This window comes from Ornithinimicrobium jinqii (genome assembly GCF_045032595.1).
In the GTDB taxonomy this organism is placed as follows: Bacteria; Actinomycetota; Actinomycetes; order Actinomycetales; family Dermatophilaceae; genus Ornithinicoccus.
This window is the reverse complement of sequence record NZ_JBJFZS010000018.1, coordinates 169,246-257,519: the sequence shown is the minus strand read 5'-3', so window position 1 is coordinate 257,519 and position 88,274 is coordinate 169,246. Positions and strand designations below refer to the sequence as shown.

The window sequence follows — 88,274 nt, the reverse complement described above, 5'->3', positions numbered from 1 at the left end:
CGACAGCGTTACGGCGGTCATAGCGTCAGGGAAACGCCCGGTCACATTCCGAACCCGGAAGCTAAGCCTGACAGCGCCGATGGTACTGCACTGGTGACGGTGTGGGAGAGTAGGACACCGCCGGACTTCATTTCGATTGTGCCCCTGACCGGGGAGACCTGGTCAGGGGCACAGTCATGCCCGGGACGAAGTCGATGGCAGACTGTGGGAATGCCTCCTGCAATCTTTGAACCGTTGACCCTGCGTGGGCTCGAGCTCCCCGGACGAGTCTGGGTCTCGCCCATGTGCCAATACTCCTGCCGCCCCTCAGAGCCGGGGTTCGTGACCGACTGGCACCTCGCCCACCTCACGTCGTTCGCGGTCGGCGGCGCACCCCTGGTTCTCACCGAGGCGACCGCCGTGACGAAGGAGGGGCGGATCTCACCGTGGGACGCGGGGCTGTGGGAGGACCAGCAGATCACCGGGTGGGAGAGGGTCGTCCGTCAGGTGCACGAGGTGGGGTCCAGGATCGGCATCCAGCTCGGGCACGCCGGCCGCAAGGGTTCCGTGTTCGCCCCCTTCCACGACGAGCGAGGTTCCGTCTCGCTCGACGACGGAGGCTGGGAGACGGTGGGGCCCACCCCCCAGCCCTTCGGGCGCTATGACTCCCCGCGGGGCCTGAGGACGGACGAGCTGGACGGGATCATCCGGGCGTTCGCCCAGGCCGCCCGTCGTGCGGTGATCGCCGGGTTCGACGCGGTCGAGGTCCACGGTGCCCACGGCTATCTCCTGGCGCAGTTCCTCAGCCCCCTGGTGAACGACAGGACGGACGGCTACGGGGGATCCGACGCGGGCAGATCGCGTCTACTGGAGGAGGTCGTGGTCGCCGTACGCGCGGTGCTTCCTGACCGCATACCCCTGCTGGTGCGCCTCTCGGCCACGGACTGGTCCGAGCAGGCGCCCGGCGGTGTGGAGGGTGATCTCGATCGCACGATCGCCGTGGCTCAGCGGCTGGCGGGACTGGGTGTGGATCTCGTCGACGTCTCGACCGGCGGCAACGAGGCCCGGGCCAGCATCCCCGTGGGGCCTGGGTACCAGACCCGTTTTGCCGCGTCCCTGCGCCGGGAGCTCTCGATCCCCGTGAGCACGGTCGGCATGATCACCGACGCGCGCCAGGCGGAGCACGTGCTCGCCACCGGCCAGGCGGACGCGGTCATGATCGCCCGTGCTGCCCTGGCCGACCCCCACTGGTGGCACCGCGCTGCGCACACGCTGGGCCACGAGCTCCCGTGGGTGCCTCAGTACGGTCGGATCGTGGAGCGGTCCGTCTTCTGAGGGTGGTCGGCGGACCGGCGGACCGGCGGAGCCCGGGGATCGTCGGGACGGGTCGTCGTCGGTCAAGGTTGTGCAAAGTCTTGCAGGGTTTTGTCGTCTTGGCGACAAGTCTGGTCTAGAGTCAGTCAGTCACCCTGACTGTGCCCCATGAACCAGGAGCCGCAATGTCGCGTCCCGCCCTCGCCGGCGTTCTGTCCGGTGCCCTGCTGCTGAGCGCGGCAGCCGCCACTCCCGTCACCCTCGGGGTGGCGACCGCCTCGACGGCCACAGCCGCAGCGGCTCGGACCGTCACCCTCGTCGGGAACCTGCAGGACGAGCTCGGCTGCTCCTCGGACTGGCATCCCTCCTGCGAGGACACGGTGCTGCAGCCGGTGGAGGGGACCGGCTCCGTCTACAGCGGAACCTTCGAGGTTCCTGAAGGCGACTGGGAGTACAAGTTCGCCCTCGACGGCGGGTGGGACGGGGCCTACCCGAGCGGTGAGGCCAACCTGCCACTGAGGATCGGTGGCCCGGCCACGCTGGAGTTCTCCTTCGACACCGAGACCGAGGCCGTCGGCATCGTGCCGCAGGACCTGGCCGGGAGTGCGACCGATGCGGACGACGACCTGGCGCAGGACAGCCTCCGCGAGCACGTCACCGAGGAGCAGTTCTACTTCGTCATGGCCGACCGGTTCGCGAACGGCGACCGCAGCAACGACACCGCGGGGATCGAGGGGAAGCGGCTCGACCACGGCTTCGACCCCACGGACAAGGGGTTCTACCACGGGGGTGACCTGGCCGGGATCATGGACCGGCTGGACTACATCGAGGGGATGGGCACGACGGCCATCTGGCTGACGCCGAGCTTTGAGAACCGTGCGGTCCAGGGCAGCGGCGACGACGCCAGTGCCGGCTACCACGGCTACTGGATCACCGACTTCACCCAGATCGACCCCCACCTGGGGACGAACGAGGAGATGAAGGCGCTCGTCGACGAGGCGCACTCCCGCGGGATGAAGGTCTACTTCGACATCATCACCAACCACACCGCCGACGTCATCGACTACGAGGAGGGGGAGTACGGCTACCGCTCCAAGGGCGACTTCCCCTACACGGTTTCGGGCAACGACACCGTCTTCGACGACAAGGACTACGCCGGCACCGACACCTTCCCCGAGGTCGACCGCGGCTCCTTCCCCTACACCCCGGTGTTCCGCGACAGGGAAGACGAGACGGTGAAGGTGCCGGAGTGGCTCAACGACCGGCGGCTCTACCACAACCGGGGTGACTCGACCTTTGCCGGGGAGTCCAGCGAGTACGGCGACTTCGTCGGCCTGGACGACCTGTGGACCGAGCGCCACGAGGTCGTCGACGGGATGATCGACATCTACGCCGAGTGGGCCGCGTTCGGCATCGACGGCTTCCGGATCGACACCGTCAAGCACGTCAACCTCGAGTTCTGGCAGGAGTTCAGCCCTGCTGTGCTCGACGCCGCCCGTGAGAGCAACGAGGACTTCTTCATGTTCGGCGAGGTCTACGACAACAATCCCGACTACCTCTCCACCTTCACCACCGTGGGAAAGCTGCAGAGCGTCATCGACTTCGGCTTCCAGTCGCGCTCGATCGACTTCGCCAAGGGCGCGCCCACCACCGCGCTCCGGGACTTCTACGCCCAGGACGACTACTACACCGACACCAACTCCAACGCCTACATGCTGCCGACCTTCACCGGCAACCACGACATGGGCCGCGCCGCGATGATGCTCGCCGAAGACCACTCCGGTGCGGACCTGCAGGCACGGGTCGAGCTCACCAACGAGCTGATGTTCCTCACCCGCGGGCAGCCGGTCGTCTACTACGGCGACGAGCAGGGCTTCATCGGCTCCGGCGGCGACAAGGACGCCCGCCAGGACATGTTCGCGACGGAGGTCGACTCCTACGCCACCCAGCCGCTGGTCGCGGCGCCGTCGGGATCGCGCGACCGCTACGACACCAACCACCCGCTCTACCGGCAGATCGCGGCGCTCTCCGACCTGCGCGAGCAGCACCTCGCCCTCGTCGACGGTGCTCAGATCCACCGTTACGCCAGCGCGGCCGCCGGCGTCTACGCCTTCTCCCGTGTCGACGCCGACGAGCTCGTCGAGTACGTCGTGGTGGCCAACAACTCCAGCAGCGCCAAGCGCGTCACCGTCCCCACCTGGTCCGAGAAGGCACAGTTCACCGCCGTCTACGGCGACACGACCAAGGTCAAGACCGGCACCGACGCCCGCCTGTCCGTCGAGGTGGCCCCGCTGTCCGTCGAGGTCTACCGTGCCGGCAAGGCCCTGACGCCGCGCCAGGAGGCCCCCGCGGTCTACCTCGACTCCCCGTCCGCCGGTGCTGTCGTCGGCGGGCGCGCCGAGATCGGCGCCTCCGTCCCTGAGCACACCTACGCCCAGGTCACCTTCGCCTACCGCCCGGTCGGTGTGGACGACTGGACCGTGCTCGGGACGGACGACAACGCCCCTCACCGCGTCTTCCACGACGTCTCGGGTATGCCGTACGGCACCCTGCTGGAGTATCGCGCCGTCCTCGAGGACCACTCGGGCAACGTCTCCGCGTCTTCCTCCTACGGGATCGTCGGCGAGCCGACCAGCAGCGCCGGTGGCGGTGGCGGCGGCGGCGAGCCCGTCGGCCCCGTCGAGCAGCCGGCGACCGTCTCGGTGCCCGGCAGCCACAACTCCGGGATGGGATGTGGGGCCGACTGGGCACCGGACTGCGAGCAGGCGCAGCTGTCCCTGGATGCGAAGGACACGGTCTGGAAGGGTACCTACGACGCCCTCCCGGCAGGCAGCTACGAGTACAAGGCCGCCGTCAACAAGAGCTGGACCGAGAACTACGGCGCCGGTGGCGTCCCCGGCGGCGGCAACATCGCCTACACCACCGACGGCGGTCCGGTGAGCTTCTACTACGACCACGCCCGTCACTACGTCACCTCCGACGCCGAGGGCCCGATCATCACCGCCCCCGGCTCGATGCAGAGCGAGCTCGGCTGCCCCGTCGACTGGGCCCCCGACTGCATGCAGCCCTGGCTCGTCGACCCTGACGGCGACGGGACGTACACCTGGTCCAGCACCCAGGTGCCTGCCGGCAACTACGAGTTCAAGGTGGCCCACGGGCTGGCCTGGGGCGAGGACTACGGCCAGGACGGCGGGAACGTGCTGTTCTCCGTCCCCCGCGACGGCATCGTCACCACCATCAGCTACGTGCTGGAGACCCACGAGATCTCCGTGACCACGAGCGAGGCGGGCGTCGCGCCCGACCTCAGCACCTCTCGCGCCTACTGGCTGACCCCCGACCTCCTCGCCTGGCCCGCCCACAGCGCCGACCAGCCGGAGCTGACCGACTGGCGCCTGCACTGGTCGCCCGACGGCGGCCTGGCCGTCGACGCCGAGGCCGTCACGGGTGGGAGCTCGGCCCCGCTGTCCTACGACCCGGCCGGTCTGCCCGCGTCGGTCGTCGAGGACTTCCCGCATCTCGAGGGCTACCTCGCGCTGCGGCTCGACAAGAAGACGGCCAAGCAGGCCGGCGAGATCCTCAAGGGTCAGGTCGCGGTCGCGATGTACGACGACCTGGGCCGGCTGAGCGACGCCACCGGCGTCCAGATCCCGGGCGTCCTCGACGCCCTCTACGCGCAAGAGGCGACGCAGACGGCCTACGGGATCACCTGGAACGGCAAGAACCCGACGCTCACCCTCTGGGCGCCCACCGCGCAGGACGTCGACCTGCTGCTGTGGCCGACGGGCAGCGAGAAGGACCCGCAGCGGGTGGAGATGAAGCGCGCGGACGACGGCTCCTGGACCGCGCGGGGCAAGAGCTCCTGGACCGGTATGGAGTACCGCTACGAGGTGGACGTGTACGTGCCCGCCACGGGCAAGGTCGAGACCAACCAGGTCACCGACCCGTGGTCGGTCGCGCTGACGCTCAACTCGGAGCGCTCCGTGGTCGTGGACCTGCGGGACCGCCGCTGGCAGCCCGAGGTCTGGCGCACCAGCACCGCCCCGGTGCTCGAGGACGAGGTCGACCAGAGCATCTACGAGCTGCACGTGCGCGACTTCTCGATGGCGGACCCGGACGTGCCCGAGGATCTGCAGGGCTCCTACCTGGCCTTCGACGAGGACGGCTACGGCCGTCGCCACCTCGAGGACCTCGCCGAGGCCGGGCTCAACACCGTCCACCTGCTGCCGACCTTCGACATCGCCTCGATCGAGGAGGACGAGTCCGAGCAGTCCGAGCCGGCCTGCGACCTAGAGTCGTTCGCGCCCGCCAGCGATCAGCAGCAGGCCTGCGTCACGGCCGTCTCGGGCGACGACGTCTTCAACTGGGGGTACGACCCCTGGCACTTCATGGCCCCCGAGGGGTCCTACGCCTCCACGGCGAAGGCTGCCCACGGCGGCCAGCGGGTCGCCGAGTTCCGCACCATGGTCGGCGGGCTGCACGAGTCCGGCCTGCGCGTCGTCCTCGACCAGGTCTTCAACCACACCGCTCAGGCGGGCCAAGGAGAGAGGTCGGTGCTCGACAAGGTCGTGCCCGGCTACTTCCACCGCCTGAACGCCACCGGCGCGGTCGAGACCTCGACCTGCTGCCAGAACGTGGCGACCGAGCACGCCATGGGGGAGAAGCTCATGGTCGACGCGGTCGTGCTCTGGGCCTCGGACTACAAGGTCGACGGCTTCCGCTTCGACCTCATGGGCCACCACTCCCGGGACAACATGGAGGCGCTGCGGGCCGCGCTCGACGAGCTCACCCTGAAGCGCGACGGCGTCGACGGCTCGCAGGTCACGCTCTACGGAGAGGGCTGGAACTTCGGCGAGGTCGCCGACAACGCCCGGTTCGACCAGGCCTCACAGGGTCAGCTGGACGGCACCTCGATCGCCACCTTCAACGACCGTCTCCGCGACGGCGTGCGGGGAGGCGGACCCTTCGACGAGGACCCGACCGAGGACAAGGGCTTCGGCTCCGGAGGGACCAGCGCCAACGACACGGACCTGGTGCAGATCGGTCTCGCCGGCAACCTGCGGGACTTCGTGCTGCGCAGCCAGGAGACCGGTGAGGAGGTCCCCGGTGACCAGATCAGCTACAACGGCTCCCCGGCCGCCTACGCCGAGGACCCCGACGAGGTGGTCAACTACGCGGACGCCCACGACAACGAGACGCTCTTCGACTCGCTGACGTTCAAGCTGCCGCAGGACACCCCGATGGCGGACCGGGTCCGGCTCAACACCCTGTCGATGGCGACGGTCACGCTGAGCCAGAGCATCTCGTTCTGGCACGCCGGCTCCGACCTGCTGCGCAGCAAGAGCCTGGACCGCAACTCCTACAACAGCGGCGACTGGTTCAACCTGCTCGACTTCACCCAGGAGGACAACGGCTTCGCCCGTGGCCTGCCGCCAGCGGCCGACAACGAGGACAAGTGGGACGTGATGCGCCCGCTCCTGGCCGACACCACGCTCAAGCCGGCCCCGGCCGACATCGAGACGGCCAGCGCCATGTCGCAGGACCTGCTGCGGCTGCGCTACTCGACCGACCTGTTCCGGCTCGGCGACGCGGACCTCATCGAGCAGAAGGTCTCCTTCCCGGTGTCCGGCACGGACGACGGCGACCCTCAGGTCATCGTCATGCACATCGACGACACCGTGGGCGCCGACGCCGATGCCGGGCTCGACGGGGTGGTCGTGGTCTTCAACGCCTCGGGAGAGGCCGTCGACCAGGCCGTGCCGGGACTGGAGGGGGAGCTCCTCGAGCTCTCGGACGTCCAGGCCGACGGTGCCGACGACGTGGTCACAGCAGCGACGTGGGACAAGAGCACCGCCACCGCCAGCGTCCCGGCCTACACGGTGGCCGTCTTCGTGCAGCCCTGACGGGGCGCGCTGCGGCTACCCGGTCGGGTGCGCGAGGATGGACCTGACCGGTTCCGCACACCCTCCGGAAAGGTGCTGGACGATGCCGCACGCGGGCTCCCCGACCCCTCCACCCGGGTCCACCCCGGACCCGTCGTCGTCACCGGTGCGGATCGGGGTGCTCACCTCCGGGGGAGACTCACCGGGGATGAACGCCGCCGTGCGCGCGGTGGTGCGGACCACCCTGCGCCTGGGCGGTGAGCCGTATGCCGTGCTCGAGGGCTGGCGAGGCGCCGTCACCGGGGGCGACCTGATCCGGCCGCTGGGCTGGAGCGACGTCAGCGGGATCCTGCAGCGGGGCGGCACCGTCCTGGGCACGGCGCGGTCCCCGGAGTTCGTCCAGCGGGACGGACGCCGTCGAGCGGTCCGCAACCTGGTGCAGCAGGGCATCGACCGGCTCGTCGTGATCGGCGGGGACGGGTCGTTGCGCGGCGCCGAGGAGCTGCGCACCGAGTGGGCCGAGCTGCTCGACGAGCTCGTCGCCTCCGGCGAGGTTCCGGCTGCGGCCAGGGACGCCCACCCGAGGCTGGTCGTCGCGGGGCTCGTCGGGTCGATCGACAACGACATGGCCGGCACCGACATGACGATCGGGGCGGACACGGCCCTGCACCGCATCATCGCGGCGCTGGACGCCATCGGTTCGACCGCCGCCAGCCACCAGCGCACGTTCGTCGTCGAGGTGATGGGTCGGCACTGCGGCTACCTCGCCCTCATGGCCGGCATCGCCGGCGGTGCCGACGCGGTGCTCCTGCCGGAGGGACCGCCCGCGCAGGGCTGGCAGGCCGGCCTCGTCCAGTCCCTCGAGCGGGCCCGCTCGACCGGCCAGCGAGACGCCCTGGTCATCGTGGCCGAGGGTGCCACCGACCTCGACGGCAACCGGATCACCAGCGCCGACGTCGAGGCCGCCATCGGCGAACGGCTGGGGGAGCGCGCCAGGGTCACCATCCTCGGGCACGTGCAGCGGGGCGGTCGCCCCTCGGCCTACGACCGCTGGATGCCGACCCTGCTCGGGCACGCTGCGGCCCGGCAGCTCCTCGAGGCCGGTCCCGACGCTCCGTCGCAGGTCGTGGGGGTGCGGCACAACACCGCGACAGCCAGCTCGCTGCCGGCGTCCGTGGCAGCGACCAACACCGTCCGGGACGCGCTCGCGGCGCGCGACTACGCCACCGCCGCCGCGGCCCGCGGCTCCTCCTTCGTCACCCTCACCCGGCTGGTGGGGCAGCTGACCCGAGCCCCCGAGCAGCCCGTCGACGGCCCTCCGTCGCGCCGGGTAGCCGTGCTCCACGTCGGCGGCGTCGCCCCCGGCATGAACACCGCGGTGCGCGCGCTGGTCCGGTTCGGCCTGAGCAGCGGCCTGTCCGTGCTCGGGGTGCAGGGCTCCTTCGAGGGGCTGGTCGAGGGTCGGCTGCGCGAGCTGGGCTGGGCCGAGGTCGACGGCTGGGTCGGTCAGGGCGGCGCGGTGCTCGGCACCAGCCGTCGACTGCCCGACGAGGCGACCGTCGCCGCGGTGGCGGACTCGGTGCGTGCGCACCGGCTGGACGCCCTGGTCCTCGTGGGCGGTCTGGACGCCTACCGGGCCGCGGCGCTGCTCGACACGGCCCGTGCTCAGCACCCGGAGCTGGCGCTGCCGGTCGTCTGCCTGCCCGCGTCGATCGACAACAACCTGCCCGGGGCGGACCTGTCGGTGGGCGCCGACACCGCGCTCAACACGATCGTGGAGATGCTCGACAAGATCCGCACCTCGGCCTCGGCCACCCGCCGCTGCTTCGTGGCCGAGACCAAGGGCGGCCGGTGCGGCTACCTGACGATGATGAGCGGGATCGCCTCGGGCGCCGAGCGGGTCTACCTGCCCGAGGACCGACTGCGGATCGCCGAGATCGCCGAGGACGCCCGGCGGATGACCCGCGCCTTCGAGGAGGGGTGCCGGCTCTACCTCGTGCTGCGCAACGAGAAGGCCTCCGAGCACTACACGACCGACCTCGTGGCCCGCATCTTCGAGGAGGAGGGCGGTGCCCTCTTCGACGTGCGCCACACCGTGCTCGGCCACGTCCAGGACGGCGGCGACCCGACCCCCTTCGACCGGCTGCTGGCCACCCGCCTCGCCCGGGCCGCGCTCGACGAGGTCCTGCGGCAGCTGGCGGCAGGAGAGCCGCAGAGCTGCTCGGTCGGGGAGGTCGGGGGTGAGCTGCGGGTGACGTCGGTGGACCGGCTCGAGGAGGAGGTCGACGTGGAGCTGGGCCAGCCGCGCGCTCCGTGGTGGACCGACCTCAGACCCCTGGTCGGGCTGGTCTCCGACCGTCTGCGCGACCCCGCCGCCCATCCCGTCCCGCTCGTCCGCACGGAGGACGCATGACCTACCGCCCCCACCCGGGTCCGCGCACGATCGACCTCGCGCAGGCCCGGGCGCACTGGCTGACGCGCGACCTGCTGGCGCTCCCGGCCGCCGACCTGCCGCACGACCTCCCGGTGCACGACCTGACCTGGCGTCTGGAGAGCGCGCCGCTCGGCGGGCTGGGCGTCCACGACGAGCCGGGTGCGGGGCACGCGCTGGTCCACGACGAGCACGGGCTGCCATCGGACGTCCTCGCCCGGGTGCCCCACCTCGCCGGCTGTCTCGCGCTGCGGCTGGGGACCGTCGGGTCCGCCGAGGCAGAGGAGCTGCTGCGGGGCCAGCTGGCGCTGGTGGTCCGCGACCACTCCGGTGGTCCGCACGAGGGGAGGGTCCTGCTCGCCACCTCGGTGCAGGTGCCGCACGTGCTCGACGACCTCTACGCCGAGAGGGCCGTGCAGCGCGGGTATGGCGTGGGCTGGCACGGTGCGCCCGGCACCGACGGGCGCACCCCGACCGTGACGGTGTGGGCGCCGACCGCGCTCGCCGTCGACCTGCTCCTCTGGGACGGGACCCCGCCCGACGGGGGGACCGCTGCGTGGGCGCCGCCCGGTGAGCCCGCGCGCCACCCGATGACCCGCTCGGACGACGGTGCCTGGTCGGTGACCGGCGACCCTGGCTGGCGGGACCGCTGCTACCTGCTCGAGCTGCGTCACGTCCTCCCTCGTGGGGGTGGCGTGCGGGCGGTGCGGAGCACCGACCCCTGGTCGGTGGGCCTGACCACGGACTCCACCCACTCGGTGCTCGTCGACCTGCAGGACCCGGCCTGGGCCCCGGGCGTCTGGTCCGGCACCCCGGTGCCGGCCCCGGTCCGCCCGGTGGACCAGACCATCTACGAGCTGCACGTCCGGGACTTCTCCCGCGAGGACCCCGACGTCCCTGCCGAGCTCCGCGGCTCCTACCGCGCGTTCGGGGTCGAGGGGCACGGCCGTCGCCACCTGCGCAGGCTCGCGGAGGCGGGGATGACGACGGTGCACCTCCTGCCCGTCTTCGACCTGACCTCCGTCGAGGAGGACCCGGCGCGCCAACGGCAGGCGGACCTGGCCGTGCTCGAGGAGCTGAGCCGGCAGGACCCGGCCGGGCAGGAGCAGCAGCGGCTGGTCCGCGCGCACGCGCTGCGCGACGCCTTCAACTGGGGCTACGACCCGTGGCACTTCCTCACCCCCGAGGGGTCGTACGCGTCCTCGGCGCGCGACGCCCACGGCGGCGAGCGGGTCGCGCAGTGCCGCGAGATGGTCGGCGCGCTGCACGGGCTGGGGCTGCGGGTCGTGCTCGACCAGGTCTACAACCACACCACCGACTCCGGCCTGGCGAGGGCCTCCGTGCTGGACCGCGTCGCACCGGGCTACTACCACCGGCTCGACGCCGACGGGCACGTGGAGACCTCGACGTGCTGCCAGAACCTGGCGACCGAGCACCGGATGGCCGAGAAGCTCATGGTCGACGGGTGCGTGCTGTGGGTGCGGCACTACCGCGTCGACGGGTTCCGCTTCGACCTCATGGGCCACCACAGTCGTGGCAACCTCGAGGCGGTGCGTTCGGCGCTGGACGCCCTGACACCGGCGCGCGACGGCGTCGACGGGTCGGCGGTCACCCTCTACGGGGAGGGCTGGAACTTCGGCGAGGTCGCCGACGACCGCCGTTTCCACCAGGCCGTGCAGGGCCAGCTGGACGGACTAGGGATCGGCACCTTCAACGACCGGATCCGTGACGCCGTGCGCGGAGGTGCCGTCCACGACGACGACCCGCGCGCCGGGCTCGGCTTCGCCACCGGCGGTGCCGACCCGCACGACACCGACCTGCTCCAGATCGGTCTGGCCGGGGGCCTGCGGAAGCTGCGGCTGGTGTCGCAGAAGACCGGGAGGGAGGTGCTCGGACGCACGGTCCGCTACGGCGGCGCCCCCGCCGGCTACGCCTGGTCCCCCGAGGAGGTGGTCAACTACGTCGACGCGCACGACAACGAGACGCTGTGGGACACCCTCGTGCTCAAGCTGCCCCGGGTCACCACGATGGACGAGCGGGTCCGCCGCAACACCCTTGCCCTGGCGACAGTCACTCTCTCCCAGGGCATCTCGTTCTGGCACGCGGGTGCCGAGCTCCTGCGGAGCAAGAGCCTGGACCGCAACAGCTATGCCTCCGGCGACTGGTTCAACCATCTCGACTACACGTTGCGGCACAACGGCTTCGGCCGCGGACTACCACCGGAACCGGACAACGGGCGCCGCTGGCCGCTGATGGCCACCCTGCTCGCCGACCCCTTGCTCGTCCCGGGGCCGGACGACATCGCGCGGGCGTGCGACGCCGCCCTCGACCTGCTGCGCGTCCGCCGCGACCTTCCGCTGCTGCGGCTCGGCACCACAGAGAGGGTGCTCGGCGCGGTGTCCTTCCCGGTGTCGGGCACGGCCGTCGGTCGACCCGACCTCGTCGTCATGCTGGTCGACGGCACGGCGGGGGAGCGGGTTGACCCGCGGACGTCCGGCGTGCTCGTCGTCCTCAACGGGGCCGTCGAGGGCGCGACGGTCCCGGTGCCGGGTCTGGCGGGGCAGCGCTGGGTGCTCTCCGCTGCGCAGCAGGACGGTGCGGACGACGTGGTGCGCCAGACGGCGTGGGAGCCCGCGACCGGCACCGTCCGGGTGCCGGGAATCACGGCTGCGGTGCTGGTCCGCACCGACGGGTAAAGGTCTGGTCAGAATCGGGTTCGGTCTTGGTCAACCCTCTTGTGCATCGGGTCGTACCGGCCCACGATGACCACACCCGCACCGGTCGGTGCGCCGGCCCATCGTGCAAAGGACCCCAGATGACCCCTCGTACCCGCGCCCTGTCCGGCCTGGCCGGCGTGGCCGCGCTCGTGCTCGCCGCGACCCCCGCCGCCGTCGCCCTGGAGGGGGCCTCTACCGCGAGCCCCGCCGCGGGCTCCGGGGCCACCCGGCACATCGTCATGCTCGACGCCGGTGCGGACGCCTGGCAGCCCGGCGCGAACCGCGCCGCCGCCCGCTCCGAGGTGCGCGCGGCGACCGCCGCCGCCGTCGCGCAGGCACGGGGCCGGGGTCTGCAGGTGGAGCGCACCTTCCCCGCGCTGGGGGGCTACGTCGCCACCATGACCCCCGCGCAGGCCCGATCGCTCGCCACCGACCCCACCGTGAGCTCGGTGGAGGCCGACGGGGTGGTCACCGTCTCCGAGGTCCAGTCGGGAGCCACCTGGGGCCTGGACCGCGTCGACCAGCGCACGCGGACCCTGAACGGTACCTACTCCTACACCGCCACCGGCGCGGGCGTCGACGCCTACATCATCGACACCGGCATCCGGAGCACGCACGCCGAGTTCGCCGGCCGCATGCGCCCAGGCGCCAACTTCGTCTCCAGGGGCAAGAGCACCACCGAGGACTGCAACGGCCACGGGACCCACGTCGCGGGCACCGTGGGCGGGACCACCTACGGCGTCGCCAAGGGCGTCAACCTGGTCCCGGTCCGCGTCCTCGACTGCCGCGGGTCGGGCAGCTGGAGCGGCGTGGTGGCCGGCATGGACTGGGTCGCGCAGAAGGCGCAGGGTCCGTCCGTGGCGAACATGAGCCTGGGCGGCGGCGCCAGCACCTCGATCGACCAGGCCGTGGTCCGCATGACGAACGCGAAGGTGACGACCGTCGTCGCCGCCGGCAACGAGGACCAGAACGCCTGCAACGTCTCCCCGGCCCGCGCGGGCAGCGCCCTCACGGTCGGTGCCACGGACCGCAACGACACCCGCGCGTCCTTCTCCAACTTCGGCACCTGCGTCGACATCTTCGCCCCCGGCGTCGGCATCACCAGCGCCTGGTACCAGAGCAACACGCAGACCAGCACCATCTCGGGCACGTCCATGGCAGCTCCGCACGTGGCGGGTGCCGCCGCGCTCGTGCTGCAGGGCAGCCCGACGCTGAGCCCCGCGGGCGTCGAGAGCGCGCTCGAGTCGCGCGCCACGGCCAACGTGGTGGGCGACCCGATGGGCTCGCCCAACCTCCTGCTCTACACCGGCCCCTGACTCACGGCCGCCCGCAGCCCCGCCGCACCCCCGTGCGGCGGGGCTGCACCCGTCAGCGGTGTCCTGCCGAGGGCAGGGGCAGCGCGCAGGTGTAGACGACCACCCGCCTGGCCTGCGGGTTGCCCTGGCCGACCCTGCGGTAGCGCTCCAGCACCTCCAGCAGCTCGGCGCGCATCGCGGTCAGCTGCTCGGCGCTCACCTGCACGGTGTGGTCCTCCAGCCCGCACGCCTCCTGCCAGCTGGCCTCCCACGCACCGCGCTCGCGCAGCCACCCCTGCGCGCGGTCGCCGAAGTGGGCCAGGTAGTCGAGCGCAAGCCAGTTCGCCGCCTGCGCGTCGTCCTCGTCCGAGCCGCCCTCCTCCCCGCCGACCCCCACCCCCAGCACGCTCGTCTCCGGCGCCGGCGCGGCACGCCATACCCGTCTCCGCCCGGTGCCCGTGCCCGTGTCCTCGACCAGACCCACCTCCTCGAGGCGGCGCAGGTGGTATGACGTGGCGCCGGTGTTGGTGCCGAGCGCGGCAGCGAGCTCGGTCCCCGTCGCACCCCCGTGCACCCGCAGCTCGGCCAGCAGCCGGCTGCGGAGCGGGTGGGCGAGGGTGCGCAGGGCGGCGCGGTCGGTACTCATGCACAGTTATTGTGCACAAAAGCGGTGCACAGGGCGACCACGGGCCCTGGTGCATGCCCTGACCTGCGGGTCTGCCGGTTTGGGCTGGTCCTCCGTCCGGCGGTAGACTGGGACGGTTGCCCCATCACACTGACTACGAAGGTTTGCATCGTGCGCACCTACACCCCCAAGCCCAGCGAGATCACCCGCTCCTGGCACGTCATCGACGCCACGGACGTCGTGCTGGGCCGCCTCGCGTCCCAGGCGGCGATCCTGCTGCGCGGCAAGCACAAGACGATCTTTGCCCCGCACATGGACACCGGTGACTTCGTCATCATCATCAACGCCGAGAAGGTGGCCCTGACCGGCGCCAAGCTCGAGAAGAAGAAGGCCTACCGCCACTCCGGCTACCCGGGCGGTCTGCGTGCGCAGACCTACCAGGAGATGCTGGCGAAGCACCCGACCCGCGCCGTGGAGAAGGCCATCCGTGGCATGCTCCCGAAGAACTCGCTCGGTCGCGCCCAGATCACGAAGCTGAAGGTCTACGCCGGTGACACCCACCCGCACTCGGCCCAGCAGCCTGTCCCGTTCGAGATCTCCCAGGTCGCGCAGTAAGGAAGATGCACATGACCGACATCGACACCAACGTCGAGAACGACGAGTTCGACGAGAACTCGATCTCCGAGTACACCTCAGAGTCCTCCGCCCCCGTGGAGGCTGCCGCGCGTCCGACCGCGTCGGCTCCCGGCGCCGCCACCGGCCGACGCAAGCAGGCCATCGCCCGCGTGCGCATCGTCCCGGGGACCGGTGAGTGGAAGGTCAACGGCCGCACCCTGGAGGAGTACTTCCCCAACAAGGTGCACCAGCAGATCGTCAACGAGCCCCTCACCGTCCTCGAGCTCGTCGGCGCCTACGACGTGCTCGTCCGCGTGCACGGCGGTGGCCCCTCCGGCCAGGCAGGCGCGGTCCGCCTCGGCGTGGCCCGCTCGCTCAACGGCGTGGACCCCGACCTCAACCGCGCGACCCTGAAGAAGAACGGCCTGCTCAGCCGGGACGCACGCGTCCCCGAGCGCAAGAAGGCTGGTCTGAAGAAGGCGCGCAAGGCGCCGCAGTACAGCAAGCGCTGACCGGCGCGCCCGTCCCTCGACGGGCATGCCACCACCGAGGGCCGGTGGGAGCACTGCTCCCGCCGGTCCTCGGGCGTGCATACGGCATACTTCCGAGAGGTCCGCCCCGGGCCGGCGGCACCACGCACCAGACACGACGACACCAAGCGAGGCACCATGGCACGACTGTTCGGCACCGACGGGGTCCGAGGGCTCGCGAACGAGGCCATCACGGCCGAGCTGGCGCTGCAGCTGTCGGTCGCGGTCGCGCACGAGCTCGGCGGGCGGGGCGCCTTCGGCGGCCACCGGGCGACCGCCGTCGTGGGCCGCGACCCGCGTGCCTCCGGCGAGTTCCTCGCCGCCGCGGTGACGGCCGGCTTCGCGTCCGCCGGGGTCGACGTGCTGGACGCCGGCGTGCTGCCGACGCCGGCGATCGCCTACCTCACCCAGCTGATGAACGCCGAGATGGGTGCCATGCTCTCGGCCTCCCACAACGCGATGCCGGACAACGGGCTGAAGTTCTTCGCCCGCGGCGGTCACAAGCTCGCCGACGAGCTCGAGGACCGGATCTCCGAGCGGGTCGGGTGCGACTGGGAGCGTCCCACGGGAGCGGCCGTGGGCCGGATCCGGCCCTTCGAGAGGGGCGCGGAGTTCTACATCGACCACCTGCTCGACGCGGTGCCCGGCCGGCTCGACGGTCTGCGGATCGTCATCGACGCCGCGCACGGAGCGGCCTCGGTCGTCGGGCCGGAGGTGTTCCGGCGCGCTGGTGCGACCGTGGACGTCATCGGCGGCGACCCCGACGGCCTCAACATCAACGACGGCGCCGGCTCGACGCACCTGGAGCACCTCCAGGACGCCGTGCGGCTGCGCGGCGCGGACATGGGGGTCGCCTTCGACGGCGACGCCGACCGGTGCCTGGCCGTCGACGCGGACGGCAACATCGTCGACGGCGACCAGATCATGGCGATCCTGGCGCTGTCGCTGCACGAGCGTGGCCAGCTGACCGACGACACCCTGGTCGCGACCGTGATGAGCAACCTGGGGCTCCTCCAGGCCATGGAGCGGGAGGGCATCACCGTCGTGCAGACCGCCGTCGGGGACCGCTACGTCCTGGAGGAGATGCGGGCGCACGGCTACTCCCTGGGCGGCGAGCAGTCGGGTCACGTCATCATGCTCGACCACGGCACCACGGGTGACGGCGTGCTCACCGCGCTCATGCTGGCTCAGCGGGTGGTGTCCTCGGGCACCCCGCTCGGCGTGCTGGCCGGGGTGGTCACCCGCCTGCCGCAGGTCCTGGTCAACGTCAGGGGCGTCGACAAGGACCGTGTGGAGAGCGACGAGGGCGTCCGCGCGGCGGTGCTCGCCGTCGAGGGCGAGCTCGGCTCCGGCGGTCGGGTGCTGCTGCGCAAGTCCGGCACGGAGGCGCTGGTGCGGGTGATGGTCGAGGCCGACACCCAGGAACGTGCGCAGGGGTATGGAGAGCGACTGGCCTCGGTGGTGCGCGAGCGCCTGACGCTCTGACAAGCGTCGGGGGGCGAGGGCGCCCGCGCGCCGGTCAACCGACGGTGCTGGGCTCCGCGGCGTCGCTGAGCTCGACGACGATGTCGTCGAGGAACTCCTCGATCGCCTCGATCCCGTCGACCGGACCCCCGGCCAGCAGGCCGTCGGCCCCGAGCAGCACCGCGCTCGGGCTGGCGCCGGCGCCCAGCGCGGCGTACAGCCGGGAGCCCGGGTCCCACCAGATGCCGGTCCGGTCGCCGACGGCCTCCGGTGAGTCGAAGGGGTAGGGGGTGAAGACCAGCTGGACGCCCAGCTGCGGCAGGCGCTCGCGCCAGGTGCTCAGCCGGGCGAGGGCCTCGTGGGTCGGGCCGCACCAGCAGTTGACGAGGACGACCAGCTGGGCCTGGCTGCGCAGCAGCCGTGCCGGGCTCGTGACCTGGTGGTCGGGTCCGACGAGGAGGCCGTCCGGGACCGGTGCGCGCACGTAGTCCAGCTCGCCGGCGGTCGGCCGGGTGGCAGCCGGCGGCTGGTGGGCGGCGGTCCGCGGCTGGTGGGCCGGGGTGCCGGGTCGACCTGGTCCCGAGCCGAGCACGAGGAGCGTGACCGCGGCGAGCGCGAGCGCCAGGAGGAGCCACAGCCAGTCCCCGCCGGTGTAGGCCCCGACGAGCGCCCCGGTGCTGCGCCCGGTGAGCGCCACGCCTGCGGTCACCACGGAGAGCGCGAGGAGCAGGGTGTTGCGCACCACCGTGCGCCCGGTGATCCGGTGGTCACCGATCCGTCCGAAGCACCCGCAGGTGGGTCGGGGGTCGAAGCCCATCGCCCGCACGATCACGGCCCAGAAGGCGACGAAGAGGCCCAGCGCCAGGACCGCCCCCAGCGCGAAGGTGGGCGTCCACGGGGTGAGCAGCAGGGCGGCCGTCGCGAGCTCGAGGAAGGGCAGGGCTCGGGCCGTGGAGCCGTTGGCCACGACGCCGGGCAGCCGCAGGAGCCGCATCATGCTCAGCGTGGACGCACGGGTGTCACGGATCTTGGAGACGCCGCTGAGCACGAGAACGGCGGCCAGCGTCAGCGGGGCGAGGGAGAGAGCGGTGTCCACGGCACTCACACGAGCTGCTCGAGGAGCCCGGTGTCGACGTCGTAGAGGAACCCGCCCACCTCGGCCCGACCGCGGACGAGCGGGTGCGTGCCGACCCGGCGGACGTCCTCCACGAGCGCGGCCCGCTGGTCGGGCACGACGTGGAAGTGCTGCCACCACGCGTCCTGGCCGGACAGGTCGGTGATCTTCTCGCGCAGCTCGTTCTCGCTGAACTTCGTCATGGCGCACCGGGTGTGGGGGACCACCAGGATGCGTTGAACGTTGAGCAGGTGCACCCCCAGGACGATGGCCTCGAGCGCCGCCTCGGTGATCCGTCCTCCGGGGTTGCGGAAGATCTTGGCGTCGCCGTGCGTGAGCCCGAGCATCTTCAGCGGCTCGATGCGGCTGTCCATGCAGGTCACGATCGCGACCCCGGCACGGGCGATGCCGTCGAAGCCCCACAGCTCGTCGGCGTGCTCCCGCGCGTAGTCGGCGTTGGCGGCGAGCAGGTCGTCGAAGCCGGACCTCGTCGTCGTGCCGTCGCTCATCGTGCCGCCTCCACCTGTGCGCGGGTCGGGATGGTCGTGCCGAGGGGGGTGGTGACGTCGGCGAAGAAGTCGTTGCCCTCGTCGTCGACGTCGATGGACACGGGGAGGTCCTCGACCTCGATCCGCCAGACCGCCTCCATCCCCACCTCCGCGGAGGTGAGCAGCCGGTGTGGCGTCTCGTCCTTCCCCAGGGGGAGCAGGTCGCGGTAGCGGAAGCAGGGCGCGGACACCGTCATGGGCACAGAGTAGTCGGCGCCCGTCCGCACCTACCCTGGGGAGGTCGGCGCAGCGTCGGCGTCCGCACGACCCGGGAGGACCTGGCATGACGTCACGCGGGGGCGGCGGGCCCCTCACCGGGATCCGCGTGGTCGAGCTGCAGGGTCTGGGTCCGGTGCCGCACGCCGCGATGGTGCTGGCGGACCTCGGGGCCGAGGTGCTGCGCGTCGAGCGGGACCCGGGGCGGGGCCTGCGGCTCCAGCCGTCGCAGGAGGACCTGCTGCTCCGGGGGCGGGCCGGGACGAGCACCGTCGACCTCAAGACCCCGGAGGGGGTGGCGGAGGTCCTGGGCCTGGTCGAGGACTCCGACGTCCTGCTCGAGGGGTTCCGTCCGGGTGTGGCGGAGCGGCTGGGGGTGGGACCGACGGAGTGCCGCTCGCGCAACGACGCCCTCGTGTACGTCCGGGTGACCGGGTGGGGGCAGACGGGTCCGTGGGCCGGCCACGTCGGCCACGACCTCAACTACATCGGGCTCACGGGCGCGCTGCACGCACTGGGGCCGGCCGACCGTCCGCCACCCCCTCCGCTCAACCTCGTCGGGGACTTCGGCGGCGGCTCGATGCTGGCGGTCGTCGGCACCCTGGCCGCCCTGGTCGCGCGGGCGTCCACCGGGCGGGGGCAGGTCGTGGACGCGGCGATGGTCGACGGGACGACACTGCTGTCCCAGATGACCCTGTCGATGCTCGGCGGCGGACTGTGGGACCTGCGCCGGGAGTCGAACCTCCTCGACGGCGGCGCACCCTTCTACCGGACCTACACCTGCGCCGACGGGAGGTTCGTGGCCGTGGCCGCGATCGAGGAGGCGTTCTGGGCCGCTCTCCTGGAGGGGCTCGGCCGCGCGGTGGAGGCGCTGCCGGACCGGCAGGACCGCCGGAGCTGGCCCCGCCTCCACCACGAGCTGGAGACGATCTTCGCCACCCGCGACCGCGACGACTGGGCGACGCTGTTCGAGGGCACGGACGCGTGCGTGACCCCGGTGCTGACGTTCAGCGAGGCGGCGGACCACCCGCACCTGCGGGCCCGGGGCACCTACGAGGAGCGCGACGGCCGGGTGCAGGCCGGGCCCGCGCCCCGGTTCACCCCTCCGGGGTGAGGCGGTCGGGGCCACCGAGACCTGGTCTGTCGAATCCCGGGCCGTCACGGTCCGGGTGCCCGAGGTTCGCGCGGGTCGGTGCCGCGGCGCCCGCCCTCGCGACCGTCCAGGAGGCGCACGCCACCGCCCGGTCGAGCGCGTCCTCGAGGTCGTCCAGGTCGGCGCCCCGCAGGCGCTCGCGGGCTGCCGTCGAGCCGAGCAGCCCGGCGTCGAGCAGGCCGCTGAGCAGGCCTGCCATGAAGGAGTCGCCGGCGCCGACGGTGTCGACGACGTGCACCGGGACCGGGTCCAGCTCGATGGTGCTGTCGGTGCGGCTCAGGTGCACCAGGACTCCCTCGCCACCGCGGGTCACGACGACCACCGCCGGTCCCAGCAGGCCCCACAGGTGGACGACGTCCTCGACGGGAGCCCCGGCGTACAGCCACTCCACGTCCTCCAGGGACGCCTTGACCACGTCCGAGCGGCCGATGCACTCCTCGATGCGCGAGCGGACCTCGTGGGGGTCGCCCATGATCGTCGGTCGGCAGTTGGGGTCGTAGGAGACGGTGGCGACCTCACGGGCGGAGGACACGAGGTCGAGCACGGTGCTCGCGCCCGGCTCGAGGGTCGCGGCGATCGATCCGGTGTGCACGTGGCCGACCCCGTGCAGGTCGACGGGCGCCACCTCCCAGACCAGGTCGAAGTCATAGGTGGCGACGGCCCGGGCGTCCAGGTGGGCCGTGGCGGTCGAGGTGCGGGGCGCGTCGTGCGAGCCCGGCGTCAGGACCACGTCGGCGTCGAGCAGGTGGTCGGTGACGCGCCGGCCGCGGACGTCGTCGCCGAGGTGGGTGGACAGGCGGGTGTCATGGTCGAGGGCCGCCAGACCCACCGCGACGTTGGCCGGCGACCCGCCGACGTGCTCGGTGGGCTCACCCCCGCCGTGCGGCAGGACGATGTCGACGAGAGCCTCACCGACGACGAGGACCGCGGGGGTGTCCACGTCGGAGGCTCAGTGGTGGGACTCGGGGGACAGGGAGTCGGCGATCTGCGCGACCTTGTCCAGGCGGTGGTGCGAGGTGATCTCGCGGATCGTGCCCGAGCGCGAGCGCATGACCAGGGAATGGGTGACGGCCGTCCCGGAGCCGTAGCGCACGCCCCGCAGCAGCTGTCCGCTGGTGATGCCCGTGGCGGCGAAGAAACAGTTGTCGCTGGTCACGAGGTCCTCGGTGGTGAGGACGCGGTCGAGGTCGTGCCCGGCGTCGATCGCCCGCTGCCTCTCATCGTCGTCCCTGGGCCACAGCTTGCCCTGGATGACGCCACCCATCGCCCGCATGGCGCACGCGGTGATGATGCCCTCAGGGGTGCCGCCGATGCCGATGAGCATGTCGGCAGAGGTCTCCTCGCGGGCCGCGGCGATGGCGCCGGCGACGTCCCCGTCGGTGATGAACCGCAACCGGGCGCCGGCGTCCCGGACCTGCTGGACGTAGTCGGCGTGCCGGGGACGGTCGAGCATGACGACGGTGACGTCCTCGACGTGCTTCTTCTTGGCCCGGGCCAGCCGGCGCAGGTTCTCCCGGATGGGCAGCCGGATGTCGACGCGGTCGGCCGCGTCGGGCCCGACGACCAGCTTGTCCATGTAGAAGACGGCGGAGGGGTCGTACATCGCGCCGCGCTCGGAGACCGCGATGACCGAGATCGCGTTGTCCATGCCCTTGGCGGTCGGGGTGGTGCCCTCGACGGGGTCGACGGCGACGTCGACCTGAGGCCCGGAGCCGTCACCCACCCTCTCACCGTTGAAGAGCATCGGCGCCTCGTCCTTCTCGCCCTCGCCGATGACGACGATCCCGTCCATCGCCACCTTGCCGACGACCTTGCGCATCGCCTCGACGGCGGCGTTGTCGGCGAGGTTCTTGTCGCCCCGGCCCACCCACCGACCGGCTGCCAGCGCGGCGGCCTCGGTGACGCGGACCAGCTCCATCGCCAGGTTGCGGTCGGGGATGACCTGCTCGGTGCTCGGGTGGACGGGCCGGTCGACGGCAGCCATGCGGACTCCTTCGTAGGACGGCGGACTGGATGTCACCATATCGGTCGGGGCCGGTCCCGGGGGTGGGGGATGCGACCATGGTGGGGTGAGTACCCCGCAGCCCCCCGCCGTCGACGAGCAGGCGCCGTCGGGAGGCGGTCCGCGGCCTGACCCGGACGCCGGCCGGAAGCGTCTCGCGACCTACACGGTGCGCAACATGGTCTTCTCCACCCTCATCCTGCTGGCGGTGGTCCTCGTCCTGTGGTCGATGACGTTCAACCCCGCCGAGTCGCAGCGTCGGACCCCCGACGTCGCGCAGCCCGCGGCCCACGCGGCAGAGGAGGCCACCTTCCCCGTGTGGGTCCCGGCGCCCGGGGAGGGCTGGACCCCGACGGTGGTCTGGTACGACGCGCGCGTCGCGGAGGTCCAGACCTGGCACGTGTCCTACGTCTCTCCCGAGGGTGCGTACGTGGCCGTCCACCAGGCTGCGGACGTCACCGACGAGTGGCTCGCCGAGGTGCTGCCGGAGGCGCAGGCCGACGGCGCGGTCCGGCTCACCGGCCCGCAGGGGGAGCAGGAGTGGCAACGGTGGTCGGGCCCGAGCGACGGCAACGCCGAGGTGGGCTACGTGCTGGGGCCGGAGGAGACCGGCGGCTCGACGGTCGTCGTGCACGGCACGGCGGACCAGGCGGAGTTCGAGACGTTCCTCGTCACGATCACCGCCGAGGACTGAGGAGCCGGGCCGTGCCCGGTCCGGGGCGGTGTCAGCCGTCTGCGCCGTCCGGGCCGGGCTCGATGTCCGACCCGGAGGCGGTGGCGCGGTCCAGCGTCTGCTGGGCGGCGTCCAGCTTGGCCTGGCAGTGGGCCGCCAGCTTCTCGCCGCGCTCCCACAGCAGCATGGACTCCTCCAGCGGGACCTGGCCCCCCTCGATGCGGGCCACCAGCCCGACCAGCTCGTCGCGAGCCTGCTCGTAGGACAGCTGGTTCACCGGGGTCGGTCCCGCAGGGGTCGCGTCGCTCACCCGCCCCACACTAACGGTGCGCGGCCCGCCCTCAGCCGGCTGCCGCCACCGGGCGGGCGGCGAAGTCGCCGCGGGCGACGGTCACCCGCAGCAGCTCGTCGACCCGGACCTCCTGCTGGTCGCGGACGATCGACCCGTCGGGGTGACGCACCACGGCATACCCGCGCTCGAGGGTGTGCTGGGGAGAGACCGCGCGCAGGTGCCGGAGCAGCTGGTCGGTGCGGTCGTGCTCGCGCGCGAGGCGGTCCTCGAGCCGAGCCGCACCACGGTCGCGCAGCGCCACGACCTCGGCGCGGTGCTGGGCGACGATGGCCGCCCGGTCCGCCATGACCGGGCGGCTCATGAGCGAGCGCAGCCGCTCGCGCTCGCCGTCCAGCCGGCGGGTCACCGCCTGACGGGCACGGCGGAGCACCGTCGCCAGCCCCCGCGCCTCGTCCTCGACGTCGGGGACGACCGCCGCGGCGGCGTGCGTCGGCGTCGAGGCCCGCAGGTCGGCGACGAAGTCGACGAGCGGCGTGTCTGTCTCGTGCCCGATGGCGGACACGACGGGGGTGCGCGCGTCCGAGACGGCCCGCACGAGGGTCTCGTTGCTGAAGGGGAGCAGGTCCTCGAAGGACCCGCCGCCGCGGGCGATCACGATCACCTCGACCTCGACCATCGCGTCCAGCTCGCGCAGGGCACCGGTCACGCCGGTCACGGTGTCGGGGCCCTGCACCGCGACCTGGCGGATCTCGAAGCGGGCCGCCGGCCAGCGGCGGCGCACCCCCGCCAGCACGTCCCGCTCCGCCGCGGTGCCCCGACCGACCACGAGGCCGATCGTCCGGGGCAGGAAGGGCAGCACGCGCTTGCGGCCCGGCTCGAAGAGCCCCTCGCTGCGCAGCAGCTGCTTGAGGTGCTCGAGGCGCGCCAGCAGCTCGCCCACGCCGACGTGCCGCATCTGTCGGGCGTCGAGCTGCAGGGTCCCGCGCTTGGTCCAGAAGGTCGGCCGGGCGTGCACCACCACCCGCGCGCCCTGCTGAGGGGGTGAGGGCATGGCATCCAGCGCACCGACGGGGATCGACACCGACAAGGACATGTCGACGTCGGTGTCCCGCAGCGTGAGGAAGGCCCGGGAGAGGCCGGGACGGCGGTTGAGCTGCACGATCTGACCCTCGACCCACAGCGGTGACATCTTGTCGACGTAGTCGCTGATCTTCATCGACAGCGTCCGCACCGGCCACGGCGTGGCTGCGGTCGTGTCCCGGGCGGTCGGCGGCAGCGGGGGCGGGGTCACCCCCTTAGCGTAGGGACCATGTCAGACAGCCGGCCGCGGCCCCGCCTCGTGCTGGTGCACGGCACGCGGATGAACGCCGCCCAGTGGGAGCCCTACCGCCCGCTCCTGCCCGGTGTCGAGCTCGTCGCGGTCGACCTGCCGGGGCACGGCTCGCGCGTGGGGGAGGAGTTCACGGCCGACGCCGCGGTGGCGACCCTCGAGGTGGCGGTCGACGGACGGGCCCCCGGGCAGCCGGTGGTCCTGGCCGGGCACAGCCTCGGCGGCTACATGGCGATGCTCTACGCCGCCCGCCACCCGGACGCCCTCGACGTCCTCGTGCTGCTCGGGGCCACGGCGGACCCCCGAGGGCCCCTCACCGGGGTCTACCGCGGGTTCGCCCGGGCCGTGCCGCTCGTCGGCGCGGAGCGGATGGCGCGAGCGTTCAACGCGGTGATGCGGGGGCTGGGGGCGCGGGGCGAGTTCGCCGACGCGCTGCCCGACGGGTCGGCGTATGCCGCGCTGCCGGCGGCCTGGGAGGTCGTGATGGGCGAGTGCGGGCCGGCTCTGCTCGCGGACGTCGAGTGCCCCGTGGTGATGGTCAACGGGGGCCTGGACCAGATGCGCCTGCACGTGCGCAGGTTTGCCGCTGCGGCCCGCGAGCCCTACGTCGTGACCATCCCCGGCGCCACCCACCTGATGCCGAGCACGCACCCGGAGCAGGTCGCCGGGGCACTGCTGCGGGCGGTCGGGCTGGCGGAGGAACGGGCGGCGCCGCCTACCATGGACCGGTGACCTCGACGACTCCAGACACCGCGCCGACCGACGTGACCGTGCCCGCCCCGCCTGCCGGCGACGGCAAGAGGGTGCTCCTGGCCGCCCCCCGCGGCTACTGCGCCGGCGTCGACCGTGCCGTCGTGACGGTCGAGAAGGCCCTGGAGCTCTACGGCCCGCCGGTCTACGTGCGGAAGGAGATCGTCCACAACAAGCACGTCGTGCGGACGCTCGAGAAGCGTGGTGCGATCTTCGTCGACCAGACGCAGGAGGTGCCCGAGGGCGCGCGGGTCATCTTCTCCGCGCACGGGGTGAGCCCGGCCGTGCACGCCGAGGCGGCCGCCCTGCAGCTGCAGACCATCGACGCCACCTGCCCGCTCGTCACCAAGGTGCACCGCGAGGCGATCCGGTTCGCGAGCGAGCACTACACGATCCTGCTGGTCGGGCACACCGGCCACGAAGAGGTCGAGGGGACCGCGGGGGAGGCCCCCGACAACACCATCGTCGTGGAGAGCCCCGCCCACGCGGCGGAGGTGGAGGTGCCCGACCCGGAGCGTCTGGCCTGGCTGTCGCAGACCACCCTGTCGGTGGACGAGACGATGCAGACCGTGGCCGTCCTGCGGGAGCGGTTCCCCCACCTGCAGGACCCGCCCAGCGACGACATCTGCTACGCGACGCAGAACCGTCAGGTGGCGGTGAAGCAGATGGCCGCGGACTGCGACCTGATGATCGTGGTCGGCTCGCAGAACTCCTCCAACTCCAAGCGGCTCGTCGAGGTGGCGCTGGAGTACGGCTCCCGCGACGGCCACCTCGTCGACTACGCCGACGAGATCGACGAGTCCTGGATGGACGGTGTGCGCACCGTGGGTGTCACCAGCGGCGCGAGCGTTCCCGAGGTGCTGGTGCGAGAGGTCCTCGACTGGCTGGCTGCGCGCGGCTACGAGGACGTCAGTGCGGTCACCGCGGCCCAGGAGTCGCTGCTCTTCTCGCTCCCCACCGAGATCCGCCGCGACCTCAAGGCCGCCGGCCGCCAGGACGCCAAGCTGCGCCACGACCCGGGGTCCGTCCCGGTCGCGGCCGACCACGACTCCCTGCGCTGACCCCACCGGACGCGGCGGGTTGCCCGACCGGTCACGCAGCCCGACGGCCAGCGAGGGTGAACCCGCGGACTCCTTGGTATGGAGATCCGGCTAGCTCCCGGTGTGGTCCAGATCGTCCTGGACGGCTCGGTGGTGGACGGCCTCGTGCGTCGCGAGCTCCGGCCGTGCGGGAGTGAGCTCGTCCAGCTCCTCGGCCAGCAGCTCCGCGCTGGTGAGCGGTCGTGTCGCCGTCGTCACCGGCCTCAGCTCCGGGACGGGCTCCTCGACCAGGCCGAGCTCGTGCATCCGACGTGACGTGACCATGACGCGGGACTCCAGGGTCCCGACCATCTGGTTGTAGGCCTCGACCGAGCGGCGCAGCGCACCCCCCATGGTCGTCACGTGGCGACCGAGGGTCCCGAGCCTCTGGTGCAGGTCGATGCCGAGGGCGAGCAGCTCGCGGGCGTTGGCCGTCAGCGCGTCCTGCTGCCAGGCCAGCGCCGTCGCGCGCAGCACGGCGAGCAGGATCGCGGGGGAGGCGAGCACCACCTTGCGGGATTGGGCGTGGTCGTAGAGGTCGGGCTCGGCACGCAGGGCGGCCGCGAGCACGGCGTCGCTCGGGACGAAGCAGATGACGAGCTCCGGCGAGGTCGAGAACGCCGACCAGTACTCCTTCGCGGCCAGCCCCTCCACGTGGCCCCGCAGGGCACGGGCGTGCTCACGGAGATGGCCGGAGGCCTCGACGGGCGTGAGGTCGTCGGCCTGCGCCCGGAGGAACGCCGACATCGGCACCTTGCTGTCCAGGACGAGGGTCTTGCCCCCCGGCAGGCGCACGACGGCGTCCGGCCGGACCCGGGCGTCGTGCCGGGAGACCGCCGACACCTGCTCGTCGAAGTCGCACCGGTCCAGCATCCCGGCGTGCTCGAGGACCCTCCTCAGCTGCACCTCTCCCCACGTGCCACGCGTGCCGGAGGCGCTGAGCGCCCCCGAGAGCACGGCCGTCTGCTGCTGCAGGGAGCGCGTCTGCGCCGCCACCTGCGCGAGGTGCTCGCCGACCTGACCGTACTGCTCGACCCGGTCGCGCTCCAGGGACTGCACCTGCTGCTCGACACGGGCCAGCGACGAGCGGAGCGGTGCCAGCTCGGCCGCCGCCTCGCGGTCGTCCGTCACCGAACGCTCGAGCACCTCCACCTGACGCACCAGCCCGTCCCGCTCGGTCTCGGCCCTGGCCAGGTGCACGTCCCCGCGCGATCGGGCGTACGCCATACCGACCGCGGCGCCCAGCGCGAGGAGGACCACGGCCGCGAGCGTCACCTGCCACCACGCCATCACCATGCGTGCACTGTCCCACCCGGGTCCGACACACCTTGGGAGGACGCGGACCGGCGGCGTGGCAGCACGAGGCGTCCGGTCGGACGAGGTCGTGACCAGATCGTGACCCGGGGTGCGTTGACACCGGACGAAGCCGCTCGCTACGGTTCCCGTGAAATATGAATCACCTTTCATATTCACCTCGCACGAAGGAGTGTTCCGGTGACCCGCACACGACTGATCACCCTCATGTCCACCGCGGCGGTGCTGGTTGTCGCCGGCTGCGCCCCCTCCACCACGGAGACCGACGACGCGCCCACCGCGGACCAGGGCTCCGAGTCCACCTCCAGCGAGGCGCCCGCCGCCGGGGGCGGCAGCGTCGACGTGGGTATCATCTACTCCGAGACCGGCCCGCTGGCCGCCTACGGCAAGCAGTACAAGGAGGGTCTCGAGGCCGGCATCGACTACGCCACCGACGGGACCGGCGAGGTCAACGGCACGACGATCGAGCTGACCTTCCGCGACGACGCGGGCAGCCCCGAGACCGCGGTCAGCGCGGCCAAGGACCTCATCGGCCAGGACTTCAAGGTGCTGGGCGGCACGGTCTCCTCCGGCATCGCCGTGGCGATGGCCGAGCAGGCCCAGCAGAACGAGGTGCTCTACATCTCCGGCCCCGCGGCCGCCGACGTCATCACCGGCGTCAACGAGTTCACCTTCCGCTCGGGCCGCCAGAGCCTGCAGGACGTCGCCACCGCGGGCGCCATGCTGGAGGACCAGAGCGGCACGGTCGTCGTGCTCGCACAGGACAACGCCTTCGGCCAGGGCAACCTGGCGGCCGTCGAGGCCGTGCTGGGGGCCGAGGGTGCCGAGGTCGCCAGCGTGCTGGTGCCCGAGGACGCCACCGAGTTCACCGGCTTCGCGCGCCAGGTCGTCGACGCCGAGCCCGACCTCATCTTCGTGGCGTGGGCCGGGGCCACGGCGGGCAACATGTGGCAGTCCCTGGACCAGCAGGACGTCTTCGACGTCGCCCCGGTCGTGACCGGTCTGGCCGACAGCGCGACCTTCGCCGCCTACGGCCCGATCGGCGAGAAGATCAGCTTCCTGTCGCACTACTTCCCCGGCGCGCCCGACACCGAGGTCAACGACGCGCTCGTCGAGCACGTCTCCGGGGCCGGCGGCACGCCGGACCTCTTCACCCCGGACGGCTTCGTCGCCGGCCAGATGATCGTGCAGGCGATCACCGAGGGCGGGGACGACGTCAACGCGATGATCGAGGCGCTGGAGGGCTGGGAGTTCGAGGGCCCGAAGGGCACCACGACCATCCGCGAGAGCGACCACGCGCTGATCCAGCCGATGTACACGGCCCAGCTCGTGCAGGACGGCGACGCGTGGACCCCCGAGCTCATCGAGACGGTCCCGGCCGACCAGGTGGCGCCGCCGGAGACCTCCGGCCGGTGACCGAGCCGACCACCGACCCCGGCGCGGGGGCGGCCACCGCCGTCCCCGCGCTCGAGGTCCAGGAGCTGTCGCTGCGCATCGGCGGGGCGCAGATCCTGGAGGACATCACCTTCGCCGTGCCGACCGGCCAGCTCGTCGGCGTGATCGGCCCCAACGGCGCCGGAAAGACCACCCTGTTCAACCTGGTCTCCGGCGTGATGGCCCCCACGGGCGGCCGGGTGCTGCTCGACGGGCAGGACGTCTCCGGGCGCAGCGTGACCCAGCGCGCGGTCGCCGGCCTGGGCCGGACCTTCCAGACCTCTTCGCTCTTCCCGATGCTCTCGGTGGAGGAGAACGTGCGGCTCGCCGCGCAGGTCAAGGAGGGGCACGCGATCTCGCTGCTCTCCTTCCCGCGTCCCGGCGACGCCGCCTCGCGGCGCGCACGGGAGCTGCTGGACGAGGTGGGCCTCGGCTCACGGCTGCGTGCGCGCGCCGGTGACCTGCCCCACGGTGAGAAGCGCAAGCTCGAGATCGCGATGCTGCTCGCGACCGACCCGTCGGTCGTGCTGCTCGACGAACCGATGGCCGGGGTCGCCTCGGGCGACATGGACAGCCTCACCGACGTCATCCGCAGTCTCCACCGCGACCACGGGCGCACCGTGCTCATGGTCGAGCACCACATGGAGGTCCTGCTGGGCCTCGTCGAGCGGGTCGCGGTGCTGCACTTCGGGCACCTGCTCGCCATCGACACGCCGGAGGCCGTGATGGCGGACCCGACCGTGCAGAGCGCCTACCTCGGGGAGCCGGTATGACGTCCGCCGCCGCCGCGGGAGCGCCCGTCCTGGTCGTCCGGAACCTCCGCGCGCACATCTCCGGCCAGCAGGTCGTGGAGCAGGTCGACCTCGAGGTCGCCGCCACGGGGGTGACGGCCCTCCTGGGTCGCAACGGGGTCGGCAAGACGTCCACGATCAAGGCGGTCATGGGGCTCATCGGCCGCTCCGGGACCGTCGAGCTCGACGGGCGCGACATCAGCACCCTCCCGACCTTCCGGGTCGCGGGCCTGGGGGTCGGCTACGTGCCGGAGGACCGCGAGGTCTTCTCGGGGCTCACTGTCACCGAGAACCTGCGGCTCGCCGAGCGCAGGGGCGGCGAGCACCGCTACGACCTCGTCTACGACCTGTTCCCCGAGCTCGAGGAGCGGGGCAACCAGCGGGCGGGCACCCTGTCGGGCGGACAGCAGCAGATGGTCTCCCTGGCCCGTGCGCTGCTCAACGAGAACCGTGTGCTGCTGGTCGACGAACCCACCAAGGGCCTGGCCCCACGGCTGGTGCAGGAGGTCGGGCGGGTCCTGGCCCGTGCCGCCGAGGTCGTGCCCGTGCTCCTGGTGGAGCAGAACCTCCAGGTCGTGCGCGAGGTCGCCCAGCAGGTCGTGGTCCTGACCGACGGCCGCAGCGTCCACTCCGGCCCTGCCGCCGACTTCCTCGACGACCCCACCGCCACCCAGCGCCTCCTCGGAGTGCACGGGGGCGGTGAAGGAGCGATATGAGCACCGTCGTCCTGCTCCTCATCACCGGCGTCGGTCTGGGTGCCATCTACTTCCTGGTGAGCTCCGGCCTGTCCCTCATCTACGGGCTGATGGGCGTGCTGAACTTCGCCCACGGGGTGTTCCTGTCCCTCGGGGCCTTCCTGGGCTGGGAGGTGGCAGCCCGGATGGGCGCCGGGTCCTGGAGCGGTTTCGCCCTGTCCCTCCTGGTCGGGGCGCTGGCCGGCGCCGTGTTCGCGGCCCTCACCGAGCGGTTGCTGGTCCAGCGCCTCTACGAGCGCCACATCGAGCAGGTGCTGGTCACCGTCGGCCTGGCGCTCGCGACCGTCGCCCTCTTCGACGGGATCTGGGGGACCGACCCCCGCTTCATCAGCGGACCCCCGTGGATGGAGCGCACCACGCGGATCGCCGGTGCCAACGTCCCGAACGACCGCTTCGTCGCGATCGCCGTGGCCCTGGTCGTGCTCGCCGCGATGGTGGTCTTCCTCCAGCGCACGCGCTACGGCATGATCATCCGCGCAGGGGTCGAGAACCGCTCGATGGTGACCGCCCTGGGCATCGACGTGCGCAACGCCTTCACCCTCGTCTTCACCATCGGCGGCGCGGCGGCCGGGCTCGGCGGGGTGCTGGCGTCGCACTACTTCGGCTACGTCTCGCCGCTGCTGGGCCAGACCCTGCTGATCTTCGCCTTCATCGTCACGGTGATCGGTGGCCTCGGCTCGCTCGCCGGCGCGGCGATCGCCTCGGTCCTCGTCGCCCTGCTGCAGCAGTTCGCCAACTACTACCTGGGGGGCACCGGCGACTTCGCGGTCGTCATCCTGCTGGCCGTCGTCCTGCTCACGCGGCCCTCGGGCCTGATGGGGAGGTCGTCATGACCGAGGAGACCCGTTCCGTGGACGTCCGAGCCCTGGTTCCCAGGTTCGTCCTGCCCGTCGGTCTGGTCGTGCTGCTGGCCTGCCTTCCGCTGCTCAACCTTTCGCTGCCGGGCGTGCTGCCCGGACCGACCTACACGCCGGGCAGCCTGCACCTGATGGCCCTCGCCATGGTGATGGCGGCCCTGGCGCTGTCCTACCACCTCCTGTTCGGCGTCGCCGGTCTGCTGTCCTTCGGGCACGCGCTGTACTTCGGGATCGGCGCCTACGGGCTGGGGATCTTCATGCGCGAGCTCGAGCTCGGGCTCGTGCCGGCCGCGCTGCTCGTGGTGGTCGCCGGAGTCGTTCTGGCCACCCTGCTCGGCGCGGTCAGCCTGCGGGTCACCGGCATCCCGTTCGCGATGGTGACCCTCGCCTTCGCGCAGGCGGGATCGGTGCTCGTGCGCCGCGACCAGCTGGAGGTCACCGGCGGCGAGGAGGGGTTGCGTCTTCCGACCGAGCACGTGCCCGACTTCCTCGTAGGGGTGGCCGACACGCGCAACCTGTACTGGCTCGCGCTCGCCGCCGTCGTCCTGGCCTACGTCGTCGTCACCTGGGTGCAGAACAGCCGTGCCGGGCACGTCGCCGAGGCGATCCGGGAGAACGAGCTGCGGGTCCGGGTCCTGGGGATGCGGCCCTTCCTCGTCAAGCTGGCCATCTTCGTCTCCGCCTCGGTCATCGCCACGGTCATGGGGATGGTCCATCTCCTGCTCAACTCCGGTGCCGTCCCCCACGTGATGAGCGCCGACCTGACCATCTCCCTCCTGCTCATGGTCGTCCTCGGCGGCGTCGGGTCCCGGTGGGGTGCGGTGGCCGGCGCCGTGGTCTACGTCCTGCTCAGCCAGCGGCTCACCGTGCTGGCGCAGTCCGCCTGGGTCGACGAGCTGCCCGCCGTCCTGCGTATCCCGCTCTCGGAGCCGCTGTTCATCCTCGGGGCGCTCTTCGTCCTCGTCGTCCTCTTCCTCCCCGGAGGCCTGGCCGGCACGGTGGCCAGGATCGCGCGCCGCAGCGGTCGTCGTGATGGACGGGCGACGGACGAAGGTCCCGGCCGGCTGGAGACGACATGAGCACGCCGAGGACGAGGGACGGTCTCCACACCCTGGGCCGGTGGCCCTCGGACCGCGCCCGGATCGACCCTGACCACGTCGCCGTCGTCGACCGCGGGGTCGAGCTCACCTACGCCGCGCTCGAGGAGCGGGTCGCGTCCCTCACCCGCCGCATGCGGGCCGCCGGGATCGGGCGCGCGGACCGCGTCGCCACGCTCGTCGGCAACAGCGCCGAGCACGTCGTCCTCCTCTTCGCCTGCGCTCGGCTCGGCGCGGCCCTCGCGCCCCTGTCGTGGCGGCTCGCGCCGGGTGAGCTGGCGCGCCAGGTCGAGCTGCTGACCCCCGTCCTGCTCGTCGTCGAGGAGGAGACCGCGGCCCTGGCCCGGCAGGTCGCCGGACGGCTCCTCGCCCCCGTGCCCACGGCACACCTGACCTCGCTCGACTCGGCCGGTGCGCTGCCGGTCGTCCGCGAGCACGCCGCGCCGGTCGAGGCCGTCGACGACGAGGATCCGCTGCTCGTCGTCTTCACCTCCGGCACCGGCAGCGCGCCCAGGGCCGCGGTGCTCTCGCACCGTGCCTGCTGGTGGACCAACCTGTCGCTGTCGCGCACGGTCGAGCTGAGCGCCCACGACGTCGTCCTCAGCGTGCTGCCCCAGTTCCACGTCGGCGCCTGGAACATCCAGCCGCTGCTCGCGTGGTGGACCGGCGCCACCGTGGTCCTCGAGCGCTCCTTCGACCCGGCCCGCGTCCTCAGCCTCGTCGGCGAACGGAGGGTCACCACGATGATGGGGGTGCCGACGCAGTACCTCATGCTCGCCGAGCACCGGGCCTTCGCCGAGGCCGACCTGTCGAGCCTGCGCAGCGCTCTCGTCGGGGGCGCGCCCATGCCGGCGCCGCTGCTGCGCACCTTCCACGCCCGCGGTGTCGCGCTCACCCAGGGCTACGGGCTGACCGAGGCCGGGCCCAACGTGCTGTGCCTGCCCCCGCACGAGGCCAGCCGACGCGCCGGGTGGGCGGGCGTGCCCTACCCGCACGTCGACGTCGCCCTCGCCGACCCCGCCACCGGGGCCCGGATCGACGGCCCGGGCACGGGTGAGCTGCTCGTGCGCGGACCGGGCCTGTTCAGCGGCTACGTCCGCGACGAGCCGGCCACCGCCGGTGCTCTCCGCGACGGCTGGCTCGCGACCGGCGACGTCGTCGAGCGCGACCAGGAGGGGTGCCTGCGCGTCGTCGACCGGCTCAAGAACATCTTCATCACCGGGGGGGAGAACGTCGCGCCGGCCGAGGTCGAGGCGGTGCTGCGGCGGCACCCCGCCGTGTCCGAGGCTGCGGTGACCGGTGTGCCCCACCCGCGCTGGGGCGAGGTCGGTGTCGCGGTCGTCGTCGCCCGACCCGGGGTGCCGACCGACGAGCTGGACCTGCTGGAGCACTGCCGTCGCGAGCTGGCCGCCTTCAAGGTGCCGGTGCACGTGCGGCTGGTCGAGGAGCTGCCCGCCGTCGGCATCGGCAAGATCGACCGGGTCCGCGTCCGCGACCTCGTCGCCGACCTGCTGCCGGACCGCGCGGACGGGGGTATGCCGTGACCACGGACCCCACGGACCCCACGGACCCCACGGACCCCACGGACCCCACGGACCCCACTGCCCCTCCCGCACCCGGGCGGCCGGCACCGCGGACCGCCCGCGGTGCGCGGACCCGCAGCCGGCTGCTCCAGGCGGCGGAGGACGTCTTCGCCGAGGTCGGCTACCCCGACGCGTCCATCGTCCGGATCACCGAGGAGGCCGGCGTCGCGCTGGGCACCTTCTACGTGCACTTCGCGGGCAAGAAGGAGGTCTTCGACGAGGTGGTGCGCGACCTCAACCACCGCGTCCGCACGGCGATGACCGCGGCGACGGCCGACGCCCCCTCACGGCTCGAGGCCGAGCGCGCCGGCTTCAGCGCCTTCTTCCGGTTCACCGCCCAGCACCCGGCGCTCTACCGCATCATCCGGCAGGCCGAGTTCGTCTCGCCGGAGGCGATGAAGGACCACTACACCTCCATCCTCACCGGCTACGAGCAGGCGCTGACGAGAGCGAAGGACGAGGGCCAGATCGCGGGGCTGGACCCCACGGTCGCCGCCTGGGTCCTGATGGGGGCCGGCGAGCTGATCGGGATGCGCTGGGTGCTGTGGGAGCAGCAGGCTCCCGCTGCCTACCCCGACGGCATCCCGCCTGCGGTGTTCGAGGGCCTGATGGACATCATCGCCCGCCTTCTCGGCGGCCCGGGGGAGACCGCGACCGACCTTGCCGACGCGACCCCGAGGAGCCACCCGTCATGACGTCCTTCGTCCCGATGCCGTCCGTGGAGCTGGTCGTCGGCCCGCGGTACCACCCCGAGACCGTCGCCGTCGACGGCGGCGAGCTGTTCTGCGGCGTCTGGGAGCCGGACCCCCCGCAGGTCGAGGGGTCCGCCCCGACCGTGGTGCTCGTCCACGGCATCACGTCCTCGCACCTGGCCTGGCCCGCGCTCGTCGACCTGCTGCCGGCGGTGCGGGTCCTCGCCCCGGACCTGCGGGGGCGGGCCGCCTCGCGCGACCTGCCGGGCCCGTACGGCATGGGCCGGCACGCGGACGACGTGGCCGCGGCCATCAGGGCCCTGCACCCGGGCGACGACCCGGTGACGGTCGTCGGACACTCCATGGGCGGTTTCGTCGGCGTCGTGCTGGCCGACCGGCACCCCGGGCTGGTGGGTGAGCTCGTCCTGGTCGACGGTGGCCTGCCGCTCACCCCGCCCCCGGGAGTGAGCCCCGACCAGCTGGCCGAGGCGACCCTCGGCCCGGCCGCGGCCCGGCTGCGGCAGACGTTCTCCACGCGGGCCGACTACCGCGACTACTGGCGTCAGCATCCCGCCCTCGGTCGGGACTGGTCCGAGCTGAGCGAGGCCTACGCCGACTACGACCTCGTCGGTGAGGAGCCAGCCCTGCACCCGGCCACCCGGGAGGCCGCCCTGCACGGCGACATCCGCGAGCTCGTCGACGGCCACGACCTCCTGCGCGGCCTGGACCGGCTGCGGCACCCGACCACCTGGCTGGTGGCACCCCGCGGCCTGATGGACGAGGTGCCGCCGCTCTACCCGGAGCAGGCCCGGGCCGCCTGGTGCACGGCATACCCCTCCCTGGTCCTCGCCGAGATCCCGGACGTCAACCACTACTCGATCGTGCTGTCGCGGCACGGGGCGGCGGAGGTGGCCCCCTGGGTCGAGCAGGCGGTCGCCCGCCAGCGCGGTGACGGCCACGGCCCGTCGCGCGGCTAGACTCCTGACCTCGTGGCACTCACCATCGGAATCGTCGGCCTGCCCAACGTCGGCAAGTCGACCCTCTTCAACGCCCTGACCAAGAATTCTGTGCTCGCGGCGAACTACCCGTTCGCGACGATCGAGCCGAACGTCGGGGTGGTCCCGCTCAAGGACGCCCGGCTGGCCCGGCTCGCCGAGATCCACGGCAGCGCCCGGATCCTGCCCGCGACCGTCAGCTTCGTCGACATCGCCGGCATCGTCCGGGGCGCGAGCGAGGGGGAGGGGCTGGGCAACAAGTTCCTGGCCAACATCCGCGAGGCCGACGCGATCTGCCAGGTGGTCCGCGTCTTCCGCGACGACGACGTCGTGCACGTGGACGGCAAGGTCTCCCCGCGGGACGACATCGAGACGATCAACACCGAGCTGATCCTGGCCGACCTGCAGACGCTGGAGAGCGCCGTCCCGCGCCTGGAGAAGGAGGTCAAGGGCAAGAAGGCCGACAAGGCGGTCCTCGACACCGCGCTGGCCGCCCGCACGGTGCTGGAGCGCGGGGACACGCTGTATGCCGCGGGGGAGGCTGCGGGCGTCGACCTGAGGCTGGCGCGGGCGCTGGGTCTGCTGACCACCAAGCCGTTCATCTACGTGTTCAACCTGGACGAGGACGGGCTCACGGACGCCGCGCTGCACGACGAGCTCGCGGCGCTGGTCGCGCCCGCCGAGGCCGTCTACCTCAACGCCAAGCTGGAGGCGGACCTGGCCGACCTCGACGACGAGGAGGCCCGGGAGCTGCTCGAGTCGGTCGGGGTCCAGGAGCCCGGGCTGGACCAGCTCGCCCGCATCGGCTTCGTCACCCTCGGGCTGCAGACCTACCTGACCGCCGGGCCCAAGGAGTCGCGCGCCTGGACGATCCGGCAGGGCTGGACCGCACCGCAGGCCGCCGGCGTCATCCACACCGACTTCGAGCGCGGCTTCATCAAGGCCGAGGTCGTCTCCTTCGCCGCTCTCGACGAGGCCGGCTCGATGGCCGACGCCAAGGCGGCCGGCAAGGTCCGCATCGAGGGCAAGGACTACGTGATGGCGGACGGAGACGTGGTGGAGTTCCGCTTCAACGTCTAGGCCCGGCACCCCGCTCACCACGGCCGGGCGTCGGTCGTCCGGTCGTGCGCACGGTCGTCCGGCGGCGGTTCGTAGGCCCAGGCTTCCGTGGGATCGTCCCCCCCACACGTCCGGCACCTCGACGGGGTCGCACCCGGCACGGCAGGACGGACTGTCCCACTCCGGACGACGGTCCCAGCCTGAGGGAGGGCGCGCCAGGATCTCGGCCTCGACCAGCGCGCGACGGACCACGCCCCGGCCGACCAGCCGCTCGAGCTCCTCGGTCAGACCACGCTGCTCGACGGCGTGCAGCAGCTCGTGCCGGAGCCCGTCGACCCCGCGACGTGCGTCCGTCCCAGTTGCCTCGCCAACGGGTCCAGCGCGAGACCGCTGCCGCACGGACGGACGAGGTCTCGTCGTCCTCCTCGGTCCAGGGCTGACCGCTGCGGACGGGGCGGGACGGTCCTGGCCCCGGCAGGAGCCGGAGGTTCATGACGCCCTCCCGGTGAGCCGCCCGCCGACACCCAGGGTGGCGCGGTCGGCCGCCGCGCGTCCCTGGAGATAGCCTCCGTAGTCGCTGATCTGTCGGGCGCGGCCGGTCTGCAGCTGCGGAAAGATCTCACGGAGGCGTGCCTGCACGTCCACCTTGCGGCGGCTGAGCACCAGCGCCAGCGGGTCGGCGCGCACCGGCTCAGCCGTCGTCTCGGCCCCTTCGGCGCTCGCGCCGGCGGAGAGCCTGGCGCTCGCGGCCGACTCCTCCGCGCTGCTCGTCTGCTCGAGCCGCTGGCCGATCCGGGTGGCGAAACCGAGCAGGAAGGAGGAGCGGAACCCGCGGGACCGGGCGGCGTCACCCTGCTGCTGACCTTCGCGCCGCATCGCGCTCGTGGCCTGGACGAGGAGGGACGTGAAGAGCAGCTCGACCGCCCGACGGTCGGCCTCGGAGCCGACGACGGTGGCGAACCCGGCGAACTGGCTCCAGACCGCCCTGCACCGGTTCGCCGTGCAGATCTGGTGCAGCAGCTGCATCTTCGGCCCCTCGTAGGGTCGGTCGACGGTCAGCCGGACGGCGTCGGGTCCGCGGCCCGGTCGGTCCGGGTCGGAGGCGTCGAGCATCGCCCGGTCGATCCGGTGCCGTGCCATGAGCGACTGCGCGGCGGCGGTGAAGGTCTCGGCCTCGGCCTCGTAGGGGGTGCCCTCCGCCTGGGCCAGCAGGCGGCGCACCCTGGTCAGCAGCTTGTCGTCGACGGGTGGGGTCCCACGGCCGTGGCGCTGACGCTCCCCCGGGAGCGCCCCGATCACCGCGAGCGCGGGCAGCTGCTCGACGAAGACGGTCGCCTCGACGGTGGCCCGGCACGAGTCCTGCCACTCGCTGGCGGGGTCCTCCGGGTCGTCCGCCCTGCGGCGCCTCGCGCCGGAGGTGGTCGTCCCTCCGACCTCCTCGAGCTGCTGCCACCATCCCGGGTCGACCTGGCCGCGGGGGTAGGTGGCGAGCTCGGCACGCATCCCCTCGGCCAGGAGGTCTCCGGTCGGGGCGTCCAGGGTGCGCCGGGCGTAGCGGTCGACGTCGGCCGGCTGCCACCCCCGGGGCCAGACCTCGGAGACCGCCTGCCGCAGCGCCGCCGCCAGCGCGGCCGTGACGGCCCTCCGCAGCGTCGGGTCGTCGACCCGGTCCACGGCGGTCCGGCTCAGGACCGACAGCGGGACCCGACGGGCACGCCTGTGCCGCAGCAGCTCCGCGACGACCGTCGCCGCCTGCTCGATGACGTCCGCCGCCTGCGCGCCGCGTCCTGCGTGGTCGTCGCTCGTCGCCATGGACCGTCCTCCCCAACCTCGTGTGCGTGGTCCAGACACCGTGGCACGCCGCACCGACGTGGAGGCGCCTGTCCACAGCCGGTTCGCTCAGGACGTGGCTCACCGCGGGGGATGTGGACAGCGGGCCGGCCGGTCAGGACCGGACGATCTCGTCGTCCACGAAGACGTGCGTGGACACCCGCAGACCGGCCAGGGTCATCACGACCGCGCTGCTCATGAGCAGCAGGAGCGCCACCGTCCAGCCCTGGGTCGCGTCCCGGACCAGCCCGACCGCGAACGGCCCCGCGGCGGCCAGCGTGTAGCCGAGCGGCTGGACGAACCCGGAGAGTCGTGCAGTGACCCGCGGGTCACGGGTCCGTGCGGTGATGAGGGCGATCGCCGTGGGGAAGGCGAAGCCGGAGAGGCCGAGGCAGGTCGCCCACAACCACGGGACGACGGCGGGGGCGAGGAGCAGTCCGGTGTAGCCGGCGACCATGAGCACGCCGAAGGACACCATCCACGGGGCCAGGGTGCGGGACCGGGCGATGACGGTGGGCATCGAGAGGCCGCCGACGATGCCGACCGAGGTGAGCAGCGAGACGAGGAGCCCGGCGTAGGTGGCCGAGAGCCCGGCGTCCCGGTAGATCTGCGGCAGCCACCCGAACTGCACGTAGGCGTTCATCGCCTGGATGCCGAAGAGCAGGGTCAGCGCCACGGCGGTGGGGGAGCGCCACAGGGTCCCGATGTCCGCGGTGGACCCCACCCGGAAGTCTGCCGGGTCGCGGTGCTCGCGCACCGCGATCACCACCCACGGCACCAGCGCCGCCACGGCCACCACACCCCATACCCCCAGCGCTGCTCGCCAGCCCAGCGAGGAGGCGCCGCTGACCGGTGCCGCCAGGGCGGCCGCTGAGGCGCCGCCCAGGGTCAGACCCGCGCTGTAGAAGGTCATGAGCCGCACACCCCCGTCCTGGGCGTGGCGCTTGATCCACGCGGGCACCAGCACGTTGCCCACCGCCATCCCACCCAGCGCCAGCGCGCTGAGCGCGAGGAAGACAGGCACCGACCCCGTCCCGGCACGCGCCACCAGACCGACGACCACGGCCAGCAGCCCCAGGCTGATGCCGACGGTCATGCCGACCCGACGGGCGAGCCCGACGGCGAGCGCGCCGACCACCCCGAAGCACAGCCCGGGGAGGGCCGTCATCAGGCCTGCGGTGCCAGGGCTCATCCCGAGCCCGGCGCGCAGCTCCGCCAGCACGGGTCCGAGCACGGAGGCGCCGGGGCGCAGGTTGACCGAGATGAGGACCACCGCCGTCAGCGCCAGACCCACGCCGACGGGCCCACCGTGGGCCCCGGGTCGGGGGGCGGCGGGCGGGGTGGTCACCAGGTGAGTCCTATCACCCGGCGCGGTCGTGCCCGGCATCGGCCCCGCGCCGTCGCGGCGGGTCCGGTCCTCCGTTGCTAGCCTGGGGGTGAGCCCGACCGGCTCCCGGACGAGGGTGGTCGTACCCGGCACGCGACAAGACGACCACGGGAAGGTCGTCATGGCATGGGTCGTGCTTGTCCTGTCGGGGCTGTTCGAGGCGGTGTGGGCCACCGCGCTCTCGCGCATCGACTCCTGGGGCCGCACCGGCCCCATCGTGGTCTTCGTGCTGGGGCTGAGCGTGTCGATGGCGGGCCTGGGGTGGGCGATGCGGTCGATCCCCGTCGGCACCGCCTACGCGGTGTGGGTGGGTATCGGGGCGGCCACCACGGTGGGGTATGCCGTGGCCTCCGGCGCTGAGCCGTTCGGCTGGCTCAAGCTGCTGCTGGTCCTGGGGATCATCGCCTGCGTCGTCGGGCTCAAGCTGGTGCCCTGACCGGGCAGGTGCCCCGGGCCGGTCAGGGCACCAGCGGTGGCCTCAGCCGCGCAGGCCGTCGATCACCGCGTTGAAGGTGGGCGACGGGCGCATGGCGGCCGTCGTCTTCTGCTCGTCGGGGTGGTAGTAGCCGCCGAGGTCGACCGGCGACCCCTGGACGTCGAGCAGCTCCTGGACGATCTGGGTCTCCTTCGTGCCGAGTTCCTCGGCGACCGGCGCGAAGGCCTGGGCCAGCTCGGTGTCCTGCGTCTGCTCGGCCAGCGCCTGCGCCCAGTAGAGCGCGAGGTAGAAGTGGCTGCCCCGGTTGTCGATCTGACCCAGCCTGCGAGCGGGGGACCGGTCCTCGGTCAGCACCCGCTCGGTGGCCCGGTCCAGCGCGTCGCCGAGGACGGCGGCCCGCGGGTTGTCGTTGGTCTGGGCCAGGTGGCGCAGGGACTCCGCGATCGCGAGGAACTCGCCCAGGCTGTCCCAGCGCAGGTAGTTCTCCTTCTGCAGCTGCTGCACGTGCTTGGGGGCCGAGCCCCCGGCGCCCGTCTCGAAGAGGCCTCCGCCGTTCATCAGCGGGACCACCGAGAGCATCTTCGCGCTCGTGCCGACCTCGAGGATGGGGAAGAGGTCGGTGTTGTAGTCGCGCAGCACGTTGCCGGTGACCGAGATGGTGTCCTGGCCCTGGCGGATGCGCTCCACCGACAGCGTCGTCGCCTCCACGGGGGAGAGGACCCGGATGTCCAGGCCGTCGGTGTCGTGCTCCCGCAGGTATGCCGTGACCTTGGCGATGAGGTTGGCGTCGTGGGCGCGGTCCTCGTCGAGCCAGAAGACGGCCGGGTCCCCGGTCGCGCGGGCGCGACCGACGGCCAGCTTGACCCAGTCGCGGACCGGCTCGTCCTGGGTCTGGCAGGCCCGCCAGATGTCGCCGGCACGCACCTCGTGCTCCATGAGCACCTCGCCGGCGGCGTCGACGACCTGCACCCTGCCGTCGGCGGCGATCTCGAAGGTCTTGTCGTGCGAGCCGTACTCCTCGGCCTTCTTGGCCATCAGGCCGACGTTGGGCACCGAGCCCATCGTCGTCGGGTCGTAGGCCCCGTGCGCCTTGCAGTCTTCGATGACGGCCTGGTAGACGCCGGCGTAGGAGGAGTCGGGGATGACCGCGATCGTGTCGTCCTCCTCGCCCTGCGGCCCCCAGAGCTTGCCGCCGTTGCGGATCATGGCCGGCATCGAGGCGTCGACGATCACGTCGCTGGGCACGTGCAGGTTGGTGATGCCCTTGTCCGAGTTGACCATCGACAGCCGGGGCAGCCGGGCCAGCCGGGCCTCGACGGCGGCGCGGACGTCGGCGGCCTGCTCGCCCAGGGCGTCCAGGCCGGCCAGGATGCCCCCGAGGCCGTCGTTGGCGGTCAGGCCGGCGGCGGCCAGCTGGTCGCCGTACTGCTCGAAGACGTCGGCGAAGAAGACCTCGACCGCGTGGCCGAAGATGATCGGGTCGGAGACCTTCATCATCGTGGCCTTCAGGTGCAGGCTCAGGAGCACGTCCTCGTCGGCGGCAGCGCGGACCTGCTCGTCCAGGAACGAGCGGAGGGCCGCCACGTCCATGAAGGTGCCGTCCACGACCTCGCCGGCCAGCACCGGCAGCGACTCCTTGAGCACGGTCTGCGTGCCGTCGGTGGCCAGGTGGCGGATCGTGAGGGTGTCGTCGGCGGGGAGCACCACGGACTGCTCGTTGCTCGCGAAGTCGCGGGAGCCCATCGTCGCGACGCGGGTGCGGCTGTCGGCCGACCAGGCCCCCATCGAGTGCGGGCGCGAGCGGGCGTAGTTCTTGACGGCCTCGGGTGCGCGCCGGTCGGAGTTGCCCTCGCGGAGCACGGGGTTCACGGCCGAACCCTGGACCCTGTCGTAGCGCGTCCGCACCTCGCGCTCCTCGTCGGTGCCCGCCGACTCGGGGTAGTCCGGGATGTCGTAGCCCTGCGACTGCAGCTCGGTGATCGCGGCCTTGAGCTGCGGCAGGGAGGCGGAGACGTTGGGCAGCTTGATGATGTTGGCCTGGGGCGTGGTCGCGAGCTGCCCCAGCTCGGCCAGGGCGTCGGGCTCGCGCTGGTCGTCGGTGAGACGGTCGGGGAACTGCGCCAGGATGCGGGCCGCGAGCGAGATGTCGCGCGTCTGGATCTCGATGCCCGCCGCGCCGGCGAAGGCCTCGACCACGGGCTTGAGCGAGTAGGTCGCCAGCAGGGGGGCCTCGTCGGTGCGGGTGTAGATGATCGTGGACATCCTGGCGTCCTCCAACGGTCGAACGGTGTGTGCGGGGCGGTCAGGACGAGGCTACTCGACGGCTCTCCTCGCCCCGGCGGGGACGCCGCTGGCTAGGATGGGAACCAGGTCCTGCGCAGCAGGTCCCGCACACGGAGGTGATGTCGGTGTCGGCACAGTCGGGTCGTCGGGTCGTCGTGGGCGCGGACGGGGGCGTGACCGACGGGGCGGCCGTCCCGTGGGCCGCCGAGCACGCCAGACGCACAGGCATGCCGTTGCTCGTGGTGCACGCGAGCGAGCCGGAGGCGCTCGCGGCGCGGGCCGCGGGCGCGGGGGCCCCGGACATCACCGCGCTGCTGGAGGCGGAGGAGGAGCGGGTCGACGTCGTGCGTCGTCGGATCGCCGAGCTCGCCGGGGAGCTGGGCGTGGAGGCCGAGGTGTCGGTCGAGCACGGTTCGCCCGTGCGGGCGCTGCTCGCGCACGAGGACGAGGCGGAGCTCATCGTCGTCGGGACGGGCCGCAAGGGGGCCCTGGAGGAGTTCGTGCTCGGCACCACCTCGATCGGGGTGGCGGCGCACGCCACGTGCCCGGTCGTGGTCATCAACCCCGAGGTCGACGTGTCCACCCTCACGCGCGGCGTGGTGGCGGTCGCCGTGGACGGCAGCGCGGACAGCGTGGCGGGTGCGGAGGCAGCGATCGCGCTCGCCGCCTCCACCGGCTCCCGGCTCGTCGCGGTCACCACGTGGTACCTCGAGGTGGTCGACGGCTACGTGGTGACCGAGCCGGACAGCCCGGAGTGGCAGCAGCTCGAGGCCGAGCGGCGGGCCATGGTCGAGAGGGCGCTGGTGGTGGCGCGCGCAGCGCACCCCGACGTGCCCGTCGAGGTCCAGGTCCGGCGCGGCCCGTCGGTGAGCACGCTGTGCGACGCGGCCTCCACCGCTGACGTCCTGGTCATCGGAAGCCGTGGTCTGGGTGGGGTCCGGGGACGGCTGCTCGGTTCGGTCAGCCAGCGGCTGATGCGCTCGTCGGCCGTGCCGGTGATGGTGGTCACGCGACGCCGCTGACTGCGGGCGGTTCCACGCACCGGGCTCCCGGGTCGCCCTGAACTCACTCGCGCTCGGCGAGAGCCTCTGCCGCCCGCTCGGCCAGGGTCGTCCCGGCCCCCTCGTAGATCTGCACGACGACGTCGGCGCCGAGCTCCTGGTACTCCGCCACCTCGGTGTCGTACCGGGCCACGACGGCGACCACGCCGGTGTAGTCGCTGGCGGTCAGCTCCCTCAGGGCGAGCCTGCCGGCCCCGTGGAAGGGCATGGCCAGCACGACGATGTCGACCTGACCGGTCGACTCCAGCCGGGCCCAGAAGTCACCGTCGGCGGCGTCCGCCTCGACGATCGTGAACCCCTCCTCGCGCAGGTCCTCGACGCGGGTGGGCAGGTTCTCGACCCCGAGGACCTTCAGGCCGTTCACCTCGGCCAGCTCGGTGTAGGCGGCCCGACCGACCCGTCCCATGCCCATGACGACGGCGCGGGCCGAGCCGAAGGAGATGGGCTGCTCGTGCGGGTGGACGTCGTTCGGCGGGTGCATCGGCATCACCCGACGGGCGAGCCGGAGCCACCAGTCGGACCGGGCGTTGAGCGCGGTCGCCACGACGAAGCTGGCGGCCACCGCCACCGACATCACCGTGAGCCACGCCTCGTCGAGCAGCCCGGCCGTCGTCGCGACGGCGGTGACGATGAGCCCGAACTCCGAGAAGTTGCCGAGGAGCAGCCCTGCCTTGACCGACGTGCGCCGACGCAGCCGGTGCCGGTCGAGCAGCCACACGTAGAGCAGCACCTGGGCGGGCAGGAGCAGCAGGAGCGACAGACCCAGGGCCACCGTCTCCAGGCTCGCCGACCCGCCGAAGCCGATCGAGATGAAGAACCCGACAAGCAGCAGGTCCTTGAGGTCGAAGAGGCGGTGCGAGAGCTCGCTGGCCGCGGCGTCGCCGGCCAGCAGCATGCCGACGACGAGCGCCCCGAGGTCGCCCTTGAGACCGACCGTCTCGAACGCGGCATACCCCGGCCCCAGGGCCATGGCCAGGCCGAACAGGGCCTGCATCTCCCCGGGCGGCACGAGCCGCCAGGTGCGGCGGGCGACCCACCCGAGCGGCCACAGCCCCAGCAGCAGCGGGACCGCCCACACGCTCGGCAGCTCGCCGGTGGTGGCGGTCATGAAGATGACCGCCACGAGGTCCTGGATCACCAGGATGCCGATGGCGACCCGGCCGTAGAACGACTGCAGCTCGGCCTTGTCCTCGAGCACCTTGACGACGAAGACGGTGGAGGAGAAGGACAGGGCGAAGGCGATGAGTGCCATGGTCCCCACCTCGGCACCGGCCAGCAGGGGGAAGCCCAGCAGGGCGAGCAGCCACAGGAAGCCGGTGCCGACGGCCACGGACAGAGCGACGTGGGCGCCGGTCGTGACCCACACCTCGCGCCCGAGCAGGCTGCGCAGGTCCAGCTTGAGGCCGATGCCGAAGAGCAGGAGGGTCACGCCCAGCTCGGCGATGAAGTCGAGGTAGGGCAACTCGCGCACCCCCACGGCCTCGAGCACGAACCCGGCCAGCAGGAAACCCAGCAGGGCGGGCAGGCGAACGAGGGAGAAGAGCAGGCCGGCGGCGAAGGTGGCCGCCAGGAAGAAGGCGATGTCGGTCACAGGACACCCCCTGCGGTCACGGGTCCAACCGGGTCAGGGTGATTCTCCCACCGCCGTCGGCCTGCGCGTCATCCAGCCCGGACCGATGCTCTCCGGGTCCAGGGCGATGCGGCCGAAGCGCTGCACGAGCATCTGCCAGTCCCGGTGCAGCTCGTTCTGGTGGCGGCGCAGCGCCACGAGCTCGGACTCCTCCGACGCGGAGCGGCGTCCGCCGTGCCAGCCGGCGACGATGTCGGCGTCCACCTCGGGGTGGAACTGCACGCCCCAGGCCCGAGGGCCGAAGCGCACCGCCTGGGGCGTGCCGTCCGGAGCGGTGGCCAGCACGACGGCCCGTCGGGGCAGCCGCACGGCCACGTCGTCGTTCCAGTGCAGGACCCGGCTGCCCGGCGCGAGCAGTCCGGTCAGCTCGTCGAGCCGACCCGCAGCGGTGGGTGCGAAGGGGGTGATCGCGCGCGTGCTCCCGGTGGGGTTCGGCCGCACCTGGCCGCCGAGGGCGACCGTGGCCAGCTGGTGGCCCAGGCAGACACCCAGGAAGGGCAGGCCGGCGGCGACCGTCGCGCCGATGAGCGCCTTGGTGGGCAGCAACCAGCGGTGCTCGGCCTCGTCGTCCGCGCCCATCTGACCGCCCAGGACGACCAGGGCGACGTGGTCGACCAGGGCAGCCGGCAGGGCCCGACCACGGTGGGCCGCGAGCACGTCGCAGTCCAGCCCCACCCGTCGCAGCCAGGGCTCGAGAAGGCCGACGGGGCACGTGTCCTCGTGCTGGACCACCAGCGCACGGGGCAGGGGGGACATGGCCGCAGGCTACTCCTGCCCGAGCGGGTCCCCTCGGTCAGCCCGTGGCGTCGGTGACGCCCTTGGCGCCCAGGCTGGCGTCCATCTCCGCGCTCGTGTCGACCGGGCTCCCGACCGCCTCGGCACGGACCTCGTGACGCTGCAGCTCGCCGCTGGCGATCTGCTCGGCCCAGTGGCAGGCGACCCGGTGGCTCGCGGGCGTGCCCTCGACGTCGACCAGGCGCAGCTCGGGGCGCTCGTCGTCGCAGCGCGTCGGCTGCCGCCAGGGGCAGCGGGTGTGGAAGCGGCAGCCGGACGGCGGGTTGGCGGGGGAGGGCAGGTCGCCGACGAGCAGGATCTGCTCACGGGTGTCCTCGACCGTGGGGTCCGGCACCGGGACGGCGGAGAGCAGCGCCCGGGTGTAGGGATGGAGCGGGTCGCCGTAGAGGTCGTCGGCGTCGGCCTCCTCGACCAGCGCCCCGAGGTACATCACGCCAACGCGGTCGCAGATGTGCCGGACGACCGCGAGGTCGTGGGCGATGATCAGGTAGGTGAGGCCCAGCTGTGCCTGCAGGTCGTCCAGGAGGTTGATCACCTGGGCCTGCACCGAGACGTCCAGGGCGCTCACCGGCTCGTCGGCCACGATGAGCTGGGGGTCGACCGACAAGGCCCGGGCGATGCCCACGCGCTGACGCTGGCCCCCCGAGAACTCGTGGGGGTACTTGGCCAGGGCGGTGCCGGGCAGGCCGACGGCGTGCAGCAGCTCGGTCAACCGCTGTCGGGCGTCGATGCCCTTGGTGAGACCGTGCGCCCGCATCCCCTCCAGGAGCAGCTGCTCCACGGTCTGCCGGGGGTCGAGGCTGCCGAGCGGGTCCTGGAAGACCATCTGCATGTGGCGGCGCTGGGTCCGCAGCGCCTCGCCCTTGAGGGACGCCAGGTCCGTGCCGTCGAAGAACACGTGGCCCTCGGTGAGCTCCTCGAGCTGCAGCACGGCCCGGCCGAACGTCGACTTGCCGCACCCGGACTCGCCGACGAGGCCGTAGGTCTCACCGCGGCGGAGCCGCAGGTCCATCCCGTCGACGGCGTAGACGTAGCCGACCGTGCGGTCGAAGACCAGCCCCTTCTTGATGGGGAAGTGCACCTTGACCCCCTGCACGTCCAGCAGGATGTCGTCCTCGGAGCTCATCGGCCGGTCTCCTCTGCCTGCGGGGCGTCGTCCAGCGGGTTGGACTCCAGCGGGTTGTGGCAGCGCAGCAGACGGTCCTCGCCCAGGCCATCGCGGTCCGGGACCAGCTCGGGGGTCCGCTCACGGCATACCGCGGTCTCCGAGGAGCACCGGGGCGCGAACGCGCACCCGGTCGACCACGGGATGTTGTCGGCCACCGACCCCGGGACGGGGGTCAGTCGTCGACCGCGCTCCTCGTGCAGGCGCGGGATGGAGGCGAGGAGGCCGCCGGTGTAGGGGTGGCGGGGCTTGGCGAAGAGGTCGTGCCGCCGCGCCCGCTCGACGATGCGGCCACCGTAGAGGACGTTGACCTCGGTGCACAGCCCGGCGACGACGCCCAGGTCGTGCGTGATCATGATCAGCGCCGTGCCGGACTCCGTGACGAGCTCCTTGAGCAGCGCCAGGATCTGGGCCTGGATCGTGACGTCGAGCGCCGTCGTGGGCTCGTCGGCGATGAGGAGCCGGGGCTCGCAGGCCAGCGCCATCGCGATGAGGGCGCGCTGGCGCATGCCGCCGGAGAGCTGGTGGGGATACTCCTTCAGCCGCCGGGTCGGGTCGGGGATCCCGACCTTGTCGAGCAGCTCGGCGGAGCGGGACAGGGCCGCACCCTTCTTCATCCCCCGGTGCCGCTGGAGCACCTCGGCGACCTGGATGCCGAGCGGGACGACGGGGTTGAGGGAGGAGAGCGGGTCCTGGAAGATCATCGCCAGGTCACGGCCACGGCGGTCGCGCATCTGGTCCCCCCGCAGGCTGAGGAGCTCGTCCCCGTCGAAGCGGACGCTGCCCTCGACCGTGTTGCCACGGGCCGGCAGCAGGCCCATGATCGCGAGGGAGGTGACGGACTTGCCGCAGCCCGACTCCCCGACGAGGCCGACGGTCTGCCCCGGGAAGACGTCGAAGCTCACCGCGTCGACGGCCGTGAACGCCTCCGCCCCGCGTCCGAAGGTGACGGTGAGGTCGCGCACGGACAGGAGCGGCTCGCCGGCGGTGCTCGTGGCGCCCGAGGCGTAGGTCGTGGTGCTGGGTCCGTCGGTCATCGTGTCCGCTCCTTAGCGCCGGGACTTGGGGTCGAGGGCCTCGCGCAGGGACTCGCCCATCAGCGTGAAGCCCAGTGCGACGACGATGATGCACAGGGCCGGGTAGACGGCGATGTGCGGGTAGGAGTTGAAGAAGACCTGGGCCCTGCCCAGCATCTGCCCCCACTCCGGGAGCGAGTCGTCGGGGTTGCCGAGGCCGAGGAAGGACAGGGCGGCGGCGTCGATGATCGACACGGCGAGGACGAGCGTGCCCTGGACGATGACCGGGCCGATCGAGTTGGGGAGCATGTGGCGGAAGACGATGGCCGGCGCCCGCACCCCCAGGGCGCGGGCGGCGAGCACGTGGTCGCTGTGCCGCTGGGCCATCATCGAGCCGCGCAGCAGGCGGGCGAAGATCGGGATCTGGATGATGGCGATCGCCAGGATCACCGTCCACTGGCTGGGCCGGGCGAAGATGGCCGCGATCGAGAAGGCCATGAGCAGGCTGGGGATCGAGAGCATGACGTCGACGACGCGCATGATGAGGTTGTCGACCCGACCGCCGATCCCGCCGGCGAGGGTGCCGAGGACGAGGCCGCCCAGCAGGCCGCCCAGCGTGGCAAGGACACCGACGATGAGCGTCTGACGGGCGCCGACGAGGAGCCGCGAGAACAGGTCGCGCCCCGCGTTGTCACCGCCGAGCGGGTAGCCCGGCTGCGGCGGGGGGATGGGGGTGGCCGGGGTGACCTGGTCGATGAGGTCCCGGGCGCGCGGGTCGTGCGGGGCGATCCACGGGGCGATGATCGCGATGATGACGAAGACCGTCACGATCCCCAGCCCCACGAGGAAGATGGGGTCGCGACGCAGCCGCAGCCAGGCGCTCTGCCACAGGCTGACGCCCTCCTCGGCGGACAGCGAGCCAGCCTCCGCGAGGGCGTCGATGCGGGCCTTCTTCCGGTCGCGCATCGTGCCGAGCGGGCCGGGCTCGCGGGCGGTGTCGTCGCCCGGCTCCGGCGTGAGGTTGTCGCTCACGGGTGCCTCCTCAGGTCCGGACGCGCGGGTCGATGACCGCGTAGGCGATGTCGACGAGCAGGTTGACGATGATGTAGATGAAGGCCGACATGATGATCAGCACCTGGAGCACGGGATAGTCGCGCTGCTCGAAGCCGATCGCGAACGCCTGGCCGATGCCCTGGAAGGCGAAGACCTTCTCGGTGAGGATCGCCCCGCCGAGCAGGGCGCCGACCTGCAGCCCGACGATGGTCACGACCGGGATCAGCGCGTTCCGCATGATGTGCCGGGTCCGGATGACGCTGCTGGTCAGGCCCTTGGCGCGCGCGGTCCGCACGTAGTCCTCGTCCATGACGTCGATGACCGCGGCCCGGGTGATGCGGAAGGTCACCGCGAACGGGATGGAGGACAGGGCGATGGCGGGCAGGACGAGATGCCGCAGCGCGTCCCAGACGGCGTCCCACTCGCGGGTCAGCACCCCGTCCAGGACGTACATGTTGGTGATGTGGGTGGCGTCGATCCCGACGCTCTGCCGCCCTGACGGGGGCAGCCAGCCCAGCTGCACGGCGAAGACGTACTTGAGGACGTAGGCGAGGAAGAACACCGGGACCGCGACGCCGACCAGGGAGAAGACAACGCTGCCGGTGTCCAGGGGGCCGCCCCGGCGGCGGGCCGCGGCATACCCGAGGGGGATGGCGAAGGTGAGGGCGATGAGCAGCGCGAAGAAGCTCAGCTCGATGGTGGCGGGGAACCTCTGGATGAAGACGTCCAGGGCTGGCTGGCCGCGGTACACCCCGTTGGAGATGCCGAAGTCGCCCTGCACGGCCTTGACGATGAAGCGCCAGTACTGCACGAAGATCGGGTCGTCGAGCCCCAGCTGCTCGCGCAGCCGCGCCGCGCTCTCCGGGGTCCCGCGCTCGCCGAGCAGCGCGCTCACCACTCCTCCGGGGAGGGAGCGGAGCCAGGCGAAGAGCAGGATGCTCAGCACGAACAGGGCGACGACCGCCTGCAGCAGGCGGCGCACGATGAACCTCAGCACGGGTCCTCCTGGAGGCGGGGAGGGGTGGGGAGAACGGGGGGTGGTGGACCGACGGCGACCGGCGACGGACCGGGTCTTCTCAACCCGGTCCGTCGCCAGTGTGCTGCGGGGCGTGAGCCCGGGCAGCGTCAGCTCACTCGGTGATGGTGACCGTCGAGAAGTCCTCGGCGGTCAGCGGGCTCTGCACGAGACCCTGCACGTTCTCGGCCACGACGATGGCCGGCGGGCTGTGCGACAGCGGCAGACCGGGCAGCCACTCGGGGCTCATGATCGCCGTGTTGAGCTCCTCGTAGAGGGCGGTGCGGGCCGCCTCGTCGGGCTCGGCGTCCGCGGCCGCGATCTGGTCCTGCAGGTCACCGTGCCAGTCGTGGGCAGAGGTGCCGAACTGGTTGTCGTCGCCGCAGAAGAAGGCGCACAGGAAGTTGTCCGCCGAGTTGAGGTCGCCGGTCCAGCCCAGGAAGAAGGCGGGTGCCTGCGAGGCCTGGGTGCCGTCGATGTACCCACCGGCCCACGGCTTGGTGACGGGCTCGACGGTGATGCCGGCCGCCTCCCAGTCCGCCTTGACCGCGTCGTAGATGCGCGAGGGGTCCGGCATGTAGGGACGGGTGACCTCGGAGGGGTACCAGAGCTCGATCGTGAGGTCGGACTTGCCGGCCTCCTCGAGCAGGCTCTTGGCCTTCTCGACGTCGTACTCGTACGGCGCGATGTCGGCGCTCCAGCCGCTGACGGTGTCCGGCATGAACTGCGTGGCGACGGCCGCACCCTCCGGCAGCTGCGAGCTGACGAGCTGCTCGCGGTTGAGCGCGTGGTAGAGCGCCTGCCGGACCAGCGGGTCCTCGAGCTGCGGGTCGGCGACCGGGTTCAGCGCCAGGTAGAGGATGTTGAACGGGTCGCGGATGAGAACCTGGTTGCCGCCGTCCTCCAGCGCCTGCCAGTCGACGGGGTTGGGCAGGTCGTAGCCCTGGATGGTGCCGGCCTCGAGCTCCTGACGACGCGCGTTCTCGTCGGGGATGATCTTGAAGACCAGGCTGGCCACGCCGGCCGGCTCGCCCCAGAACTCCTCGTTGCGGGCCAGCGTGACGGTGCCACCGGCGTTGTCGTAGGCCTCGAAGGTGAACGGCCCGGTGCCGGTCGGGTGCGACGTGGCGTACTCCGGGAACACGAAGGCCTCGCCCTCCAGGGCGATGCCGTTGGCGTCGTACTCCTCCATCGCGGTCGGCGACTGGATGGCGTAGGAGGACTGCGAGAGCACCATCGGGAACTTGCCGGTGGCACGGGTGACGGTGACCTGGGCGGTGAGGTCGTCGGTGGCCTCGCAGCTCTCGAAGAGGGTGTCCTCGCCGAACCCGAAGTCGTTGCCGTAGTAGTAGGCGCCCGACGGGCTCTGGCCGGCCTCGTTCTGGTCCGCCCAGCGGTCGAAGTTGGCGCAGACGGCCTCGGCGTCGAGGTCGGTGCCGTCGTGGAACTGCACCCCCTCCTGGATGGCGAAGTCCCAGACCAGACCGTCTTCGCTGGGGGTCCACTCGGTGGCCAGCTCGGGGACGGCCTCGGTGCCGCCCTCCTCGATGCCGATGAGGTTCTGGAAGATCTGGCGCGTGACCCGGAAGGTCTCGCCGTCACTGGCGTAGAACGGGTCGAAGGTGGTCGGGGCGCCCGCGGCGCCGAACACGAAGGTGGCGTCACTGCTTTCGCCACCGGTCTCGCCGCCGGCGTCCTCGGTGCCGGTGGCACCGTCGTCGGCCGGGGTGTCGTCGTCACGCTGCGACTCTGCGCAGGACGTGAGCACAAGAGCGAGCGCGGCGCTGGTCGCGAGCGCGCCCACCATGCGGTTCTTCATCGTGCCTCCTAGAAGGGCTGTCGTCCGGACACAGGGCGTCCGGTCGAGGTGATCGGACCACACCGGAGGGGTGCCTGGGAAGAGGCACGCGCAAGTCGTGACGGGACTGTGACCTGCCCGGACGTCGCGTCAAGCCCCCCGCGTGGCAGCGCCGGGATGATGGGGGTATGCCGCACCGCCCCCGCACGACCGTCTCTGCGGTCGCCCTCGTCGACGACCTCGACCGCCCGACCCGGCTGCTGGCCGCCCGCCGGACGGGGCCTCCGGCGCTCGCCGGGGGCTGGGAGTTCCCCGGCGGCAAGGTGGAGCCGGGGGAGGAGCCCGAGGTTGCCGCGCGCAGGGAGGCCCTCGAGGAGCTGGGGGTTCGGGTGCGCCTGGGCGACCGCGTCGGCGGCACCTGGCCGCTGGGCCCGACGCACGAGATGCTGCTCTGGTGGGCGCAGGCGCTGCCCGGCGAGCCCGAGCCCGTGCCGCTCGAGGACCACGACCAGCTGCGCTGGCTCACGCCGGCGCAGCTGGGTGAGGTGCCGTGGCTGACCAACGACCTGCCGGTCGTCGAGCACGTGGCGGGCCTGCTGCACCCCCGCGCGGACGTCGGGGCGGACGGAGGACGCCCGCACACCTGAGAGAATGGGGTCCATGCCCCTTCACGAGACCGGATCCGACGTGCGCGCCGAGCGCAAGGACATCAGAAACGTGGCCATCGTGGCGCACGTCGACCACGGCAAGACGACCCTGGTCGACGCCATGCTCACCCAGGGCGGCGCCTTCGCCCAGCACCGGTCGCCCGGCGACGACGTCGAGCGCGTCATGGACTCCGGTGACCTCGAGCGGGAGAAGGGGATCACGATCCTCGCGAAGAACACCGCGATCCACTACGCCGGGGCCCACGCGCCAAGGGGCGGCATGACGATCAACATCATCGACACCCCCGGCCACGCCGACTTCGGTGGCGAGGTGGAGCGCGGCCTGTCGATGGTCGACGGTGTCGTGCTCCTCGTCGACGCGTCCGAGGGGCCGCTGCCCCAGACCCGCTTCGTGCTGCGCAAGGCGCTGGCCGCGCACATGCCCGTGGTGCTGTGCATCAACAAGGTCGACCGTCCCGACAGCCGCATCGGCGCGGTCGTCGACGAGGTCTACTCCCTCTTCATGGACCTTCTCGACGACCACGACCCGGAGGTCGTCGAGCAGGCCCTCAACTTCCCCGTGGTCTACGCCTCGGCGCGGGCGGGACGGGCCTCCCTCACCGCGCCCGCGGACGGGGAGATGCCGGACAGCCCGGACCTCGAGCCGCTCTTCAAGACCATCCTGGACACGGTCCCGGCACCGACCTACACCGAGGGCCACCCCCTCCAGGCCCACGTCACCAACCTCGACTCCAGCCCCTTCCTGGGCCGCCTGGCCCTGTGCCGCGTGCACGAGGGCACGATCCGCAAGGGTCAGCAGGTCGCCTGGTGCCGCCGCGACGGCAGCATCGAGCGGGTCAAGATCACCGAGCTGCTCGTCACCGAGGGCCTGGAGCGCACCTCTGCGCTGCAGGCGTCCCAGGGCGACATCATCGCGATCGCCGGCATCCCGGAGATCACCATCGGCGAGACCCTCGCCGACGCCGAGGACCCTCGCCCGCTGCCGCTCATCACGGTCGACGAGCCGGCCATCTCGATGACGATCGGCACCAACACCTCTCCCCTGGCCGGACGGGTCAAGGGCTCCAAGGTCACCGCACGACTGGTCAAGGACCGTCTCGACAAGGAGCTGGTCGGCAACGTCTCGCTGCGCATCCTGCCGACCGAGCGCCCCGACACCTGGGAGGTCCAGGGCCGTGGCGAGCTGGCGCTGGCGATCCTCGTGGAGCAGATGCGCCGCGAGGGCTTCGAGCTCACGGTCGGCAAGCCGCAGGTGGTGACCAAGGAGATCGACGGCAAGCTGCACGAGCCCGTCGAGCGACTGACGATCGACACCCCCGAGGAGCACCTCGGCACCATCACCCAGCTGATGGCCTCCCGCAAGGGCCGCATGGAGCAGATGACCAACCACGGCACCGGGTGGGTCCGGATGGAGTACGTCGTGCCGTCGCGAGGCCTGATCGGGTTCCGGACCGAGTTCCTCACCGAGACGCGCGGGACCGGCATCGCGCACCACGTCTTCGACGGCTACGTCCCCTGGTTCGGCGAGATCCGCACCCGTCAGTCCGGCTCCCTCGTCTCCGACCGCACCGGCGTGGCCACCACCTACGCGATGTTCAACCTCCAGGAGCGCGGCACGATGTTCCTCGAGCCGACGACCGAGGTCTACGAGGGCATGATCGTGGGCGAGAACTCCCGCGCCGACGACATGGACGTCAACATCACCAAGGAGCGCAAGCTCACCAACGTCCGGTCCGCGGGGGCCGACGTGCTCGAGCGGCTGGTCCCGCCACGGCTGCTCTCGCTCGAGCAGTCGCTGGAGTTCTGCCGCGAGGACGAGTGCGTCGAGGTCACGCCGGAGGCGGTGCGCGTCCGCAAGGTCGTCCTCGACGGAAACCTGCGGGCCCGCACGGCAGCCCGGGCCCGCAACAACCCGTGACCGGACCCGTGGGCGGCCACGGTCGACCCGACCTGCGCGACGGCATACCCGGGGACCTCGGCCGACCCCTGCGGCTGGTCGCGGTCCACGCGCACCCCGACGACGAGACCCTCGCCACCGGGCTGACCCTGGCCCACCACGTCGAGGCGGGGGACGAGGTGCACGTCGTCACCGCCACGCTCGGGGAGGAGGGCGAGGTCATCCCGCCCGCGCTCGCGCACCTGGAGGGGACCGAGGGGCTCGGTCCGCACCGTCGGGATGAGGTCGCCGGGGCGACCGCGGCGCTCGGGGTGCGCCACCACTGGCTCGGAGGCGACCCGCCGCGCTGGCGCGACAGCGGCATGGCCGGGTCGTCCGCCGCCGCCCACCCCCGGGCCTTCGCCTCGGCCCCGGTGGACGAGGCTGCGACGGTTCTGGGCGGGATGCTGCTCGACCTGCGGCCCGACGTGGTCGTCACGTACGACCCGCACGGCGGCTACGGCCACCCGGACCACGTGCAGACGCACCGGGTCACGGTGGCGGCCGTGGCGATGCTGCCCGCCCACGTCCGCCCGCTCCTGTACGTCGTGCTCGTCCCCCGCAGCTGGGCACGGGAGGACCGTTCCTGGCTGGCGGCCCACGTGCCGCCGCGCACCACCGGCCCGGCCGGTGGCGTCGCCGTCGTCCCTGCTCCCGACGACCCGTTCCCCCCGGCGGTCGTCGACGACGGGCTCGTCACGCACGCCGTGGTCGACCCCGGCGCACTGCCCCGGCAGGTCGCAGCCCTGCGCGAGCAGCCGACCCAGGTGACGGTGCACGACGGGTGGTACACCCTCAGCAACGACGTCGCCGCGCGGCTTCCGGGCCGCGAGGGGTTCGCGCGCTGGGAGGGTGAGGACCGCTGAGCCAGGACGCCAGGCCCGAGGAGGTCGTCGACCCGGCCCGCTACCGCCAGACGATGGGACGGTTCGCGACCGGCGTCGCCGTCGTGACCTCGCGGCACCGGGGGCACGACGTCGCCCTCACCGTCGACTCCCTGACCAGCGTCTCGCTCGAGCCGGTACTGCTGCTCGTCTGCCTGCACGCGGAGGCGCGCGTGCTCGAGGCGGTCGAGGAGGGGCAGGGCTGGGCGGTGAGCATCCTGCCGGCCCGGCACCGGGCCGTGGCCACGTGGCTGGGCGAGCCCGGCCGGCCCCTGCACGACCAGCTAACGCGGGTGCCCCACACCCGGGGGGTCACGACGGGTGCCGCGCTGGTCGAGGGGGCGCTGGCCACCCTGGAGTGCCGCACCTGGGCCCTGCACCCCGCAGGCGACCACAGCATCGTCGTGGGTGAGGTGCTCTCCCTCCACGCGCCTCCGACGGACGATCCCGCGCTCGTCCACTACCGTGGGGGGCTGGGAGAGCTGCGCTGACCGGGACGGGCAGCCCCTCCGACGCAGTGCAGGACCGACCGTCCCCGACGATCCCCCCAGACCCCCACGGCCCCGGCCATGGAAGGACGACGCCAGATGACCGACCCCGCCCGACCGGGCCCCGGCCTGCCCGAGGAGCCCCCCGAGCGGCCCGGCACCGAGTGGGGCTCGGTGGTGCTGCGCCTCCTGGCTGCGCTGCTCGTCCTCGGTGGTGCCTACACCGCTGCGGCTCTCTACTTCCAGGACCGCCAGCCGGCCGGGATGAGCGTCGACGGGATCCAGGTCGGGTCGATGACCCGCGACCAGGCGGAGGAGCACCTGCAGGACGAGCTGGCGGACCGCCTCGTGGAGCCGGTGCGGGTGTCGGTGCGGGTCGACGGTTCCCCCGCGTCCGATGCCGAGCAGCTCGAGCTGGTGCCCCAGGAGTCCGGGCTGTCCTTCGACCTGGACGCGACCCTCGACGGGGCGACCGGGCTGAGCTTCGACCCCCGGGTGCTGTGGGCGCACGTGACCGGCGGGGGTCGCGCGCTGACACTGGTCGGCGCGGTCGACGAGGAGGCGCTCGGCGCGGCTGTCGAGAGGGCCGCCCAGGACTACGACGCCGAGCCGGTCGAGGGAGAGGTGTCCCTGACCGAGGAGGGGGTCGAGGTCGTCGCGGCCGAGCCCGGTCGGACTCTGGAGGTGCGAGAGACGGCCGCCGCGGTCGGCGAGGCCTGGCCCGACCGGACCGACGTCGAGGGGTCGGCGACCCTGGAGGACCCGCTCCTCACGCAGGAGGAGGTCGACCGCTTCACGGCCGAGGTGGTCGAGCCGGCGCTCGCCGAGCCCGTCTCGGTGACCGCGAGCCGGGGGTCCGGTGACAACGAGACGAGCGCGACCGCGGAGATCGCTCCTCGGGAGCTCGTCCAGCTGCTGGGCGTGGAGCAGGACGGACCCACCCTGTCGCTCACCGTCGACGACGACGCGGTCCTGGCCCGGATCCGTGAGGACCTGGGCCAGCTGGAGCGCGGGCCCCGAGACGTGACCGTGGCCCTGGACGGCGACGAGGTCGAGGTGGTCCCGTCGCGCTCCGGCACAGCGCTCGAGGAGGAGGGGCTCGTCGACGCGGTACGGGCGGCGCTCGAGGCCACCGGGGACGAGCGCACCGTGGAGGCCGAGCTCACGGAGGTCCCGCCCGCGGTCCCGACCTCGGTCTCCGAGGGCTGGGTGTTCCGCGAGATGGCCACCTTCGAGTCGCAGTTCCCGACCGCGGCGGGCAACGAGGCCCGCACCGCCAACCTGCGCGCCGGCGTCGAGCACGTGAATGGCACCGTGGTGATGCCCGGTGAGCAGTTCAGCCTGGCCCGTGCGCTGGGCGACATCAGTGTGGACGGAGGGTATGTCGAGGCGCCGATCATCCAGGACGGACGCCTCATCATGGGGGTGGGCGGAGGCCTGTCCCAGGTGTCCACCGTGGTGTTCAACGCCTCGTGGTTCGCCGGCGTGCAGCTGGACGAGCACACCCCGCACTCCTTCCACATCGCGCGCTACCCGGCCGGGCGGGAGGCCACCATCGCGATCCCGGTGATCGACAACCTGTGGACCAACGACACGGACAACCCCGTCGTCGTGCGTTCCCGGATCGACGGCGACCGGATCGTCATGACCTTCCTCGGCGAGCGGCAGTACGACGTGGAGACGATCGACGGGGAGTGGAGGGACCGCACGGAGGGCGAGCGTGTCGAGGACGACAGCCCCGAGTGCGTCCCGCAGAACCCGGCGGAGGGCTTCACGATCACCAACGTGCGCAGGCTGATCCAGGGCGGTGCCGAGGTCTACCGCGACGAGTTCACCACGACCTACATCCCGGCCGACGAGATCGTCTGCACCAACCCGGCCGCCGGGCGCTGACCGTCGACGGCGTCGGCCGAGGGACCCGTTGGGCCATGCCCCCGCCGGGACGGCATACTCTGTCCCCATGACGTATGTGATCGCCCAGCCGTGCGTGGACCTCAAGGACAAGGCCTGCATCGAGGAGTGTCCGGTCGACTGCATCTACGAGGGTGAACGCTCCCTCTACATCCACCCGGACGAGTGCGTGGACTGCGGCGCGTGCGAGCCGGTGTGCCCGGTCGAGGCGATCTACTACGAGGACGACGTCCCGGAGGAATGGGCTGACTACTACAAGGCCAACGTCGAGTTCTTCGACGACCTCGGCAGCCCCGGGGGTGCGGCCAAGATGGGGGTGATCCCCAAGGACCACCCCCTGGTCGCAGCGCTGCCTCCGCAGGCGCACGACGAGTGACCCCCGACCCCTCGACCGGCCCAGCCCTTCCCAGGAGGACCCGATGACCGACACCACGCTGAACCACGAGCCGGCCACCCTGCGTCACCGCGGCACGGAGCTGCCCCTCAAGCTCGTGCCCGCCGTCGAGGGCAACAACGGCCTCGACATCAGCGCCCTGCTGAAGACGACGGGGGACACCACGCTCGACGTCGGTTTCGTCAACACGGCGTCCTGCCAGTCGGCGATCACCTACATCGACGGCGACGCGGGCATCCTGCGCTACCGCGGCTACCCGATCGAGCAGATCGCCGAGCAGTCCACCTTCCTGGAGACCACCTACCTGCTCATCTACGGCGAGCTGCCCACCGCCCAGCAGCTGGAGGAGTTCGACCAGCGGCTGCGCCGTCACACCCTGCTCGTCGAGGACATGAAGAACTTCTTCGACGGCTTCCCCCGGGACGCGCACCCGATGTCGGTCCTGTCCTCGGCGGTGTCCGCGCTGGGCACGTTCTACCAGGACAGCCACGACCCCCACGACCCCGAGGCCGTGGAGATCTCGACGATCCGCCTGCTCGCCAAGCTGCCGACCATCGCCTCCTACGCCTTCCGCAAGAGCCAGGGCCAGTCGCTGCTCTACCCGAACAACGACTACAACCTCGTGGAGAACTTCCTGTGGATGACCTTCGGTCAGCCCACCGAGAAGTTCGAGATGGACCCCGACCTGGCCAAGGCCCTGGACCTGCTCTTCATCCTGCACGCCGACCACGAGCAGAACTGCTCCACCTCCACGGTGCGGCTCGTCGGGTCCTCCGAGGCCAACCTCTTCGCGGCGGTCTCCGCCGGCATCCACGCCCTGTCCGGCCCGCTGCACGGCGGCGCCAACTCCGCGGTGCTGGACATGCTGGGCAGGATCCAGGCTGACGGTGGAGACGTCAAGGAGTTCGTGCGCAAGGTCAAGAGCAAGGAGGACGGGGTCAAGCTCATGGGCTTCGGCCACCGGGTCTACAAGAACTACGACCCCCGAGCCTCGATCGTCAAGAAGACGGCGCACGAACTGCTCGCCAAGGCCGGCGACAACCCCCTGCTGTCGCTGGCGATGGAGCTGGAGCAGACGGCCCTCGAGGACGACTACTTCGTCGAGCGCAAGCTCTACCCCAACGTCGACTTCTACACCGGCCTGATCTACGAGTCGATGGGCTTCCCCAGCAACATGTTCACCGTGCTCTTCGCGATCGGCCGGCTCCCGGGCTGGATCGCCCAGTACCGCGAGATGATCACCGACCCCGCCACGAAGATCGGCCGGCCCCGCCAGGTCTACGTCGGCGAGTCGGCGCGCGACTACCTCGCCGCCGACCAGCGCTGAGACTCCTTGCTCACCGCGCCGCAGGGGCGCTCCCGGGACCGGGGGCGCCCCTGCGGCGCTTTCTCGTGCCTAGTGCTGGAGCTCGATGACGACGGTGCCCGCTGCGGACGGGGCGTCTGCGGGCACCCACTCGGGGGAGGAGGATCCCCGCTGCCAGCCGCGCTCCGCCACGGTCACGCCGACCACCTGCTCGGCGTCGGCGTGGGCGACCGCCCAGGTCGCGACCGACCACGCTCTGGCGTCGTCCGGCACGGGGACGGTCAGGTGGCCCGTCGCCGCGTCGACGCTCGCCTCCACGCCCAGCTGCTCGGACACCTTCGTCGCCAGCTCCTCGGCAGAGCCCGGCTGCGTCGGCGGGTCGAGGTCGCACCCCATCGTCGTCGACGACCCCTCCTGGCCGGTCAGCACGGAGGCGAGGACGCGGGCCTCTGCCTCGTGGTCGGCGTAGGCGTCCGGGAAGGCGCTGCGCTGCACCGCCTGCGCCACCTCCGTGACGACGCCGGTCTCCCATCCCTCGACCTCCACCAGGGCGTCGTAGAAGGCGTGGGTGGCGTAGACCGGGTCGGTCACCTGGGCCTCGGTGCCCCAGCCCTGGCTCGGGCGCTGCTGGAAGAGGCCCTGGCTGTCCGCGTCGCCGTAGGTGAGGTTGCGCAGCTTGCTCTCCTGGATCGCGGTGGCCAGGGCGATGGTCGCCGCCCGCGGCGGCAGGCCACGCTGCACCGAGAGGGCCGCGATCGTCGCGGCGTTGGCCATCTGCTCGGGGGTCAGGGACTCCTGGCTCCCTCCGGCCGCGACCACGCACACCGGGGCTCCGAGCTCGTCGGCGACCCACCGCGCCCCGACGACGGCAGCGACCGTGGTGGCCCCGACCAGGGCCAGCGCGGTGACGATCCGTCGGGTCCTGGGCACCTGCGGAAGTCTAGGCACCGGTCCTGAGCGCGCGCTGTGGCCCTAGAGTCGTGGCGTGACCTCACACGACTACCACCGCGGCCCCGTCACCCTGCGCGGCTCGCGCGTGCCGGGGAGCACCACCGACCAGCGGCTGCTCGACACCCGTGGGTCCGCCGACTGGGTGCACTCCGACCCGTGGCGGGTGCTGCGCATCCAGGCCGAGTTCGTGGAGGGCTTCGGCACGCTGGCCGAGCTGGGCCCGGCGGTCTCGGTCTTCGGCTCCGCCCGCGCGCGTCCGGGGGAGCTCGCCTACGAACTGGCGGAAGAGGTGGGGGCGGGCCTCGTCGGGGCCGGTTTCGCGGTGATCACCGGCGGCGGGCCGGGGGCCATGGAGGCGGCCAACAAGGGCGCGACGGCCGCTGACGGCACGTCCGTGGGGCTGGGTATCGAGCTGCCTTTCGAGGCCGGCCTCAACGAGCACGTCAACCTGGGCATCAACTTCCGCTACTTCTTCGTGCGCAAGACGATGTTCGTCAAGTATGCCGAGGGCTTCGTCGTCCTGCCCGGTGGACTCGGGACCCTCGACGAGCTGTTCGAGGCCCTGACGCTCGTCCAGACGGGCAAGATCACCAACTTCCCGATCGTGCTGCTGGGCACCACCTTCTGGGCACCCCTGGTCGACTGGCTGCGGGACACGGTGGCGGCCCACGGCATGGTCTCGCCGGAGGACCTCGACCTGGTCCGGGTGACCGACGACGTGGGGGAGGCGGTCGACTGGATCGCGCAGGCGCACGCGCAACGCCGTGGGGGCGTGTTCTCAGCGCGCGGCTGACGTGCGAAGATCGGTGCCGTGATTATCGTCGGGGTCGTCGTCGCCGTGCTGGTGCTCGGCGCCGTCGCGGCCTGGGCCGTGGCCAGGGTGGATGTGCCTGGTGTGCCCGACGCGGTCACGACAGAGTCGGCTCACCCACTGCCGGCAGGTCCGCTCACCGCTGGGGACGTCCACGACCTCCGGTTCGACCAGGCCGTCCGTGGATATCGGATGGCGCAGGTGGACCAGGCCCTGGGCCGACTGGCGGGTGAGCTGGCGGAGCGAGACGCCGAGATCGCGAGGCTGAACACAGCGGCCGAGCACACGGAAGGGCACTGAAGATGAGCATGTCGATGCCGGCCGAGCCGCACCCCGACCTCACGGTCGGGCCGGACGGGGTCGTGCGCTGCGGCTGGCCCGGGCTGAACCACCACGACTACCGTGACTACCACGACCGGGAGTGGGGCAAGCCGGTCCACGGCGAGACGGCGTTGCTCGAGCGGCTGTGCCTGGAGGGCTTCCAGAGCGGACTGTCCTGGCTGGTCATCCTGCGCAAGCGTCCGGCCTTCCGCACGGCGTTCGCCGGCTTCGACGCCGACCGCCTCGCCGCCTTCACCGAGGAGGACGTCGACCGGCTGATGGGCGACGAGTCGATCGTGCGCAACCGCCGCAAGATCGAGGCGACGATCCAGAACGCGCGGGCCACGGTCGCCCTCCGTGAGACCGGCGGGCTGGAGGAGCTCCTCTGGACGCACGCGCCCGAGCCGACGCCCCGGCCGCACCGCTTCGTCGACGTCCCTACCCAGACCCCGGAGTCCGAGCTGCTGGCCAAGCGCCTGCGCAAGACCGGTTTCGTCCAGCTCGGTCCCACGACGGTCTATGCCGCCATGCAGGCCTGCGGGCTCGTCGACGACCACCTCGCGGGGTGCTTCCGCGCGGGTGCCTCACGGTCCGGGTCCCGGGTGACAGGGGTGCGCGTCAGCTGATGAGCGCCGTCGCACCGCCCCTGCGACGGATCCTCGAGCCACGCTTCGTGCTGGCGGTGCTCGCCCTGTGGACCGTGCTGCGCGCCTTCAGCGCCGTCGTCCTGGTGCAGCTGGCCCACGACTGGCAGGACCCGTCCATCTACGACGACCCGGCGACGCCGCGCTACTTCCAGTTCGCCACCCTCTGGGACGGCGCGTGGTACGAGCGCATCGCCACGCGGGGCTACCCCGAGGAGCTCCCGGTCGACGACGGGGGCCAGGTCCGCCAGAACCCCTGGGCGTTCTACCCGATCTTCCCGCTCCTCGCCCGCGGGCTGACCACGATCACCGGTTGGCCCTTTGCCGTCACGGGGACGGTCGTGGCCACCCTGCTGGGGTATGCCGCTGCGGTGGTGGTGGCGGGACTGCTCCGCGAGCGGGTGGGGGCGGGGGTAGCCCTCGGCGCGGTGGCCCTGCTGGGGGCCTACCCGGCCTCACCCACCATGCAGGTCGCCTACACCGAGTCTCTGGCGCTGCTTCTTCTCGCCGTCGTGCTCTGGCTGCTCGTCCGGCGACGCTGGCTCGCCGCCGGCCTGGTGGCCCTGCTGACCGGGCTTGCCCGGCCGATCGCCCTCCCGCTCGGGCTGGTCGCCCTCGTGGCCGCCGTCGTGCGCTGGCGGGGCCGTGGGCAGGACCCCGTCACGGTGGGGGAGTACGTCCGGATGGCCTCGGCGCTCGTTGGCTGCGGGCTGGCAGGTCTCGTCTGGCCGACGGTGGCCTGGGTCCGCACGGGTGTGCCGGACGCCTACACCGTCACGATGTCCGCATGGCGACGAGGCGAGGAGGTCACGCCCTTCTTGCCGACCATCGAGCGGGTCCAGTGGCTCTTCGGCCCCTTCCTGGGTCTGCTCCTGCTCGCCGCCGGCCTGGGGCTGCTGGTCCTCGCGGTCCTCGGTCCGTGGGCCCGTGGGCTGGGGACGGAGCTGCGCACGTGGTGCCTGGCGTACGTGCTCTACCTGTTCGCGGCGCTCGACCCGTGGACGAGCATCTACCGCTACCTCATGCTGCTCTTCCCGCTGTTCGTCCTCATGGTGGGGGGCGGCTGGGCGCGGGGGGATCGCCCGGGTGGTGAGCAGCCGCGCTGGCTGCTGGTGGTCAGGACCGTCGTGCTGGGCCTCGTCCTGCTGGCCTGGCAGGTGTGGTGGGCCTGGGAGCTCTTCATGTTCGTGCCGCCGCAGGACGACCCGCCGTGACGCTGGGGCTCAGCGACCGGTGAAGCTGGGCTTCTCCTTGGCCAGGAAGGCTGCCACGGCGGCCCGGTGGTCCGCGCTGGTGCCGGTGCGCGTCATCATCTCGTCCTCGAAGTCGAGCGAGTCGGCCAGCGCGTGGGAGGAGGAGAAGGCCACCGACCGTCGCACGGCTCCGTAGGCCCTGGTGGGTCCGGAGGCCAGCAGCCGGGCGACCTCCGTCACCCGGTCGGTGAGCAGCTCGTCCGGGACGACCTCGGTCACGAGCCCCAGCTCGAGCGCCTCCTCCGCGGGCACGGTGCGGGGGAAGTAGAGCAGCTCCTTGGCGCGGCCCGGGCCCACGAGCCTGGGCAGCGACCACGACAGGCCAGAGTCGCAGGACAGCGCGATCCCGGTGAACGCCAGGTTGAAGCCGGCGGAGGCGGCGACGTAGCGCAGGTCGGCGGCGAGCGCGAAGGACACCCCTGCGCCGGCCGCCACGCCGTTGACCGCCGCCAGGACCGGCTTGTCCATGGTCGCGATCAGCTCGACGATCGGGTTGTAGTGCTGGGCGACGGTGGTCCACAGCTGCGCGGGGTCCTCCGCGAGCAGGCTGACGTGCTCCTTGAGGTCCTGGCCCACGCAGAAGGCCCGTCCGCTGCCGGTGAGGACGACGCAGCGCACGGTGTCGTCGGTGGCCACGTCGCGCAGAGCGGCCAGGAGCGCCTGCTTGGTGGCGATGTCAAGGGAGTTCATGGACTCGGGGCGGGTCAGCGTCACGGTCGCGACACCGTCGACGCGACCGACGTGGACGGGAGACTCGGTGCTCATGGGCGCCAATCTAGTCGGGTGCGGGGGAGGCGTGGCCGGCGGCGGCGCCCACGGCCTCCGCGACCCAGCCCGCCGCGGCGGGGCGCAGGGAGTCGGCCAGGGACAGGAAGCGCAGCCGAGCCTCCGTGCCGGGCCAGCCGTCCGGGAGGACCTGGGCCGGCAGGCCGGGGTCCCGGAAGAGGAACTTGCGCCACTCGTGCACGACCTGGGCCCGGAGCCGGTAGGCGTCCAGGCTCGTCGAGACGTCTGGGCCGGACGATCCCGGCAGCGAGCTGGCGAATCGGGCGTAGTCGTCGCCCAGCCCGTCGAGGTCCCACACACGCGCGGCCAGACCCGTCGCGTCGAGGGAGGGGTCGGGGGGGCCGGTCACCCCGACCCAGGTGGCGCCGTGGCCACGCAGCACGGACGACAGCTCGGGACTGGGCCACGGGCTGAGCCAGGACGACACGGCGAGCCGTCCGTAGCCCAGGTATCCGAGCGAGGCCCCGACCTGGTCACGTCGGCGGCGGTCGCCGCCGTGGTCGACGACGACCACGTGCCAGGTGCCGTCCCAGGGTGGTGGGCCGGGGGCGTAGACCCGGCGGTGCGCGCGGTCGAGACGCTCCACCGCCACCGGCGTGGCCGCATACCCGCGGGTTCCCTCCCTGGGCTCGGCGACCAGCCACCCCTCGTGCACCAGGCGGGAGACCGCGGTGCGGGTCGCCGCCGGCTGCACGTCGCAGCTCGCTGCCAGCGCGACGATGCCCGAGACGGGGGCCCACCAGCCGTGGTCCCTGAGGTGGTCGCCAAACAGGTCGACGACGGCGGAGCGGGCGTGCACCTGGCCATTATCGCCGCAGACGGGGCCGGTTCAGCCCGTGCGGCGGGGCCCGTGTCGATTAGGCTTGCCCCTGCACACGCGAGATACTGACATCAGTGTGATCAGCCCCGCCGTGCCAGCGGCGGTCAGCGGCCACGAGCCGCGCCACAAGGAAGGGCAACCCATGGCAGCAATGAAGCCTCGCACCGGAGACGGTCCTCTGGAAGTCACCAAGGAGGGGCGCGGCATCGTCCTGCGGATGCCCCTGGAAGGCGGTGGGCGACTGGTGGTGGAGATGAACGCCGACGAGGCGACCGCGCTGGGTCAAGCCATCAAGGAGTGCGTCGGCTGACGCACCGAGCGACCGACGTGCGCGAGACCCCCAGGGCCATCACGGCCCGGGGGTCTCGTCGCGCTCAGCGGCGGACGGCCACGAACAGGCCGTCCCCGACCGGGAGCAGAGCAGGCTGCAGACGCTCGTCGTCCCGAAGCTTCTTGCCCAGCTCGCGCAGCAGCGTCGTCGTCGCGTCCCGCGAGGCCGGGTCGGCGACCTGGTCGTGCCAGAGCATGTTGTCCAGGACGAGCACGCCCCCCGTGCGCAGGAGCCGGATGCCCTGCTCGACGTAGGAGGGGTAGCTCTCCTTGTCGGCGTCCACGAAGACCAGGTCGTAGGCCCCGTCGGTGAGACGACTGAGCACGGCCTCGGCGGAGCCGCTGATGACACGGGTGCGCTGGGGCGGGATCCCCGCGGCCGTGAAGGCCTCGCGGGCGGCCCGCTGGTGCTCCGGCTCGTGGTCGATGGAGGTGAGGATGCCGTCGCGCGGCATCCCCTGCAGCAGCCACAGACCCGAGCTGCCCGCGCCGGTGCCGACCTCCACGACGTGGCGTGCGCCGACGGCGGCGGCCAGCAGCCGCAGGGTCGCCCCGGCGGCCGTGCTCACCGGGGTCGCCCCCAGCTCCTCGCCGCGGTGCCGCGCCTGCTCGATGACGGAGTGGGGGGTGATGAAGTCCTCGGCATAGGCCAGGGTGGACGCCTTCGCAACAGCCATGATGCCCACCCTAGTGGGAGCGCGGTCCGCGCCCGGACATCCAGCGCGCTCCCAGCCGGACCTGCCAGCCTGACGGGCATGAGCCCGCAGACGACGGCCCTCACGACCGACAGCCGCCGCGACCACGACGAGGCCCCGTGGGTGCCGCCGACGTGGGACAGCATCGTGCGCCAGCACTCCGCGCAGGTCTACCGGCTCGCCTACCGCCTCACGGGGGACCCGCACGAGGCGGAGGACCTCACCCAGGACGTGTTCGTCCGGGTCTTCCGCTCCCTGGACAGCTACCGTCCCGGCACCTTCGAGGGTTGGCTGCACCGGATCACCACCAACCTCTTCCTGGACCGGGTGCGTCGTCGGCAGCGGATCCGGTTCGACGCCCTCACTGAGGAGCTGAGTGCGCGGCTTCCGTTGCGCGCCACCGGGACCGACCCTGAGCAGGTCTACGAGATGACGCACCTGGACGCGGACGTCCAGGCCGCCCTGAACGCACTCCCGCCGCAGTTCCGCGCTGCCGTCGTGCTGGCCGACATCGAGGGCTACTCCTACGAGGAGGTGGCACAGACGCTCGGGGTCAAGATGGGCACGGTCCGCTCCCGGATCCACCGCGGCCGGGCCCTCCTGCGCCGCTCGCTCGAGCACCGTCGTCCCGGAGCTCGGTCGGCCGGGAACACCGGGGGGCCGACCGCCGTGGCCGCGCCCACCTTCCGCGGTCCCGCTCCCGCGCTCGGCTGAGGCGAGGGTCTGCGGATGCGTGACCAGCGCAGCGGCTTGGCACAATCGGCCCCATGACCGAGCCCACGCAGAGCTTCGACCTCGACCGCACCGGTCAGCTCGCGCATCCGCCCACGCCTCAGCCTGCGGCCTACCCCGTCCCCGCCGGGCCGCCTCGAGGCCCCTCTCGTCGGCGGGGGGTTCCGGTGGTCGTCGTCGCCGGGCTGGCCGGGTTGATCGGGGGGCTGGGCGGCGGCGCGATCGCCCAGACCCTCATGTCACCGGCAGAGCAAGCGGTGGTCAGCGGCACCACGGCGGCGCCGGTGTCCCAGACGCCAGCCCCGTCCCCGGTGACGACCGACGGCTCGATCCCAGCTCTGAGCAGGGCCGTCCTCCCCAGCGTGGCGCTCATCTCGGTGGGGCCCGGTGGGCGGGACGGTCAGGGCTCGGGCTTCGTGATCCGGGAGGACGGCTACGTCCTGACCAACCACCACGTGGTTGCCGCCTCGACCACAGGGGGCGGCATCACCGTCCAGCTGCCCGGTCACGAGCCGTGGACGGCCGAGGTCGTGGGGTCGGACGCCACCTACGACATCGCAGTGCTCCGGGTGGACCAGACGGGTCTGGCGGCCCTGCCGTTCGCGGACTCGACCAGCCTCGAGGTGGGGCAGACGGTCGTCGCGGTCGGCGCCCCCCTGGGCCTGGACAGCACGGTCACCAGCGGTATCGTCTCGGCGATCGACCGGCCGGTGGTCGCCGGAGACGACGCGGAGAACGCCAGCTACATCAACGCCGTGCAGACCGACGCGGCCATCAACCCCGGCAACTCCGGAGGCCCGCTCCTCGACCTCGCGGGGCGCGTCGTGGGGGTCAACTCGGCGATCGCGCAGCTGCCGACCACGTTCGGGGGGGCCGCCGGCAGCATCGGGCTCGGCTTCGCGATCCCGGCCGAGCAGGCCGAGCGCACGGCCACCCAGCTCATCGAGACGGGCACCAGCCAGCACCCCGTGATGGGGGTCCACATCGACCTCGAGTACACCGGCGAGGGAGCCCGGGTGCTGGCCGCGCCGCGGGGTGGGACCGCGCCGGTGGTCCCGGGCGGTCCGGCCGAGGCAGCCGGGGTACGCGCGGGTGACGTGATCGTCTCGGTCGACGGTACCCGCATCCGCGACTCCCAGCACCTGCTGGTCGAGCTGCGCTCCCACGCGATCGGGGAGTCGGTGCAGATGGAGCTGCAGGACGAGTCGGGGGCCGTGCGGACCGTGACCATCACCCTGGCCGCCTCGGGCGAGTAGGTAGGCTGTGCCCGCTGGCAGGTCCGGGACCGGCGACCCACGAGCGAGGCGAGCAGACGCGTGACGTTCTTCAACCTGACGAGCACCGAGATCGTGCTGCTCGTCGTGCTCGCGGTCGTGGTCCTCGGTCCGCGTCGGCTGCCGCACTACGCCCAGGCGCTGGCTCGGCTGGTGCGTCAGGTCCGGGACCTGGCCGAGGGGGCGAAGTCCCAGATCAAGGAGGAGATGGGGCCCGCCTTCGACGACGTCGACTGGCGCCAGCTCGACCCCCGGCAGTACGACCCCCGACGCATCGTGAGGGAGGCGCTCACCGAGCCGTCGCCCCCCGCTCGTCGTGCCACCGGGGCCGCCGCAGCTGCGGTGACGGCCGTCGGCACCTCGGGGGCGTCGACCGAGGCGGTCCCGGCCGTCCCGGGTGTGCTGCGAGGGGGCGGCTCGCGGTCCGCGCCGGCCTCCTACGACCCGACGCGACCGACCCCCTTCGACGTCGACGCGACGTAGCGGGCCGGCGTCCGGCTCCAGCGTCCCGGAGAGCCGCTGTCCTGGCGCCGTCGACGACGCTCGCCCGACAGGGTCAGCGGCTGGTGGGTGTGATACCGAGCTTGCGCCCCGCCAGACCACGGCCACGGCGGGCGAGCTGGCGGGCGATCCCCCGCAGCGCCGTCGCTGCCGGGGAGTCGGGGGCCGTGAGCACGACGGGGGCGCCGATGTCGCCTCCCTCGCGCAGGGCGACGTCGAGGGGGATCTGGCCCAGGAGCGGCACGTCGGCACCGATCGAGCGGCTCAGCGACTCCGAGACGGCCCGGCCGCCCCCGCTGCCGAAGATCTCCTGGCGTGAGCCGTCCGGCAGCTCCAGCCACGACATGTTCTCGATGACGCCGACGAGCCGCTGGTGGGTCTGGAGGGCGATGGCACCGGCCCGTTCGGCCACTTCCGACGCAGCCTGCTGGGGGGTGGTGACGACGATGAGCTCGCTGCTCGGCAGCAGCTGGGCGACCGTGATGGCGATGTCTCCGGTGCCGGGCGGCAGGTCGAGGAGGAGCACGTCCAGGTCGCCCCAGTAGACGTCGGCGAGGAACTGCTGCATGGCGCGGTGCAGCATCGGTCCCCTCCAGACGACCGGCTGGTTCCCGGGCACGAACATGCCGATGGAGATGACCTTCACGCCGCTGGGCTCGGCCACCGGCGGCAGGATCATGTCGTCGACCTGGGTCGGCGCCTGGGAGACGCCGAGCATCCGGGGGATCGAGAAGCCGTAGATGTCGGCGTCGACGACGCCCACCCTCAGGCCCTCCTGCGCGAGCGCCGCGGCCAGGTTGACCGTGACCGTGGACTTGCCGACACCGCCCTTGCCGGAGGCCACGGCATACACCGTGGTCAGGGAGTCGGGACGCGCGAACGGGATGTCCCGCTCCTCCGCCCCGCCGCGCAGCTGGTTGCGCAGCGCCCCGCGCTGCTCGTCGCTCATCACCCCGAGCTGGACGGCCACCGACGTCACCCCCTCGACGGCGCTCACCGCGGCCGTCACGGTGCGGGTGATCGTGTCCTTCATGGGGCAGCCCGGGACCGTGAGCAGCACCGTCACCGCCACCCGGCCGTCGTCGCCGACGTCGACCGCCTCCACCATCCCGAGCTCGGTGATCGGCTTCCTGATCTCGGGGTCGTCGACGGTCGCGAGGGCAGCGTGGAGGGCTTCGGTGGTCGGGGTGGGCATGGGGTCCATGCTAAGCAGCGGGACGGGGTGCTCAGGACCGCGGGGAGGTGGGACCGTCCTTGTGCTTGCCACGCCTGCCCTCCTGGGCGGCCCGCTCGAGCCTCCGTCCCCGCTCCTCCGCACGCTCCTCCAGCTCTTCCAGGAGGCCACGCAGCTCGGACCGCACGAAGTCGCGGGTGGCGAGCTCCCGCATGGACAGGCGCAGCGAGGCCACCTCCCGGGTGAGGAACTCGGTGCCCGCCAGGTTGCGCTCGTCGCGGGCCCGGTCCTGCTCCATCTGGACCTTGTCGCGGTCTGCCTGCCTGTTCTGCGCCAGCAGGATCAGCGGGGCGGCGTAGGACGCCTGCAGGCTCAGCATCAGCGTGAGGAAGATGAAGGCGTAGGGGTCGAACCGCAGGCCGGCCGGTCCGGCGGCGTTCCAGACGAGCCAGACGATGACGAAGATGCTCATCCAGACCAGGAACCGGGCCGTGCCCATGAACCTGGCGAAGCGCTCGGCGAAGGCGCCGAACACCTCGGGGTCCATCCGGTTCTGCGGCATCCAGCGGCGCTGCTTGGGCAACGGCTGGTCGATGCGCTCGGTGCGCACGGCCGGCGTGGGGCGGCGGTCGCTGCGTCCGGAGGTCGGGCCGGGGACGCGAGCCCCCTGCTCAGACATCGGCGACCTCCACGACGGTGTCCCGCTCCTCGCGCCAGTCCTCGGGAAGGATGTGGTCCAGGACGTCGTCGACCGTCACGGCCCCGAGCAGGCGCCCGGCCGGGTCCGTCACCGGGAGCGCCACGAGGTTGTAGGTCGCGAGATGACGGGTCACCTCCCCGAGGGAGGCCCCGGGTGGGACCGGTTCCACGTCGTCCAGGACCTGACCCAGCGGCTGGTGGGGCGCCTCGCGCAGCAGGTGCTGGATGTGGACGCTGCCCAGGAGGCGGCCGGTGGGGGTCTCGTGGGGCGGGCGCGTCACGTAGACCATGGAGGCGATGGCGGGGTGCACCTCCTCCCGGCGGACGAGCGCAAGGGCCTCGGCGATGCTCGCCTCGGGGCCGAGGATCACCGGCTCGGTGGTCATCAGGCCGCCGGCGGTGTTCTCGTCGTACGTGAGCAGGCGACGGAGATCGGCAGCCTCGTCGGGCTCCATGAGCTGGAGCAGCTCCTCCTGCGTGTGAGCAGGCAGGTCGGAGAGCAGGTCGGTGGCGTCGTCGGGCTGCATGACCTCGAGGATGTCCGCGGCCCGGTCGGTGGCCAGGTGGGTCAGGATCGCCAACCGGTCGTCGTCCGGCAGCTCCTCGAGCACGTCGGCAAGCCTCTCGTCGTCGAGGGCGTCGGCCACCTCGAAGCGGCGCTTGGGGGAGAGCCCGTGGATGGCCTCGGCCAGGTCCTGCGGCTTGAGGTTCTCGTAGGCCTCGAGCAGCGCGGTGGCCGCCTGGGCCGGACCGGCGTCCCGCAGCCCCTCCACCTGGACCAGGTCGACGATCACCCGTTCGCCGCGCCGGCGACGCAGCCGCAGACCGTGGGTGGACGCCCCCGGGTCCACCTTGCGCACGAACAGCTTGGTCAGCCGCCAGTCACCGCTGGGCAGGTGGTCCATGGCGACGTCCTCCACCACGGCGGGCACCCTGCCGTCGTCGATGAGGACGACGCGTCGGTCGAAGAGCTCGGCCACGACGAGCGTCTCGCCCGCCCGCTGCTGGAACCGGCGCATGTTGACCAGCCCCGTGGTGATGACCTGCCCGGCGTCGATCGAGGTCACGCGCGTGATCGGAACGAACACGCGACGCCGGCCGGGGACCTCCACGACCAGACCGATCACGCGCGGTCCCGGTGCCGGGGTCGACGAGGTGAGCGAGATGACGACGTCACGCACCCGGCCGACCTCGTCCCCCTGGGGGTCGAAGACGCTCAGGCCGTTGAGTCGGGCCACGAAGACACGGAGAGGGCTCACGCTGCGCAGGATAGCGAGCCGAGGGGGGACAATGGTCCACATGACCTCTGCAGCAGACGCGAACCGTCGCGGGATCGGCCCCGGTCCGGTGCTCGACCTGAAGTATCCCAAGAGTCTGGGCGTGTTCGAGACCTACCCAGAGGCACAGACGGTCGTCGACTACCTGTCCGACCAGGAGTTCCCGGTCGAGAACTGCATGATCGTGGGCACCGACCTCAAGCAGGTCGAACGGGTGACCGGGCGCCTGACCCCGGCCCGGGTGGCCCTCGGGGGGCTCGTCTCCGGCATCTGGTTCGGGCTGTTCGTCGGGTTGGTCTTCGCGCTTTTCGCGCAGACGCCCGACGCCGTGGCCACCATCCTGTGGACGGTGGCCTTCGGCGCCTTCTTCGGCCTGGCCTGGGCGATGACCGGATACGCGCTGACCCGCGGACGCCGTGACTTCGTGTCGGTGAGCCAGGTGGTGGCCACCCGCTACGAGGTGCTGACCGAGCACAACCTCGTGGAACGGGCCCACGAGCTGCTCGACCACCGCCCCGGCCCCCCCACCCTCACGTAGCGAGCGGTGGTCGAGACCGGCTGCGTCAGGGGCGCGAGCCGCCGGAGCGGACCCACGCCTCCACGTCGTCGGCCGTCCGGGGGAGCATCGCCGAGAGGTTGCGGCAGCCGTCGGCCGTCACCACCACGTCGTCCTCGATGCGCACCCCGATGCCCCGCAGCTCCTCCGGGACGAGCAGGTCGTCGGACTTGAAGTAGAGACCGGGCTCGACCGTCAGCACCATCCCCTCGCGCAGCTCGCCCTCGACGTAGTCCTCGCGGAGCGCGAGCGCGCAGTCGTGGACGTCCAGACCAAGGTGGTGGCTGGTGCCGTGGACCATCCAGCGGCGGTGGAACTGCCCCTCCTTCGCGTCCAGGGTCTGCTCCAGGGTGGTGCCCTCGGGAAGCAGCCCCCACTCGAGCAGCCGTCGGGCGACGACCTCGATCGCAGCCGCGTGGACGTCCCTGAACCTGTTCCCCGGACGCACCGCCGCCAGCCCGGCCTCCTGCGCCTCCAGGACGACGTCGTAGACCTGGCGCTGGGCGGGGGTGAAGGTCCCGTCGACGGGGACGGTCCGTGTGACGTCAGCCGTGTAGAGCGAGTCGGTCTCGACCCCGGCGTCGAGGAGCAGCAGCTCACCGTTGCGCACCTCGCCGGTGTTGCGGGTCCAGTGCAGCGTCGTGGCGTGGTCGCCGGAGGCGCAGATGGAGTCGTAGCCCACCCCGTTGCCGGCGTGCCGGGCGTGCAGCCCGAAGATGCCCTCGATCCAGCGCTCGCCGCGTCCCCGGTCCACGGCCTCGGGCAGCTGGGCCACGACGGCGTCGAAGGCGGAGGCGGTGGCGGCGACCGCCTCCTCCATCTGCTGAACCTCCCACCCGTCCTTCGCCAGCCGCATCGTCGACAGGGTGCGGGCCAGCGCGAGGTCGGCCTCCTGGGTGGCGGTGACGGACGCCTCGTCGGTGACCAGCCCGACGTGGCGCCGCACGGTGTCCACGAGCTCGGTGACCTCTCGGTCGGCGTCGCGGACCGCCCGGAGCCCCAGCCCGCCCGGTCCCGCGTCCTTGGCGAGCGAGTCCGGGAACTGGTCGAGGTGCCGCGTCGTCAGCCCGAGCTCGGACGCGGCCGTCTCCAGCGTGGGTCGGGCACCGACCCAGAACTCGCCGACCCGCGAGTCGGCGAAGAACTCCTCGCTGTCCCGGTCGGCGAGCGGCAGGAAGTAGAGGACCGCCTCGTGGCCCGCTGCTTCCCCGTCCTCCCCGGCGAGCGGCTCCAGCACGAGCACGGCGTCCGGCTCCCGATCGGCGCCCAGCCCGGTGAGGTGGGCGAAGGCGCTGTGCGGCCGGAAGACGTAGTCGGTGTCGTTGCTCCTGATCTTCAGCCCGCCCGCCGGGACCACGACGCGCTCGCCGGGGAAGGCGGCGGACAGCGCCTCCCGGCGCAGGGCGGCGTACCGGGCGGCCTCGGTCAGTCCCGGCAGCTCGCCGCTGCGGGGCGCCCAGCCGCTGCCCATGAAGGCGCGGAAGGCCTCGCCGGAGGGACGGTTGCGGTGCTCTGCCTGGTGCTGCTTCTCGCTCATCCGAGCCATCCTAGGCGTGCGGGAGCGCCCACCCGGCGGTCAGGGTCGACCCCTACGCTGGTCCGGTGAGCGAGGACACGACGACCCCCGACGTCCAGGTCGAGGTGACCGGACCGCACGTGCTGGACCCCACCCAGCTCACCGCGTCGGGGCGGGTGGGGCGCCTCTGGCGCGACCGCGCCGCCCACGTGGTCCGCGGCGTCTCCCCGCCCACGATGGCGCTCGGGACCCGCACGGAGGGCGACGCGTCCGTGTCGCAGCGCGAGGCGCGAGCGGTGATCGACCTGGCCCTGCGCGTCGGAGAGGCCATGCTGTCCACGGGAGCGCCGTCGTCGGAGTCGGTGGCCACCGTCCTGCGGCTGATGGAGGCCTACGGGGTCCGCTCGGCCCACGTCGACATCACCTTCACCTCCATCACCGTCTCGATCCACCGGGGACTGCACGAGGACCCGCTGTCGGTCATGCGCGTCATCCCGGGACGGTCGCCGGACTACACCCGGCTGGAGGGCGTGCAAGCACTGGTGGACGACGTGGTGCGCTCCGTCGCGGTGGGGGCCGTCCCCATGGAGATCGACGTGGCGCGCTCACGCCTCACCCGCCTGCTCAAGGCGCCGCACCCCTACCGTCGCTGGGTCGTGACCGCCGGCAACGCGCTCATCGCCGTGGGCGTCGTCGTGCTGTTCGGCGCCGGTCCGGTCACCTGGTTGCTCGCTGCGCTCTCGGCCGCCGTCGTGGACCAGGTGCAGCGGGTGCTCTACAACGCGGGGGTCGCCGCGTTCTTCGCCCAGGCCGTCAGCGCAGCGGTCCCCGCCGCCATCGCCATGCCGCTGTTCTGGGCGATGGGGAGAGACATCGACGTGCCGGGCGTGGATTCGCCCTCCCTGGTGGTCATCTCCGGCATCGTGGTGCTGCTCGCCGGCCTCGGCCTGATGGGCGCAGCCCAGGACGCCCTCGACGGCTACTACGTCACGGCCGGTGCTCGAGGGCTGGAGGTGGTGCTGATGACCGCGGGCATCGCCGTCGGGATCGCCGTGGTCCTCGGGCTGGCCAACCGGCTGGACATCGACATGGACGTCTCACCGTTCGTGATGCTCGGAGGGCTGCCGTTCGTGGGAGCACTCGGCTCGATGCTCGTGGCGCTCGGCTTCTGCCTCATCACCTACTCAGGGCCGCGGACGATGGCGATCGCCATGCTCATCTCCGGGCTCGCGTGGCTGACCTTCGAGGCGGCCCTGCTGCTCGGTCTGGGCGGGGCCGGGAGCGTCGCGGTGGCCGCGGTCCCGGCGGGCGCACTGGCCTACGCCGCGCACCGACGGTTCCGGGTGCCGGAGCTGGCCGTCGCCACGGCCAGCATCGTCGCGCTCCTGCCCGGACTGGCCGTCTACCGCTCGATCTACCTCATCCTCGCCAACTCACCCGCCGTGGTGGGCAACGCGGTGATCCACTTCGTCAGCGCCGTGACGACGGGGTTGGCACTCGCCGCGGGCCTGTCCATCGGCGGCTTCCTGGTCCGCCGCAGGTTCGGCCTGGACCGGGCTGCGTTGCGCGCCCGGCGACGCTCGCGCAGCGGCTACATCACCGGCTGAGGCGCTCGCTCAGTCCTGCCACTCCCAGCTCGCGAGCATGTCGTCCAGGACGGAAGCAGCCTCGTCGGACTCGCTCTCGACCACGGAGAAGGTCACCACGTAGAGGGTGCCGTCGTGGCTGATCCACCTTTGGGTCTGGTGCACGGTGCTGCCCTGGACCTCGCGGACGATCGTGTAGCCCGGCGCCCGGTTGCCGTCGACCTCCGCCGGCTCCAGCAGCTCGTAGTCGTCCTCGACGCCCTCCTGCTCCGCGAGCTGCGCCGCGGTCTCCTCGACGGCGCCCGTGAGGTTGCGGACGTACTCCTCCTTGGTGACCACCACGTTGGTGTAGAAGTCGTCCACCTGCTCGGTGGCCTTGGCGGCGGCCAGGATGTTCTCGTCGTCGACGAGGTCCAGCGCGTCCTCCCACCCCTCGGGGGCGGACAGGGTGAAGGAGTCGTCGGTGGCCGTCAGGGTGATCGGCTCCGCGGGGGCTGCGGTGGCGGGGGCCTCGGACGTCTGGGAGGCGTCGTCCGGGGTGCTGGTCGCCGTCGCGTCGTCGGGCGCGCTGGTGGCCTCCTGGTCGTCGGGCGCGCTGGTGACCTCCTGGTCGTCGGGCGCGTCGGAGGTGGTGCCTGTGTCGTCCTGCGTCGGGGCTGGCGCGCTGGTGGGGGTCGGGTCGTCGGTCGGCTCCTCCTGGGCGCACGCCGTCAGGGCGCCGAGGGCCAGCAGCGTCGCGACCGCGGTCGTGGTCGCGCGGCGGCGGGGCAGAAGGGCAGGCATGGAACTCCTCGGGTCAGGTGCGTCCGGAAGGGTCCGGACGCCGATCAGGAGCCTCCAGTATGCCGTCTGCGGGCACCGCATACCGTGTCCCCATGGCAGCCACCCCGACCCGAGCCGTCGTGGACCTGCACACCCACTCGGTGTGCAGCGACGGAACCGAGACCCCCGCGGAGGTCGTGCGCGCAGCCTCCACGGCCGGCGTGGACGTGGTCGCCCTCACCGACCACGACGTGGTGACCGGGTGGGCGGAGGCCGACGCGGCAGGCCGTGAGCACTCGGTGCTCGTGGTGCCGGGCATCGAGGTGTCGTGCAGCTGGCAGGGCATCTCCGTGCACCTGCTCGCCTACCTCCCGGACCCTGAGGACCGTCCGCTGGCGGCGGCTCTCGCGGCGAGCAGGGGCAGCAGGGACTCACGACTGCGTGTCATGGTCGAACGGCTGGCCTCCGACGGGTTCCCGGTCGACGTCGACGAGGTGCTGGCTGCGGCCGGCCACGGGGTGCCTCTAGGACGCCCTCACGTGGCGGACGCCCTCGTGCGCGCCGGGGTCTTCGCCCACCGCGACGAGGCCTTCGCCGACCTCCTGGCCCCCTCGAGCCCCTACTACGTGGCGCACGCCGCCCCGGACCCCGTGCGGGCGACCGAGCTGGTCGTGGCGGCGGGCGGGGTCGCGGTCATCGCCCACCCGTTCGCCAGCAGCCGGGGGCGGGTCGTCCCGGACCGGGTGGTCGTCGAGATGGTGGACGCCGGCATGGCGGGTCTGGAGGTGGACCACCGAGACCACGGACCCGCCGAGCGCGAGCACGCGGCCCAGCTGGTCCGTCGCCTGGGGCTGCTGCGCACGGGCTCGAGCGACTACCACGGCACCGGCAAGCTGAACCGTCTCGGCGAGCACACCACCGCTCCCGACGTCCTGGACCAGATCCTGGCGAGGGGGACGGGCGCGGCGGTGCTCGGCGCGGCCGGCTGACCGAGCTGGGCCTCAGCCCTGAGGTGCGGTCGATGCGCCACCCGTGCGGGTCGTGCGGCGACGACGGTTGCGCTGCGGGGCGCCCTCGGGGCGTGCGTCACCGGAGGCCGTGGGCGCGTCACCGTCGCGTCGGGGCGCGCGTCCCTCGGAGCGCCCGCCGCCGTCACGTGTCCGCTCCCGGTTGCCCGAGCGTCCGCCGCCCGAGCGGCCGCCGTCGGAGCGACCGCCGTCGCCGCCACGCCCGCCCGTGCGACCTCGGCCCCCTCGGTCGCCGCCGAGGTCCTCGATCTCCTCGCCCGCGAGGCCCTGGTGGGTCCGCTGCGAGCGGGGGAGGGTCCCGGTGGTGCCGGCGGGGATGTCGAGCTGCTCGAAGAGGTGGGGGCTGGAGGAGTACGTCTCGTCCGGCTCCGGGTAGCCCAGGTCGAGGCCCTTGTTGATCAGCCCCCAGCGGGGCATGTCGTCCCAGTCGACGAAGGTGACGGCGACACCCGTCGCCCCGGCACGGGCGGTGCGGCCGATCCGGTGCAGGTAGGTCTTCTCGTCCTCAGGGCACTGGTAGTTGATGATGTGGGTCACGGCCTCGACGTCGATCCCGCGCGCTGCCACGTCGGTGGCGACGAGCACGTCCACCTTGTCGCTGCGGAACGCGCGCAGCGCCTGCTCTCGCGCACCCTGCCCGAGGTCGCCGTGGATCGCCGCGGCGGCGAAGCCGCGCCCGATGAGGTCGTCGGCCACCTTGGCGGCGGTGCGCTTGGTGCGGGTGAAGATGATCGTTCGTCCACGGTCCTTCGCCTGGAGGATGCGCGCCACCATCTCGACCTTGTCCATGGCGTGCGCGCGGTAGGCGAACTGCTCGACGGCGGCGACGGTCTGGCGCTCGTCCCCGTCCTCGCTCATGGCCCGGATGTGGGTCGGCTGCGTCATGTAGCTCCGGGCCAGCGACACCACGGCACCGGGCATGGTCGCGCTGAAGAGCATGGTGTGGCGACCGGCGGGAGTGAGGGCGAGCATCTTCTCGACGTCGGGGAGGAAGCCGAGGTCCAGCATCTCGTCGGCCTCGTCGAGCACGACCGTCCGGGCGTGCCCCAGGTCCAGGTGACCCTTCGCTGCGAGGTCGAGGAGCCGCCCCGGCGTGCCGACGACGACCTCGACCCCCTTCTGGAGGGTCTCGATCTGAGGCTCGTAGGCGCGACCGCCGTAGATGGTCAGCACGCGGATGCCGCGGTACTTGGCGGCGTTGGACAGGTCCTGGGCCACCTGGACCGCGAGCTCGCGGGTGGGGGCCACGGCGAGCGCCTGCGGCGCGCCCGGCTTGGGCAGGGCGGCGAAGCCTTCGTCGCCGGGGGCGACCACGTGCTGCAGCATCGGCAGCCCGAAGCCCAGGGTCTTGCCGGTCCCGGTCTTGGCCTGCCCGATGATGTCGTGCCGCGCCAGGGCGACCGGCAGCGTCATGGCCTGGATGGGGAAGGGGTGGGTGATGCCGGCCTCGGCGATGGCGCGGACCAGGTCGGGGTGGAGGCCGAAGTCGGCGAAGGTGCGGGTTTCCGTCATGGTGTGGGCGTCTCTCGATCAGGTGGGTGGACCGGCAGCACGGGGTATGCCGTGGTGCCGGGCTCGCGGGCCGATCGGGAGGTCTCTTGACGAAGAAGGTGTCGGGCGACGCGCCCGGGGTGTGACAACCGCATCTACAGCAGCGGCCGATCGGTCACCGGTGAACGTCCCCATCCTACCGGAGTCCGGGCCGCTCGCCCCCTCGCACGCAGACGGCGCGCCCTCCCATGGGGAGGACGCGCCGTCGTGAGGTGCTGATGTCAGCGGATGGACTTCTGGTTGCGGCGGGTGACCGCGATGTAGGCAGCCACGGCGACGATCGCGAAGATCGTGCCGAGGATCAGGCCCCAGAAGCTGAACTGGTCACCGTCGGTGCCGAGGAACTGGGCACCGACCCAGGCGCCGATGAGCGATCCCACGGCACCCAGGAGGATGGTCGTGGGGAGCGACAGGTTCTGCTCGCCGGGCAGGATGAGGCGGGCCAGGGGGCCCACGATGCAGCCCACGAGGAGGGCGACGATGATGGTCCAAAGCATGGTGTTCGACCTTTCTAAACGACCAGCAGGGACCTTCCCTTGGCTGGTGGTCACGGGAGACCCGTGAGAACCGGGAGCAACGCTAATGCGATTTCGGGCGCGGGTCCACTCAGGACGTCCCGTCGGCGCGCCCTGCAGCGGTTTCTCGTGCTCAGCGCGTCCCGAACCCCACCCGGCCCTTCTCCTGCGCGCCGATCTCCACGTAGCCCAGGGCTCCGGTAGGGATCAGCACCGTGCGGCCCTTGTCGTCCTCCAGCTCGATGAGGGCGGCGCCGGACGCCAGGGCCTCGTTCACGGTGGCTCGGACCTGCTGGGGGGTGTTGTCGGACTCGAACGCGACCTCGCGGGCGACGTCGCGGATGCCGATGCGAACCTCCACGGGTTCCTCCTTGCTCGGGGACGGGTGCTGCTCGCGACGAGGCTAACCCGAGGTCCCTGTGTGCGAGGACACCGCGTCGGCGCCCGCGCCCTCGAGGGACCGGGGGAAGTGCCCGAGTCCCCGCCACGCCACCGTCGTCATGACGTCCGCGGCGACCCCCCGGGGGACCTGTGAACCGCTCTCGTACCAGTGCCGGGCGGCCGACTGCGCCAGCCCGACGAGCGCGGTGCCGATGAGCACGGACTGCTCCCCGTCCAGGTCGGTCTGGTCCTGGAGCACCCGGCCCACCGCGGCGGCACACCGTGTCTGGGCCTGCGCCAGGAGCGCGGCCACCGAGGGATCGTCGCCCATGTCGGAGGCCAGGACCAGCGGGTAGCCCGACCCTGGTCGGTCCACGAACGCGAAGAACCCGTGCATCGTCGCCCTGATCCGGTCCCCGTTGTCGTCCGTGGACGCCATCGCCGACTCGATCGTCTCGACCATCCCGTCGCAGGCCTGGGCGGCGAGTGCCAGGTAGAGGTCCAGCTTGCTGTCGAAGTGCTGGTAGAGCACGGGCTTGGACACCCCGGCCCGACCGGCGATGTCGTCCATGGCCGTGGCGTGGTAGCCATTCTCGGAGAAGCTGGCGAGCGCGGCCTCCAGCAGGAGCGCGCGTCTCTGGCTGCGCGGCAGGCGCGGTCGGGGTTCGCCTGGGGTGGGTGGGGTGCTCACCTGGGCATCTCCTTCGGGACGGTGCGCGTCATCCTAGGGGAAGGGGACGCCGGCAGGGGCTGCCTCGTCCGCGTCGCCCGGCGGGGCACCAGGTCTGTCGGTGCCAGATGGTGTGATGGCGTCATGACGGCGAACGACGACGGGTCCCGGCCCGCGACGGACCCGGCCCAGGAGCGGGTGGTCTACCACCGGGGCGGGGTCCTGCTGGTGCTGGGTGCTCCGGGCACCGGCAAGTCGTCGGTCGTCGTGCGGCACGTCCAGGACCGCGTCGCGCGCGACGGGGTCGCCCCGGACGCCTGTCTCGTGCTGGGCCCCACGCGGCAGGCCGCGGCACGCCTGCGTGCCGACGTGGGCCGTGGCCTGGGGGAGACCTTCAGCGAGCCCCTGGCGCGCACCCCGTCATCGCTGGCGTTCGCGGTGCTGCGGCTCGCCGCCGCGGGGGCTGGAGATCCGCTCCCGCGGCTGCTGTCGGGGGCCGAGCAGGACGTCATCCTGCGTGAGTTGCTCGCCGGCCACCGCGCCCAGGGGCTCGGCCCGGACTGGCCGGCGGCCCTCGAGGCAGCGCTGCCCACCGCCGGCTTCCGGGGCCAGCTGCGCGACCTCCTGATGCGTGCGGTGGAGCACGGGCTGGAGCCCGCCGACCTGCGCGCGCTCGGCGCCGAGCACGATCGACCGGAGTGGCGGGCGGCCGCAGACGTGCTGGAGGAGTACGACCAGGTTACCGCACTGTCCGAGCCCGGCGCCTACGACCCGGCCTGGATCTGCACCGCGGCGGCGGACGTCCTGGAGGACGACCCGCAGCTCCTGGACACCGTGAGGAGGACGCTGCGCGTGATTCTCGTCGACGACGCGCAGGAGCTCACGGCTTCCGCGGCGAGGCTGGTCGAGGTCCTGCACGCCCCCGGCACCGACGTGGTCCTGGCGGGGGACGGGGACGCGTCCGTGCTCGGTTTCCGGGGCGCGGTCCCCGGTCGCTTCGTCGAGCTCGCCGGCGCGCTGCACGCGCGGTCCAGGGGAGGAGCGCACGGTGGAGCTGGTCCGTCGGCCGTGCCGACGGTGGTGCTGGGCACCAGACATCGTGGACGCCCCGGGCTCGGGGAGGTGACGGATCGGGTGTCGGACCGGATCGGTGCCACCCACGGGGTGGCGCACCGTCGACCCATGGTCCCCGCAGGAGGTGGCGGCCACGACCAAATCCAGGTCGCGGTCCTGCGCAGCCGCGCCCAGGAGGCGGCCCTCGTCGGTCGTCGGCTGCGGGAGGCCCACCTGGGGAAGGGCGTCCCCTGGGCACGGATGGCCGTCATCACCCGTTCGGGGGCGCAGCAGGACGGCCTGCGCCGCGCGCTGGTCTCCGCCGGGGTGCCGGTCCAGCTGGACCGGTCCGGGCTGCCCCTGGGCCAGGACCCCGCCGTGGCGCCCCTCCTCACGGCCTTCGACGTCGTCACCCGTCCCGAGCCCACGCAGCCCTGGACGGTGTCGCCCGCGGAGGCCGTGGAGCTGCTGACGAGCCCGATGGGTGGGGTCGACCCCGTGCACCTGAGGCGGCTGCGCCGTCGGGTCCGTGCGGCCGAGCTGGCCGACGGGGGCACCCGGGGCGCCGACGAGGCGCTCGCCGGCCTGCTCGAGGGGGAGGACCTCGTGCGGGCTCCCCGCTCTGCGGTGCACGACGACCTGATGCCGCTCGCCGATGTCGCCCGGGTGCTGCGCGCCGGCCGGCAGGCGGTGCTGGCTGACCCCCCGGGCTCGGCGGAGGACGTGCTGTGGGCGCTGTGGTCCGAGACCGAGCTGGCGCGGACGTGGACGAGGCAGGCGCTGGCCGGTGGTGCCCTGGGGGCCCGCGCGGACCGTGACCTGGACGCCGTGCTGGTGCTCTTCGGCGCCGCGGAGGCTTACGTCGAGCGGCTTCCCGGCAGCCGGCCACGGGGATTCCTCGACCATGTGCGCGGTGCCGAGGTGGCCGCGGACACGCTCGTCGTCGGTGGCCGGACCGGGGACGCGGTGGAGGTGCTCACTCCCCAGGCGGTCGCCGGGCGCCACTGGGACCTGGTCGCGGTGGTCGGGGTCCAGGAGGGGGTCTGGCCGGACCTGCGCCTGCGGGACACGCTCCTCGGCGCCCAGGTGCTCGTCTCGGCACTGCACGGTCGTCCGGTCGGCGGTGCGGAGGCGCTGCGGGCCGCGCAGTCCCAGGTGCGGGCGGACGAACTGCGCCAGTTTCACGTCGCGGTCAGTCGGGCGCACCAGACCCTGCTGGTGACGGCGGTGGCCAGCACCGACGACCAGCCCTCCGGGTTCCTGGACCTGGTCGACCCCGCGTACCGCGACCTGCCCCTCGTGGAGGTGCCCGCACCGCTGACCCTCCGCGGGCTCGTGGGCCAGCTGCGCAGGACGGCGGTCCGGGCCCAGCGGGTCGGCGAGCACGAGCGCCGTGACTCGGCGGTCGACGCCCTGCTGCACCTGGCCCGGGAGGGGGTCGATGGTGCCGACCCTCAGCGGTGGTGGGACACGCGCGAGGTCTCGTCGGACCGTCCTCTGGTGGCGGCGGGTCCGGTGCGGGTCTCGCCGTCCCGGGTCCAGGACTTCGTGGACTGCGAGCTGAGGTGGTTGCTCACCACGCGGGGCGCCGACGCAGGAGACGCCGTCGCCGCGGAGATCGGGACCCTCGTGCACGACGTGCTCGCAGCAGCACCCGACGCGGACGAGGAACGCCTCGTCGAGGAGCTGGACCGGCGCTGGTCCGGGCTGGGACTGCGGCCGGGGTGGGTGGCGGAGAAGCGCCACCGTGCGGCCCGCGGCATGATCGCCCGCTACGTCTCCTACGTCGAGCAGTCGCGGCGGGCGGGGCGCACCCTGGTCGGGACCGAGGTCGGCGTGGCGGTGTCGGTCCGCCCCGACCAGGCCGAGGACGGGGGGTGGCTGCGCACCGTCGAGCTGCGGGGCTCGGTGGACCGACTGGAGCGGGACGAGGAGGGTCGGCTCGTCGTCCTCGACCTCAAGACCAGCAGGACCAAGCCGTCCGGCGACGACATCCGCCGGCATGCCCAGCTGGGCGCCTACCAGGTGGCGGTCACGGAGGGCGCCTTCGGGCAGCTGTCCCCGGGAGCCACGAGCGGGGGCGCCGAACTCGTGCACCTCGGGGCCACCGGACCGGTGACGCAGGCCCAGCCCCCGGTCCTGGACGACGCGGAGCCGGGGTGGGCCCGCACCATGGTGCTCCGTGCTGGTGCGGGGATGGCCGGGCACACCTTCGCGGCCCACGACCTCCAGCAGCGGTGCCGCTCGTGCGCCGCGCGCTTCTCGTGCCCGCTCCAACCTGAAGGTCAGGGACGATGAGCGGGGCGGGCGCGACCGCGGGAGCAGGAGCGGTGGACGCCCGGCCGGGGGCCCAGGTCCGCGGACGGCCTCGCTTCACGGCAGCCGAGCTGACCGAGGCGCTGGGTGCCTTCGCCCCCACCGAGGAGCAGCGCGCGGTCATCGAGGCAGACCTGAGCCCGACCGTGGTGGTCGCCGGCGCCGGCTCGGGGAAGACCGAGACGATGGCCCTGCGCGTCGTGTGGCTGATCGCCAACGGCTACGTGGAACCCCAGCAGGTGCTGGGCCTGACGTTCACGCGCAAGGCGGCGATGGAGCTGAGCGCCCGGCTCGCGGCACGCCTGGGGCGACTGCGCGAGGTGGGGCTGTGGACGCCGGACGACGACCACCAGAACCTCGACCTCCCGACCGTCTCGACGTATCACGCCTATGCGGGACGGTTGGTCGGTGAGCACGGGCTGCGGCTCGGCGTGGAGCCGGACGCCGCGCTCCTGAGCGAGGCTGCCTGCTGGCAGCTCGCGCACGAGGTGGTCGCCACCCACGCGGGCGACATGCAGGAGATGGACCGTGCCGAGTCGACGGTCGTGCGTGCGGTGCTCGGCCTGGCCGGCGAGCTGGGCGAGCACCTCGTCGCCCCCGCCGAGGCACTCGACTGGCTCCGCCGGGTGGAGGTCAGGGTGGTCTCCCTCCCGGGCGCCGGGGGAAAGAGGCCCAAGGCGGTGGGGAGCCATACGGCCTCACTGCTGCGCATGCAGGCGCTCGTCTACCCCATCGTGGAGGAGTACCGGGCTGCCAAGGCGGCCCGCGGCGCACTCGACTTCGGTGACCAGATGGCCCTGGCCGCCCGGCTGGCACGTGACGTGCCCGAGGTTCCGCTCGCCGAGCAGGCGCGCTACGGCGCAGTCCTCCTCGACGAGTTCCAGGACACCTCGGAGGCCCAGATGGTGCTCATGAGCTCCCTCTTCGCCGGTGCTGACCTTCCGGTCACGGCGGTGGGGGACCCGCACCAGTCGATCTACGGCTGGAGAGGGGCCAGCGCAAGCACCCTGACCCGCTTCCCCCGCGAGTTCGCCGTCGAAGGCCGTCCGGCGACCGTGCTCCACCTGAGCACCTCCTGGCGCAACGACCGGGCCGTGCTGGCAGCGGCCAACGCGGTCGCCGGAGAGCTGCAGCGCTCGTCCCGCATCCCGGTGGAGACGCTGCACGCGAGGCAGGATGCCGGTTCGGGGCTGGTGGAGGTCGCGAGGCTCGTCGACCATGTCGACGAGGCAGAGCACCTCGCCGACTGGGTCGCGCAGCACTGGGGCCAGGGTCGGACGGCGGCCGTGCTCTGCCGCGCCCGTGCGCAGTTCCCCACGATCGTCGAGGCGTTGCGACGGAGGGGGTTGCCGGTGGAGGTCGTCGGTCTCGGCGGTCTGCTGGACACCCCCGAGATCCTCGACCTCGTCGCGCTGCTCTGGACGGCCCAGGAACCCACCCGCGGGGACCAGGTGATGCGGCTTCTCACCGGACCGGTGTGCCGACTGGGTGCCGCTGACCTCGACGCTCTGTGGACCTGGGCCCAGGAGCTGGGCAGGACCTCGGGCGCTGCACGGCACACGGACCGCGAGCACGCTGCGGTGCTGGCGGAGGCACTCGACCAGCCTCCGCGCGCCGGGTGGGTGGGGGAGCAGGGGCACCACCTGAGCCCCGAGGCGACGGTCCGCGTCGAGTGGCTCTCGAGCGTGCTGCGGCGCGTGCGCTCACTCGTCGGACTGCCCCTGCCCGACCTCGTCGTCGAGACCGAGCGGCTCCTGGGGCTCGACCTCGAGGTCGCTGCCGACCCGGACCTCCACCCGGCCTGGGGTCGTGCCCAGCTGGATGCGCTCGTCGACGTCGCGGCCGGCTACGCGGCTGGCGCCGACCGGGTGACGCTCGGCGGATTCCTCGACTGGCTCGACGCCGCGCGCGAGCACGAACGGGGGCTCGAGGGGGCCGAGGTGCCCGAGCTCGCGGAGGTCAGCGTGGACACCAGCGCGGTCCAGGTGCTGACCGTGCACGCGGCCAAGGGCCTGGAGTGGGACCTTGTCGCCGTCCCCGGCATGGTGGAGGGCACGTTCCCGTCGGGTGCCGTGGTCGCTCGGCACGACGGCAGCAGATGGACCGTGGGGGAGCGCAAGGACAAGGGGTGGCTCGCCGGGATCGGTCGGTTGCCTACGCCGCTGCGGGGCGACCGGGAGGACCGCCCGACGCTGGGCTGGATGTCCGTGCCGGACACCCACGTCCTCGACGAGGAGCTGGCCCGCGTCTATCGCGAGGGGGGATCGTTCTCGGTGCGGGAGGAGCGCCGCCTCGCCTACGTCGCCCTCACCCGCGCCAGGCACCGCATGCTGCTCACGGCGCCCGTGTGGTCCACGGGGAAGACCCCGCGCGTGACGTCCAGGTTCCTCGACGACGTCCGCAGCGATCCGGGGGTGGGTGCGGTGGTCCGTGAGTGGGCGCCGCTGCCGGACCCGGACGACCCGACCGAGAACCAGAACCCACGACTGCTGGAGGAGTCGCGGGCCCCGTGGCCGGTCGAGCCGCACGCCCGGCGCCGGGCGGTGCAGGACGTGGTCGCCGCTCTGGTGTCCGCACGGGAGACCGGCGCACGTCTCGGTGCTGCTGACGAGAGTCCTTGGGACGAGAGCGTGCGGCTTCTCCTGGCGGAGCGAGCGGAGCGTCGTCGGGCGCCGGTCACCCCGCCCGTGCCGGACCACCTCTCGACGTCGGCGGTCGTCGAGCTGGCGGCCGAGCCGGCGACGTTCAGGGCCAGGCTGCGGCGACCCGTGCCCCGGCCGCCAGCCCCCCACGCCCGGTTGGGGACGACCTTCCATGCCTGGGTCGAGCAGCACTACGCCGCGGCGGCGCTCGTCGACGTGCACGAGGTCCTGGGCTCAGGACCCGAGGACGACCCCGCCGACGACGTCCTGCTGCTGCAGCGGCACTTCCTGGACAGCGAGTGGGCGGGCCGGACGCCGACGGCGGTGGAGGTCGGAGTGGAGACGACCGTCGGCGGCCGCCGGGTCCGGGGGCGCATCGACGCCGTCTTCGCCGACGACGACGGCGGGGTGACGATCGTGGACTGGAAGACGGGGAGGCAGGGCGGTCCGGAGCAGCAACGGGTCCGTAGCCTGCAGCTGGCCGTCTACCGCCTGGCCTACGCCCGCCTGACCGGCCGGCGGACCGGGGAGGTGCGCGCGGCCTTCTTCTTCGCGGCCACCGGCCACACGCTCCGGCCGCCCCTGCCGGGCGAGGACGAGCTGGAGCGGCTGGTCAGCGAGCTGGCGACCGACCCGGCGCACGGCCAGGGCTGAGGCACGAGGAACCCTCGCCGGTGCGCCCGTCGTCACGACGTTCGGTCCCTGCCCTGTCGGTCAGGTCCCTCGGGGGGTCGCGTCCGCGGGAGGGTCTCCCTCGTCGTCCTCGGTCGTGCCGGTCGCCACGTCCTGCTCGGGGGGGCCGTCCTCCCCGTCCGGACGCTCCGTCGGGAGTGCCTGCGTGGTGTCCGGATCGGGGGAGGGCATCCCGTACAGCTCGTGCAGCCGCTGCTGGTCGTCCAGGTCCTCGTCCTCGTCGCCGAGTCCGGCCCCGTCCTCGGGCTGGTCACCGGCCGGGGAGCTGCCGTGGTCGCCCGCGTCCTGCTCCGGCCGGTCCGCGCTCGGGGCGTCCTCGCCCTCCGGGGCTGGGGACTCGGGGTAGGCCACCTCCATGGTGGGGTCCGGGCCCGGCTCAGCGGCGACCTCGGCCGCTGAGCCCGGGTCGTCCCCTCCAGCGAGCAGGTGGGCCTGCCCCCCGCCGCCGGCGAGGTCGAGCTCCTCGCCAGCAGGTTCCTCGGGCGAGACCTCCCGTCCGGGCGTGTCCACGTGGTGGTCGGTCGACGGGCCTCCTTGCGTCGTCGCGCCGGACGAGCGCGCAGTGAAGGGCACGAGCGAGTCGTCCTCCTCGGTCAGGCGGTCCGTCCGCCGCAGGACCTCGACCTTCCTGCGGACCTCGTCCTCGCGTCCCTCGGCCACGGCGACGGCGAGTCCCCGGAGGAGTCGTGTCTCGGAGATCAGTCTGGCCCGGGCATGCAGGTACGGGTCGGGGCGCTGGGCCCGGGCGAGCGCGTAGCTGTCCAGGACGGACTCCCAGGCCTGCGGGGAGGCCAGGGCGCAGGTATGGGCAAGGTCGACGGCAGGGTCGGCGATCTGGGCCTCCTCCCAGCCGGTGACGGCCACGACCCGACCGCTGGAGGCGTCGTCCTCGTCGCCGAAGACGACGAGGACGCTGGTCCCACGGAACGCTCCGTGGACGGGGGTGGTCGCGAACTGCCAGAGGGGGGCGGCGTCGAAGGCTGCCTCCCACCGGGCGAGCAGGCCGGTCGGCACCCGTCCCGTCTCGGCGGCCCGGTCGACCTCGGCGGTCAGCCGCTGACGGCAGCCCGCCGCGTCGAACACGGGGACGTCCTGCTC

Annotated in this window: 76 protein-coding genes, 1 rRNA gene and 1 riboswitch (1 of these 78 running past the window's edge); of the genes, 44 read left to right on the top strand and 33 right to left on the bottom strand. The window is 72.5% G+C overall.

Annotated elements, in window-relative coordinates:
* Window positions 1-9: 9 nt before the first annotated feature.
* The 6 genes from rrf (at window position 10) to ACI3ET_RS08860 (ending at window position 13,636) form a co-directional block, all read left to right on the top strand.
* Window positions 10-126, top strand: a 5S ribosomal RNA gene (gene rrf, locus ACI3ET_RS08885).
* 84 nt (window positions 127-210) lie between these two features.
* Window positions 211-1,314, top strand: coding sequence for an NADH:flavin oxidoreductase/NADH oxidase (locus ACI3ET_RS08880; RefSeq protein ID WP_405032655.1), 1,104 nt, complete (start codon window positions 211-213; stop codon window positions 1,312-1,314).
* 164 nt (window positions 1,315-1,478) lie between these two features.
* Window positions 1,479-7,193 (top strand): pullulanase-type alpha-1,6-glucosidase, encoded by a 5,715-nt coding sequence (pulA, locus tag ACI3ET_RS08875; protein WP_405032654.1) that lies wholly within the window; start codon window positions 1,479-1,481, stop codon window positions 7,191-7,193.
* An 82-nt stretch (window positions 7,194-7,275) separates the two neighbouring features.
* A complete protein-coding gene (locus ACI3ET_RS08870; RefSeq protein ID WP_405032653.1) occupies window positions 7,276-9,585 on the top strand; it encodes a 6-phosphofructokinase in 2,310 nt (769 codons plus the stop codon).
* A complete protein-coding gene (gene pulA / locus ACI3ET_RS08865; RefSeq protein WP_405032652.1) occupies window positions 9,582-12,299 on the top strand; it encodes a pullulanase-type alpha-1,6-glucosidase in 2,718 nt (905 codons plus the stop codon). Before ACI3ET_RS08870 ends, pulA (ACI3ET_RS08865) begins: the two co-directional genes overlap by 4 nt.
* 119 nt (window positions 12,300-12,418) lie before the next feature.
* Window positions 12,419-13,636: a S8 family peptidase gene (locus tag ACI3ET_RS08860; RefSeq protein ID WP_405032651.1), complete on the top strand. Its 1,218-nt coding sequence runs from the start codon at window positions 12,419-12,421 to the stop codon at window positions 13,634-13,636.
* Window positions 13,637-13,688: 52 nt separating this feature from the next.
* Here ACI3ET_RS08860 and ACI3ET_RS08855 read toward each other — a convergent pair whose 3' ends face one another.
* Window positions 13,689-14,261, bottom strand: coding sequence for an ArsR/SmtB family transcription factor (locus tag ACI3ET_RS08855; RefSeq protein ID WP_405032650.1), 573 nt, complete (start codon window positions 14,259-14,261; stop codon window positions 13,689-13,691).
* Between the two features lie 150 nt (window positions 14,262-14,411).
* Between ACI3ET_RS08855 and rplM the strand changes: the two genes are divergently transcribed.
* From rplM to glmM, 3 genes are all read left to right on the top strand, one after another.
* On the top strand, window positions 14,412-14,855 hold the full coding sequence (gene rplM, locus ACI3ET_RS08850) for a 50S ribosomal protein L13 (RefSeq protein ID WP_405032649.1): 444 nt from the start codon (window positions 14,412-14,414) through the stop codon (window positions 14,853-14,855).
* A gap of 11 nt (window positions 14,856-14,866) precedes the next feature.
* A complete protein-coding gene (gene rpsI, locus ACI3ET_RS08845; RefSeq protein ID WP_405032648.1) occupies window positions 14,867-15,367 on the top strand; it encodes a 30S ribosomal protein S9 in 501 nt (166 codons plus the stop codon).
* Between the two features lie 156 nt (window positions 15,368-15,523).
* Complete coding sequence (gene glmM, locus ACI3ET_RS08840) at window positions 15,524-16,870, top strand: phosphoglucosamine mutase (protein ID WP_405032647.1); 1,347 nt, start codon at window positions 15,524-15,526, stop codon at window positions 16,868-16,870.
* 34 nt (window positions 16,871-16,904) lie between these two features.
* On the opposite strand, the gene ACI3ET_RS08835 is transcribed toward glmM, so the two are convergent.
* From ACI3ET_RS08835 to ACI3ET_RS08825, 3 genes are read right to left on the bottom strand one after another with little or no spacing between them, the layout of a single operon-like run.
* The gene (locus ACI3ET_RS08835; RefSeq protein WP_405032646.1) at window positions 16,905-17,954 is read right to left on the bottom strand and encodes a MauE/DoxX family redox-associated membrane protein; all 1,050 of its coding nucleotides are present in this window, start codon (window positions 17,952-17,954) and stop codon (window positions 16,905-16,907) included.
* Window positions 17,951-18,472 carry a beta-class carbonic anhydrase gene (locus ACI3ET_RS08830; protein ID WP_405032645.1) on the bottom strand — a complete coding sequence of 174 codons (522 nt, stop codon included), beginning with the start codon at window positions 18,470-18,472 and terminating at the stop codon, window positions 17,951-17,953. The genes ACI3ET_RS08835 and ACI3ET_RS08830 overlap by 4 nt, the downstream gene beginning before the upstream one ends.
* Entirely contained in the window at window positions 18,469-18,708 is a 240-nt protein-coding gene (locus tag ACI3ET_RS08825) for a fumarate hydratase C-terminal domain-containing protein (RefSeq protein ID WP_405032644.1), read from the bottom strand. Before ACI3ET_RS08825 ends, ACI3ET_RS08830 begins: the two co-directional genes overlap by 4 nt.
* Before the next feature lie 86 nt (window positions 18,709-18,794).
* Between ACI3ET_RS08825 and ACI3ET_RS08820 the strand changes: the two genes are divergently transcribed.
* Window positions 18,795-19,841, top strand: coding sequence for a CaiB/BaiF CoA transferase family protein (locus tag ACI3ET_RS08820; RefSeq protein WP_405032643.1), 1,047 nt, complete (start codon window positions 18,795-18,797; stop codon window positions 19,839-19,841).
* Here the strand turns inward: ACI3ET_RS08820 and ACI3ET_RS08815 are convergent.
* Window positions 19,825-20,820 carry a carbohydrate kinase family protein gene (locus tag ACI3ET_RS08815; protein ID WP_405032642.1) on the bottom strand — a complete coding sequence of 332 codons (996 nt, stop codon included), beginning with the start codon at window positions 20,818-20,820 and terminating at the stop codon, window positions 19,825-19,827. The genes ACI3ET_RS08820 and ACI3ET_RS08815 overlap by 17 nt on opposite strands.
* A gap of 9 nt (window positions 20,821-20,829) precedes the next feature.
* A complete protein-coding gene (gene glpX / locus ACI3ET_RS08810; protein ID WP_405032641.1) occupies window positions 20,830-21,864 on the bottom strand; it encodes a class II fructose-bisphosphatase in 1,035 nt (344 codons plus the stop codon).
* 85 nt (window positions 21,865-21,949) lie between these two features.
* Between glpX and ACI3ET_RS08805 the strand changes: the two genes are divergently transcribed.
* Window positions 21,950-22,576: a DUF4245 domain-containing protein gene (locus tag ACI3ET_RS08805; RefSeq protein WP_405032640.1), complete on the top strand. Its 627-nt coding sequence runs from the start codon at window positions 21,950-21,952 to the stop codon at window positions 22,574-22,576.
* Between the two features lie 31 nt (window positions 22,577-22,607).
* Here the strand turns inward: ACI3ET_RS08805 and ACI3ET_RS08800 are convergent, their stop codons facing one another.
* Both ACI3ET_RS08800 and xseA read right to left on the bottom strand, forming a co-directional pair.
* The gene (locus ACI3ET_RS08800; RefSeq protein ID WP_405032639.1) at window positions 22,608-22,865 is read right to left on the bottom strand and encodes an exodeoxyribonuclease VII small subunit; all 258 of its coding nucleotides are present in this window, start codon (window positions 22,863-22,865) and stop codon (window positions 22,608-22,610) included.
* 31 nt (window positions 22,866-22,896) lie between these two features.
* The gene (gene xseA, locus ACI3ET_RS08795) at window positions 22,897-24,138 is read right to left on the bottom strand and encodes an exodeoxyribonuclease VII large subunit (RefSeq protein ID WP_405032638.1); all 1,242 of its coding nucleotides are present in this window, start codon (window positions 24,136-24,138) and stop codon (window positions 22,897-22,899) included.
* Window positions 24,139-24,156: 18 nt separating this feature from the next.
* Between xseA and ACI3ET_RS08790 the strand changes: the two genes are divergently transcribed.
* On the top strand, window positions 24,157-24,909 hold the full coding sequence (locus ACI3ET_RS08790; protein WP_405032637.1) for an alpha/beta fold hydrolase: 753 nt from the start codon (window positions 24,157-24,159) through the stop codon (window positions 24,907-24,909).
* Between the two features lie 38 nt (window positions 24,910-24,947).
* Complete coding sequence (locus ACI3ET_RS08785; RefSeq protein ID WP_405032662.1) at window positions 24,948-25,988, top strand: 4-hydroxy-3-methylbut-2-enyl diphosphate reductase; 1,041 nt, start codon at window positions 24,948-24,950, stop codon at window positions 25,986-25,988.
* A gap of 90 nt (window positions 25,989-26,078) precedes the next feature.
* Here ACI3ET_RS08785 and ACI3ET_RS08780 read toward each other — a convergent pair whose 3' ends face one another.
* Complete coding sequence (locus ACI3ET_RS08780) at window positions 26,079-27,302, bottom strand: DNA recombination protein RmuC (protein ID WP_405032636.1); 1,224 nt, start codon at window positions 27,300-27,302, stop codon at window positions 26,079-26,081.
* A gap of 225 nt (window positions 27,303-27,527) precedes the next feature.
* Between ACI3ET_RS08780 and ACI3ET_RS08775 the strand changes: the two genes are divergently transcribed.
* The 9 genes from ACI3ET_RS08775 to ychF are packed head-to-tail and all read left to right on the top strand — an operon-like array spanning window position 27,528 to window position 36,604.
* Entirely contained in the window at window positions 27,528-28,736 is a 1,209-nt protein-coding gene (locus ACI3ET_RS08775; protein WP_405032661.1) for a substrate-binding domain-containing protein, read from the top strand.
* Window positions 28,733-29,527, top strand: coding sequence for an ABC transporter ATP-binding protein (locus ACI3ET_RS08770; RefSeq protein ID WP_405032635.1), 795 nt, complete (start codon window positions 28,733-28,735; stop codon window positions 29,525-29,527). The genes ACI3ET_RS08775 and ACI3ET_RS08770 overlap by 4 nt, the downstream gene beginning before the upstream one ends.
* Window positions 29,524-30,261, top strand: coding sequence for an ABC transporter ATP-binding protein (locus tag ACI3ET_RS08765; protein ID WP_405032634.1), 738 nt, complete (start codon window positions 29,524-29,526; stop codon window positions 30,259-30,261). Before ACI3ET_RS08770 ends, ACI3ET_RS08765 begins: the two co-directional genes overlap by 4 nt.
* Window positions 30,258-31,133 (top strand): branched-chain amino acid ABC transporter permease, encoded by an 876-nt coding sequence (locus ACI3ET_RS08760; protein ID WP_405032633.1) that lies wholly within the window; start codon window positions 30,258-30,260, stop codon window positions 31,131-31,133. Before ACI3ET_RS08765 ends, ACI3ET_RS08760 begins: the two co-directional genes overlap by 4 nt.
* Window positions 31,130-32,236, top strand: a complete 1,107-nt coding sequence (locus tag ACI3ET_RS08755; RefSeq protein ID WP_405032632.1) for a branched-chain amino acid ABC transporter permease — start codon at window positions 31,130-31,132, stop codon at window positions 32,234-32,236. The genes ACI3ET_RS08760 and ACI3ET_RS08755 overlap by 4 nt, the downstream gene beginning before the upstream one ends.
* Window positions 32,233-33,798: a class I adenylate-forming enzyme family protein gene (locus ACI3ET_RS08750; protein WP_405032631.1), complete on the top strand. Its 1,566-nt coding sequence runs from the start codon at window positions 32,233-32,235 to the stop codon at window positions 33,796-33,798. The genes ACI3ET_RS08755 and ACI3ET_RS08750 overlap by 4 nt, the downstream gene beginning before the upstream one ends.
* Entirely contained in the window at window positions 33,795-34,532 is a 738-nt protein-coding gene (locus tag ACI3ET_RS08745; RefSeq protein ID WP_405032630.1) for a TetR/AcrR family transcriptional regulator, read from the top strand. Before ACI3ET_RS08750 ends, ACI3ET_RS08745 begins: the two co-directional genes overlap by 4 nt.
* Window positions 34,529-35,506: an alpha/beta fold hydrolase gene (locus tag ACI3ET_RS08740; RefSeq protein ID WP_405032629.1), complete on the top strand. Its 978-nt coding sequence runs from the start codon at window positions 34,529-34,531 to the stop codon at window positions 35,504-35,506. The genes ACI3ET_RS08745 and ACI3ET_RS08740 overlap by 4 nt, the downstream gene beginning before the upstream one ends.
* A 12-nt stretch (window positions 35,507-35,518) precedes the next feature.
* Complete coding sequence (gene ychF, locus ACI3ET_RS08735; protein ID WP_405032628.1) at window positions 35,519-36,604, top strand: redox-regulated ATPase YchF; 1,086 nt, start codon at window positions 35,519-35,521, stop codon at window positions 36,602-36,604.
* Window positions 36,605-37,072: 468 nt separating this feature from the next.
* Here ychF and ACI3ET_RS08730 read toward each other — a convergent pair whose 3' ends face one another.
* Window positions 37,073-38,395 (bottom strand): DUF2786 domain-containing protein, encoded by a 1,323-nt coding sequence (locus ACI3ET_RS08730; protein WP_405032627.1) that lies wholly within the window; start codon window positions 38,393-38,395, stop codon window positions 37,073-37,075.
* Window positions 38,396-38,528: 133 nt separating this feature from the next.
* On the bottom strand, window positions 38,529-39,761 hold the full coding sequence (locus ACI3ET_RS08725) for an MFS transporter (RefSeq protein ID WP_405032626.1): 1,233 nt from the start codon (window positions 39,759-39,761) through the stop codon (window positions 38,529-38,531).
* 85 nt (window positions 39,762-39,846) lie between these two features.
* A riboswitch (guanidine-III (ykkC-III) riboswitch) is annotated at window positions 39,847-39,911 on the top strand.
* A 10-nt stretch (window positions 39,912-39,921) separates the two neighbouring features.
* On the opposite strand from ACI3ET_RS08725, the gene ACI3ET_RS08720 reads away from it, so the two are divergent.
* Entirely contained in the window at window positions 39,922-40,236 is a 315-nt protein-coding gene (locus ACI3ET_RS08720; RefSeq protein WP_405032625.1) for a DMT family transporter, read from the top strand.
* Between the two features lie 42 nt (window positions 40,237-40,278).
* On the opposite strand, the gene ACI3ET_RS08715 is transcribed toward ACI3ET_RS08720, so the two are convergent.
* A complete protein-coding gene (locus tag ACI3ET_RS08715) occupies window positions 40,279-42,498 on the bottom strand; it encodes an NADP-dependent isocitrate dehydrogenase (protein WP_405032624.1) in 2,220 nt (739 codons plus the stop codon).
* A 146-nt stretch (window positions 42,499-42,644) separates the two neighbouring features.
* Here ACI3ET_RS08715 and ACI3ET_RS08710 point away from each other — a divergent pair, with 146 nt between their 5' ends.
* Window positions 42,645-43,541, top strand: coding sequence for a universal stress protein (locus tag ACI3ET_RS08710; protein ID WP_405032623.1), 897 nt, complete (start codon window positions 42,645-42,647; stop codon window positions 43,539-43,541).
* Window positions 43,542-43,584: 43 nt separating this feature from the next.
* Here ACI3ET_RS08710 and ACI3ET_RS08705 read toward each other — a convergent pair whose 3' ends face one another.
* The 7 genes from ACI3ET_RS08705 to ACI3ET_RS08675 all read right to left on the bottom strand — a co-directional run bounded on the left by ACI3ET_RS08705 (window position 43,585) and on the right by ACI3ET_RS08675 (window position 52,073).
* Window positions 43,585-45,171: a cation:proton antiporter domain-containing protein gene (locus ACI3ET_RS08705; RefSeq protein ID WP_405032622.1), complete on the bottom strand. Its 1,587-nt coding sequence runs from the start codon at window positions 45,169-45,171 to the stop codon at window positions 43,585-43,587.
* Between the two features lie 33 nt (window positions 45,172-45,204).
* On the bottom strand, window positions 45,205-45,966 hold the full coding sequence (locus ACI3ET_RS08700) for a type 1 glutamine amidotransferase (RefSeq protein WP_405032621.1): 762 nt from the start codon (window positions 45,964-45,966) through the stop codon (window positions 45,205-45,207).
* A 37-nt stretch (window positions 45,967-46,003) separates the two neighbouring features.
* On the bottom strand, window positions 46,004-47,131 hold the full coding sequence (locus ACI3ET_RS08695; protein WP_405032620.1) for an ABC transporter ATP-binding protein: 1,128 nt from the start codon (window positions 47,129-47,131) through the stop codon (window positions 46,004-46,006).
* Window positions 47,128-48,207 (bottom strand): ABC transporter ATP-binding protein, encoded by a 1,080-nt coding sequence (locus ACI3ET_RS08690; RefSeq protein WP_405032618.1) that lies wholly within the window; start codon window positions 48,205-48,207, stop codon window positions 47,128-47,130. The genes ACI3ET_RS08695 and ACI3ET_RS08690 overlap by 4 nt, the downstream gene beginning before the upstream one ends.
* 12 nt (window positions 48,208-48,219) lie before the next feature.
* A complete protein-coding gene (locus ACI3ET_RS08685) occupies window positions 48,220-49,152 on the bottom strand; it encodes an ABC transporter permease (protein WP_405032660.1) in 933 nt (310 codons plus the stop codon).
* Between the two features lie 76 nt (window positions 49,153-49,228).
* On the bottom strand, window positions 49,229-50,236 hold the full coding sequence (locus ACI3ET_RS08680) for an ABC transporter permease (RefSeq protein ID WP_405032617.1): 1,008 nt from the start codon (window positions 50,234-50,236) through the stop codon (window positions 49,229-49,231).
* A gap of 133 nt (window positions 50,237-50,369) precedes the next feature.
* Window positions 50,370-52,073, bottom strand: a complete 1,704-nt coding sequence (locus ACI3ET_RS08675) for an ABC transporter substrate-binding protein (protein ID WP_405032616.1) — start codon at window positions 52,071-52,073, stop codon at window positions 50,370-50,372.
* 167 nt (window positions 52,074-52,240) lie between these two features.
* On the opposite strand from ACI3ET_RS08675, the gene ACI3ET_RS08670 reads away from it, so the two are divergent.
* The 7 genes from ACI3ET_RS08670 (at window position 52,241) to ACI3ET_RS08640 (ending at window position 59,660) form a co-directional block, all read left to right on the top strand.
* The gene (locus tag ACI3ET_RS08670) at window positions 52,241-52,699 is read left to right on the top strand and encodes a (deoxy)nucleoside triphosphate pyrophosphohydrolase (protein WP_405032615.1); all 459 of its coding nucleotides are present in this window, start codon (window positions 52,241-52,243) and stop codon (window positions 52,697-52,699) included.
* Between the two features lie 13 nt (window positions 52,700-52,712).
* A complete protein-coding gene (gene typA, locus ACI3ET_RS08665) occupies window positions 52,713-54,638 on the top strand; it encodes a translational GTPase TypA (RefSeq protein WP_405032614.1) in 1,926 nt (641 codons plus the stop codon).
* A complete protein-coding gene (gene mshB / locus ACI3ET_RS08660; protein ID WP_405032613.1) occupies window positions 54,635-55,522 on the top strand; it encodes an N-acetyl-1-D-myo-inositol-2-amino-2-deoxy-alpha-D-glucopyranoside deacetylase in 888 nt (295 codons plus the stop codon). Before typA ends, mshB begins: the two co-directional genes overlap by 4 nt.
* A gap of 53 nt (window positions 55,523-55,575) precedes the next feature.
* Window positions 55,576-56,031: a flavin reductase family protein gene (locus tag ACI3ET_RS08655; protein ID WP_405032612.1), complete on the top strand. Its 456-nt coding sequence runs from the start codon at window positions 55,576-55,578 to the stop codon at window positions 56,029-56,031.
* A 96-nt stretch (window positions 56,032-56,127) separates the two neighbouring features.
* The gene (locus ACI3ET_RS08650) at window positions 56,128-57,921 is read left to right on the top strand and encodes a VanW family protein (protein WP_405032611.1); all 1,794 of its coding nucleotides are present in this window, start codon (window positions 56,128-56,130) and stop codon (window positions 57,919-57,921) included.
* Window positions 57,922-57,988: 67 nt separating this feature from the next.
* Window positions 57,989-58,315, top strand: a complete 327-nt coding sequence (fdxA, locus tag ACI3ET_RS08645; RefSeq protein WP_405032610.1) for a ferredoxin — start codon at window positions 57,989-57,991, stop codon at window positions 58,313-58,315.
* Window positions 58,316-58,358: 43 nt separating this feature from the next.
* Window positions 58,359-59,660 (top strand): citrate synthase, encoded by a 1,302-nt coding sequence (locus tag ACI3ET_RS08640; RefSeq protein WP_405032609.1) that lies wholly within the window; start codon window positions 58,359-58,361, stop codon window positions 59,658-59,660.
* A 69-nt stretch (window positions 59,661-59,729) separates the two neighbouring features.
* On the opposite strand, the gene ACI3ET_RS08635 is transcribed toward ACI3ET_RS08640, so the two are convergent.
* The gene (locus ACI3ET_RS08635; RefSeq protein ID WP_405032608.1) at window positions 59,730-60,569 is read right to left on the bottom strand and encodes a hypothetical protein; all 840 of its coding nucleotides are present in this window, start codon (window positions 60,567-60,569) and stop codon (window positions 59,730-59,732) included.
* Window positions 60,570-60,624: 55 nt separating this feature from the next.
* Between ACI3ET_RS08635 and ACI3ET_RS08630 the strand changes: the two genes are divergently transcribed.
* The 4 genes from ACI3ET_RS08630 to ACI3ET_RS08615 are packed head-to-tail and all read left to right on the top strand — an operon-like array spanning window position 60,625 to window position 63,580.
* Window positions 60,625-61,383 (top strand): LOG family protein, encoded by a 759-nt coding sequence (locus ACI3ET_RS08630; protein WP_405032607.1) that lies wholly within the window; start codon window positions 60,625-60,627, stop codon window positions 61,381-61,383.
* A gap of 18 nt (window positions 61,384-61,401) precedes the next feature.
* The gene (locus ACI3ET_RS08625; RefSeq protein WP_405032606.1) at window positions 61,402-61,701 is read left to right on the top strand and encodes a DivIVA domain-containing protein; all 300 of its coding nucleotides are present in this window, start codon (window positions 61,402-61,404) and stop codon (window positions 61,699-61,701) included.
* A 2-nt stretch (window positions 61,702-61,703) separates the two neighbouring features.
* Window positions 61,704-62,348 carry a DNA-3-methyladenine glycosylase I gene (locus ACI3ET_RS08620; protein WP_405032605.1) on the top strand — a complete coding sequence of 215 codons (645 nt, stop codon included), beginning with the start codon at window positions 61,704-61,706 and terminating at the stop codon, window positions 62,346-62,348.
* On the top strand, window positions 62,348-63,580 hold the full coding sequence (locus tag ACI3ET_RS08615) for a hypothetical protein (protein WP_405032604.1): 1,233 nt from the start codon (window positions 62,348-62,350) through the stop codon (window positions 63,578-63,580). Before ACI3ET_RS08620 ends, ACI3ET_RS08615 begins: the two co-directional genes overlap by 1 nt.
* A gap of 9 nt (window positions 63,581-63,589) precedes the next feature.
* Here ACI3ET_RS08615 and ACI3ET_RS08610 read toward each other — a convergent pair whose 3' ends face one another.
* Together ACI3ET_RS08610 and ACI3ET_RS08605 are read right to left on the bottom strand one after the other, a co-directional pair.
* A complete protein-coding gene (locus ACI3ET_RS08610) occupies window positions 63,590-64,384 on the bottom strand; it encodes an enoyl-CoA hydratase/isomerase family protein (RefSeq protein WP_405032603.1) in 795 nt (264 codons plus the stop codon).
* A 10-nt stretch (window positions 64,385-64,394) separates the two neighbouring features.
* On the bottom strand, window positions 64,395-65,204 hold the full coding sequence (locus ACI3ET_RS08605) for a PaaX family transcriptional regulator (RefSeq protein ID WP_405032602.1): 810 nt from the start codon (window positions 65,202-65,204) through the stop codon (window positions 64,395-64,397).
* 163 nt (window positions 65,205-65,367) lie between these two features.
* Here ACI3ET_RS08605 and ACI3ET_RS08600 point away from each other — a divergent pair, with 163 nt between their 5' ends.
* Window positions 65,368-65,535, top strand: coding sequence for a DUF3117 domain-containing protein (locus ACI3ET_RS08600; RefSeq protein WP_022920274.1), 168 nt, complete (start codon window positions 65,368-65,370; stop codon window positions 65,533-65,535).
* Window positions 65,536-65,599: 64 nt separating this feature from the next.
* Here the strand turns inward: ACI3ET_RS08600 and ACI3ET_RS08595 are convergent, their stop codons facing one another.
* The gene (locus tag ACI3ET_RS08595; protein ID WP_405032601.1) at window positions 65,600-66,232 is read right to left on the bottom strand and encodes an O-methyltransferase; all 633 of its coding nucleotides are present in this window, start codon (window positions 66,230-66,232) and stop codon (window positions 65,600-65,602) included.
* A 78-nt stretch (window positions 66,233-66,310) separates the two neighbouring features.
* Here ACI3ET_RS08595 and sigE point away from each other — a divergent pair, with 78 nt between their 5' ends.
* The 3 genes from sigE to ACI3ET_RS08580 are packed head-to-tail and all read left to right on the top strand — an operon-like array spanning window position 66,311 to window position 68,739.
* Window positions 66,311-66,964, top strand: coding sequence for an RNA polymerase sigma factor SigE (gene sigE / locus ACI3ET_RS08590; protein WP_405032600.1), 654 nt, complete (start codon window positions 66,311-66,313; stop codon window positions 66,962-66,964).
* Between the two features lie 53 nt (window positions 66,965-67,017).
* The gene (locus ACI3ET_RS08585; RefSeq protein ID WP_405032599.1) at window positions 67,018-68,238 is read left to right on the top strand and encodes a S1C family serine protease; all 1,221 of its coding nucleotides are present in this window, start codon (window positions 67,018-67,020) and stop codon (window positions 68,236-68,238) included.
* Window positions 68,239-68,298: 60 nt separating this feature from the next.
* Complete coding sequence (locus ACI3ET_RS08580; protein ID WP_405032598.1) at window positions 68,299-68,739, top strand: Sec-independent protein translocase family protein; 441 nt, start codon at window positions 68,299-68,301, stop codon at window positions 68,737-68,739.
* Between the two features lie 73 nt (window positions 68,740-68,812).
* Here the strand turns inward: ACI3ET_RS08580 and ACI3ET_RS08575 are convergent, their stop codons facing one another.
* From ACI3ET_RS08575 to ACI3ET_RS08565, 3 genes are read right to left on the bottom strand one after another with little or no spacing between them, the layout of a single operon-like run.
* Window positions 68,813-69,952: an Mrp/NBP35 family ATP-binding protein gene (locus tag ACI3ET_RS08575; protein WP_405032597.1), complete on the bottom strand. Its 1,140-nt coding sequence runs from the start codon at window positions 69,950-69,952 to the stop codon at window positions 68,813-68,815.
* 31 nt (window positions 69,953-69,983) lie between these two features.
* A complete protein-coding gene (locus tag ACI3ET_RS08570; protein ID WP_405032596.1) occupies window positions 69,984-70,610 on the bottom strand; it encodes a DUF1003 domain-containing protein in 627 nt (208 codons plus the stop codon).
* Window positions 70,603-71,889, bottom strand: a complete 1,287-nt coding sequence (locus ACI3ET_RS08565) for a magnesium transporter MgtE N-terminal domain-containing protein (RefSeq protein WP_405032595.1) — start codon at window positions 71,887-71,889, stop codon at window positions 70,603-70,605. The genes ACI3ET_RS08570 and ACI3ET_RS08565 overlap by 8 nt, the downstream gene beginning before the upstream one ends.
* A gap of 40 nt (window positions 71,890-71,929) precedes the next feature.
* Between ACI3ET_RS08565 and ACI3ET_RS08560 the strand changes: the two genes are divergently transcribed.
* Window positions 71,930-72,445 carry a YflT domain-containing protein gene (locus tag ACI3ET_RS08560; RefSeq protein WP_405032594.1) on the top strand — a complete coding sequence of 172 codons (516 nt, stop codon included), beginning with the start codon at window positions 71,930-71,932 and terminating at the stop codon, window positions 72,443-72,445.
* Window positions 72,446-72,470: 25 nt separating this feature from the next.
* On the opposite strand, the gene ACI3ET_RS08555 is transcribed toward ACI3ET_RS08560, so the two are convergent.
* Window positions 72,471-74,000 (bottom strand): aminopeptidase P family protein, encoded by a 1,530-nt coding sequence (locus ACI3ET_RS08555; protein ID WP_405032593.1) that lies wholly within the window; start codon window positions 73,998-74,000, stop codon window positions 72,471-72,473.
* Window positions 74,001-74,065: 65 nt separating this feature from the next.
* Between ACI3ET_RS08555 and ACI3ET_RS08550 the strand changes: the two genes are divergently transcribed.
* Window positions 74,066-75,586, top strand: coding sequence for a threonine/serine exporter family protein (locus tag ACI3ET_RS08550; protein WP_405032592.1), 1,521 nt, complete (start codon window positions 74,066-74,068; stop codon window positions 75,584-75,586).
* A 9-nt stretch (window positions 75,587-75,595) separates the two neighbouring features.
* Here the strand turns inward: ACI3ET_RS08550 and ACI3ET_RS08545 are convergent, their stop codons facing one another.
* A complete protein-coding gene (locus tag ACI3ET_RS08545; protein WP_405032591.1) occupies window positions 75,596-76,348 on the bottom strand; it encodes a hypothetical protein in 753 nt (250 codons plus the stop codon).
* 92 nt (window positions 76,349-76,440) lie between these two features.
* On the opposite strand from ACI3ET_RS08545, the gene ACI3ET_RS08540 reads away from it, so the two are divergent.
* On the top strand, window positions 76,441-77,316 hold the full coding sequence (locus ACI3ET_RS08540; protein WP_405032590.1) for a PHP domain-containing protein: 876 nt from the start codon (window positions 76,441-76,443) through the stop codon (window positions 77,314-77,316).
* Window positions 77,317-77,328: 12 nt separating this feature from the next.
* On the opposite strand, the gene ACI3ET_RS08535 is transcribed toward ACI3ET_RS08540, so the two are convergent.
* The 4 genes from ACI3ET_RS08535 to ACI3ET_RS08520 all read right to left on the bottom strand — a co-directional run bounded on the left by ACI3ET_RS08535 (window position 77,329) and on the right by ACI3ET_RS08520 (window position 80,493).
* On the bottom strand, window positions 77,329-78,867 hold the full coding sequence (locus ACI3ET_RS08535; RefSeq protein WP_405032589.1) for a DEAD/DEAH box helicase: 1,539 nt from the start codon (window positions 78,865-78,867) through the stop codon (window positions 77,329-77,331).
* Window positions 78,868-79,127: 260 nt separating this feature from the next.
* Window positions 79,128-79,403, bottom strand: a complete 276-nt coding sequence (locus tag ACI3ET_RS08530) for a GlsB/YeaQ/YmgE family stress response membrane protein (RefSeq protein ID WP_405032588.1) — start codon at window positions 79,401-79,403, stop codon at window positions 79,128-79,130.
* Between the two features lie 151 nt (window positions 79,404-79,554).
* Window positions 79,555-79,782, bottom strand: coding sequence for a DUF3107 domain-containing protein (locus ACI3ET_RS08525; RefSeq protein ID WP_405032587.1), 228 nt, complete (start codon window positions 79,780-79,782; stop codon window positions 79,555-79,557).
* Window positions 79,783-79,824: 42 nt separating this feature from the next.
* Window positions 79,825-80,493, bottom strand: coding sequence for a TetR/AcrR family transcriptional regulator (locus ACI3ET_RS08520; RefSeq protein ID WP_405032586.1), 669 nt, complete (start codon window positions 80,491-80,493; stop codon window positions 79,825-79,827).
* Between the two features lie 123 nt (window positions 80,494-80,616).
* Here ACI3ET_RS08520 and ACI3ET_RS08515 point away from each other — a divergent pair, with 123 nt between their 5' ends.
* Complete coding sequence (locus ACI3ET_RS08515; RefSeq protein WP_405032585.1) at window positions 80,617-83,823, top strand: ATP-dependent helicase; 3,207 nt, start codon at window positions 80,617-80,619, stop codon at window positions 83,821-83,823.
* On the top strand, window positions 83,820-87,137 hold the full coding sequence (locus ACI3ET_RS08510) for an ATP-dependent helicase (protein ID WP_405032584.1): 3,318 nt from the start codon (window positions 83,820-83,822) through the stop codon (window positions 87,135-87,137). Before ACI3ET_RS08515 ends, ACI3ET_RS08510 begins: the two co-directional genes overlap by 4 nt.
* A 60-nt stretch (window positions 87,138-87,197) precedes the next feature.
* On the opposite strand, the gene ACI3ET_RS08505 is transcribed toward ACI3ET_RS08510, so the two are convergent.
* Window positions 87,198-88,274: the 3' portion of a phosphotransferase gene (locus tag ACI3ET_RS08505; RefSeq protein WP_405032583.1), read on the bottom strand. Its footprint extends 420 nt past the window's final position; 1,077 of the gene's 1,497 nt are visible here — the last part of the coding sequence; the start codon falls outside the window, past its right edge; its stop codon occupies window positions 87,198-87,200.

What these genes read in the sequence shown, in the direction of transcription:
- ACI3ET_RS08560 (WP_405032594.1), top strand. Translation starts at nt 71,930, where the DNA reads ATGACCTCTGCAGCAGACGCGAACCGTCGCGGGATCGGCCCCGGTCCG.
- ACI3ET_RS08830 (WP_405032645.1), bottom strand. Translation starts at nt 18,472, where the DNA reads ATGAGCGACGGCACGACGACGAGGTCCGGCTTCGACGACCTGCTCGCC.
- ACI3ET_RS08715 (WP_405032624.1), bottom strand. Translation starts at nt 42,498, where the DNA reads ATGTCCACGATCATCTACACCCGCACCGACGAGGCCCCCCTGCTGGCG.
- ACI3ET_RS08600 (WP_022920274.1), top strand. Translation starts at nt 65,368, where the DNA reads ATGGCAGCAATGAAGCCTCGCACCGGAGACGGTCCTCTGGAAGTCACC.
- ACI3ET_RS08615 (WP_405032604.1), top strand. Translation starts at nt 62,348, where the DNA reads ATGAGCGCCGTCGCACCGCCCCTGCGACGGATCCTCGAGCCACGCTTC.
- ACI3ET_RS08545 (WP_405032591.1), bottom strand. Translation starts at nt 76,348, where the DNA reads ATGCCTGCCCTTCTGCCCCGCCGCCGCGCGACCACGACCGCGGTCGCG.
- ACI3ET_RS08540 (WP_405032590.1), top strand. Translation starts at nt 76,441, where the DNA reads ATGGCAGCCACCCCGACCCGAGCCGTCGTGGACCTGCACACCCACTCG.
- ACI3ET_RS08515 (WP_405032585.1), top strand. Translation starts at nt 80,617, where the DNA reads ATGACGGCGAACGACGACGGGTCCCGGCCCGCGACGGACCCGGCCCAG.
- ACI3ET_RS08685 (WP_405032660.1), bottom strand. Translation starts at nt 49,152, where the DNA reads ATGCGCGACCGGAAGAAGGCCCGCATCGACGCCCTCGCGGAGGCTGGC.
- pulA (WP_405032654.1), top strand. Translation starts at nt 1,479, where the DNA reads ATGTCGCGTCCCGCCCTCGCCGGCGTTCTGTCCGGTGCCCTGCTGCTG.
- fdxA (WP_405032610.1), top strand. Translation starts at nt 57,989, where the DNA reads ATGACGTATGTGATCGCCCAGCCGTGCGTGGACCTCAAGGACAAGGCC.
- ACI3ET_RS08655 (WP_405032612.1), top strand. Translation starts at nt 55,576, where the DNA reads ATGGGACGGTTCGCGACCGGCGTCGCCGTCGTGACCTCGCGGCACCGG.
- ACI3ET_RS08530 (WP_405032588.1), bottom strand. Translation starts at nt 79,403, where the DNA reads ATGCTTTGGACCATCATCGTCGCCCTCCTCGTGGGCTGCATCGTGGGC.
- ACI3ET_RS08755 (WP_405032632.1), top strand. Translation starts at nt 31,130, where the DNA reads ATGACCGAGGAGACCCGTTCCGTGGACGTCCGAGCCCTGGTTCCCAGG.
- pulA (WP_405032652.1), top strand. Translation starts at nt 9,582, where the DNA reads ATGACCTACCGCCCCCACCCGGGTCCGCGCACGATCGACCTCGCGCAG.
- ACI3ET_RS08740 (WP_405032629.1), top strand. Translation starts at nt 34,529, where the DNA reads ATGACGTCCTTCGTCCCGATGCCGTCCGTGGAGCTGGTCGTCGGCCCG.
- rpsI (WP_405032648.1), top strand. Translation starts at nt 14,867, where the DNA reads ATGACCGACATCGACACCAACGTCGAGAACGACGAGTTCGACGAGAAC.
- ACI3ET_RS08730 (WP_405032627.1), bottom strand. Translation starts at nt 38,395, where the DNA reads ATGGCGACGAGCGACGACCACGCAGGACGCGGCGCGCAGGCGGCGGAC.
- glmM (WP_405032647.1), top strand. Translation starts at nt 15,524, where the DNA reads ATGGCACGACTGTTCGGCACCGACGGGGTCCGAGGGCTCGCGAACGAG.
- ACI3ET_RS08825 (WP_405032644.1), bottom strand. Translation starts at nt 18,708, where the DNA reads ATGACGGTGTCCGCGCCCTGCTTCCGCTACCGCGACCTGCTCCCCCTG.
- ACI3ET_RS08585 (WP_405032599.1), top strand. Translation starts at nt 67,018, where the DNA reads ATGACCGAGCCCACGCAGAGCTTCGACCTCGACCGCACCGGTCAGCTC.
- ACI3ET_RS08620 (WP_405032605.1), top strand. Translation starts at nt 61,704, where the DNA reads ATGAGCATGTCGATGCCGGCCGAGCCGCACCCCGACCTCACGGTCGGG.
- ACI3ET_RS08720 (WP_405032625.1), top strand. Translation starts at nt 39,922, where the DNA reads ATGGCATGGGTCGTGCTTGTCCTGTCGGGGCTGTTCGAGGCGGTGTGG.
- ACI3ET_RS08700 (WP_405032621.1), bottom strand. Translation starts at nt 45,966, where the DNA reads ATGTCCCCCCTGCCCCGTGCGCTGGTGGTCCAGCACGAGGACACGTGC.
- ACI3ET_RS08860 (WP_405032651.1), top strand. Translation starts at nt 12,419, where the DNA reads ATGACCCCTCGTACCCGCGCCCTGTCCGGCCTGGCCGGCGTGGCCGCG.
- ACI3ET_RS08695 (WP_405032620.1), bottom strand. Translation starts at nt 47,131, where the DNA reads ATGAGCTCCGAGGACGACATCCTGCTGGACGTGCAGGGGGTCAAGGTG.
- ACI3ET_RS08870 (WP_405032653.1), top strand. Translation starts at nt 7,276, where the DNA reads ATGCCGCACGCGGGCTCCCCGACCCCTCCACCCGGGTCCACCCCGGAC.
- ACI3ET_RS08510 (WP_405032584.1), top strand. Translation starts at nt 83,820, where the DNA reads ATGAGCGGGGCGGGCGCGACCGCGGGAGCAGGAGCGGTGGACGCCCGG.
- ACI3ET_RS08570 (WP_405032596.1), bottom strand. Translation starts at nt 70,610, where the DNA reads ATGTCTGAGCAGGGGGCTCGCGTCCCCGGCCCGACCTCCGGACGCAGC.
- ACI3ET_RS08595 (WP_405032601.1), bottom strand. Translation starts at nt 66,232, where the DNA reads ATGGCTGTTGCGAAGGCGTCCACCCTGGCCTATGCCGAGGACTTCATC.
- ACI3ET_RS08880 (WP_405032655.1), top strand. Translation starts at nt 211, where the DNA reads ATGCCTCCTGCAATCTTTGAACCGTTGACCCTGCGTGGGCTCGAGCTC.
- ACI3ET_RS08690 (WP_405032618.1), bottom strand. Translation starts at nt 48,207, where the DNA reads ATGACCGACGGACCCAGCACCACGACCTACGCCTCGGGCGCCACGAGC.
- ACI3ET_RS08610 (WP_405032603.1), bottom strand. Translation starts at nt 64,384, where the DNA reads ATGAGCACCGAGTCTCCCGTCCACGTCGGTCGCGTCGACGGTGTCGCG.
- ACI3ET_RS08855 (WP_405032650.1), bottom strand. Translation starts at nt 14,261, where the DNA reads ATGAGTACCGACCGCGCCGCCCTGCGCACCCTCGCCCACCCGCTCCGC.
- ACI3ET_RS08760 (WP_405032633.1), top strand. Translation starts at nt 30,258, where the DNA reads ATGAGCACCGTCGTCCTGCTCCTCATCACCGGCGTCGGTCTGGGTGCC.
- typA (WP_405032614.1), top strand. Translation starts at nt 52,713, where the DNA reads ATGCCCCTTCACGAGACCGGATCCGACGTGCGCGCCGAGCGCAAGGAC.
- ACI3ET_RS08650 (WP_405032611.1), top strand. Translation starts at nt 56,128, where the DNA reads ATGACCGACCCCGCCCGACCGGGCCCCGGCCTGCCCGAGGAGCCCCCC.
- ACI3ET_RS08575 (WP_405032597.1), bottom strand. Translation starts at nt 69,952, where the DNA reads ATGCCCACCCCGACCACCGAAGCCCTCCACGCTGCCCTCGCGACCGTC.
- ACI3ET_RS08775 (WP_405032661.1), top strand. Translation starts at nt 27,528, where the DNA reads ATGTCCACCGCGGCGGTGCTGGTTGTCGCCGGCTGCGCCCCCTCCACC.
- sigE (WP_405032600.1), top strand. Translation starts at nt 66,311, where the DNA reads ATGAGCCCGCAGACGACGGCCCTCACGACCGACAGCCGCCGCGACCAC.
- ACI3ET_RS08780 (WP_405032636.1), bottom strand. Translation starts at nt 27,302, where the DNA reads ATGGTGATGGCGTGGTGGCAGGTGACGCTCGCGGCCGTGGTCCTCCTC.
- glpX (WP_405032641.1), bottom strand. Translation starts at nt 21,864, where the DNA reads ATGGCTGCCGTCGACCGGCCCGTCCACCCGAGCACCGAGCAGGTCATC.
- ACI3ET_RS08790 (WP_405032637.1), top strand. Translation starts at nt 24,157, where the DNA reads ATGTCAGACAGCCGGCCGCGGCCCCGCCTCGTGCTGGTGCACGGCACG.
- ACI3ET_RS08670 (WP_405032615.1), top strand. Translation starts at nt 52,241, where the DNA reads ATGCCGCACCGCCCCCGCACGACCGTCTCTGCGGTCGCCCTCGTCGAC.
- ACI3ET_RS08675 (WP_405032616.1), bottom strand. Translation starts at nt 52,073, where the DNA reads ATGAAGAACCGCATGGTGGGCGCGCTCGCGACCAGCGCCGCGCTCGCT.
- ACI3ET_RS08765 (WP_405032634.1), top strand. Translation starts at nt 29,524, where the DNA reads ATGACGTCCGCCGCCGCCGCGGGAGCGCCCGTCCTGGTCGTCCGGAAC.
- ACI3ET_RS08535 (WP_405032589.1), bottom strand. Translation starts at nt 78,867, where the DNA reads ATGACGGAAACCCGCACCTTCGCCGACTTCGGCCTCCACCCCGACCTG.
- ACI3ET_RS08555 (WP_405032593.1), bottom strand. Translation starts at nt 74,000, where the DNA reads ATGAGCGAGAAGCAGCACCAGGCAGAGCACCGCAACCGTCCCTCCGGC.
- ACI3ET_RS08820 (WP_405032643.1), top strand. Translation starts at nt 18,795, where the DNA reads ATGACGTCACGCGGGGGCGGCGGGCCCCTCACCGGGATCCGCGTGGTC.
- ACI3ET_RS08750 (WP_405032631.1), top strand. Translation starts at nt 32,233, where the DNA reads ATGAGCACGCCGAGGACGAGGGACGGTCTCCACACCCTGGGCCGGTGG.
- ACI3ET_RS08640 (WP_405032609.1), top strand. Translation starts at nt 58,359, where the DNA reads ATGACCGACACCACGCTGAACCACGAGCCGGCCACCCTGCGTCACCGC.